We start from the raw sequence: 98,925 nt of genomic DNA, 5'->3' as shown, positions 1-98,925 counted from the left end.
GGTTACCGGGATAGCGAATTCTTTTTCATGAAGATCAAGAGCGTCTTTCCCGGCAATCCGTGAAGAACCTTTTTTTTCGCCCGGATATTGTTCAACAAAACTAAAAGTCCATAATGGACAAATTAGTTTAAATAACAGCCTCCGGAGTCCGACATGTCCAGTACGCCTTACGTGATCGACCAAACCCAGGCCCGCGAGTTGCTGGCCCGGATCGATGTGCCGCAGATCCTGCGCAAGCTGTTCCGCGATCTGGCGGCCGGGCATGCGGTGCAACCGGCACAGCAACTGGTGGAATTCCCCCAGGGTGCCGGGGACTTCATCAACTATCTGGGCGTGCTGGCGGAAGACGGTGTGTACGGGGTCAAGACCTCGCCTTACATCGTTCGCGAACAAGGCCCGCTGGTGACGGCGTGGACACTGCTGATGTCGATGCAGACCGGTCAACCGCTGTTGCTCTGCGATGCCGGTGAACTGACCACCGCCCGCACCGCTGCGACCACCGCCGTCGCGGTCGATGCCCTTGCCCCGTTGAAAGCCGCGCGTCTGGCAATCATCGGCAGTGGCAAGGTCGCCCAGGCGCATCTGCATTACGTCAAATCGTTGCGCGACTGGCAGAGCATCAGTGTGTACTCGCCTACCTTGAGCGAAGACCCGGCAACCGCCCGCCAACTGCAAACCCTCGATCCACGGGTGAGCATCGCCGACAGCCGCGAAACCGCCATCGCCGAGGCCGATGTGATCATGCTCTGCACCTCGTCCGCAGGACCTGTGATCGACCCGGCAACCTTGAGCAAACCGGCGCTGATCACCTCGATCAGCACCAACGCACCGCGCGCCCACGAAGTACCGCCGCAAAGCCTCAACGACATGCAGGTGTTCTGCGACTATCGTCTGACCACCCCGGGCTCGGCCGGCGAGATGCTGATCGCCAGCGAACAAAATGGCTGGGACAACAGCGCGATCATCGGCGACCTCGCGGATCTGCTCAGCGAAAAAGTGCAGCGCCCCGATTACAACCGTCACGTGTTTTTCCGCTCCATCGGTCTGGGCCTGGAAGACATCGCCCTGGCCAACGCCGTCTATCAATTGCAGCGCTGACACCGGAGATTTTCATGAGTCATGCAGATTTCATCATCATCGGCGGCGGGATTGCCGGCGCTTCCACCGGTTTCTGGCTGTCGCGGCACGGCAAGGTTGTGGTGCTGGAGCGCGAGTCGCACCCGGCCTATCACTCGACCGGGCGTTCGGCTGCGCTGTTCACCGCCGCATATGGCACTCCGCAGGTTCGGGCGCTGACCCAGGCCAGCCGCGAATTCTTCGACCATCCGCCCAGCGGTTTCTGCGAGCACCCGCTGCTGACCCCGCGCGGGGAAATGACCGTCGACTTCACTGGCGACGCCGCCGAGCTGAACAATCAATACCTCAGCGCCAAGGCCACGGTGCCGGAGATGCAGTTGCTCAGCGCGGATGAAGCCTGCGCGCGGCTGCCGATCCTGCGCCGGGAGAGAGTCCATGGCGCGATCTACGACCCGACCGCCAGCGACATCGACACCGACGCTCTGCATCAGGGTTACCTGCGCGGTATCCGTCGCAATAACGGCGTGGTGCAGACCGACTGTGAAGTGCTCGGACTGAGCCGCGACGCCGATGGAATCTGGCAAGTGCAGACCAACGGCCAGACCTTCAGCGCTCCCGTCGTGATCAACGCGGCAGGCGCCTGGGCCGACAAGATCGGTGCTTTGGCCGGCGCCAAGCCGCTGGGCCTGCAACCAAAACGCCGCGCGGCGTTCATCTTCGCCGGCCCCGAAGGCGTGGACATCCACCACTGGCCGATGCTGGTCAGCCTCGACGAATCGTTCTACATGAAGCCCGACGCCGGCATGTTCCTCGGCTCGCCAGCCAACGCCGACCCGGTGGAACCGCACGACGTGCAGCCGGAAGAACTGGACATCGCCATGGGCATTTACCAGATCGAGGAAGCGACGACCCTGACCATCCGCCGACCGACCCGCACCTGGGCCGGCCTGCGCAGTTTCGTCGCCGATGGCGATTTGCTGTCCGGGTTCGATCCGCAGGTACCGGGGCTGTTCTGGGTCGCGGCCCAGGGCGGCTACGGCATCCAGACTTCGCCGGCGATGGGCCAGGCCAGTGCCGCGCTGGTACGTGGCGAATCGTTGCCCGAACATCTCAAGCAATTCGGTCTGACCGCCGCCATGCTCGCCCCTGCCCGTCTGGCCTGACCGTCCGCCCGGATGACGCGCCCGACGGATTGCGGCACACTCGCAACGCCCCCGGATCACGGGGGGCGTTGACGTTGCCTGGAGCTCCACAGTTATGACCGCCCCCGAACACACGCCCGAGCTGCATGACGCCGCGCTGGACAACTACCACGCCATTGCCGACGCCATTGCCACGCTGTTCTTTCCCCACGCCGAAGTGGTGCTGCATGACCTGCGCACGCAGAAGGTCGACTACATCGCCAACAACCTGTCGAAACGGGTGATCGGCGATGAATCGTCGCTGGAAGACATGCTCAGTGACGACGTCAGCGAACGGAACATCGGCCCGTACGAAAAGCTCAATTGGGACGGCCAGAAGATTCGCAGCCTGAGCACCGTGCTGCGCGACAGCGAAGGGCATCCGCTGGCGGTGCTGTGCATCAACCTGAATATTTCGCTGTTCGAGAATGCCAAGGCTGCGCTGGACCTGTTCCTCTCGCCGAGCAAACTGATCCCGCAACCGGACTCGCTGTTTCGCGATGACTGGCAGGAGCGCATCAACACTTTCCTGCACGCCTGGCTACGGGAACGGCAACTGAGCCTGAACCTGCTGACCCGCGATCACAAACGCGAACTGGTGCTGGCGCTGCACGCCGAAGGGGCGTTCAAGGGCAAGAGCGCCTCGAACTACGTGGCCAATGTGCTGAACATGGGGCGGGCGACGGTGTACAAGCATTTGAAGGAATTGAAGGGCTGAAACCGTGCAGCCTGCGAAGGCTGCACGGTCTTCAGACTCAGTCGCCGTAGATGTCCGACTTGAAGTACTTCTCGGAAATCTTCTGGTATTCGCCATTGGCACGAATGCCGTCGATGGCAGTGTTCAACTGGCTGACCAGTTCGGCGTTGCCCTTGCGCACCGCAATCCCCGCGCCCTCGCCCACGTACTTCGGATCCTTCAGCTCTGGCCCGACGAAGGCGTAACCCTTGCCGCGCGGCATCGACAGGAAGTCAGTCAGCGGAATGGTGTCGGCGAAGATCGCGTCGAGGCGCCCGGCCGCCAGGTCCATGTAGATCTCTTCGTTGTTGCCGTAGCGCTTGACGTTGATGCCCTTGGGCTCGAACACCTCGGTGGCATAACGGTCGGTGGTGGTCGCACGCTGCACGCCGACGGTCTTGCCCTTGAGGCTGGCGTACTGGTCATCGACGGTCGCGCCTTCCTTCATCACCAGCCGCGACGAGGTGAAATAGTACTTGTGGGTGAAGTCCACCGACTTCTTGCGGTCTTCGTTGATGGTCATGGACGACAGCGCCATGTCGATTTTCTTCACTTTCAGGGAAGGAATCAGACCGTCGAACTCGCCCTCGACCCACACGCACTTGACCTGCATCTGCGCGCACAGGGCATTGCCGATGTCGTAGTCGAAACCGACGATTTCACCCTTGTCGGTCTTCGAGGCGAAGGGCGGATACGCCGCTTCGATACCGATGCGCAGGGTTTTCTCGGCGGCGAACGCACTGCTGCACGCCAACAGGCTCAGTGCCAGACCGGTGATGAGGGGGAATTTCTTCATGTTCGTTCTCTCGCGGGTTGTTGTTGGTTTGGCAAGACAGAAGAAAAAACTGAAACGGGGAAAGACCTTTTTTGTACTTGTAAATCCATACTGGACTTTTACGTACAAACCGTCAATTGGACAAACGCCATCGGCGTCAGCCGATGGTCGGGAGTCGAGGGGAGATTGATCGGGGAGAGGAATTACTGCTTCCAGCGATCCGCCGCCGCATGATCGCTGTCACGGCCTTCGACCCAGCGCGGGCCGTCGCTGGTGTTCTCTTTCTTCCAGAACGGTGCGCGGGTTTTCAGGTAATCCATGACGAAGGCGCAGGCGTCGAAGGCCGCCTGACGATGGGCACTGGCAGCGGCGACAAACACGATCGGCTCACCCGGCTCCAGCGCGCCGATGCGGTGCAACACTTCAAGTTTCAACAGCGGCCAGCGCTGCTCGGCCTCCACGGCAATCTTGCCGAGGGCCTTTTCGGTCATGCCCGGATAGTGTTCGAGGAACATCCCGGCGACATCGAGGCCGTCGTTGAAGTCGCGCACGTAGCCGACAAAACTCACCACCGCGCCGACGCCAACATTGGCCGCGTGCATCGCGTTGACTTCAGCGCCCGGATCGAACGGTTCGGACTGCACCCGAATGCCCATGGCTCAGCCTCCGGTCACGGTAGGGAAAAACGCCACTTCGTCGCCATCGACCACCGGCTCGTCGAGCTGGCAGAGGTCTTCGTTGCGCGCGCACATCAGGTTCTGTTCGCTCAGCACATCGGCGCCCTCACGTTGCGCCAGCAACGCACGAACGTCATCGACGGTGGCGAAATCACCTTCGACCTTCACCGAGTCCACGCCCAGCGCCTCGCGGTAACGGGCGAAAAACTTCACAGTCAGGTTCATGGCTGCTCCGCCTGGAAATGCCCGCTCTTGCCGCCGACCTTTTCCAGCAGACGCACGCTTTCGATGGTCATGCCACGGTCCACGGCCTTGCACATATCGTAGATGGTCAGGGCGGCGACGCTGGCGGCGGTCAGTGCTTCCATCTCGACGCCGGTCTGACCGGACAATTTGCAGCGAGCGACGATGCGCACCGCGTCATCGCCTTCGGCACTCAGTTCGACCTTGACGCCGGTCAGCATCAGCGGATGGCACAGGGGAATCAGGTCACTGGTTTTCTTCGCCGCCTGAATGCCGGCAATGCGCGCCACGGCGAACACATCGCCCTTGGGATGGCCGCCGCTGACAATCATCTGCAGAGTGTCGGGCAGCATGCGCACCAGCGCTTGGGCCGTCGCTTCACGGAACGTCACGGCTTTTTCGGTGACGTCGACCATGTTGGCGCGACCTTGGGAATCGAGATGAGTCAGCACGGGATTACTCCTGATCAGGAGCGCCGATTGTAAACCTGGGGGTCAGAATTGCGCACATAAAAAACCAGGCGACGTTGCAGTCGCCCGGTTCGATTTGACGGTTACAGATGCGATTCGGCGTATTCGGCCAGGATCGAGCGAGGCACCCCTTGCAGGGTGATGTGCACACCGTTGGGGAAATCCTTGAAGCGTTCGGTCAGATAAGTCAGCCCGGAGCTGGTCGCGGACAGGTAAGGGGTGTCGATCTGTGCCAGGTTGCCCAGGCACACCACTTTGGAACCGGCGCCGGCCCGGGTGATGATGGTTTTCATCTGGTGCGGCGTGAGGTTCTGGCATTCGTCGATCAGGATCAGGCTCTGCTGGAAGCTGCGACCGCGAATGTAGTTGAGCGATTTGAACTGCAACGGCACTTTGCTGAGGATGTAGTCGACGCTGCCATGGGTGTTTTCGTCATCCATGTGCAAGGCTTCGAGGTTGTCGGTGATGGCGCCCAGCCAAGGCTCCATTTTTTCCGCTTCGGTGCCGGGCAGGAAGCCGATTTCCTGGTCCAGGCCCTGCACGCTGCGGGTGGCGATGATGCGGCGATAGCGCTTGCTGACCATGGTCTGCTCGATCGCCGCGGCCAGCGCCAGAATGGTTTTACCCGAACCGGCGGCGCCGGACAGGTTGACCAGGTGAATGTCCGGATCCAGCAGCGCGTACAGCGCCAGGCTCTGATAGATGTCCCGTGGCTTGAGGCCCCAGGCTTCCTGGTGCAGCAGCGGTTCCTGGTGCAGATCGAGGATCAGCAGCTTGTCCTCTGCAATTTCCTTGATCCAGCCGACAAAGCCCTGCTCATCAATGATGAATTCGTTGATGTGCACGGCAGGCAGGTTGTCGATCAATTGCACCTGATGCCAGGTGCGGCCGTGGTCCTGACGGGTTTCGACCTTGCTCACGCGGTCCCAGAAGGAGCCGGTCATGTTGTGATAGCCGTTGGGCAGCAGGGACACGTCGTCGACCAACTGGTCGGTGCTGTAGTCCTCGGCGTCGATCCCGCAGGCACGCGCCTTGAGGCGCATGTTGATGTCTTTGGTGACCAGCACCACCGGTTTTTTCGGGTCGCGGGTGTGCAGGTCGATCAGCTGGTTGATGATTTTGTTGTCGTTCAGATGCTCGGGCAGAATCAGGTTCGATTCGGCCTGCTTGCTCATCAGAATCGACAGCAAGCCCTTCGGGCCGCCCTTGCCGCGCTGGATCGGCACGCCCTGTTCGACATCATCGGGTGAGGCATCGCCCAAGGTCTTGTCGATCAGCCGGATAGCCTGACGGCATTCGGCGGCCACGCTGTGATGCCCGCTCTTGAGCTTGTCCAGCTCTTCAAGCACGGTCATCGGGATCGCGACGTGGTGTTCTTCGAAATTCAGCAGGGCGTTTGGATCGTGAATCAGTACGTTGGTATCGAGTACATAAAGGATTGGCTGGTTGGAGGAAGGGCTACGTCCGTGATCATCCATACTCGGTCACCTTTGTGGGAGCCATTCGACGCAATACCTCGGCGGTGCTGCGCCTCGAAGTGACTGCCGAATCCACCTGCACAGCTTTTGTCGGGAGAGCAGGTGAACCGCACACAAAATGGGTCTTGGAAGACGCCACCTGTGTTGCAGGTTTCGGCGGTCTGACTTCGTAATACTCCAAAACCCGTGACAGAAAAAAGCACTTTGACGCTTTTTTGAAGTTTATTTTGCAAAGTGACGAAAAGCCCTTGGCGGACTGCCCTGCCCCCGTTAGAGTCGGAAGTCCGCCTGCATCGAATTCTGCAAAAAATTCACCCCAAGCCCAATGTTTCCGGGCTCTTGCCGTTTTTCAGCGAAACGCGTCCTGACAGTCTTCCCAGCCGATGCCGCTTTGCGCGGTTTGCGTGATCAGCCAAGGCAACGCCGTCTTCACTGCATCCTGCTTCATGTTGAAATTGATCACCCCGTGCCGCCACAGCAGCATCAGGGTCAGCACCCGCTGCGCGCTCGGATTGCCCTTGAGCTTGCCGGCGCCGTCCTGGGCATCGATGTCCCACAGCGCCACTTGCAGGCCCTGACTGTTGAAGAAGCTACGGGCATCGCTGCGACGTTGGCCTTCCGGAGGACGGAACAGCGGCACGTAGTTTTCCGGCAGCTTGTTGCGGACCAGATCGGCACTGCGCCGCACCGAATCCTGCCAGTCCTGCCAGTGGCTGTGGGAGCGGAACTCCCAACCCTGCACGCCGACGCACTGCTGCGAAAACGCCGCTTGCAGACTGCTGACGGAACGGTCGGCCAGCCGCGCCTGAACATCCTTGCCCAACATGAAGAAGGTGCCGCTCAGGTTCGACTTGCGCAGGTACTCGGTGAGCCAGTCGATGTTGTCCGGTTGCAGGTTGGCGGCACTGTCGAAACTCAGCAGAAACAGGCGATCGTGCATGTCGTCGCCGTTGCGCTCGTAGTCTCCGAAATGATCGAGTTCGCTGCTGGTCTGCGGCGAGAGCGCAGCCTTGCGCATCAGTTCATCGAGGTATTGCAGATGAAAGATCCGGCTCGGTTCGGCCCATTTGGTGTAATAGCTTTCGTCGCTGACCACGAATTTGGCGGCCTGCTCGCGCAGGGTCGGCAGGTCTTCGACGAGGAAGCAGAACGAGGCGTCCTGATCACAGCTTTGCTGGGCGAAGTTGTAATTGGCCAGCAGACGCTGCCACAGGCGCTCGCGCAAGCTGTTGATCGCATCCAGATTGACCGTGCGCAGCCCCAGACGCTGGGCCAGCGCCGCTTCGTCCAGCGCTTCGGTGCCGAGCAGGCCGCGGGCGAACATCAGGATTTCCGCCCGCGAGGCGACGTCGAACAGGGTCGGATTGTCGAGTTTTTCTGGCCAGGTGCTGCGATCCAGCGTCGCGATATCGCCCGGCGCCGCAACGGCACCGACGCTCAACAGCCACGCGGTGAAAAAAAGAACAATGCGCAAAGGGTGTCTCCATAACAAAACCCGCGCCGCACTATAGCCGATCCGGCTGGTAAACCGCCGATCACCTATGGACGCGATAGCTGGAGTCATCCGCCCCAACCCCCTAGAATCGCCCCCACGATTAAAGGAGACGACTTCATGCTGATGGTGATTTCCCCCGCCAAGACCCTCGATTACGAAACACCGCCGGCGACCCAGCGCTTCACCCAGCCGCAATACCTCGACCATTCCCAGGAACTGATCCAGCAACTGCGCGAGCTGAGCCCGGCGCAGATCAGCGAACTGATGCACGTGTCCGACAAGATCGGCGGCCTCAACGCCGCGCGTTTCGGCAGCTGGACACCGGCGTTCACCCCAGAAAACGCCAAACAGGCACTGCTGGCCTTCAAGGGCGACGTCTACACCGGACTCGACGCCCAGAGCTTCAGCGAAGCCGATTTCGATTACGCGCAACAGCACCTGCGCATGCTCTCCGGCCTTTACGGCCTGCTGCGCCCGCTCGACCTGATGCAACCGTATCGCCTGGAAATGGGCACCAAACTGGCCAACGCCCGAGGCAAAGACCTGTACGCCTTTTGGGGCACGCGCATCAGCGAATGGCTGAATGAAGCGCTGGCCGACCAGGGCGATGACGTGCTGCTTAACCTGGCGTCCAACGAATACTTCTCGGCGGTCAAACGCACGGCCCTGAACGCGCGGATCATCAACACCGAGTTCAAGGACCTGAAGAACGGCCAGTACAAGATCATCAGTTTCTACGCCAAGAAAGCCCGGGGCCTGATGAGCCGCTTCGTGATCCAGGAACGCATCAACGATCCGGCGGCCCTCAAGCAGTTCGACGTACAGGGTTATCGCTACAGCGCCGAGCAATCGAAACCGGACAATCTGGTGTTCCTGCGCGACCACGCACCGGAATAAAGCATGCACTTCTGCACGACTCTTTATAGAGAGAGTCGTGCAGCTCGCACGACGTCAAAAATCCCCCGCCCGTTTACGCCGATTTATTGGCGCCATAAAAACATCACCCTCTTTTCTATCTTTAGTTTCACTCGACAGTTGTCATTTTTTTCAGTAGTGGCACCTAAATTTTTTCTCGGTAGTGGCACAAAACCATCTAAGGCGATTATCTCCCTATTAATAAAGGGCGAAATCGAAAGTGCTATCAATATGAAAGCAGTGCCATCTTTCTCAATATTTCAAAAAATTTCAGATTTCGCGATGAGCGGACAGGAACTATGTCCAAATGCATAGCTCATACCACCGGTAACGATTCTCGCCGAGTTTGTACGAGATAACTTACGCAGAGAACAAACCCATGTAACCAAGTTGTCACAGCAACTTGCCCCAATGGATAACAACTCTGGACAACTAGCGAAAGACAGGAGATACGCACCATTAATATCCCCTACAAGGCCAAGGCCGCGCCCTTATAAACGTGCTCGCCAGAGCACCCAACCGCCCGATCTACAGGCCTCTCGCCTGACATCGAGCGCGCAATACGATTGCACAAGAGCCCTCTGACAAGAGGATCAGCTGCATAACAGGGCACGTCATAACAACAAGGCCTGGTTGCGCACATCTTGAGTGCACTTATTTAGACACTCGGAACTTAAGTATGCCTGCACACGGCATTGTGACGCCTGCAAGTCACACTTTCGAGTGCACTAAGACCGCTGAACACCATTAACTCCGGCCTTCTAATGGCCTGATATATACAGAGGTAATTGCGATGCGCATCAGCATATTTGGTTTGGGTTACGTCGGCGCTGTCTGTGCCGGTTGCCTGTCTGCACGGGGCCATGACGTGGTTGGCGTCGATGTTGCCAAAGACAAGATCGACATGATCAACGCTGGCAAATCTCCCATTGTCGAACCGGGCCTGGGCGAGTTGCTGGCACAAGGTATCCAGACCGGTCGTCTGCGCGGCACGACCAACTTCGCCGAAGCGATTCGCGACACCGACCTGTCGATGATCTGCGTCGGCACGCCGAGCAAGAAGAACGGCGACCTGGAACTGAACTACATCGAAGCGGTGTGCCGCGAGATCGGTTTTGTCCTGCGTGAAAAGACCACCCGCCACACCATCGTCGTGCGCAGCACCGTTCTGCCGGGCACCGTGGCAAACGTTGTCATCCCGATCCTCGAAGACTGCTCCGGCAAGAAAGCCGGCGTTGATTTCGGTGTCGCCGTGAACCCTGAGTTCCTGCGTGAATCCACCGCGATCGCCGACTACGACCTGCCACCGATGACCGTCATCGGCGAATTCGACAAGGCATCGGGCGACGTTCTGCAATCGCTGTACGAAGAACTCGACGCACCGATCATCCGCAAGGACATCGCCGTTGCCGAGATGATCAAGTACACCTGCAACGTCTGGCACGCGACCAAAGTGACCTTCGCCAACGAGATCGGCAACATCGCCAAAGCGGTCGGCGTCGATGGCCGCGAAGTGATGGACGTGGTCTGCCAGGACAAGACCCTCAACCTGTCCCAGTACTACATGCGCCCGGGCTTCGCCTTCGGCGGTTCGTGCCTGCCCAAAGACGTGCGCGCCCTGACCTACCGCGCCGGTTCCCTGGACGTCGAAGCGCCGCTGCTCAACTCGCTGATGCGCAGCAACGAATCGCAAGTGCAGAACGCCTTCGACATCGTTGAAAGCCACGACAAACGCAAAGTCGCCCTGCTCGGTCTGAGCTTCAAGGCCGGCACCGACGACCTGCGCGAAAGTCCGCTGGTGGAACTGGCCGAGATGCTGATCGGCAAGGGTTACGACCTGAGCATCTACGACAGCAACGTCCAGTACGCCCGTGTCCACGGCGCGAACAAGGACTACATCGAGTCGAAGATCCCGCACGTGTCGTCCCTGCTCAACGCGGACTTCGATTCGGTGATCGACAACTCCGACGTGATCATCCTCGGCAACCGCGACGAGAAGTTCCGTGCGCTGGCCCAACAGGCACCGCACGGCAAGCAGGTCATCGACCTGGTCGGCTTCATGGCCAAGGCCACCGATGCCGGCACCCGCACCGAAGGCATCTGCTGGTAACGCAGCAGCAAGCCCCGAGTTTCAAGCCGCACGCCGTGAATCGGCGGGCGGCTTGAAGCCCCCATCACCTTCGGATGACGGTCATGTCCAAGCTCAAACATTTTTTTCTGCAATCCGCCGGCTGGCTTTTGTTTCTGAGCCTGCTGATGGGCCTGGCCCTGATGCTGCCCACGTCCACGTTCGACTCCGAGTCGAAGGACTTCATTTTCCTGATTGGCGCCGTGGGTATCTGGCGCTACTCGATGGGTGCCACGCACTTTGTGCGCGGCATGATTTTTCTCTACATCGTCTACCCGCACCTGCGCCGCAAGGTTCGCAAGCTGGGTAAAGCGGCGGATCCGTCGCATGTGTTTCTGATGGTCACCAGTTTTCGCATCGACGCGTTGACCACCGCGCAGGTTTACAGCTCGGTGATCCGCGAAGCCATCGACTGCGAACTGCCGACCACCGTGGTCTGCTCCATCGTCGAAATGTCCGATGAGTTGCTGGTCAAGGCGCTGTGGGCGCGGATGAATCCGCCAGAACGCGTGAAGCTCGACTTCGTGCGCATCCCCGGCACCGGCAAGCGCGATGGCCTGGCGTTTGGTTTCCGCGCGATCTCCCGTCACCTGCCGGACGACCGCGCCGTGGTGGCCGTGATCGACGGCGACACCGTGCTCGGCGAAGGCACCGTGCGCAAGACCGTGCCGTGGTTCCAGCTGTTCGGCAACGTCGGCGGCCTGACCACCAACGAGTTCTGCGAAGTGCGCGGCGGATACATCATGAGCGAATGGCACAAGCTGCGTTTCGCCCAGCGCCACATCAACATGTGCTCGATGGCCCTGTCCAAGCGCGTGCTGACCATGACCGGCCGCATGTCGGTGTTCCGCGCCACCGTGGTGACCAACCCGGAATTCATCGCCGACGTCGAAAGCGACTCGCTGCAACACTGGCGTCTGGGCCGTTTCAAGTTTCTGACCGGCGACGACAAGTCGAGCTGGTTCAGCCTGATGCGCCTGGGCTACGACACCTTCTACGTGCCGGACGCAGCGATCAACACCGTTGAACACCCGCCGGAAAAGAGCTTCATCAAGGCCAGCCGCAAACTGATGTTCCGCTGGTACGGCAACAACCTGCGGCAGAACTCCCGGGCTCTGGGCCTGGGCGTGAAACGCCTCGGCGCCTTCACCTCGGTGGTGCTGTTCGACCAGCGCGTTTCGATGTGGACATCCTTGCTCGGCCTGACCGTGGCAATCATCGCCAGCTTCAAGTACGGCACCGCGTTCATCCTGGTTTACCTGCTGTGGATCGGCATCACCCGGCTGATTCTGACGCTGCTGCTGTCGTGCTCCGGCCACCGGATCGGACCGGCTTACCCGGCGATTCTCTATTACAACCAGATCGTCGGCGCGCTGGTGAAGATCTACGTGTTCTTCCGCCTCGACCAACAATCCTGGACCCGACAACCCACTTCCCTGACCCGTGATCTCGCCAGCTTTCAACGTTGGTTCAACACCTGGTCGTCTCGGACCATGACCTTCTCCGCCGGCAGCATTTTCGTCGCCGTGCTGCTGATGATGGTCTGACCCGCCCCCTCTTGAATTAACAAGGAAATCGCCCCTATGAATACCGCCGTCAACGTCAACGTAGTGCATGAATCCGAAGCCCAGCGCCAGCACGCCCGGGTCAAAATCCCGGCCAAGCTGCGGTTCTTCGGCCCTGACCGGACGCCAGTCGATGCGCGGGTCATCGACCTGTCAGCCGGTGGCCTGGCGTTCAATGCCGGTCAACTGCCGCTGACCGTCGGCGAGGTGTACAAGGCGCGTCTGCAATTCGTCATCGACAACCTCGGCCTGGCCATGGACGTGGAGCTGCAGGTGCGCTCCTTCGACCGCCAGACCGGTCGTGCCGGTTGCCAGTTCCAGAACCTCGAACCGCAGGACATTTCGACCCTGCGCCACCTGATCACTTCGCACCTGGCCGGCGACATCGTCAGCATCGGCGAAGTGCTGGCGACCCTGCAGCGCGACAACTTCACCAAAGCGCGCAAGGTCAAGGACGGCGGCCACGGCATGACCCCGTTCGGTCGCCTGAAAGCCGTGACCTTCAGCGCCGGTGTGTTCGCGGTCGGCCTGGTGGCGGCGGGGTTCATTTTCAAATCGGTGTACAGCATGTACTTCGTCAGCCATGCGCAGGCCGGTCTGGTCAGCGTGCCGGGCATGAACATCACCATGCCGCGCGACGGCACCGTGCAGAGCCTGGTGAAGTCCGATGGCGTTGCCGCCAAGGGTGCACCGCTGGCGACGTTCAGCACCAGCATGCTCGACGTACTCAAAGGCCATCTGGAAGAAGATCAACTGTCCCCGGCCAAGGTTGAAGAACTGTTCGGCAAGCAGATGACCGGTACCCTGACCTCGCCGTGCGATTGCACCGTGGCCCAGCAACTGGTGGCCGACGGTCAATACGCGAGCAAGGGCGACGTGATCTTCTCGCTGGTACCGCGCAACACCCAGGCCACCGTCGATGCGCGCTTCTCCTATCGCCAGTTCGGCGACGTGCGTCCGGGCACTCCGGTGAGCTTCCAGATCGCCGGCGAAGACAAGACCCGTACCGGCAAGATTGTCAGCAGCACCAGCCTGAAAAGCGCCGACCTGTCCTCCGACATCCGCGTACAGATCCAGCCTGACGAGCCGCTGGACAGCCGCTTCGCCGGCCGCCCGGTGGAGGTGAACAGCGACCGTGGTCCGAACCTGAACTGGCTGATCGACAAAGCCATGGCTGCCGGTCTTTAAGTCGAGGACATGCCCGTGACGAGCCCTATCAGAATCCTGCCGGTCCCGCTGACGCTGGCCATGGCAATCGCCCTGGCCGGTTGCGCCGGCCTGCCCGACCAGCGTCTGGCCAACGAAGCGCTCAAGCGCGGTGACACCGCGACCGCCGCGCAGAACTACCGTGCGCTGGCCGATCTGGGTTACAGCGAAGCCCAGGTCGGCCTCGCCGATATTCAGGTCGACAGCCGCGATCCGGAACAGATGAAACAGGCCGAAGCCACCTACCGCGCCGCCGCCAGTGTTTCGCCGCGTGCCCAGGCCCGACTCGGTCGCTTGCTGGTAGCCAAGCCCGGCTCCACCGAAGCCGAGCATCAGGAAGCCGAAAGCCTGCTGAAGAAAGCCGCCGCCAGTGGCGAAGGCAACACGCTGATCCCGCTCGCGATGCTGTACCTGCAATTCCCGCACAGCTTCCCGAACATCAACGCTCAACAGCAGATCGATCAGTGGCGCAAATCCGGTTACCCGGAAGCCGGTCTCGCCCAGGTGCTGCTGTATCGCACCCAGGGCACTTACGACCAGCATCTGGATGACGTGGAAAAGATCTGCAAGGCCGCGCTCAACACCACCGACATCTGCTACGTCGAGCTGGCCACGGTCTATCAGAAACGTGGCGCGCCGGAGCAACAGGCCGAGCTGATCAAGCAACTGCAGGCCGGTTACAGCCGCGGCACCGTCAGCGCTCAACGGGTGGATTCGGTGGCCCGTGTGCTCGCCGATTCGACCCTGGGCAAGACCGACGAAAAAACCGCGCAGTCACTGCTGGAGCCGATCGCTCCGGGCTACCCGGCGTCGTGGGTCACCCTCGCGCAACTGCTGTATGACTTCCCGGAACTGGGCGACACCGACCAGATGATGAAGTACCTGGACAACGGCCGCGCCGCCGACCAGCCGCGCGCCGAACTGTTGCTGGGCAAGCTCTACTACGAAGGCAAACTGGTCCCGGCCGACGCGAAAGTCGCCGAGGAACATTTCCAGAAAGCCGTCGGCCGCGAAGTCGCCGCCGATTACTACCTCGGCCAGATCTACCGCCGTGGCTACCTGGGCAAGGTCTATCCGCAGAAGGCCCTCGACCATCTGCTGACCGCTGCGCGCAACGGCCAGAACAGCGCCGACTTCGCCATCGCCCAGCTGTTTTCCCAAGGCAAGGGCACCAAGCCCGACCCGCTCAACGCGTACGTGTTCAGCCAGTTGGCAAAAGCCCAAAACACTCCGCAAGCCGATGAGCTGGCGACCACCCTCGCCGCGCAACTGCCGCCAGAGCGTCTGGCCGAAGCCCAGCGCCTGCTGCAACAGGAACAGGCAACCCGTGGCGCCCTGAGCCAGAACACGCTGCAACTGCACGCCCTGCAAGAAGAAGACGGCGAGGAAAAATTATGAAATTGAATCCCTTTGTGAAGGCCGGCATTGGCCTCACGTTCGCGCTGATCTGGTCTTGCCCGACCCTGGCCGCGATGACTGAATCGAAGAACTTCGGCCTCGAAGTGAAAATCACCGGCCAGTCCGAAGACGACCGCGACCTCGGCACCGCCAGCGGCGGCGACGTCAACGGCGTCGGCCTCGACCTGCGTCCGTGGGTCTACGGCGAAAGCGGCGCGTGGAGCGCCTACGCCATGGGCCAGGCCGTGACCTCGACCGACATCATCGAGACCGACACCCTGCAGCAGTCCGACAGCGACGGCACCCAGACCACCGACAACGGCGACCGCAAGACCAAGAAAAACTACCTGGCGATGCGCGAGTTCTGGGTCGGCTACAGCGGCCTGACGCCCTACCCCGGCGAGATCCTCAAGTTCGGTCGCCAGCGCCTGCGCAACGACGACGGCCAGTGGCGCGACACCAACATCGAAGCGCTGAACTGGACTTTCGACACCACCCTGCTGCGCGCCAACGCCGGTGTCGCCGAACGCTTCAGCGAATACCGCACCGACCTCAAGGAGCTGGCGCCGAAAGACAAGGATCGCCTGCACGCCTACGCCGATGCCGCTTACCAGTGGACACCGGGCAACTGGGTCGGGATTCGCGGTCACCACACCCATGACGACGGCAAGCTCGACTATCCGGAGCCGGGCGTGGCCGGCGATTCGCTGGACAAGAAAGAGAACGGCGACATCAGCTGGCTCGGCCTGACCGCCGACAGCGACGCCTACAACTGGCGCAACACCAACACCGTCAATTACTGGGGCAGCATCACCGGCATGAGCGGCGACCGCGACACGGTCAACGCCCTCAACGCCGACGGCACCCGCCCGGCCCAGGCCAAGCGCAGCGACAACGTCGACGGCTGGGCCACCGACATCGGTGTGCGTCTGCGCCTTGATCCGCAGTGGCAGGTCGGTGCGGCGTATGCCCGTGCCAGCGCCGATTACGAACAGAACGGCCTGGAAAGTAACCGCTCGAACTACACCGGTACTCGCTCCCGCGTGCACCGTTTCGGCGAGGCCTTCCGTGGCGAAATGAACAACATGCAGACCGCCACCCTGTTCGGTTCCTGGATGCTCAACGACCAGTACGACGCCAGCCTGATCTACCACAAGTTCTGGCGCGTGGACGGCAACAAGCCGGTGGGCAGCAACGGCATCAACGCCGTGGAAAACAACACCGACGACGTCACCGGCGCAATCCTCTCCAGCACCTCGCTGCCACTGCAGGACGGCAACAAGGATCTGGGCCAGGAAATGGATCTGGTGGTCACCAAGTACTTCAAGCAAGGCTTGCTGCCGGCGGCGCTGAGTCAGTCGATCGACGAGCCGTCGGCGCTGGTGCGATTCCGTGGCGGTGTGTTCAAGCCGGGTGATGCCTACGGCAGCCAGGTCGATTCGTACATGCACCGCGCGTTCATCGACGTGATCTGGCGCTTCTGATGCTGACCGCCAAGGGAGTGCCCGACATGAACAGTGCCCGCAAAGGCTCACTCAGCCTGCTGGCCGGCGCGATGCTGCTGGCCTCGGCTGGCGCCTTCGCCAACGTGGAACCAGCGAAGCCTGTGACCACCGCGAAGGAGCTGCAACAGGCCAAGACCTACACCGTCAGCAGCGCGCCGACCGAAGCGCTGGAACTGGCCAAGCCGAAATTGCCCGACCTCTCCGGCTACACCGCCGAAGCCGCCGCCGCGAAAATCGTGCGCAGCAAACCGGGCAAGATCAGCGTGCGCCGGATGATGCAGGAAGACGCCCTGAAAGACTTCATCGGCGGCGACAACAAGATGGCCGAATGGGTGGTGCGTCAGCACGGCATCCCGCAGGCGATCTTCGTCGACGACGGCTACATGAATCTGAAAGAACTGGCGCAGAAACTGCCCAAGCAGTACTTCAGCGAAACCTCACCGGGCGTGTATCTGGCCAAGCTGCCGATCGTGGTCGGCCGCAAAGGCATCCTCGAAATCGACGGCCAGACCCAGGAGTTGCGCCTGTCCCAGGAGGCCGGTTCGTTCCTGGTCAACGACGGCCAGCTGTTCGTGCGTGACACCAAGATCACGGGCTGGCGCGAGAAGGAAAACGGCCCGGCGACCTTCCGTTCGCCGAAGGAATTCCGTCCGTTCCTGCTGGCCTGGGGCGGTACCGAGACCTACATCGTCAACAGCAAGATGGCCAGCTTCGGCTACGCCAACAGTAAGTCCTACGGCGTGAGTATTTCCCAGTACACGCCGAACATGGCCAAGGTGCTCAAGCGTCCCGAGCCGACCGGCTGGATCGTCGGCTCCGAGTTCTCGGACATGTGGTACGGCTTCTACTGCTACGAGACCCGCGACTTCGTGGTCAAGGGCAACACCTACAAGGACAACATCGTCTACGGCATCGACCCGCACGACCGCTCCCACGGTCTGATCATTGCCGAGAACACGGTGTACGGCACGAAGAAAAAGCACGGGATCATCATTTCCCGTGAGGTGAACGACAGCTTCATCTTCAACAACAAAAGCTACGACAACCACCTCTCGGGCCTGGTGATCGACCGTAACAGCGTCAACAACATCATTGCCTACAACGAGATCTACAAGAACCACACCGACGGCATCACCCTCTACGAGTCCGCCGACAACCTGCTGTGGGGCAACAAGGTCATCAGCAACAAGCGCCACGGCATCCGCATTCGTAACAGCGTGAACATCCGCCTCTACGAAAACGTCGCCATGGCCAACGGCCTGACCGGCGTCTACGGGCACATCAAGGACCTGACCGACACCGACCGTGACATCAAGCTCGACCCGTTCGACGCCCAGGTTTCGCTGATCGTGGTCGGTGGTGAACTGGCGGCCAACGGCAGCGGCCCGCTGTCGATCGATTCGCCCCTGAGTGTCGAGCTGTATCGCGTGTCGATGCTGGCGCCGACCAAATCCAGCGGCATCAGCTTCAACGGCATCCTCGGCGAACGCCAGGATGAAATTCTCGACCTGCTGGTGCGCCAGCAGAAAGCCGTGCTGATCGACCCTGTCGAACGCCAGACCGAAATGCGGGACTGAGGACAATTTTATGCACCCACACCTGATCAAATTACTCAGCCTGTCGGCCCTGACCGTGGGCATTCTGGCGGCCAGCAACGGCGCCCGCGCAGATGAAGTCCAGCCGCCGAAATTCACGGCCGAGCCTTGCTGCAGCCTGTGCCCGGCCGCCCACGACGCGAAGAACTACACCACTCGCTACCAGCAGAACTTCACCACCCTGGTACAAGCGCAGGGCGACTGGTTGTTCCGGACTCAGGAAGACCTGCGCACCGAGTTCAACACCACCCCGGCCGGCTACAAACGCCTGCAACAGCTGCACGATGCGTTCAAGGCCAAAGGCGTCGAACTGGTGATCGTCTACCAGCCGACCCGTGGTCTGGTGAACCGCAACAAGCTCAACCCGGCAGAAAAAGCCGCGTTCGATTACGAGAAAGCGCTGGGCAACTACAAGACCATGCTCGGCCGTTTCGCGAAGATGGGTTACGTGGTGCCAGACCTGTCGCCGCTGACCAACGAATCGCTGCCGGACACCCTGCCCGCTCACGATTTCTACTTCCGCGGTGACCAGCACTGGACGCCATACGGTGCGCAGCGCACGGCGAAAATCGTCGCCGAGAAGGTCAAGCAGATCCCGGCCTTCGCCGACATTCCCAAGCGTGAGTTCGAAACAAAACGCTCCGGACGCATGGGCAAGACCGGCACCCTGCACAACATGGCCGGGCAACTGTGCGGCACCAGTTACGCAATCCAGTACATGGACCAGTTCACCACCGAGCCGAAAGGCGAAGCCGGTGACGGCGATCTGTTCGGTGATTCCGGCAATCCGCAGATCACCCTCGTGGGTACGTCGCACAGCGGCAAGAACTACAACTTCGCCGGGTTCCTTGAAGAAGCCATCGGCGCCGACATTCTCAACGTCGCCTTCCCCGGCGGCGGTCTGGAAGGTTCGATGTTGCAGTACCTGGGCAGCGACGAATTCCAGAAGACCCCGCCGAAAATCCTCATCTGGGAATTCTCGCCGCTGTACCGCCTCGACCAGGAAACCATCTATCGCCAGATGATGTCCCTGCTCGACAACGGCTGCGAAGGCAAAGACGCGCAGATGTCCGCGAGCACCACGCTCAAGCCGGGCAGCAAACAAGAACTGCTGGTCAACAGCAAGAACCTGAACCTGCAGAACAGCAGCCATCAGGTCGACATCCGCTTCGCCGATACGTCGGTGAAAACCCTGCAAGCCACCCTCTGGTACATGAACGGTCGCCACGAGGACATCAAGATCGAGAAACCGGAAACCTCCGACACCGACGGTCGTTTCGCCTTTGAGCTGCGCACGGACGAAGACTGGGCCTCGCAAAACCTGCTGGCAGTCGAAGTCCAGGGCCCGGAAGCGGGCACCGCGCCACAGAAAGTCGAAGCGAAAATCTGCAAACGCAACGTATTCCCGGGCGCTGGGCCACAAACCGCTCAGGTCGGGCAATGAGGTCTGCTATGCGAAATCCGAAACTGAAAACTCTCTTGGCGCCGACACTGCTCGGGCTGGCGATCTTCGCCGGCACCGCGCAGGCCGCCGCGCCGCTGCGTCCTCCTCAGGGCTACTTTGCGCCTGTGGATAAATTCAAGACCGGTGACAAGAGCGAAGGCTGCGACGCGATGCCGGCGCCCTACACCGGACCGCTGCAATTTCGCAGCAAATACGAAGGCTCGGACAAGGCCCGCGCGACGCTGAACGTGCAGTCGGAAAAAGCCTTTCGCGACACCACCAAAGACATCACCACCCTGGAACGCGGCACCGCCAAACGGGTGATGCAGTTCATGCGCGACGGTCGTCCGGAACAACTCGATTGCACGCTGAACTGGCTGGCTACTTGGGCTCGGGCGGACGCATTGATGTCGAAGGACTTCAACCACACCGGCAAGTCGATGCGCAAATGGGCGCTGGGCAGCATGGCCTCGTCGTACATTCGCCTGAAGTTCTCCGACTCTCATCCGCTGGCCCAGCATCAGCAGGAAGCGCAGTTGATCGAGGCCTGGTTCAGCAAGATGGCCGATCAGGTGGTCAGCGACTGGGACAACCTGCCGCTGGAAAAAACCAACAACCACTCGTACTGGGCCGCGTGGTCGGTAATGGCGACATCGGTCGCCACCAACCGCCGCGACCTGTTCGATTGGGCGGTCAAGGAATACAAGGTCGGCGTCAATCAGGTCGATGCCGACGGTTACCTGCCGAACGAACTCAAGCGCCAGCAACGCGCCCTCGCCTATCACAACTACGCCCTGCCGCCGCTGGCGATGATCGCCAGTTTCGCCCAGGTCAACGGCGTGGATCTGCGTCAGGAAAACAACGGCGCGCTGAAACGTCTGGGTGACCGGGTGCTGGCCGGGGTGAAAGATCCCGAGGACTTCGAGAAAAAGAACGGCAAAGAGCAGGACATGACCGATTTGAAAGAGGACATGAAATTCGCCTGGCTCGAACCGTTCTGCACCCTCTACACCTGTTCGCCGGATGTGATCGAGAAGAAGCATGGGATGCAGCCGTTCAAGACCTTCCGCCTCGGTGGCGACTTGACCAAGGTCTACGACCCGTCCCACGAAAAGGGCAACAAGGGCAGTTAGTCGCTGATCGGCTGATCGTTCCCACGTCGAGGCGTCGAACCGTCTGCGTGGGAACGAGCGCAGGACTGTTTCACCCCTCCAACACCACGGGGGGTTTGGGGGGGCTTTGGCCCTTGACTGTTGGTTCAAACATGGAGAGATCGGGATGGTATTTTCATCCAACGTGTTCCTGTTTCTGTTCTTGCCGATCTTTCTCGGCTTGTACTACCTGAGCGGGCAACGCTATCGCAACCTGCTGCTGCTGATCGCCAGCTACGTGTTCTACGCGTGGTGGCGGGTGGACTTCCTGGCGCTGTTCGCCGGCGTCACCCTGTGGAACTACTGGATCGGCCTCAAAGTCGGCGCCGCCGGCGTGCGCACCAAACCGGCCCAGCGCTGGCTGTTGCTCGGCGTGGCGGTGGACCTGTGCATCCTCGGCTACTTCAAGTACGCCAACTTCGGCGTCGACAGCATCAACGCGATGATGACGTCGGTCGGTCTCGAACCGTTCATCCTGACCCACGTGCTGCTGCCGATCGGTATCTCGTTCTACATCTTCGAGTCGATCAGCTACATCATCGACGTCTACCGTGGTGATACCCCGGCCACCCGCAACCTGATCGACTTCGCGGCGTTCGTGGCGATCTTCCCGCACCTGATCGCAGGTCCCGTGCTGCGTTTCCGTGACCTGGCCGACCAGTTCAACAACCGCACCCACACCCTCGACAAGTTCTCCGAGGGCTGCACGCGGTTCATGCAGGGTTTCATCAAGAAGGTCTTCATCGCCGACACCCTCGCCGTGGTGGCCGACCATTGCTTCGCCCTGCAAAACCCGACCACGGGCGATGCCTGGCTTGGCGCGCTGGCCTACACCGCGCAGCTGTATTTCGACTTCTCCGGTTACAGCGACATGGCCATCGGCCTGGGCCTGATGATGGGTTTCCGCTTCATGGAAAACTTCAAGCAGCCGTACATCAGCCAGTCGATCACCGAGTTCTGGCGCCGCTGGCACATCAGCCTGTCGACCTGGTTGCGTGACTATCTCTACATCACCCTCGGCGGTAACCGTAAAGGCACGCTGATGACCTATCGCAACCTGTTCCTGACCATGCTGCTCGGTGGTCTGTGGCACGGCGCGAACATCACCTACATCGTCTGGGGTGCATGGCACGGCATGTGGCTGGCGATTGAAAAAGCGCTGGGCCTGAATACCTCGCCGCGCAGCCTCAACCCGATCCGCTGGGCGCTGACCTTCCTGCTGGTGGTCATGGGCTGGGTGATCTTCCGCGCAGAAAACCTGCACGTCGCCGGCCGCATGTACGGCGCGATGTTCAGCTTCGGCGACTGGTCGCTGTCGGAACTCAATCAGGCCAGCCTCACCGGTCTGCAAGTCGCGACCCTCGTTGTGGCTTACGTGACCCTGGCGTTCTTCGGCCTGCGTGACCTGTACACCAACCAGCCTCCGGTGAAGACCAAACCTGCGGTCAACGTCGAGAGCGACGGCCCTGCCGGGGCGCAACCGGGCCTGATCAAGGCCGCGCCTGGCGAAAACCCGGCGAGCATCCACGAGCCTGGCTACACCGTCGGCGTCGACGCCCAGGTGCAACCGGCTTACTGGACGGCGGACTGGTCGCGCTACGCAATGCGCGCCGTGATCCTGCTGCTGTTCATCGCCTCGATTCTCAAACTCTCGGCGCAAAGCTTCTCGCCGTTCCTTTACTTCCAGTTCTGAGGGATCTGACATGACCCGCTCATTACGCATCTTCTACATCGCGCTGTTTCTGGTGACCCTGCTGGTGCTCGGTCTGTGGTCGGTGCGCAGCTTCTTCGGCTTCAGCACCAATGCCGATGCGACGGTGCTCAACGGCCGCTGGACCAAAGCCGTGGAAACCCACTACGACGATGAATTCCCGATCAAGCGCCTGGGCACCAATCTCTGGGCCGCGCTGGATTTCAAACTGTTCAACGAAGGTCGTCCGGGCGTGGTGCTCGGTCGCGATCAGTGGTTGTACAGCGATGAGGAATTCAACCCGATCGTCAACGAAGAGCTGAACCTGCAAGGCAACTACGCGCTGGTCGAAGGCGTGCGCCAGACCCTGAAAGAGAAAGGCGTGAAACTGGTGATGGCGATCGTGCCGGCCAAGGTTCGCCTGTACCCGGAACACCTGGGTGAAGTGAAACCGGCGAGCATTCACGCCAACCTTTATCAGGACTTCCACGCCCGTGTCGCGGCGGACAAGATCCTTGCCCCCGACCTGCTCGGCCCGCTGCAAGCCGCCAAGCAGAACGGTCAGCAAGTGTTCCTGCGCACCGACACCCACTGGACCCCGGAAGGCGCGGAAATCGCCGCCAACACCCTGGCGAAAACCATCGCTGACAAGTTCCCGCTCAGCGGCGAGCCGCAGCGCTTCGTCACCACGCCGGCGGAGAAGGTCACGCACAAGGGCGACCTGCGTCTGTTCCTGCCGCTGGATCCGCTGTTCGAAAACCTGATGCCGGCGCAAGAGCCGCTGCAAAAGCGCAACACCGTGGCCGCCGCCGAGCAGCCTGCCGGTGACGATGCGCTGTTCGCCAACAGCGAAGTGCCGGTCGCGCTGATCGGCACCAGCTACAGCGCCAACCCCAACTGGAACTTCGTCGGTGCGCTCAAGCAAGCGCTGCACAGCGACGTCGTCAACTACGCCGAAGACGGCCACGGCCCGATCCTGCCGATGCTCAGCTACCTGAAAAGCGATGACTTCAAGAACAGCCCGCCACAGGTGCTGATCTGGGAGTTTCCTGAACGATATCTGCCTGTGAACAACGAAATCGGCGACGCCGACCCGCAGTGGGTCGCAGAGCTTAAACAAGCCGGCGCGCGCCAACAAAACGTAGCAATCAACACTAAATCCGAGACGCCCGATCGGGCGCAAAACTGAAAGAGAGGTACACCATGACTTTCACTACTACTCCTCGTCGTCTCGCTAAACGCTTCGCTCTGGTTGCGGGTCTGAGCGTGCTGTCGGTCCAGGCCTTCGCCGGTGGCGACGCTGCGCTGTACGGCCCGACTGCACCGAAAGGCTCGACCTTCGTACGCGTCTACAACGCCAGCAACGCTGAAGTCAGCGCCACCGTTGGCAGCACCAATCTCGCCGACGTCGCGCCGCTGGCCAGCAGCGACTTCAGCTTCATGCCGGGCGGCGACTACAGCGCCAAGGTCGGCAGCCAGACCCTGCCGGTGAAACTCGCCGGTGACCATTACTACACCCTGGTCAACAACGCTTCCGGCGCGCCGCAACTGATTGAAGAACCGCCGTTCAAGAACAAGCAGAAATCCCTGGTGCGCGTGCAGAACCTCAGCGACAAGCCGCTGACTCTGAAGACCGCCGACGGCAAGACCGACGTGGTGCCGAACGTGGCCGCCAAGGGCCGTGGCGAGCGTGAAATCAACCCGGTGAAAGTCAGCCTCGCGCTGTACGAAGGCGACAAGAAAGTCGGCGACGTGAAACCGGTCGCCCTGGAGCGCGGTGAGGCAGCCGTGCTGTACGTCACCGGCAACGGCAGCAACCTGTCGCCAGTCTGGGTGAAACGCCCGGTGTCGACCCGCTAAGCACATGAAACCGGGCAGCCGTCGCTGCCCGGTACGGAATAACAACAAGAGTGAAACGACACAACGTTCGTGGCTCTGACCCAATCGATTTTATGGAGTAAACAATATGATTCCGGTGATCTTGTCAGGTGGTAGCGGCTCACGTCTTTGGCCGCTTTCGCGCAAGCAGTTTCCCAAGCAGTTCCTCGCCCTGACCGGCGAACACACGCTGTTCCAGCAAACCCTCGAGCGTCTGGTGTTCGAAGGCATGGACACCCCGATCGTGGTCTGCAACAAGGATCACCGCTTCATCGTCAACGAGCAGTTGGCCAACCGCAATCTGGAATGCCAGCGCATCCTGATGGAACCGTTCGGCCGCAACACCGCGCCGGCCGTGGCGCTGACCGCGATGATGCTGGTTAATGAAGGTCGCGACGAACTGATGCTGGTGCTGCCGGCCGACCACGTTCTCGAAGACCAGAAAGCCCTGCAACGTGCGCTGGCCCTGGCCACCGTCGCTGCCGAAAACGGCGAGATGGTGCTGTTCGGCGTACCGGCCACCAAACCGGAAACCGGTTACGGCTACATCAAGTCCACCGGCGATTCGCTGCTGCCGGAAGGCGTCAGCCGTGTCTCGCACTTCGTCGAAAAACCCGACGTCAAACGCGCCACCGAATACGTCGAATCCGGCGGTTACTACTGGAACAGCGGCATGTTCCTGTTCCGCGCCAGCCGCTTCCTCGAAGAGCTGAAAAAGCACGATCCGGACATCTATGACACCTGCCTGCTGACCCTCGAACGCAGCCAGCAAGACGCCGACACCATCACCTTCGACGAAGCCACCTTCGCCTGCTGCCCGGACAACTCCATCGACTACTCGGTGATGGAAAAAACCCAACGCGCCTGCGTGGTGCCGCTGACAGCAGGCTGGAGCGATGTCGGTTGCTGGTCGTCGCTGTGGGAAGTCAACGAGAAGGACGCCAACGGCAACGTCAGCAAGGGCGACGTGGTGATCCAGGACAGCAAGAACTGCATGATCCACGGCAACGGCAAACTGGTGTCGGTGATCGGCCTGGAAAACATCGTGGTGGTCGAAACCAAGGACGCCATGATGATCGCCCACAAGGACAAGGTCCAAGGCGTCAAGCAGATGGTCAACACCCTCAACGAGCAGGGCCGCAGCGAAACCCAGAACCACTGCGAGGTCTACCGTCCGTGGGGCTCCTACGACTCGGTGGACATGGGCGGGCGCTTCCAGGTCAAGCACATCTCGGTCAAACCGGGCGCGTGCCTGTCGCTGCAGATGCATCACCACCGCGCCGAACACTGGATCGTGGTCAGCGGCACCGCCGAAGTGACCTGCGACGAGAACGTGTTCCTGCTCTGCGAGAACCAGTCGACCTACATCCCGATCGCCTCGGTGCATCGCCTGCGCAACCCGGGCAAGATCCCGCTGGAAATCATCGAAGTGCAATCGGGTTCGTACCTGGGCGAAGACGATATCGAGCGTTTTGAAGATATCTACGGTCGCTCGACCCCGATCGAACGCGGCGTGTCGGTGAAAACCATCGCGCAGTGATCGCTCTGCAATAAAAAACCCTCGCCCGGCCCGCTGCGTCCCCTATCCGCAGCGGCTCGGGCTTTTTTTAACCGTGTGGCCGAGCGTGGACGGCCACTGCTTGCTTGCTCATCGTCCTTCTGACCTTGGGTTTCTCCATCACATTGGCAAAGGACTTCGATCCTCCGAACAGCTTCCGCTCGGTTGAATACACCCCGATCGTCGCCGCCCCCTGATTGCTCTGATAGTGGATATCCCAAGTCCTGGTCTTGCGCTCATACCTCATGAAAGCGAAACCGGTGAGTTCCGTTACGACCTTGCCGCCTTCGTCATCGAAGCCGTAATCCATGAATTCCATCGCGACACTCATGCCCATTCCATGCTCGGCTGAAGGCAACTGATTATATTGCTCGGTCTCTTTGTTACCCTCGACATGCCTTACCCTCAAGGTGTTGTCATTGAGCTGATCGACGGTCAGCGAGCAACCACTGAATCCGGGCGTAAAGACATATTCGGGCTCTGTTCCAGCAGGATGCATCGGTATGTCGAGATAACCACCCTGAGCCACCCAATAACCTGACACAGCGCTGGATTGCTCAGGTATTTCCCCGGCGGGAATATCGACAACCTTGATCGCATTGAACTCGCCCCGTACAGAGCCGCTGTAACTTATTCGCTGCATGGAAAATATGAAGCGGTCACCACCCTGCGTGTTCGCCAGCTGCGAGGCAATGGTCTTGGAATATCCAGTCTTTTGGGGCATGAACAAATCGGTATTGATCGTCAGTCGATTGAACTGGGGAATCGTCAACGCCTCGCGAATATTGGTCGCTTTCGCGGTGAACGGTACATTGTGGTGCATCTTCCCTGCATCAACACGAGCAGCCCCTGGAATTTTCCGGTTCTCGCCTACCGCGAGCACAGGCGCCCATAAACCGTTGGCCTGCTTTTTTCGAGTTTCGGCGCCGTCCGCATCCGTATAAGTCATGGGGTTGTTTAGAACCATTCTGTACAGATTGAGTCCGTCGATGTCCCCTGCAGGATCAGGATTCAACCAGTGCTGTAACCAAGGCATGTAATAGCGATAACCGTAGTAGTACAGCCCGGTGGCATCGCGCTCCTTGCCCGAGTAACGGACGAATTTGTAGCTGAATTCACCGTCCTGCCAGGCGCTGGTGCCGAAAGGGTGAAACGTTTCCCGGCTGATTACCGCGCCGTCATCGGCGGTTTCCTGACTGGCCGACCCCTTGTGATCCACATGTTGGTATCGATATTGAATGTTGGCGCCCCAGGGCGGCGGACTCTCCCAACGCAGTACCCGAGCGTTGTCGGCAATGATGACCTGCAAGCGTTTGCCGGTCCCGTTGTCGGTGCGCAACTCCAGTCCAGGCAAATAGCGCACCTCGGCAACCAGGGTTCGGGTATTGGTTAACAACGAGCGGATCTTGCGTACCCGCTGACTGCTGCCATCGTAGAGATAGACCTCTTGGTCGTTGAGCCCGGAAGCACGCTCCACCGGGCTGACCGATTGCAGTTGGTTGCGCAGGTTCCAGTTCAGCATCCGCCCCGGTTCAAGCTGCAGCAGGTTGCCTCTGCGGTCGTAGGCCGCTTCAATTTGCGGATCGCCGGGAATGACGTCCGTGTAGGGCAAAGAACGGTTGCTGTAACTCGCCGGTTGCAGTTTGCGCCCGTGACTTTGTGGGCCGACATGAATCAGGTTGCGCAGGTTGCCGCCGGGATCATATTCGTAAGTCTGCTGATAGTTGCTGACCGCCGCAGGGTCGATGCGCCCCATCGATTGCGGGCCCTGACTGACACTCCCGGCTTCCCAGCCGGACGCCTTGGTCAACTGGTAAAGACTGTCGTAGACAAAGCGGCTGACTGGCTCGATGCGCTTGTTGGCGAAGTAACGGATTGGCAGCGCCATGTCTTTGATACTCAGGACATTGCCCATCCTGTCGTATCCATAACTGAGGTGCTGCAGCAATCGAGCGTGGGCATCTTCGGTCCGGAGGACCAGCAGGCGACCGTCTTCGGGCCGGTATGCGCGGGTAGTCTGCACACCGTTGCCCGCGGTTTCCTGCTCGATACTGCCGTAAGCGTTGTAGTGAATGTCAGTGACCAGGATCTGCTCAGGCTCCCCCTTCAACCGCAAGCGGCGTTCGTGCAAGCGGCCATCGACGCTCAGCGCGAATGTATGTCGGTTGTCTCGGGCATCCATCTGCTCCAGTACATCGCCAAGCGCACCATGGCGCCACTGCGATGTCGCACCGACGCCAGGCTCCAACAGCTGCTGACGATCCACCTCCCGCTCCGGCCAGTGGGGTGTCAGCGGATCCCGCGTGAAATGGCGGGTGTCTTCGGTGCATGAGCCGATGATTGCAAACGCGTTGAGCAGCACGCTGCCCGCTGGATGGTCATGACGAATCAGTTGACCGTACTGGTTTCGTGACGGGTCTCCGCTGCCGGGATGACCGTAGGTCAGGCGCTCGACACAACGCCGAGGCTCCCCTGTTCCTTCTTCGAATATCGCGACGGGGCGCAGCAGATTGTCGTGCTCGATCTCGCGCCGCGTCTGACGGCTGTCCCAACTGAACATCGTTTGTACGGCGAGTCCCTTTAGTTCGATTAGCGTACCGGCATCGACGCTGTCCGAGCGAATCACCGTGGCGTCCAGAGCAAACACCTGCGTCAGATTGGCCGGCGTCAGCGGGTCGCCGGCTTGCGACAGCCAAAGCCGCGGATCCCACTGTTTCACCGCACGCCCCCCCGAATCGTGAAGCGTGCGGTTGATCCGGGACTCGACGGGGGTGCCCTCGACGGTTCGACAATAGTCAACCGTGCGGACCGACAAACCGCGCGGTTCGAACACAGACACCCTCGGCGTATTGATGTGCAAGCTCATGGAGCGCGCTCCCCGCGCGACCGGCATTTTCTCTGCCTCGGGCATCTGAGCAAGCACAGCGCTCGATTGGCTACTGTCAGAAATTACAGTTCCGACCAACGGCGTCGTCGATCAATCCGCGAATGTCCATTCCCGCGCCCCTTCGGTAGGATGGTCATCACGAGTTCAAGGAGCGTTCGAACATGTTCATCGGCGTCTTGCTGGTCATCACCTGGCTGATCCTGCTGTTGCGCTACCCGGCCAAGGCCTTGCCGGTGTCCATGGCCGCCGCCGTCGGCCTTGGGCTGGTGGCGATGTGGGTGGTGTGGCTGGACAACCGCGAGGTGAAACAACTGGCGCGCCTGGAACTGCGCATCGTCTATGCCCCCGAACACTGCCCCGCCGACCGCCCGCTGCTGCTCAAGATGAACAACGGCAACGACGTGCCGCTGACCGAACTGCGCTGGCGCATTGCGGCGTACGCGCCGGGCGATACCGTGAATCTGGCCGACAATCAATACGCCGCCCCACGCTATCGCGGCCCCGGTGAACTGCAGGCCGGCGGCAACTGGGAAGACTGCCTGCCGATGCCGCCGTTGCGTCCCGGCTATCGCCCGCAAACCCTGGAGTTTCGCGCCGAGCGATTGCAGGGTAGTTTCTCCGACTGATCACCTCTCTCACCCTTTTGCACAAGGAATGCGCCATGCCCGTTGCGTTGATTACCGGTTGTTCCAGCGGCATCGGCCGCGCCCTCGCCGATGCATTCAAAAGCGCCGGCTACGAGGTCTGGGCCAGTGCGCGCAAGGCTGAAGATGTCGCGGCACTCGCCGCTGCCGGATTCACGGCGGTGCAGCTCGACGTCAATGACAATGCAGCGCTGGAACAACTCGCCGAGCGGATCAACCAGCAACACGGCGGCCTCGACGTGCTGATCAACAACGCCGGTTACGGCGCCATGGGGCCGCTACTCGACGGCGGCGTTCCGGCCATGCAGCGCCAGTTCGAAACCAACGTGTTTTCGATTGTCGGCGTGACCCGTGCGCTGTTCCCGGTGCTGCGCCGGGCCAAGGGCCTGGTGGTGAATGTCGGCAGTGTTTCCGGGGTGCTGGTCACGCCATTTGCCGGCGCCTATTGCGCCTCGAAAGCGGCGGTGCACGCGTTGAGCGATGCGTTGCGCATGGAACTGGCGCCGTTCGGCATTCGCGTACTGGAAGTGCAGCCGGGGGCGATTCAATCGAGCTTCGCCAAGAATGCCGGGCATGAGGCCGAACAACTGATCAACGAACAATCGCCGTGGTTTCCCCTGCGCGAAGGCATTCGGGCGCGAGCCAAAGCCTCTCAGGAGCACCCGACCCCGGCTGCCGATTTCGCCGCAGTCGTCCTCCGGGCCGTGCAATCAAAAAACACGCCACGACTGTTGCGCGCCGGAAACGGAAGTTCAACCCTGCCATTACTCGCCGCCCTGATGCCCGCTGCCTTACTTCAATACATAATCTCCAGAAAGTTCGGACTCAACAAAAACCTTAACTAAACAACAACTAACACCAAGCAGGAAACATCATAAAACAAACCCCACAAACATAAAAATAGACAAGCCAACACCCTCACTATAAGTTCATCTACAGCGAGCGAAAATATCGCTCGCCCTTTTTAAAAAGTTGGCAACCCAACTTTAATAATGGACAAAAAGAGAGCTTATATGGAAATTTCAAGACTGCTTGACCGCACCTTTGCATTCAAGGGCGTTGCAACTTTAAAGGACCTCCCGAACACGGTTGACAGCGATCGCCAAATCAAGGACATCAAAGTAACTGCAGATGACAAGATCGTTGTCAGCGCCCAGCTGGCAATAGAGCTGATTGGCCTGCGGGGCCTCACTCGCCTGACCGCCGACGGCAAGATCGATCGCACTTTTGGAGTCGATGGCCTGACAGCCAACATCATCCCTTCGAGCCAGTTTGTTGCCGCAGGCAAAATCGCTCTGCAGCCAGATGGCAGTATCGTCATGCTGGTAGGCCTCTACCCACACGGAGCTTCGGGCCAGATCCTCGGAGTCGAGCGCTATGACAGTGAGGGTATTCTGGATCAGCAATTCGGTGACAACGGCCTCATTATTCTTGACGATTCTCCCGTTGGCGAACTAGAGATTGATCTGTGCCAGGTCAGCGTGCAAGCCGATGGCAAAATTCTGGTCTGCGCTAATTACCGGGAAAGTTTCGAAGTCTCGTCCTGCTACATCACACGCCTGACTTCTACCGGTCAACTGGACAAAACGTTCAATGGATCCGGCCTGGTTAAAGTAGAAAACCGCACCTATGTTTCGACACACATCCATACTCTGCAAAACGCTGGTGACAACTCTTGCCTGGTGGCCGGTGGTGCGCAGATGCTGGGTATCCAGTGCGGCTTCGTGGCCAAATATAACGACAAGGGTAAACTCGATTACAGTTTCGGCACCCCGGCAACTGCCGGTTTTACCGATATCACCATCCAGAATCATCAGGTTGTTATTCACGAAGTGTTGACCAAGTCCAATGGCAAGTTGGTAGCCGTTGGTATTGCGACTACGAATGACCTTGGAAAACGTTTTGGTTTACTGGTGGGCTTGAATGCCGATGGCACGACAGATCACGAATTCAACGGTGGCCTGCCACTGCTGACCAGCATTGACCAGACTCACGGCAACGAATGGGTTTGTGCGCACTTGCAAGACGATGGAAAGATCGTTGTCAGTGGCGGCTCCAAGCGTTTGTACATTGCCAGGTTCCATGAACAGGGTGTGCTGGACAAAACCTTCGGTTCGAAGGGTTTCATCGAACTCGACACCTATCTGGTCACCCGTCCGGCCAGCATGCAGGTTCAGAAAAAGGGACGCACGCTGATTTCGGGTAACGCCCTTGGTGTGGGTGTCGGCTACGGCCAGGTCTTCGCCTCTCGTTGAATGCACCGCACTTGAAGCGCTCCGTGCTTCAAGTGCCACCGCTGGTGCACGGAGTCTGTCGGTCAGCGATGTAGTCTGTCAGTTATCCACAGCGTCCTGCTTCACCACCACGGTGCAGGTGATCCCCGCCGCCAGCAGCACACCCTCTGGCACTTCATCGATGTGAATCCGCACCGGCACTCGCTGGGCCAGGCGCACCCAGTTGAAGGTCGGGTTAACATCGGCGATCAGCTCGCGGCTTTCCGGGTTGTCGCGGTCGTAGATACCGCGGGAAATGCTCTCCACGTGGCCCTTGAGGACTTCGCCACTCATCAGCTGCATGTCGGCTTTATCGCCGACGCGCACGTGAGGCAGTTTGGTTTCTTCGAAGAAGCCGTAGACCCAGAACGAGTTCATGTCGACCACAGCCATTTTCGCTTCGCCGATGCGCGCGTAGTCGCCGCGATGGACGTTGAGGTTGGTCACGTAGCCGTCCACCGCCGCCCGCACTTCGGTACGTTTGAGGTTGAGTTCGGCGGCTTCCAGTTGCGCCTGGGCCTGTTGGTAATCGGCCAGTGCGGAGTCGGCGATGTTGCTGGCGTCGTCGCGGTTTTCCTTGGAAATCACCAAGGCGTCCATGTCGGCGCGGCGGTGGGCGTTGACCCGGCGCATCTCCCACGTGGCCTTGCGTGAAGCGACCAGCGACTGCGCCTGTTTCACCGCGAGGCGATAGTGCTCGGGGTCGATCTGCATCAGCAGATCACCTTTCTTCACCAACTGGTTGTCGCGCACCGGCACGTCGACCACTTCACCGGTGACGTCGGCGGCGACGTTGATGATGTCGGCGCGCACCCGGCCGTCGCGGGTCCACGGGGTGTTCATGTAGTGCTCCCACAACGTGCGGCCGATCCACAACGCCAGGGCCAGCACCAGCAGGGTCGCGAGCAGGCTGAAAAACTTTTTCATCAGAACGTTCTCAACGGTAGACAGTCAGCGCCATCGCGCCGAACAGACAGGTAAACAGACTCAGGCGCAGCAGCGCCGGGTGCCAGAAAAAGCGATACAGATCGAACCCCGAGAGGAACCGGTCCAGCGCCCAGGCCAGTGCCGCAGCGACGAAAAACATCAGGGTCATGGTCGGCATGTACACGCCGTGGAAGGCGATTTCACGAGGCATGGGCAAGTCCTTCGGGCTTGGCGATGGCATAGGCGGCGAGTGGCGATTGCGGGTCAAGCAACGAGGTGCGGATGAAGTGCAGGTAGCTTTTAACCCGCCGCAGGGCCGAGGTATCGAAGTGCGGTGCAAACGGCTCATCGGTCGCGGCGACCCGGCTGATCGCGTGATCGACGGCGACCAGTGCGCGTTCCAGATTGCTCGAATTCGGTTGCAGGAACAGCCGCACCAGCGAGCGCCCCATGACCCGGATCGCCTGACGCCATGGCTGGGATTCGGCATACGCCGGGTGCACCGGCAGGATCGCCTGTTCCTTGCGCAACTCGATGATCGCGTGACCGACTTCCAGCACCACGAACATCCAGCGCAGCAGGTTTTTCTGCACCAGCGGCTGACCGGCCGCCAGGCCATAAGCCTGATGCATCAGGTCGCGGGTACGGCTTTCGAAACTCGATGCCAGGCCCTTGAGTTTGCCGCTGATCGCGTACACCACTTGCCCGCGCAGGTCCTGCTCGAGGCGCTGCCACAACCAGCGGCTGTTCGGCGGCAGAATGATCGCGCCCGCCGCCGCGCAAACCAGCATGCCCATGACCATGGCGATGTAGTCGTTGATGAAGGTGTAGGGGTTGTAGATCGTCAGGTTGTCCGGCACCGAACCGGTGCTGAAGAAGATCAGCAGACCGAGGCCGACACCGGCATATTGCGGCCGCGATGCGAGGAACGAGCCGAGCACGATCACCGGCGCGAGCATCACGCACAGCAGCGGAAAACCATCGATCCACGGGAAGATGAAAAACATCTCGACGAAGCCGATCAACGCCCCGAGGAACGTACCGCAGGCCATCTGGAACGCCATGCGTTTCGGGTTCGGTGTGGCGGCGGACAGGCCAACAGTGGCGGCGGCGATCAGGGTCATGGTCGCGCCGCTCGGCCACGCGGTGGCGACCCAGTAACTGCCGAGCACGACCAGAATGAATGCGGCACGAATCCCCGAAGCTGCCGCCGCCCACCAACTGGTTTGCGGGGTGAACGGTTCGTCCCAGCGCTCGCGTTCGTGGCTGTGATCGGCCAGCGAGGCGTGGGTCTGTGCATAACTGTGCAGGTCATCGACGAAGCGATAGAGCAACTCGTATGCGGTGTGGAAATCCAGTTGCTCGGCGTCGCTCGGCTCGCTCTCCTGGAAGATCGCCCGCAGGCTGCGTACCCGCGCCGGCAGGCCTTCCTTGTACGACGTGAGCGCCAGCACCAGACGCGCCGCATCCGGGCTGGTCAGGGCGCGGCCGCTGAAACCGTCGAGCACTTCGGCCAGGTCCTGCAGGCCCGGTTTGATCGCGGCTTCCACATGATCGGCGCCGTTTCGACGCAGGCGTTCAAGCAACTGGTGCAAGGCGTTGAACCGGGTGGTGATGCCCATGAACTCGCTGTTCAGGCGACTGAGCCGACCGTTGCGCCGACGCATGTGCGGGTCTTCGAACACGGTCACGCTGCGCAGCCCTTCCAGCCCCACCGCTTCGGCGATGAAGCGCACGTTGCTGGCCTCGAACGACTCCGGTTTGCTGCGCCCCCGCAGGCCATCGGTGACGAACAGGGCGAACACACCGAAGCGCTGATACAAGGCATTGCGCATCGCCGCGCTGGCGGTTTGCGGCAGGATCGCGGCACTGACCAGGGTCGAGCAAAGAATCCCCAGCGAGATCTCCAGCACCCGCCACACCGCCGCCATGAACGCGCCGTCGGGATGCGCCAGCGCCGGCAGGCCGACCATCGCCGCCGTGTACCCGGCCAGCACAAAACCGTACGCACGGAAGTTGCGGCAGCGGGCGGCACCGGCCGAGCAGATGCCGACCCAGATCGCCAGCGAACCGAGGAACAGTTCGGTGTTCTGGGCGAACAGCGAAATCAGCGTGACCATCATCGCCGACCCGGCCAGGGTGCCAAGGAAGCGATAGAAACTCTTGGCGAACACCTGGCCGCTCTGTGGCTGCATGACGATGAACACGGTGATCATCGCCGTGCGCGGTTGCGGCAGTTCCAGGCGCATCGCCAGCCACAGGGTCAGGAATGCGGCAATCAACACCTTGAAGATATAGACCCAGGTCACGCCGTCGCTGCGCGCCCAGTCGAAGAAACCCCGGCGCCATTCCAGGGAGTAGAGCCAGCGCAAAGGTGCGGGCAAGGGAGTCATTGAATCTTGCTCAGTGGTCGAGGGCTTGAAGAAGGGCCGGGGTTTTCGGTGCAGCGGTCTGTTCGGCAGTCGGCACGTCTTTACCCGCGCCAAGGCCACCGCCCAATGCCGTCACCAGTTCTGCATGAGCACTCAAGCGCGCGGCCTGCACCTGCTGCTGAACCTGTTGCTGTTTGAACAGCAGGGTCTGGGCATTGAGCACGTTGAGGTAATCGGTGAGGCCGCGCTGATAGGCGATCATCGCGATGTCGTAAGTCTTCTGCGCCGTGGCCACGGACTCGGCGGCGAACATCTGTTGCTTGTCCATCGACTCGCGGCGGATCAACTGGTCGGAGATGTTCTTCAGCGCATTGACCAGGGTCTGGTTGTAATGCGCGACGGCGATGTCGTAACCCGCCGAGGCTTCACCGAGTTCGGCACGCAGTCGCCCACCGTCGAAGATCGGCAGCGAGATCGCCGGCCCGACGTTGTAGTTGAGCTTCTTGCCGGTCAGAAACTCCAGCGCACCACCGCCGGTGGCCATGTAGCCGAGGCTGCCGACCAGATCGACGTTGGGGTAGAACCCGGCATGCGCGACCTCGATCCCGCGCGCCTGCGCCGCCACTTGCCAGCGACTGGCGACCACGTCCGGACGCTGGCCGAGCAGTTCGGCGGGCAATGCCGAAGGCAGCTTCAGTGCCGCGCCCAATGACAGGGTCGGACGCTGCAACTGCGCGCCAGCGCCCGGGCCTTTGCCGGCCAATGCCGCGATCTGGTTGCGGCTCAGGGCGATTTCTTCGTCCAGCGCATCCAGTTGCCGATGGGTTTCCGGCAGCGGGGTTTCGGCCTGGCTGACTTCAAAGTGCGTACCGATCCCGCCGTTCAGGCGTTTCTGCGCCAGCTCGAGAATCTGCTGTTGCTGTTTAAGCGTCGCCGCGACGATGTCGCGCTGGGCGTAATGCAGCGACAGCTCGATGTAGGCGCGCACGATGTTGTTCTGCAATTCGAGCTGTGCCTGACGTGCCTCGGCAGCGCTCATGTGCGCCAGATCGACGGCCCGCTCGGTGCTGTTGCTTTCACGACCCCAGAGGTCCAGCGCGTAACTGAAGCCCAGCGCGGCGTTGTTGTCCCAGGTGGTGCTGTTGGCCAGCTCACCGGGGCCGTAGAACTGGTCGGTCGGCCAGTTGTGACGCTTGAGGGTCGACTCGCCATGGATCTGCAACGACTCGGCCGCTTCGGCGACACCGGCCATGGACCGGGCCTGACGCACTCGCGCGGCGGCCATGGCAATGGTCGGGCTGCCTTGCACGGCAAGGTCGATCCAATGATTGAGTTGCGGGTCGCCATAGGCTTGCCACCATTGGGCGGTGGGCCAGTTTGCGTCACGGGCGGCGTGGGCGATGGCCTCGTCGGTGGCCAGTTCATTGGCCTCCAGAGCCTTGCCCTGCGGGGCAATCCCTCCGGTTCCGATGCAGCCGCCAAGACCTAACGAAAGAGCCAGAACACTGAGCGGCAAAAGCGCTCTGTTGATGCGACGCGGCACTGCTGCGAATTCCTGAGGTGGGAGATGTTTCGAGGTGGGCGCAATTCTAGGGGGGCGCCATGACGGCGATAAGCTGGGAATCCTGTGAATCTTTGTTACCGTTAACGAGATAATCCCTTGGTCGGGGGTCTCAGCCCCTGAAACTTCGTGTCACAATTTGCCATCTCCCTTGAGAGCACCCCATGGACACTTTGCAAAACATGCGCGCCTTCAGTTGTGTGGCCGAAGCCGGCAGCTTCACCGCCGCCGCCGTGCAACTCGACACCACCACCGCCAACGTCTCGCGCGCGGTCTCAAACCTTGAGGCCCACCTGCAAACCCGCCTGCTCAACCGCACGACCCGCCGCATCGCGCTCACCGAAGCCGGCAAGCGCTACCTGCTGCGCTGCGAGCAGATCCTCGCCTACGTCGAAGAGGCCGAAGCCGAAGCCAGCGAAGCCCACGCCCGCCCGGCCGGACAATTGAAAGTGCACACCATGACCGGCATCGGCCAGCACTTCGTGATCGACGCCATCGCCCGCTACCGCAAGACCCACCCTGACGTGACCTTCGACCTGACCATGGCCAACCGCGTGCCGGACCTGCTCGATGAAGGCTACGACGTGTCCATCGTCCTGGCCCGCGAACTGCCGGACTCGGGTTTCGTCTCGCAACGCCTGGGCATCACCTACAGCATCGTCTGCGCCTCGCCGGCCTACGTAAAAGCCAATGGCTGCGCACAAAAACCCAGCGACCTGCTGAACCACGCCTGCCTGCGTCTGGTGAGCCCGGTGATCCCCCTGGAAAAATGGGCCTTCGACGGCCCCGATGGCCAGGAAATGGTCACCATCAACAGCTCACCCTTCCTGGTGAACTCCGCCGACGCGATGAAAAGCGCGATAACCAGTGGGATGGGCGTCGGCGTGTTGCCGGTGTACGCCGCGATTGAAGGCTTGCGCAACGGCTCGCTGGTGCGGGTGATGCCGAACTACCGCTCGCAGGAACTGAACCTGTATGCGATTTACCCGTCGCGGCAGTATCTGGATGCGAAGATCAAGACTTGGGTCGAGTACCTGCGTGGATCGCTGCCGGAGATTCTGGCGGGGCATCAGGCGGAATTGGCGGCTTATGAGATGAGTGGGAGTCTGGCGGGGGCGCGGGTGGCGAATTGAGTTTGGCGTGAAGCGAGTGCTGGATTGCGTCGTAGTACAACGTCATCCAACACACAGCCAAGCCGCTCTGACTGAACGGACTTGCCAGCGAATGCCATCGTCACTGGCAGCTCGAATTGGGACGCAGAGCGTCCCGGGCTGCATTCCCACGCAGAGCGTGGGAACGATCAAAAGCAGTCTGTTTTTCGCTGTTCGCTGTTCGCTTCCCACCACTCAACACAATGAGCGTTAGCTCGAGTACCGCTCTTGACGTGCCGGCCCCATCGGAAGGCTGAGTGGAGGGATTTATCCGGGGGTGGGAGCGCAGCGACCGTTTGGCGAAGCCAAACACATCGAGAGGAGGTGCAGCGAAGCAAACCGTAGGCGATGCCCCCGGATGAATCCCGGAACGAAGGAACACCGAGCCACAGCGAGGTGCCGAACGCCGGGGCCAAGCCTTTTGCTTACTTTTTGGCGTTTGAAAAAGTGAGCCGCTGTAAGAGCGGAACCGCCAGCCGCAACACCCGAAGAAACGGATATTCACCCAAATCCCCAAGAACCTGGTCGGCCCAGAGGCCGCCAAGACAACCCCAAACAGAAAATGTTAGCTTGCTTGGCATCACACCAGCCGCCAAGCCCGAGCCCAATGCCAATGAAAAAAACAGTCCTGGCCTTCAGCCGCATCACCCCCCCCATGATCGAACGCCTGCAACAGGACTTCGACGTCATCGTCCCCAACCCGAAGAACGGCGACATCAACGCCCAGTTCAACGAAGCCCTGCCCCACGCCCACGGCCTGATCGGCGTCGGTCGCAAACTCGGCAAGGCCCAACTGGAAAACGCCGCAAAACTTGAAGTCATCTCCAGCGTCTCCGTCGGTTACGACAACTATGACCTCGCCTACTTCAATGAACGCGGGATCATGCTCACCAACACGCCGGACGTCCTCACCGAAAGCACCGCGGACCTGGCCTTCGCCCTGATCATGAGCAGCGCCCGCCGCGTCGCCGAACTGGACGCCTGGACCAAGGCTGGCCAATGGCAGGCAAGCGTCGGCGCACCGCTGTTCGGTTGCGACGTACACGGCAAAACCCTGGGCATCGTCGGCATGGGTAACATCGGCGCCGCTGTCGCCCGTCGCGGACGCTTCGGCTTCAACATGCCGATCCTCTACAGCGGCAATAGCCGCAAGACCGAACTGGAACAGGAACTCGGCGCACAGTTCCGCAGCCTTGACCAACTGCTGGCCGAAGCCGATTTCGTCTGCCTGGTGGTACCGCTCAGCGACAAGACCCGCCACCTGATCAGCCACCGCGAACTGGCACTGATGAAGCCCGACGCGATTCTGGTCAACATCTCCCGTGGCCCCGTGGTCGACGAGCCTGCACTGATCGAGGCGTTGCAGAACAATCGCATTCGCGGCGCCGGCCTCGACGTCTACGAGAAAGAACCGCTGAGCGAATCTCCGCTGTTCCAGTTGAAAAACGCTGTCACCCTGCCGCACATCGGCTCGGCCACCAATGAAACCCGTGAAGCCATGGCCAACCGCGCACTGGCCAATCTGCGCAGCGCCCTGCTCGGCGAGCGACCTCGGGATCTGGTGAATCCGCAAGTCTGGAAGAACTGATGACCCACGGGGCTGGGACGCAGTTTCCCGGCCCCGTCTGTTTTCAACCTGTTTTTCAAAGTGCCGGGAGTTGTTCACATCTCATTTAAACTACACAACTTGAAAACGACTCATCACCCGACCTCATTACTCTCTCTATAGAATCCCGTGAACCATCTGCCAGTGGGCAGACACCATTCATGGAGAGTCAACAAATGACAAGCCTTACAACTTCCCAACTTATCAGGAGAAGTAAAGTCGCAATCGTTTTCATGGTCGGCATACTGGGTGTTCTCATTGTTTTCAGCAATGCCACCGATTACAACTCGAACTACGTTTACCTTGGTCATATCTTGAGCATGGATACGACAAACAGCCATTTGAAGTATCGTTCGATCGACTCGGAAATGATGCATCACCGCATCTACTGGATGATCATGACACTGGAGACGATCTTCACCTCTTCCTGCCTCCTGGGCGGTTATCAACTTGCAAAAAACATCAACTCATCGGAAGAGCAATTTCACGAAGCGAAGAAATATGCCGTACTGGGTTTTCTCGTGGCGCTGTTTGTTTATTACTTCTGCCTGCAAGTCATTGGCAATGAATGGTTCGACATGGACCAGTCAAAAGACTGGAACGCCATGTCCTGGGCACAAAGCATTGTCGACTTCCTTCTCCCGGCACTTATATTCCTGGTCATGAAAATCGACAGTTGAGTGTTCAATGTGCAGGTTTAGCGATCATTTCAATAACGGTTTTAGGTTTACGAAATACCAACACATTGCCCAGCATCACCAGCACCAGTCCCGCCAACGCTGGCGCTGTCCATTGATAACCTTCGGCAAAGGCCGATACGTTCAGCGCCACCACCGGGAACAGCACCGTGCAATAAGCCGCGCGCTCCGGGCCCATGCGACCGACCAGCGTGAGGTACGCGGTGAAACCGATCACCGAACCGGGAATGACCAGGTACAGCAAGGCGCCTATGTAGCGCGACGTCCATTCCATCTCGAACGGTATGCCCTTGACCAGGCACCACACCGACAGCATCGCCGCGCCGTAGGCCATGCCCCAGGCATTGGTGGTTAAAGGTTTGAGACCCGCCTTCTGTTGCAGGCTCGACAACATGTTGCCCGCCGAGAAACACAAGGTGCCGCAGAGTGCCAGGCCAAGACCCAGCAAGGTTTGCGGACTGGCGTGATGCCCGGCCAGCTCCGGCCAGAACAACAGGCCCAGACCGCCCAGCCCCAGTGCCCCGCCCATCAGCACATTGCGCGCAATGCGCTGACCAAAGAACACACGCGCATTCAGCGCGTTCCACAAGGTTGCCGTGGAAAACACCACCGCCACCAGACCGCTGGGAATCCATTGGCTGGCAGTCAGGAAACACATGAAGTTGACGCAAAACAGGCACAAGCCCTGCGCGACACAGATCAGATGCCCGCGCCGGTTCATCGGTTGCAGGCGACGGCTGAGCAGCAACAGCGCAAACAACACCAGCGCAGCGAGGCCAAAGCGATAGACGATCGACACCGGAATCGCCACCACGCCCAACTGCCACTTCAGGGCAATCCAGGTGGTGCCCCAGATCAGCACGGTCAACAAATACAACGACAGGTTCATGGCAGACACTCCTCGATTGGTTTTCAGTGTCCGCCTGCGCCCTCGATCCTCGCTTGCATAAACTTGCGCTTTTGTCGGCGGGCAGGCTGGCAGCGCGAAATCTACGGAGTAGGATGCAAGGCGTTGAAGAGAACCGATCATGGCCGCCATCGATACCCTGCAAGTCTTTCAAGCCCTCAACAATTCGCCCAATGCACGCCTTGTGCACAGCGCCGAGTTGGGTGACGGCTTGTCTGCAGCTTTGTGGACCAATCATCACGACGCCCAGGAATACGAAGCGCCGAGCCATCACACCCTCTCCTGCTACATTGCCGGCGGCACCGGCACCTTCCGCCGTGGCGAGCCCGGCCACAAGGGCGGCCCGGACAAGCTGTGCATCCTGCCCGCCGATCACGAATCAGGTTGGGTCATCAACGGTGATATTCGTCTGGCTCACCTGTATTTCAGCGCCGAACAATTTGCCCTGGGGTGCGTGACGCTGCTGGATCGCGAGCCCCGGGAAATGCAGCTGCGCGAACAGACTTTTCTCGAAGACCCGCAACAGGCCCGCCGGTTTCGCCAGTTGCTGACACTGAACTGGGACGAACCCGGGGAGCGTTTGCTGACCAGCAGCCTGGCCCACGAACTGATCAGCCATACCTTGCTGAGTCAGGTCGGCGTACGTCAGGGCTTGCGCCTCAAGGGTGGACTGGCGCCGCATCAGCGTCGGCAACTGGTGGAATTCATCGACAGCCAACTGGCCGAGCCGATCAGCCTCGGTCAACTGGCGGGGTTGTGTGCGTTGTCGGAATACCACTTTGCGCGGATGTTCCGGGTGAGCTTCGGCCTGCCGCCGCATCAGTATGTGCTGGCGCGGCGCTTGAGCCGGGCGCGGGAGTTGTTGCGCGGGACGGCGTTGCCGTTGGGGGAGATTGCTTTGGCGTGTGGATTTGCCAGTGCCAGCCACTTCACCAACCGCTTTCGCCAGGTGCTGGGTGGAACGCCCGGCGAGTATCGCCAGGCGTTTTTGCGCTGATCAGAATTCCAGCGTGCTCGACAACGAAATCTGCCGCGAATCACCCATCGACACGAAGAACCGGCTCGCCGCCGAGGTGTAGTAAGTGCGATCGAACAGGTTCTTCACGTTGAGCTGAAACTTGACCTTCTGCCCCTCAACCCTGGTGTCGTAGGTGGCGAACGCATCGGCCACGGTGTAGCTCGGCAGATCGAAATCATTCACCGCGTTACCCGCTCGTTCACCGACATACCGCGCGCCGGCGCCGACCCGAAGTTGATCACCACCGATCACGCTACCGAAGTCGTAGACCGCCGACAACGAGCCGGTATTCTTCGCCACGTTTTGCAGCTTGTTGCCTTTGTAGTCCGGATCTTCCGTGACCTCGGCGTCGGTATAGGCGTAGCTGCCGATCATGCTCCAGCGGTCGCTGAGCTGGCCGGTCAGATCCACTTCCAGACCACGGGAACGCACTTCACCAGCAGCGCTGTAAATCGTGGTCGGGCCTTCGGCGTTGGCCACCAGCACGTTGCGTTTCTTGATGTCGAACAAGGCGATGTTGCCGGTGACGCGTCCCGGCATATCCAGGCGTGCGCCCAGCTCCCAGGACTTGGCTTCTTCCGGCGCAATGCTGCCGTCGAGCACGGTGCTGCTGCCGCTGAGCGGCGCGATGGTCGAGTTGGGTTTGAACGATTCGGTGTAGCTGCCGTAGAACGACAACGCGTCGGTGTAGCGATACACCAGACCTGCGCGCGGCACCCACTTCTGGCCGTTGCTGTCAGTGTTGGCCTTGAACGGCACGCCCTTGCCGGCGTACTGGTCGTACTCCTGGAAGCGCCCGCCGGCCACCAGAATCCACTGGTCATTGAGGTGGATCGAGTCCTGCAGGAACACCGAATCGCTGCGCAGTTCGTCGGTCTGCGCACTATCCGCCGGGCTGACGGTGGTGCCTTCGACTTCGCGGCCGTAGACCGGGTTGACGTAGCTGAAGGTGCTCAGGCTTTTCTGGCGGATCAGGTCGGCGCGGTAGATCTTGCGGTACTCGTCGTCGACGCCGAACACCAGGTCATGCTGCATGCCCAGCACGTTGACCTTGCCTTCGAGGCTGGCCGTAGTGAAACGGTCGGTGCTGATCGCGCCCTGGGTGCCGTCCATGCTGCGGGTCAGGGTGCCTTTCTTGGTGTCGATCGCGGTTACGCGGACCTGGCTGGCGTCGTAGGTTTCGCGGTTCCAGCTGTAGCCGAAATGGGCTTTCCAGTCGTCGTTGAGTTCGTGATCGGCCTCGAAGTGATAGAGATCCGAGCGCCCTTCCATGTCGTTGAATTTCTCGTCGAGACGCTCGTTGCGCGAGATATCCAGCGGGTGGTTGGTGCGAGGATCGATCAGGGTGCCGCGATCGAATGGGGTCAGGAATTCGCGGTGCTCATAAGCGAACAGCAACTTGGTGCGCTCGCCGTACCAGGCCAGCGACGGCGCGATCAGGGTTTCGCGATGCGTGCCGAAGTTGCGCCAGTAATCTTCGTCTTCGTGGTCCAGCACCATGCGATACGCGAGACCGGAATCCCCCAGCGCACCGGTGCTGTCGAACGTACCGCCGCTGCCATTCTTGCCGTCACCGTAGGTCGAGCCGCGCAGGGTCAGTGCGTTGTACTGAGTCAGTTCAGGCTTCTTGCTGACCATGTTGACTACGCCACCCGGGTCCTGAATCCCGTAGAGCAGCGAGGCCGGGCCCTTGAGCACTTCAACGCGATCCACGGTGGCGTTCATGCCACGGCCCTGTACCACCGGCATGCCGTCGCGCATGATCGAGCCGTTGCGGTTATCGCCGAAGCCACGGGTCATCACCGAATCCTGGGTGCTGCCCAAGGTGTTGCCCTGGGTGATGCCGCTGACGTTGGCCAGTGCGTCATCGAGATTGCGCGGTGCCTGATCGCGAATGACCTGGGCCGGAATCACGTTGACGGTCTGCGGGATTTCCTGAAGCAAAGCAGAGGAGCGCATCACCGAACTGGTTTCCGGTGGCTGGTAGCTCATCGGCTGGTTGACCACCGAAGTGATGGTGGTCGCGCCGAGGTTCAGAGCGCCTGCAGTCGGTTGCGGTTCTAGCGCCAGGGTGTGGCTGTCGGTGCGGCGGAAGGTCAGGCCCGAGCCGGTGAGCAAACGTTGCAGCGCCTGTTCGGCACTCATCTGGCCGTTGATCGCTGGAGCGGTCAGGCCGTAAGGCGCTTCATCGGTGTAGACCACGCTCTGCCCGGTGACACGGCTGAAATCGCTCAGGGCCTGAGGCAACGGCTTGGCGGCCAGGGAAAAAATGAACTGCTTTTGTGGCTGACTGCTGACGGATTCAGCGGCCAGCGCCACGCTCATCGGCAACAGGGCCAATGCCGAAAAACTCAAGGCCGAAACGCCTAACCACTGTTTGACCGAACCCGATTTTGCCCTGGACTTCATTGCTCATGACCTGTGTAGAACCGCAACGGATGCGAATGACTCGCAGTTTCAGTCACTACACGGATGGCGTCCGGGTTTACCTCAGCACAAAGTTGAAAATATTTTCAGCGCAGGATGATCAGCTTGCCCAACACCTGATGCTGCTCGAATCCCAACACCCCTTGCAGCGAATTCAAAACGGCTTGCGGATCCCTGCTCGGAAAGCTGCCACTGACCTTGCGCGCGCCCAGTTCGTCGTTGAGCAACACGATCCGTCCCGGGTAATAACGCCGCAGATCCTGCACCACATCGGCCAGTGTCGACTTGTAGTAAGTCAGCCAGCCCTGGCGCCACGCCAGTTGTGCTTCGCTGTCCACGGCATGCAGTTTTTCCGCAGTGCCTGCGCCGTACGCCACTTGCTGGCCGGCGGTGACAATCTGCTGCTCGGCATTACGCGCCGCTGTCACGCCGACGCGTCCGGACAACACCGTCACCTGCGCACCCTGCGGTTGCAGGCGCACTTCGAACTGCGTGCCGAGCACCCGCGCCTGGCCCTTCTCGGCCTCGACCACAAAAGGATCGCCTGTGTGAGTCACGCTGAAAAATCCTGCGCCCCGGCGCAATTGCACATGCCGCTCGCCGTGACTGAAATCCACGGCGATGGCGCTGTCGGCGTCCAGCGTCACCTGCGATTGATCGGCCAGCGTTACGGTGCGAATCTCGCCCGGTGCCGACACGTAATCGGCGCCTAGATCATCGATCCAGCGCTGCGGCTGCCAACCGCTGCCGAGGCTGATCATCATCAGCAGCAGACAGGCAGCCATCGCCAGCGCGCCGGCCCAACGCCGGACCTGCGGACGACGCGGCCGGTCCATCGCATTGAGCAATCCCTGCAACGCCAGCGCGTCTTCGTCGGCCAAGGTGCGCGCCGGCCCTTCGCTCAATTCCCATACCACTTGCGCCTGGGCGTAGGCCTCGGCGTGGGCCGGGTCAGCGTGCAGCCACTGGCTGAAGGTCAGTTGATCACCGGTGCTCGGGCGGTCGTGCAGCAGGCTCAGCCAGGCGAAAGCGGCCTGCTCCTGCGCGGGCGTCGGGATGACGCGGTCGGTGTTGTTCACGGTGCTTTCCCTGGCAGGCGCGGCGCGGGTTCGCGCAGGCTGGCCTTGCAGGCCTCGAGGGCGCGCATCATATGTTTTTCCACGGCGCTTTGGGACAGGCCCATGGCTTTGGCGATCTCGGCGTACTTGCGCCCGTGGATGCGATTGAGCAAAAAGATCTGCCGCGTGCGCTCGGGTAACGCGCGCAACGCCGCTTCGACGTGGCGCAAATCGTTGCCCGCTTCGAGCGCAGCTTGCGGTTCGCTGGCGCTGCTGTCCGGCTCGTCCGGTTGCCAGCCTTCGTTGACCCGCACCCGCGCGCCTTCGCTGCGCAAATGATCGATGGCGATGTTGCCGGCGCAGCGTAAAAGATAAGTGCTGAGTTCTTCGACCTGCACCAGCGGCCGACGCCAGAAACGCAGGAACAGATCCTGCACAAGATCCGCCGCCGTCGCGCTACAGCCGACGCGCCGATTCACCAGCGCTTCCATCTGCGAACGCTGGGACAGGAACACCTGAAGAAAATGCGCACGGGCGCCGTGGGGTTCGTCGTCCCGGTGTTCGGGAGGATGGCCGATGAGCATGTCACCACCACGCCCATGCGGCGACTGGCGCAGCCAACAGGCTCAACGCCGCCAGCGACAATGCCAGCTTCGGTCGGTACGGCATCAGCAGCACCAGCAACAAGGCGCTGAACATCAGCACGGCGAACCAGTCGACCAGACCAAAACCCCAGCCTTTGGCAGCCACGGCGACCCAGAGTGAAAGGCACAGCAGCGACCAACCGGCGAGCTTCAGATTTCTTGCGCGTCGGGATGAAGGCTTGCGACCCAGCAGCTCATCGTGATGCCGTGGCATCGACAGGCACAGCGCCGTGAATCCGACGTAACACAGCAACAGCGCCAGCAACATCAGCGCGTCCCCTGCTCAAGCGTGATCGGCCGGGTCGTTTCACGACGTGTTTTTTCCACTCGGACGCAGTGACCGGCACGCTGCATTTTCCAGGCAGCCCACGCCAGAAACAGACCGGCACCGAGACAGGTCAGGTCGAAACCGGCCAATGCCCAGTCCTTCTGCGCCAGCGTGACGCCGAGGTGATGCGCAGTGGTCAACGCGTTGAGCAACGGCACCGTGGTGAACAGCAGCGCTGCCAGCGTCAATTGTTCGACCCAGGCTTTGCGACCAGGCCGAAGCAACGCATGCACCCCGCTCAACCCCCATGCGATGAAGAACGCGTTCACTTCCCAATTGGCCCGGCCGTCGATACTCAGAGGCAACAGTCGGTTGGCCCAGAAAAACGCCGCCACCGCGCTGACGAGCCCGGCCATGCTGGCGATGTTCAGCACTTCCACCAGCCGCAACTCGTGCGGCATGACACCGGTTCTGGCGTGTTTGAGCTGACGCTTTCCGAGCCAGATCACCAGTCCGGTGCCGATCATTGCCGTGCCGGCCAGGCCGCAGATGAAATACAGCCAGCGCAGGACCGGGCCGGCGAAGTGTCCGATGTGCAGGCCATAAAAACTGCCGGCAATCATCATCGGCAGCGGCTTGGCCGGGGTCGCGCCGAGGATTTGCCCGGTCACTCCATTGAAGGCCACGTCGTTACCGTATTCGTAGGCGATCCTGTCGGAGCTGGCACGCGACACCTGCACGGAGGCATTGGCGTCGCCGGGGTTGATCACGGTCACCCGCGCGGCATTACCACCGCCCCATTGTTCGCTCGCACGCGCCAGCAGCGGCGCCATTGCAGATAACGTGGCGGGTATGCCTGCGCGTTCCGGGGTGGGCGCTTCGGGAAACACTTCTTCGTAAAACGCACTGCGATCGCTGCCATAGGACGCCAGGAGGCTCGCCGGCATAACCATCGCCATGAAGATCACCAGACTGCTGTAGGTGATCATCAGGTGAAAGGGCAGCACCAGCACGCCCACCGCGTTATGCCCATCGAGCCAGGAGCGCTGGCCTTTGCGCGGACGGAAGGTAAAGAAGTCCTTGAAGATTTTCTTGTGGGTAATGATGCCGGTGATCAGCGCGATGAACATCACCATCGCAGCGCTGGTCGCCAGCCAGCGACCCCACGGATAAGGCATTTGCAGCTGGAAGTGGAAGCGGTAGAAGAACTCGCCGCCAAAGCTTTTGCGCACGGGCACTTCGACACCGGTCTGAGCGTCGAGGATCTTTTCGGTGAATCTGCCGCGCTCGCCGGGTCTGGCCGGGGCTTGCTGCCAACTTACGGATATTCCGGGATCGCGCGCATCGGGAAGCGTGATCTGCCAGCTCGGCGCGTCGGGTGCACGCTGCTGCAGATAAGTTTGCGCCAGCGTCAGACTCGCGGCGGCATCAAGCGGGCGTGACGGGATTTCCGGCTGCATCCAGTGATTGGTCTCGTCCTTGAAATAGGCCAGCGTCCCGGTCAGGAAAATCGCGAACAACAGCCAGCCGAAGACCAGCCCGGTCCACGTATGCAGCCAGGCCATCGCCTGCCGAAAACCCTCCTTCATGCCAGACCCAGACCGCGTGCAGCCCCGGAAACGGTCGCCAGAATCACGCTCGGCACCAGCAGACCGACCCACGCCGACCACGCCGTGCGACAGGCGAAACACCAGAGCACCGCCACCAGATACACCAAAAACGAAACGGTCATGCCGGTCACCACCGCTTCGGCGCGGTTCAACGGCAGCCACATTGTCAGCGTGACACTGGCCAGCGCCGCAACCAGATAGCCACCGAACACCGCCGCGAGCACCCGCGAAGTGACGGCCAGACGATAGGACATGGGAAGTGTGGCGAGTTTGGCTTTCATGTTTCGACCCTGAAACGGTTAACGCCCGGCCAACACGCCGAACGACAGGCGAGCAATATTAATGATAAATATTCTCATACGCAAAAGAGTCTGATTGCCGGCGGGCATTCACGACCCTACAATGCGAACCATTCTTGTTCTCTAACGCATCCCGCATGCGCCCGGAGTGATGCCGTTGTCGTCCGCCCATCCTGTCGAATCGCTCTATCAGGCCCACCACAGCTGGCTCACCGGCTGGCTGCGGCGCAAACTCGGCTGCCCGGACAGCGCCGCCGATCTGGCTCAGGACACCTTCATCCGGGTGCTGACCGCCCGCGAACCGCCGGTGATCATCGAGCCGCGCGCATTCCTCACCACTCTGGCCAAGCGCGTGCTGTTCAATCATTACCGCCGTCAGGATCTGGAGCGCGCCTACCTCGACACCCTCGCGCAGATGCCGGAAATGGTCGCGCCTTCGGAAGAAGAGAAAGCCATCATCCTGCAAACCCTGATGGAGCTGGATCAGTTGCTCGACGGTCTGCCGCGCGCGGTCAAACGTGCATTTCTGCTGGCGCAGGTCGACGGCCTGACCTATCCGCAGATCGCCGCTGAACTGGGCATTTCCGTGGCGACGGTCAAACGCCATCTGAATAAAGCGGCGATGCGCTGCTACTTCGCCCTGTGAATCCGCCGATGGATTTTTCCGCGCAGGTTGCCGAACAGGCGGTGCACTGGTTGCTGGAAATGCAGCAAGGCCAACTGAGCCCGCGTCAGCAACAAGCCTGGCAACAATGGATCGATGCCCACAGCGAACACCGCCGTGCGTGGGAGCACATTCAGCGGATCAATTCGCGGTTGCGCGGGTTGTCGTCGCCACTGGCCCACGCCGCGTTGAATGCGCCGAAGTCCGGCAGCCGCCGTCAGGCGCTGAAGTTGCTGCTGATTCTCGGCGCCGGCTCGGCGGTCACCTGGGGGATGCGCGAGCACAATCCGTTGCCGTCGTTGCTGGCCGATTACCGCAGCCCGATTGGTCAACGCCGCAAGATCTCGCTCGGCGCTGGCGGCCAGTTGCAGCTCAACACCGCGAGCGCGGCAGATGTCCGGGGCAATGGCTTGATCCGTCTGCTCGAAGGCGAAATGTTGCTGACCGCCACTCAATCCTTCGAAGTACAAACCGCCCAAGGCCTGCTGAAAACCCAGGGCGCGCGAATAAACGTGCGGCAGTTTGCCGATCGTACGCAGATCGCACTGTTTGAAGGTCGGGTCGAATTGAACGCGCAAGGTCGCGCGCCGCTGCTGCTGCCGGCCGCCCGACAACTGAGTTTCAGCGCCACCTCCATCAGTGACGCCAAACCGCTGGACGCCAACAGCGGCGCCTGGGCCGACGGCATGCTGGTGGCCGCGCACATGCGCCTGGGCGACTTCCTCGACGAACTCGGCCGCTATCGTCGCGGGCAGCTCAATTGCGATGCGAAAGTAGCTGACCTGCTGATTTCCGGGACTTACCCGCTGGACGACAGCGAGCGGATTCTCGATCTGCTGGAAATCAGTCTGCCGGTGAAAGTGAAGCGTTTTACTCGTTACTGGGTGACGGTCGAAGCCAAGGTTTGATCAGCCGCAAAAATAAATGAGCCGTTTTTCAGATCTGGCGTGACAGAGAAGGAAAGCCCCCTTGATTCAACCTTCTCAGGACCGTCCTCCATGCACCCCACCCGCCTCACGCCGCTGGCCCGAACCCTGCGCAACCTCGTCCTCGGCGCCAGCCTGAGCTTCAGCGCCCTGCCCCTTGCGCAGGCTGCCGACACCAAGGCTTATCACATTGCCCCGTCGTCGCTGGAAAATGCCCTCAACCAGTTCGGCCGTGAAGCCGGTGTGCTGATTTCATTCGGCTCGCAGGTCACCAGCGGTGTGCAGAGCCGTGGCCTCGAAGGCAGCTACACAGCGGAACAAGGTTTGAATGCGCTGCTCGAAGGCACCGGCCTGCAAGCCCGCGCCGAGGGCGGCAACGCTTTCAGCCTGCAACCGTCGAACGACAGCGCACTGGAGCTGGACACCTCGAAAGTGGTCGGCGACTGGTTGGGTGAGGCTGCGCAGGTCAACGTCTTCGAACATCCCGGCGCCCGTGACGTGATCCGCCGCGAAGAATTCGAACGCCAGGGCGCGACCCAGGCTCGTGATGTGCTCAACCGCATTCCCGGCGTCAACGCTCCGGAAAACAACGGCACCGGCAGCCACGACATGGCGCTGAACTTCGGGATTCGTGGCCTCAACCCGCGTCTGGCCGCGCGTTCGACGGTATTGATGGACGGCATTCCGGTGCCGTTCGCGCCATACGGCCAGCCGCAGTTGTCGTTCGCGCCGATCAGCATGGGCAACATGGATGCCGTGGACGTGGTGCGCGGCGGCGGTGCCGTGCGTTACGGCCCGCAGAACGTCGGCGGCGTGGTCAACTTCGTGACCCGGGCGATTCCGGACGAGCCGACCGTCAAGGGCGGATTCCAGACCGAAACCAGTCCTTCTTCCAGCCATGACGGCTTCAAGACCAGCGCCAACCTGCTGGCTGGCGGCACCAATGCCAATGGTCTGGGCGGCGCGTTGCTGTACTCCGGCACTCGCGGTGGCGACTGGCGCGAACACAGCGACACGGAAATCGACGACCTGATCCTCAAGGGCAAATACCAGCTCGACGAGGCCAACAGCTTCAACGCCATGGCCCAGTATTACGAAGGCAAGGCCGACATGCCTGGCGGTCTGAATGTCGCCGACTACGATGCCGATCCGTATCAGTCGACCCGGCCGAAGGACCAGTTCTGGGGCCGTCGCACGATGTTCAATTTCGGCTATCGCTATCAGGAAGATCGCCGCGAGTTCACCGCCAACACCTTCTTCACCAAGACCCTGCGCAGCGGTTATCTGGATCAGGGCACCTTCCTGTCGCTGTCGCCGCGCGAATACTGGGTACGCGGTCTGGAAACCCGCTTCGCCCAAGGCTTCGACCTTGGCGCCACCAGCCATGAAGTCGGCGTCGGCTATCGCTACATCAACGAGGCCGGCCACGAACTGCGTTATCGCACGCCGATCGCCAGCAACGAGTACCCGACCACCAACAGCCGCAATGACCGCGACACTCGCGGCGGCACCGAGGCCAATGCGTTTTTCGTTGATGACCGGATCGACATCGGCAAGTGGACGATCACCCCGGGCGTGCGCTACGAGATGATCGAGTCGCAACAGACCAACAACCTGACCAACGTCAAATACAAGGGCGATTACAACACCGCGCTGCCGGCGCTGAACGTGCTGTACCACCTGACCGACAGCTGGAATCTGTACGCCAACACCGAAGGCTCCTTCGGCAGCGTGCAATACAGCCAGATGCCCAACCGAGTCAGCAGCGGCGAAGTGAAACCGGAGAAGGCCCGCACCTGGGAAGTCGGCACCCGCTACGACAACGGTGCGCTGCGAGCGGAGATCGGCGCGTTCCTGATCAACTTCGACAACCAGTACGAAAGCAACCAGACCAACGACTCGGTGATCGCCCGTGGCGAAACCCGCCATCAGGGCATCGAGACCAGCGTCAATTACGCGCTGGATGACTTGAGCCCGGCACTGGCTGGTTTCGACGTCTACGCCACTTACGCCTATGTCGACGCGACCATCCGCGAAGACGGTCCGAACAAGGGCAATCGTGTGCCGTTCTCGTCGAAACACAAAGGCACGATCGGCGTCGGTTACACCGAAGGGCCGTGGAAACTCAACCTGGACAGCAGCTTCCAGAGCGACCAGTTCGCCGACAACGCCAACACCTCGAAAGAAAGCGCCGACGGCAGCACCGGCAAGATCCCCGGCTACATGCTGTTCAGCAGCCGCGCCGGTTATGACTTCGGCCCGCAGCTGTCGGATCTGAATGTGGCAGTGGGCGTGAAAAACATCTTCAACACCCAGTACTTCACCCGTTCGTTCGATGACAACAACAAGGGCAAGTATGTCGGTGAGCCGCGCACGGTGTACGTGCAGACCTCCGTTGCTTTCTGATCCCTGCTGAAAACAGAAAGGGCCTGCAATTGCAGGCCCTTTCTCATTGGGTGGCTTGGAAAATCAGCGTATCAACTGTTGATCGCTGCCTGTTCGTTCTCGTCAAACTCTTCCGCCAATAGCTTGTCATTGGCTTTGCTTGTGAATGGCACCACAGCGGCTCGCGGTTTGCCGCGCAGTTTGCCAAACAGGTGCTCCAGCGCGTGCTCCAGTTTTTCGGCTGCACCATCGATCGCCTGTTCCAGCGAATCGGCTTTGTGGGTGACGGAAATCGGTTGATGGCCTTTCGGCCGCGCTTCCAGTTGGCAGCGCAAGTCATGGGGACCTGGTTTGTCACCGTTCTCGTCGCTCAGATGGACTTCGACACGGGTCAGGTCTTCCTCATAACGGTCGAGCGTGCTCTCAATTGTGGTGCGTACCCACTCCTCCAGTCGTTTGCTGCTTTGAATATGGTTGTCGCTGTTGACTTGGATTTGCATAGTTCATCCCTTATTTCAGCTAGCTCGCAAGAGGCCTGGAACAGGATTTCGTGACCTCTTGATTACAACAATCGGCCCGCCGGACGAACATTTCAACCCCTTAAAAAAGATAAATATTCATACGCAAAAAAAGCCGGACAACCGAGTAAAGCGCTGGTAAGGTCGGGAGTTGGGTCGCCACGCCGCCCCGAAAAATCTGCTCACAATTGGCCATCACCCAACGGGTGCAGGCTGCGGAAAATCCCCGCCTCTTCCACCAGCCAGTCGTGCACCGCCCGCACGCCCGGATGGCTCAACGCCCCCGGCGCGTAGAGCAAGACATAGCGCTTGTGATTGGGCACCGAAATCCCGAACGGCACGATCAACGTCCCCCGCTCCAGTTCGTCGTTGAGCAACGTGCGCCGGGCGATCGCCACGCCCATGCCGGCAATCGCCGCTTCGATGGTCAGGTGGTTGCGATTGAACGTGTGCCCACGCCGGACATCGGCGCCCTCGAAACCGATGGCATTCAGATAAAACTCCCACTCTGCATATTCATAACTGCCGCGCCAGGCGGTGATGTCGTGCAGCAGCGGGAAGTGCACCAGATCCGCCGGCCCGTGCAGCGGCGGGCGTCCGCGCAGCAGGCCCGGCGCGCACACCGGAAAAATCTGCTCGTCGAGCAAGGCTGTGGATAACAACCCCGGATAACTGCCGTCGTTCAGGTCGATGGCCAGGTCGAAATCCCCTTCATGCAACGGCACGCTGCTGTCCTCGGCCACCAGCCGCAACTGGATGTCCGGGTAACGCTGTTGCAGGCGCGGCAGGCGCGGCGTCAGCCACTTGCTGAGGAACGACGGAATCGAGCGCACCCGCAAAATCCCGCTGATCATCCCCGCATCCAGACGACGCAATTCCGCGTCGATGCTGCCGTAGGCCTCGTTGACCGTGATCGCCAGTCGCTGCCCTTCCGCGCTCAGCTCCACGCCCCGTGCGCGGCGGTGAAACAGGCGAAAGCCCAGACGGTCTTCCAGCTGTCGGATTTGCTGACTCACCGCCCCCGGCGTGATGTGCAGTTCCTCGGCACAGCGGGTGAATGACAGGTGCCGCGCGGCACAGGAAAACACCTGCAGCCAGACGTAAGTCTGGGCATGCAATTGACGACTCATTGTTTAGTCCTGCTAAAGGCTTACTTAGGAAGTTTCGTTAGTCACGTTGAAGCGAGGTAGGCAGTATCGCCGACATTGCGCTCGTCCTACAAAAAATGGCAGCGATTCCTACTCCATTGCTTGTAAGGGTTTAGCATGGCTATCAGTGTTTTCGATCTATTCAAAGTCGGCATCGGCCCGTCCAGTTCCCACACCGTCGGCCCGATGCGAGCTGCGGCGACCTTCGCCCAGGCCCTGATCGAGCAGCATTTGCTGAACGATGTGCAGCGGGTGGAAATCCGTTTGTACGGCTCGCTTTCGGCCACCGGCGTCGGCCATGCCACTGACCGCGCAACGGTCATGGGTCTGATGGGCGAATGGCCGGACAGCATCGATCCGTCGACCATCGAGCCACGCATCCAGCAACTGCGCGAGACCGGCCAACTGTCTCTGGCCGGTGAACGTTCGATTGCCTTCAACTGGCAGCACGATCTCCTGCTGCTGGACGAGAGCCTGCCCTACCACCCCAACGCCATGTCGCTGACAGCCTTTGGTGCATCCGGCCAACTGTTCGAGCAAACGTACTACTCGGTCGGCGGCGGTTTCATCATCGAAGCGGCCGAAGCCGAATCCGGTGTGGCACCGGCCGGCGACGTCGAGTTGCCTTACGAATTCTCCAGCGCCGTCGAACTGCTGGCGCTGTGCAAGCAGCACAACCTGCGGGTTTCCGAACTGATGATGGCCAACGAACGGGTCTGGCGCAGCGACGCCGAGATCCGCCAGGGCCTGCTGCACATCTGGTCGGTGATGCGCGAATGCGTCGAGCAAGGCCTGCGTCATGAAGGCATCCTGCCTGGCGGTCTGAATGTTCCCCGTCGTGCGGCGAAATTGCACCGCAGCCTGCTGGAAATCGGCAAACCGAACGTCATCAGTTCGACCCTGTCGGCGATGGAGTGGGTCAACCTGTTCGCCCTCGCCGTCAACGAAGAGAACGCCGCCGGCGGGCGCATGGTGACCGCGCCGACCAACGGTGCCGCCGGGATCATTCCGGCCGTTCTGCACTACTACATGAAATTCAATCCGGACGCGTCCGACGATGACGTGGTCGCGTTCTTTCTGGGCGCGGCTGCCGTCGGCATCCTGTGCAAGAAAAACGCTTCGATCTCCGGCGCCGAAGTCGGTTGCCAGGGTGAAGTGGGTTCGGCCTGCGCGATGGCTGCTGCGGGTCTGGCCGATGTGCTGGGTGCCACTCCGGAGCAACTGGAAAACGCCGCCGAAATCGGCCTGGAACACAACCTCGGCCTGACCTGCGACCCGGTCGGCGGGCTCGTGCAGGTGCCATGCATCGAGCGCAACGCCATCGCTGCAGTGAAGGCGATCAACGCCACGCAAATGGCCCTGCGCGGCGACGGCAAACACTTCATTTCCCTCGACCGGGTGATCCGCACCATGCGCGATACCGGCGCCGACATGCATGACAAATACAAAGAGACTTCACGGGGCGGCCTGGCCGTGAGCTGGGTGGAGTGCTGAGGAGCGCTCCCTGACCGCCCGTAACACGTGAGCCCGAGCAAGAATAATAACGAGGCAAAAACGATGACCGATGTACGCACACCTGCTGCCGAAAATCCCGCTGTAGACCGCACACGCAACAACGAAACCGCCCACAAGGGCTGGAGCAAATTCGACACCACCTGGATGCTCGGCCTATACGGCACGGCCATCGGTGCCGGCACCTTGTTCCTGCCGATCAACGCCGGTGTCGGCGGCTTCTGGCCGTTGCTGATCCTGGCGTTGCTGGCATTCCCGATGACCTTCTTCGCTCACCGTGGCCTGACCCGTTTCGTACTGTCGGGCCGTTCCGGTGACATCACCGAAGTGGTGGAAGAACACTTCGGCATTGGCGCCGGCAAACTGATCACGCTGCTGTATTTCTTCGCGATCTTCCCGATCCTGCTGGTGTACAGCGTGGCGCTGACCAACACCCTCAGCAGCTTCCTCGAACACCAGTTGCACATTGCCCCACCGCCGCGAGCGGTGCTGTCGCTGGCGCTGATCCTCGGTCTGATGGCCATCGTCCGCTGCGGTCAGAGCGTGATCGTCAAAGCCATGAGCGTGCTGGTGTATCCGTTCGTCGCCGCACTGCTGTTGCTCGGCATCAGCCTGATTCCGAACTGGAACGGCGCATTCTTCGCCAGTGCTCAAGAACCGATGGAAATGTCGGTGTTCCTCAAGACCCTATGGCTGGCGATCCCGGTGATGGTGTTCTCGTTCAACCATTCGCCGATCATTTCCGCCTTCGCCGTCGAGCAGAAACAACGCTACGGCGACCAGGCCGAACGCAAGAGCAGCGGCATCCTCGCCATGGCCCACGGCATGATGGTGGTGACGGTGATGTTCTTCTGCTTCAGCTGCGTGCTGGCGCTGTCGCCGGCGGATCTGGCAGCGGCCAAGGCGCAGAACATTTCAATCCTGTCGTACCTGGCCAACCATTTCCAGACCCCGGTCATCGCTTACGCCGCGCCGCTGATTGCGCTGGTGGCGATCACCAAATCCTTCCTCGGCCACTACATCGGCGCCAGCGAAGGCTTCCAGGGCATGATCGTCAAAAGCCTGCGCGGCCGTGGCCGGGTGATGTCGGCGAGCTGGCTGAACCGTGCTACCGCACTGTTCATGATCCTCAGCTGCTGGGCCGTGGCGACCTTCAACCCGAGCATCCTCGGCATGATCGAAACTCTTGGCGGGCCAGTGATTGCCTGCCTGCTGTTCCTGATGCCGATGTACGCGATCCGCCGCGTGCCGGCCTTGCGCCAGTATTCGGGTCAGGTGTCGAACGTGTTCGTGGTGCTGATCGGCCTGATTGCACTGTCAGCGATCATCTACTCGGTTCTGCCCTGAAACGGGCCGCAAACGAAGAAGGCGAGCCATGGGCTCGCCTTCTTTTTGGCCGGTTTCATTGTTCGACAATATTCCCGGCATGTCCCTTGCTACATCGCTGAAGGAGACAGGACCACGGAAGGGCCGATGGTCAGGTTTGGCGAACCAACCCGATCAAGGCCGGTCAACAACTGCACGTTCAATCAGGCGGTGACGCATCATGGACAATCCTTTTCAGATCATTACCGATGCCTTCGCGCCGGACTATCAGATCAACCTGAGCATTCAGGGGCTCGACGGCAGCATCATGCTGACCCTCTCCAACGGCGGCCGGATCGTCGCCAAACGGATGATCAGCACCGAACAGCGCAACGATCCCAAGCGCCTCAAACGGCTGGTGCAAAGCATTCAGTTCGGCATCGCCATCGAACAGGGCCACAGCGCCATGGCGATCCTCGACGCCATGACCCGCGGCGACGGAATCGCTCCGCCACCGCGTCAGGCCAAACATCAGCCCCGGCCAACTGCCGGCCTTTAAAGTTCGCCCTTCTCCACTTCCGGATGTTCACTGGAACCCGTCCCGATCTTGCGGTGCGGGTTCTCGATTTTCACCGAAGGGAATTGCGACGAGGCGTAACGCACCACCAGAATCGAGAACGCCAGCAGCAGAATCCCGCCGCACAGGTAGATGATGCCCATGTCCGGCGGATTGTGGTGCGAGACGTTGGAGATCAGCAGGCGCGTCAAAGCGGTGATCGCCACGTAGATCAGGAAGCGCACCGGCATGTGGTTGGTCTTGAAATAAATCCCGACCATCGCCCCCAGTTCCAGATAGATGAACAGCAACAGAATGTCATCGATCTTGATGTGCCCTTCCTCGAGCATCCCGAGAAACTCCATCACCGCCGCCCACGCGGTTACCGCACCAATGGCGAACAGCGCCAGGTAATGGAAAGTCTCGACGAACAGGTTGCCCAGGGACTCGGCCAGTTGATGCACGTTTTGCCGCAGTTTCTCGGCCCAGTTGATTTTCACGATGAAGGTTCCTTAGCCCGGTTCGAGCGGATGTTGCTTGCTGGACGTGACGGTTATTGCGCACGTACGCAGATGCATGCAGAAAAGAGGCCACGCCATCATGGCGAGCCGCCGCGAAACCCGCGCCGTGGCGTTTGGTCGCACCTGTGCGCAGGCGCCGGGCTGACAAAATCCGAATCCGGTCTACATTGAAAAGCCACTACCCAAAGCGCAGGGATTCGCTTATCCTTTTCGCTGTATATAGATACAGTAGTCGCAAAGACAACTTAATGTGAAGGCATGTGAGGTGGTGAATGGCCGTCGAAGTGGTATACCGCAGCAGCCGAGATCTGGAGCGCTTGTTCATGGATAAAGCCGAAGCTGACCGTCATGACAAAATGCTCGAACTGGCCGAACTGTTGGCCGAAGTGCTGGAAAAAGCCGTTCCTTCGTTGAGCGAGCAGCAAGTGGAAGAAGTCGGGATCTTCATGGCGAAGAACCGCGATGTGTTCGCCCGGGCGTTCAAGAGCCAGCCTGACGCATTGTCGGAGCTGATCAACGTACCAGCGGGACCGGTTGTGGCAACCGAGCAAGCAGACGTGGCTGAACCGGCAGAAGCGCCAGCCAAACCTGCCAAAGCGGCGAAGGCTGCAAAGTAAGCGACAACTGAATTGACGCCTCTGAATTGAATAGCCCCTGAGTTGAAAGACTCAGGGGCTTTTTCATGCCCGGACAAACCTCAGCGGTACAACACCTTTTCCGCCAGCTCGTCCGCCACCCGCGCGGGTGAACGTTTTTCCGCCTGGGCGTGGGCGAAGACTTCGGTCAGGCGCGAACTGATCTTCGACAGGTGCGCGGTAATGGTCGTCAGTTCTTCGCCGCGATGCTTGAGGGAAACGTAGATCAACCCGCCGGCATTGATCACGTAATCCGGCGCATACAGGATGCCGCGCCGTTCCAGTTGATCGGCGACGTCCAGGTGCGTTAGCTGATTGTTGGCCGAACCCGCCACCGCCGAGCAGCGCAACTGGGTGACCGAGTGACTGTTGAGCACCCCGCCAAGGCCGCACGGCGCGAGGATGTCGCACGGCGTGCTTAGCAATGCGTCGTTGGCGATCGGATGGGCGTTGAGCTGTTCCATCGCCAGTTGCACCTTGCCGTGGTCGATGTCGCTGACCAGCAGTTCGGCGCCAGCGGCGTGCAGTTGTTCGGCCAGGGCATAACCGACATTGCCCAGCCCCTGAATCGCCACGCGCAAGCCTTCGAGGTTGTCGCTGCCCAGCCGCGCCATGGCCGTGGCGCGTATTCCGGTGAACACGCCCATTGCCGCGTGTGGCGCCGGGTCGCCGGCCGAGGTGGTGCTGGTTACGTGCTGGGTCTGCTGGGCGATGCAATCCATGTCCGCCACCGAGGTGCCGCTGTCGATGGCAGTGATGTAGCGGCCGTCGAGCTGATTGATGCAACGGCCGAAGGCTTCGAACAAGGCGCCGCGGTTTTCCACATGGGCCGGCCGCACGATCACGGCGACACCGCCGCCCTGGGCGAGGCCAGCCAGCGCGGCCTTGTAGCTCATGCCCTGGGCCAGGCGTATGGCGTCCTCGACCGCGGATTCGTCGTTCGGGTAGGCAAGATAACGACACCCGCCCAGGGCTGGCCCGAGGCGACTGTTATGAATGGCAATGACCGCCTTCAATCCGGACACCGGATCAACGCTAAGGTGCAGCGATTCCAGGCGAGTGCTTTGCATGAGAGCGAACATCGGCAGGCTCCCGAATCACTTCTGGTAGACGCCAGTATAGGCTTGCGCCTGAAAATTGCTGAAGCGCGCCGGAATAAGCGCCGCCACCGATCGCAGGGTTGTGGCATAACCCGATGGCAGAGCGGCCCGGCACTGGACGAATGGCAAAGACGGGGCTAAAACGAGGCATGCCCCGGAGATTTAGATGAGTCCGCGCCAACGTTTCTTCGATTGTCTGCACCGTTCACCGCCCGCGCTGTTCGAAGCGGCGTTGTGGATGGCCGCCGAACACGACAAACAAGCCGATCCCGAAACGCTGTTGCAGGAATTCAAGGAACTGCAGCAGCGGGTCAGTTATGGCTTGCCGTTGCTGCCGGTCAGCGAGCTGGCGCAACCGCTGCTGCGACGCATGACCGATCTGGGGTTTGCCCAGGATGATTTCGTACCGTTGCGTCCGCAAGCCGCGATGGTGCACAAAGTCATGCAGACCAAACGCGGCCAGCCGCTGGCGCTGGCACTGATCGCCCTGGAACTGGCCCGAGGCCTGGAGATTCCGCTGGTGGGCGTGAACTTCCCCGGGCATTTCCTGCTTAAGGTTCCCGGGGCCGATCACCTGCTCGATCCGTGCGGCGGACGGCGCCTGTATCCGAACGACTGCCGCGAACTGCTGCACCGCCAGTACGGCCACCAGATGAAACTCAACGCCGACCACCTGCTGACTGCCGAGCCAGTGCAGATGCTTCAGCGTCTGTCACGCAACCTGCGCCAGCTGCACCTGACCCACGACGACTTCATCGCGGCGCTGATCGATGCCGAGCGCGTGCTCGAACTGGGCAACGCCAGCGCCGCCGACTATCTGGCCCGGGCCAGTCTGTACCAGCGCCTCGATTGCCCGAACGCCGAGCGTTTCGATCTGGAGCACGCGCTATTGCTCAGTGACGACCCGATTCAGCGACTTCGCCTGACGGAACGGCTGGGGCATCTGCCACCGAATGCGGTTGTCCACTGAACGGCGCAGTAACTGGCGAACGCACCTGAATAATCAGCAACGCCGCAATCACCGCCGGAATCGCGCAGAAGAAGAAAATCTGCTCCACCGGAATGTGCATCGCCAACAACAGGCTGCCGAACAGCGGCCCGAGAATCGAACCGAACCGCCCTACTCCCAATGCCCAGCCGGTGCCGGTGGCACGCACGTGTGCCGGATAGAAATTGCTGGCGAACGCGTTGAGCGTCAGTTGCCCGCCGATGATGCAGAACCCCGCCGCGAACACACAGGCCACCAGATAGCGCGGATTGTCATGATTCAGGCCCAGCAGGATCGTGCACACCGCCGCACCAGCCAGCACACCGGACAGCAGCCGCACCTTGCTTTTCAACCGGTCGGCGAACCACGCCATGCAGATTGCGCCGAGCGTGCCGGCGAACAGGAACATCGACGTCACCAGGTTCGCTTCGTTGAGTTTCAGGCCACTTTCCAGCAGCAGCGACGGCAGCCAGCTGATCATGAAATACAGCAGAATCAGGCTGACGAAAAACGTCGACCAGATCAGCAAGGTCGGGCGTGCGTAACCGTTGCGGAACAACTCCACCACGGTCAGTTTGCTGCCCTGCTCGCGTTCGTTCTGCTCGACCGATGCGGCGGGCGGTTGCCAATCCGGCAGCATCCGCGCGGTGACTTTGCGCAGGCGCGCATACGGCGGCGCATCACGCAGCAGACGTGGCAAGGATTCCGGCAGCATCCACCAGAGAAACGGGAACAACAGCAATGGCGTGACACCGCCGGCGAGGAACACGGCTTGCCAGCCGAAACGGTCGATGAAGCCGGCCGCGACAAAACCACCCGCCGCACCGCCGAATGAAAAGCCGCACGCCGCCAGCGTGACCATCAACGTGCGCAGGCGTGGCGGTGAATATTCCGACATCAGCGCCATGGCGCTGGGCATCGCACCGCCCATGCCGATGCCACAGATGAAGCGCGCGATCATCAGGGTATTCAGGGAATCGGCGAACACCATCAGCACGGTGAGGCTGGCGTAGATCAGCACGCAGGCGAGCAGAATCCGTCGAACGCCGAAGCGGTCGGCCAGTGGCGTCACAGCTAGAGAGCCGAGGGTCAGCCCCAGCAGGTTGGCGCTGAACACCGGGCCGAACGCGGATTTTTCCAGGCCCCAGTCCTGGGCCAGCGCCGGCACCACGTAACCGAGCACCTGGGCGTCATAGCCGTCGGTGACCAGCAGCAAGGCGAGAAGAATCAGGAGCAACCACTGAAAGCGGGACACAGGACGGGCGTCGAGTGCCGCCCGAAAGCTGGCAATCTGGTTATGCATCGCAAGGTACCTGTTTTGTTTTTATGATTTTTTGCGGGTAACCGGAATGGCTCCCGTGCGCTGCACGGGAGCCATCAAATGCTACTTCGGCGTGTCCGGTTGATTCGCCGGATGTGCCGCTATGAACGCCGGATGCTCAGCGGCCAACGCGGCCACCCGACGAATCCGTGGATACGCCTCCAGCGAAACGTCGAACCGCTCGGCCGCGTACAACTGCGGAATCAGGTACACGTCCGCCACGCACGGCCACTCGCCGAAACAGAAACCACTGTCGCCGATCAACTGCTCCACCGTCGCCAGCCCCTGACTGATCCAGTGGCCGATCCACTCGTTCACCTGCGATTCTTCATGCCCCAGACCGCGCAGGCGGTTGAGCACACTGACGTTGTGCAGCGGATGCACATCGCAGCCGATCACCGCCGCCACGCCGCGCACCTGGGCGCGGGCAACGAGGTCTTCGGGCAGCAGCGGCACCTGTGGATAACGTTCTTCCAGGTACTCGATGATCGCCGGCGACTGAATCAGCAACTTGCCTTCGTCAGTGCGCAGCGCCGGCACCCGGCCCTGTGGATTGATCGCCAGGTAAGCCGGTTGCCGATGCTCGCCACCGAGCGGTGCGATCAAATTGACCGGCAACGCCTGGTAGTCGAGGCCCTTGAGTGCCAGCGCGATCCGCACCCGGTACGACGAGGTGGAACGGTAATAGGTATAGAGATCCATGAGCCGCTCCTGTCAGCGCGCCGCCTGCACGGTGCCACGGCATTCACCGAAACCGATCGAGGCAAAACCTTCGCGGGCGCAGCGGGCGCGCAGGATGATTTCGTCACCGTCTTCAAGGAATTTGCGCACTTCGCCGGACGCCAGTTCGATCGGCTTTTTACCGCCCTCGGTGATTTCCAGCAGGCTGCCGAACTGGCCGTTTTCCGGACCGGACAAAGTGCCCGAACCGAACAGGTCACCGGCCTGCAACTGGCAACCGTTGACGCTGTGGTGCGCAACCATTTGCGCGACGGTCCAGTACATGTAGCGGGTGTTGCTCAGGGTCAGGCGATGGGCCGGCAGATTCTGCTCGCGCATCTTCTCGGTGAGCAGCAGCACTTCCAGCTCGATGTCGAAACCACCGCCATCCTGATCGCGCTTGTCGAGCAGGTACGGCAGCGGCTGCGGATCATCTTGCGGACGCGCCGGTTGCGCGGTGCGGAATGGCGCCAGTGCTTCGGCGGTTACCACCCATGGCGAAACACTGGTAATGAAGCTCTTGGACAGGAACGGGCCGAGCGGCTGGTATTCCCAGGCCTGGATGTCACGGGCCGACCAGTCGTTGAGCAGGCAGAAACCGGCGATGTGTTCAGCGGCGTCACCGATGGCGATCGGCTCGCCCATCTCGTTGCCCTGACCGATCCAGATCCCCAGTTCCAGCTCATAGTCCAGCCGTGCGCATGGGCCGAAGGTCGGCTCGGTCGCGCCGGCTGGCAGAGTCTGGCCTTTCGGGCGGCGCACGTCGGCACCGGAGGCGCGCACGGTGGAGGCACGACCGTGGTAGCCGATCGGCACGTGTTTGTAGTTCGGCAGCAGCGGGTTGTCCGGACGGAACAGTTTGCCGACGTTTTGTGCGTGCTCGATGCCGACGTAGAAGTCGGTGTAGTCACTGATGCGCGCCGGCAGGTGCAGCTGGCAATCGGCGGCCAGTGGCAGCAGTTTCGCGCCCTGGGCTTCAATGTTGCCGCGATGAGTGCTGCCTTCGCTGAACAGCTCCAGCAGACGTTCACGCAAGGCAACGCGGGCGTCGCGACCGAGTTCGAAGAACGCGTTCAACTGACCGCCGTGCATGGCTTCGACAGCACTGCGCGCGACGCCGTCGAACAGACCGGCCTCCAGCGCCACTTGCAGATCGAAGATGTGTTCGCCAATCGCCACGCCCGCGCGTGGTGCCGAGCCTTCGATGCTGAACACGCCCAGCGGCAGGTTCTGCAGCGGGAATTCGGTGTGGCCGTTGGCCGAAGCGACCCAACTGCGGGTGATGGAATTCTGAGTCATGGGTTATCTCCGGGTCGGGTCGAACGTGGCGGGCAGCGTGGCCCAGCAGGTGTCGTAAGTGGATTGCAGTTGCGGGCAGTCAAGGGCGAAGCGGCTTGGGCGCAGCACCTGGCTGGTCTCGAACATGAAGGCCATGGTGTTGTCGATCTTCGCCGGTTTGAGGTCCGCGTTGATGGCTTTGGTGCAGGTCTCGCCGTCCGGGCCGTGGGCGCTCATGCAGCTGTGCAGGGACGCACCGCCGGGCAGGAAGCCTTCGGCCTTGGCGTCGTACTCGCCCTGGATCAGACCCATAAATTCGTTCATCAGGTTGCGGTGGAACCACGGCGGACGGAAGGTGTTCTCGGCCACCATCCAGCGCGGCGGGAAGATCACGAAGTCGAGGTTGGCCAGACCGTGGACGCTGGTCGGCGAGGTCAGCACGGTGAAGATCGACGGATCCGGGTGATCGAAACTGACGGTGCCGATGGTGTTGAAACGGCGCAGGTCATATTTGTACGGCACGTTGTTGCCGTGCCAGGCGACCACGTTCAGCGGTGAGTGATTGAGTTCGGTGCCCCACAACTGGCCGAGGAATTTCTGCACCAGGGTGGTCGGTTGTTGCAGGTTTTCGTAGGCGGCGACCGGGGTCAGGAAGTCCCGCGGATTGGCCAGACCGTTGCTGCCGATCGGCCCGAGGTCCGGCAGGCGCAGTGGCGCGCCATGGTTTTCGGCGACGTAACCGCGTGCTTGCGAGTCGAGCAATTCGACGCGGAATTTCAGGCCCCGTGGCAACACGGCGATTTCCAGCGGCGCCACTTCCAGCACACCCAGTTCGGTGGCGATGCGCAGGCGCCCCAGTTGCGGCACCAGCAGCAGCTCGCCGTCGGCGTTGAAGAACACCCGTTCCATCGAACGGTTGGCGCAGTAGTGATAGATGCTGATGCCGGCCGGTTTCTCGGCAGCGGAATTGGCCGCCATGCTCACCAGACCGTCGATGAAATCGGTCGGTTCGGCCGGGATCTCCAGCGGGTTCCAGCGCAGGCGATTGGGGGTCACTTCACCCAACGGGCCGCCCGCCAGTTGCCGCTCCAGTTTGACGAATGCCGGGTGGTTGGCCGACGGCTGGATCCGGTACATCCAGGTACGCCGCGCTTCGCTGCGGGTCATGGTGAACGCGGTGCCGGAGAACAGTTCGGTGTAGAGACCGTAAGGGGCTTTCTGCGGGGAGTTCTGGCCGACGGGCAGTGCGCCGGGCAACGCTTCAGAGCTGAATTCGTTGCCGAAACCGGACTGGTAAGCCAGGGCTGAATCGAGGTTCATGGAGCCTCCTGAACAGGGAGTCGGCATGGCCGGACGCTCTGGATCAGAGGTCTTGGCACGCCGGGGTTATTTTTATCGTAATTCAATTACGCATAACGTAATTTGCTCGCTATCCAGCGTCAAGCTATAAAGACGCCCATTCGTTCCGGGACACGGCAGCACCATGGAAAAAACCAGCGACAGCAACGGCAAACAGAAAGTCCGCTCCGCCGAAGTCGGCACCGACATCCTCAAGGCCCTGGCCGAGTTGTCGCCGTCCACTTCGCTGTCGCGTCTGGCCGAACATGTGCAGATGCCGGCGAGCAAAGTGCATCGCTATCTCCAGGCCTTGATTGCCTCGGGCTTTGCCGAACAGAACACCGCCACCAACCACTACGGCCTCGGCCGTGAAGCGCTGCGCGTGGGCTTGGCCGCACTCAACAGTATGGACGTGCTGAAAGTCGCCGCCCTGCCGCTGGCCGAGTTGCGCGACGAACTCAACGAAACCTGTTTCCTCGCGGTGTGGGGTAATCAGGGCGCGACCGTGGTGCACATCGAACCCGCGGTGCGCGCGGTGACGGTAGTGACGCAACTGGGCTCGGTGTTGCCGCTGCTCAGTTCCTCCACCGGTCTGGTCTTCGGCGCGTACCTGCCGCATCGGGAAACCGACGAATTGCGCGAACAGGAAATCGCCGTCGGCGGCCATCCGCTGGCAGACGAAAAAGCCTATGCGGCGTTGTGCGAACAGATCCGCGATCGCGGTCTGCATCATGTCCACGGCTTGCTGATGCCCGGTGTCGATGCCCTGTCGGCACCGGTGTTCAACGCCCTCGGGCAGGTCGCTGCGGTGTTGACCATCGTCGGCCCGACCTCGCTGTTCCACGCCGACGAAAACGGCCCGGCGGCGCAGCGGTTGCTGGCGGCGACGCGGGCCGTGAGCTGGCGGATGGGTTATCAACCAGCGTGAATGTTCATCGGCATAAACCGAGCATTCTCGCCCGTGCCACGGCGTGAGTCCGGCGCTCGACACCCAGTTTCGCGTGAATTCGCCGGACATGGGTTTTGACCGTGTGCAACGAGATGAACAACGTGTCCGCAATTTGCTGATTGGAGCTTCCCGACGCGATCAGTCCAAGCACCTGCGACTCTCTCAGACTCAATGAGCCTTCGTTATCCCCTTCATCAAGAAGTGGAGCGGCCAGCGTTGAACCGGGCCAAAGGTTCAGCGCCTTGTCATCAAACTTCATCGACAAACGCTGCAAGTTGAAATGACTGGCCAACGTGCGCCCGTTGTCGAAGTACCCCCGGGCAGACTCCGGCTCATCGAGCTTCCAGGCCACCTCGCTCATGACCCACAGCAACTCGGCTTCCAGCGCGATCATCCGGCTGGCGTGGGCATACTCAAGCAAACTCTGCAGACGCGTCATCGGCTGTTGTGCCTGACCCAATCGGATCTCGGCCAGAATCAGCAAACACTCGATGCGCGGAATCAGTTCCAGCGTTGCCGGCGGCGCCTGCCGTGCGCGCGGGCCACGATAGTGCCTGAGCACACGACTCAATGCTTCGCGAGCCAGTTCGGGTCGCCCTTGTTGCAGCCAGAATTCACTACTGACCTGCAGCAGAACCCCGCGATAAACCGTGTCCGGGATCTGCCGCTGTTGCATCAACCGTTCGGCATCACGCAGACGCATGAACGCCTGTGGGTAATCACCTTGATCGGCAGCCAGTTGTGCCTGTCCCAGAAAGCCATAAAGCACTCGCTTGTCAAAGCTGCGCAGGCAGTCGTCGAGCCCTTGTTGAAAGAATTCGGCCGCCCGGCCTTGCTGCCCCATGTTCAACGCCAACCGCCCGCGACGCAGGGCAATACGGCCCAGCAGCGGCGTCGGTCGCTCGACGCACGCGCCGAGCATGGCGCAAAGATTGGCCAGCAATTCTTCGGCACGAGCCGACGCCCCTCGCTGCTCCAGCAGTTGGGCATGATCCAGTTCCAGCAACGCCTCGAACAGTAAAGAACCCTCTGCCCGAGCCAGGCACAGCGTTTCACGATTGATCGAATGAGCCAGCTCCAGCTCCCCGCACAGCAACGCCTGCTGAGTGCGGCCCGACAGGCACAGCAAACGCGCCGTCCAGGCCTGCGGCGACAGCTCGTTCAAGGCTTGCTCGAAATGCTCGCGCGCCTCGTCCATGTGCCCCTGCAAATGCAACAGCCAGCCTTGCTGAGCCTGCCAGCGGGCGATCAATTGCCGTTGCTGACCCGCCGACGGTGGCGGCAGAAAACGCGACAGTTGCCCGATGCAATCCGCCGCCTGGGCAAATCGTCCGGCAAACAACAGCGCTGCCGTGATCAGCCCGACCAGTTGCGCCGAACCCAGCAGCAGTTCCTCGCCTCGCTGCTCGTACAGACGCAGTAGCAGCACAACGGTCTGCTCCTCGAACAGGTGCTCGAAGCTGAAGTGCTGCAACAGGCTCACCGCGACCTCGTACTCTTCGGCCAGCAATGCCTGCTCGAAGGCACATTTCCAATGCTGTCCGGCGGTAAACCACTGACAGGCCCGGCGATGCCAGGAACGTCCGGCCGGCCAGGGTTCATCACGCATCAAACGCGACAGCGGAGCACACACCTGCAACCAGTCCGGCGACCCTTGCCAGGGTTCGATAAAACACCCGAGCGTTTGCAGCGTACGCATCCACTGCGCTCCTTCGCCGGCACCGAACAGGTGATCGCACAGGCTGGCGTTGAACCGCGGCAAATGCGCCAGCACCCGCCAGGCCTCGGCCAGCTCAGGGCTCAAACCACTGAACAGTTCGTGTTGCAGGTAGTCCAGCAGGGTGTCCATGCGTTGCTGCGGCAAGGTCTTTTGCGACCAGTCGCATTTTTGCATCAACAGAATCCGCACCCCGGCGCACCAGCCACCGCTGCGCTGGAGGATTCGCCCGGCCACGTCGTCGGCCTGAGCTGGCGGCAGGTGCCGCAACAGTTGTGCAATCTCGCCGCGACTCAACGCCAGCGCCGCGCGTTCGCACTCGTACAAGGCATCATCGAGCAACAGCCGCGGCCAGTTGCATTGCGGGCGTCGACGCGTGCCGATCCACCAGATGACGGCAGGACTGGCAAGCGCCAGCATCCGGTCGAGCAGCGCATCCAGCGCAGGCTCTTCAACACGGCAGTAATCGTCGAGAAACACCCAGACCGGCGAGGACCGGCGCGCCAGCTCATGCAGCAGCGACGACTCATCTGCCGCTGCCAGCCCCAATGCCTGCGCCAGTCGCTCGCAAAATGCCGCGACACTCATCGACATGCCCGCCAGCGGCAGCCAGCACACCGTACATTCGGCGGGCGCCTGCAGCAGGCATTCGGCGAACAGCGTGCTTTTGCCACTGCCGGCCGGTGCGCAAATCAACCGGACTCGTGCCGAAGACTCGAGCAGTGATGCAGTCAGACGTGGACGTGGAAGATGATGAGCTGAGAGTCTGGGCAGAAATCCCGGGCGATCCGGAGCGTGGGTCATGGCGGTCATCGGGTACGCCTTTTTATCGTTGTACGCTCACCCTAGCCCTCTCCCCGGCGCTTGTTGACGAGTATTCAGTACGCTGATTGGTGCCCATAAAAAAGGCGACCGTACGGTCGCCCTTTGCCTTGCCAATGTATCGAAATCCTTACCGTACGCCCTCGGCACGCAGGGCCGACGGGGTGTAGTCGGCGGCCTTGGCTTCGAAGCCGAATTCGAAGCTGTGCTTCTCTTCGTTTTTCATCCCCAAGGCAATGTACCGGCCGGCGATGATGTCGTAGAGCGCTTCGAGGGTGTAGGCCTGGGCCTGGTGATCGTAGTAGTACTGCGCGTGCCCCTCGGCCACTCGCCACAGTTGCCCGCGACCGTCGTAGTGATCGGCCAGCGCCACTTGCCAGCTGTCCTCGTCGATGTACATGTGGCGCTTGGCGTAGATGTGCCGCTCGTTCGGTTTCACCGTGCCGACCACTTCCCAGACCCGGTGCAGTTCATAGCGGGTCAGGTCCTGATTGATGTGCCCGGCCTTGACGATATCGTCGTACTTGAGGCTCGGCGAATCGAGCTTGTAGCTGTTGTACGGAATGTACATTTCCTTCTTGCCGATCAGTTTCCAGTCATAGCGATCCGGTGCGCCGGAGAACATGTCGAAGTTGTCCGAGGTGCGCAGGCCGTCGGCGGCGGTGCCCGGCCCGTCATAGGCGACCTGCGGCGCGCGACGCACCCGGCGCTGGCCGGCGTTGTAGATCCACGCCAGACGCGGCTCCTTCACCTGATCAAGGGTCTCGTGCACCAGCAGCACGTTACCGGCCAGTCGCGCCGGAGCGGTCACCGACTGTTTGAAGAAGGTCAGCACGTTGGCGGCTTTGTCCGCGTCCAGATCCTTCATCAGTTGCGGCACGGCGATCTCTTCTTCGAAGCGGATCGGCGTGTAGCTGCCGTTGGTCTGCGGGGTTACCTGAGTGATGATGCGTTTGACGTTGCCGCCGTGATAGCGGGTGATGTGGTTCCACAACACCTCGACCCCGTTCTTGGGAATCGGGAAGGCGTAGTAGCGATTGCCGGTGAAATTGGCCAGACCGTTACCGTCGTTGATCGTCGTGACATTGAGCGCACTGCGCTTGGCCGACTCGTAGATTTCCGGCGGCACGGCGACGGTGCGATGGGTCGGGTAGACCGGAATCTTGTAGGTCTCGGGGTAGCGCTTGAACATCGCCACCTGACCGTCGGACAGTTTGTCCTTGTACTTGTCGACGTTGGCGGCGGTGATGGTGAACAGCGGTTTTTCGCTGGCGAACGGGTCAGCCAGGAAGCCCTTGCTGTCGACCGCACCAGCGTTTTTCGGGATACCGCCGGTCCAGGCCGGAATCGACCCGTCGGCGTTACCGGCCTTCTCGGCCCCCAGCGGCGTCAGGCTGGTGCCGAGCTTGTTGGCTTCGTCCGGCGACACCGCCGCAATCACGTTGGCGGCCAGCAGGCTCAGGGCCAGGACACCGCATTGCAGAATCATCTTGCGCATTGCATTCATCCTTCTCGGGCAGATCAGAAGTTCACACCGAAGCTCAGGGCCACGAAGTCACGGTCTTCGAGGGTGTTGTAGTCACCGCCGAAAAAATCGGTGTAACTCAGGCTCGCGGTATAGGTGTTGCGGTAGTCGGCATCGACCCCGACGCTGACGGCTTTGGCACCCTCGTTGAACAGACCGTTGGGGCCATAACCGGCGACGTCGTGGGACCAGGACAGGTTGGGCTTGAGGTTGATCCCGCCGATCACGTTGGCGTAATCGAGGATCGCCCGGGCGCGGTAGCCCCAGGACGTGGAGGTGACGAAACCGTCGGTGTCGCCGCCGAAACCGTACTGGCCGTAGACCGAGTCACGGCCGTAACGCAGTTTGCTGCGTGACTCCAGTCCACCGACCCGAACCACCGCAGCTTCACCGACCAGAGTCAGACGCTGCGCGCCCCAGACCTGATCGAAAAAGTGCGTGAGGGTGCTCTGGATCTGCGTCACTTCCTTGCGCCGATAGCCCTTGTTGTCGGCGCCCGGCGAGGTAACCAGCGGCGACGCGGCACCGCCTGCAATCGGATTGAGCAGCGCCAGGGTCAGGTCGTTGGTGTTGACCTGCACCGGCGCGTTGGGCCGGTAGCTGATCTCGCCGGTCCAGGCGGTGCCGGTCGGCAGTGTGGTGGAGAAACTCGCACCATACAGGCGGATGTCTTCCGGGTATTCGAGGTAGTACTGACCACGCCCGAGCATCACGCTTTGCGCCAATCCCGATCCACTGCCGGGCGCCAGCCGGTTGGCAGTCGCGACCATGCCGGGCAACGCCGAGAGGGTCGACAAACCGGCGGTGCTTGTGCCGACGGTCGGCGTGCGACTGTGGTAGTTCATAAAGTAGAGGCCGTACTCGGTGTCATCGCCGAGCCAGCGCAACGCCGTGCCCCATTGCCCGGAATCCCGCGCATCGCGGTCGCCGCCACGGGGCACGATCACGCCTTCGCGGGTCACCTGGATCGGCTGGCCAAAGGCTGCCGCCAGCGGCGCCAACGGGGCGATCGCCGGGCTGCCGACGGTGTAGCCGTTGTTGCAACCGTCCGCCGCCACGTCGACCCCGAAGAAGGTGCCGCAGTTGTCGAGAACGGTCTGATCCCATTCCAGTTGATAGAAGCCTTCGACCGTCAGTTGATCGGTCAACCCCTGGGAGGCGAACAGCATGTTCACCGGAATCAGCCCTTCCTTGATCTCCGCACCTGGCCGGCGGAACGCCGAGACGTCGATCGGGTTGATGCTGTTGATCGAGTTGCCGATGAAGGTACTTTCGCCCCAGCTCACCACCTGTTTGCCGGCGCGCACCGTGCCCGGCAGGTCGGCGATGGAATAGTTGTGATAGACGAACGCATCGAGGATCTGCGCGCCGGAAGACTTCGCGCCCTCCTTGCGGCCCTTGTCACTGATCGGTTTGAACTCGCGGTCTTCGTCCTTGAGTTCGAAGTCGTACCAGTACTTGCCGCGCACGAACACACCGGTGTCGCCGTACTTCAGTTCGAGGTCGTGGATACCCTTGAAAATCTTGGAAAAGGTCTCGCCCTTCTTGAAGTTCAAACGCCCGTCATCACCGGTGGACGACTGGCCCGTCCCGCCGTTGACCGTACCCACCAGCGACTTGTCGGCATCACGCATGCCCCAGCTCGCACCGACCGACAGCGACGAATCGAACGTGCCTTCGATTTCCCCGATATTGAAAGCGACCGCGTGCGCCTGGGCACAGCAACCCAAGGCCACCGCAGCGGCGAGCGCGTGCGGCGTGAAGATGGCGCGCATTGTTGTTTTTGTCATGCGTCTTCCCCGGTGAGTGACAGAAGGCCCCACCCTACTGCCGCACCACAGCGAGGATAAGCGCACCAAGGAGGTATTCACGCTGTCGCTCGAAAGGATGAATCCCCGCCTGCGACAAGGCTTTGCGCCCGCCATGAACAGGCTGGATGCACCACTATCAACGCAACGGATGATGGCCATCAAATCGCCGCACTGTTACATGCCCCGTAACAGTGCATGTACGGTTTCGCTATTTTTACTTTGGTCTCGAGCGCTTATTCTGAGCGGGCTTTCACGGCGCACCGCCGCGAAGCACGAAGTCCGCGACCGAGTCGGCGGCAACCGATTTCTGATGGACCGAAGCGTTCTTCGATTCATCGCCCCGGTGTTCACTGACGTTGATTTGTAGCTCCTTGATCCAACGTCTTACCTTGGCCGCTGCGTTTGCAGCGGCCTTTTTTATGGGCGATGGTTTAGCGCGCCGAGTCAGTAAGCCCGGCAACCACGCTGGCAATCAGAACGTCGCTACGAACGGCGGTGTCCCTGGCGCTGTCGGCGATTTCTACAGTGGCTGCGCCGGTGATCGTCGGATTCGCCGCTTTGCTGGCCCCGTCGAAACTGGGCAACAGCGATCTGTATTCGGCCAGCGTTCCACTGTCAGACCTCGCACCCGACTTGAGCAGCGAGGAGCTTTATCAGTTGGGCACCATTGGAGGGGAAGTCGATCTGCCGGTCAGGCTGGGCTCGTCGACGATGGGCGACAAAATCGAGTTCGTCGTAGTCACCACGGATGGTCTGACGGTCCCAGCCAATGTGCCAGTTCGGGCGGCACGCTTTGACGCTCGCACCCACACTTACGTTTCCACCGCCAGCGACACCAACGGCCCCACGCTGACCTGGACGCCATTAGCAGATCCGCTGAATCCTTCTACGGATTTGCCGCAGGCGGATAAGGATCTGCCGATTTACGACGGTGCTGAAGTGGTTCCCGGAGAGGGGCGGATTGATCCATTTCCTGAACTGGATCGGTTTGAGTTTGGCGGGTTTATCACGGTTTTTCCGATTGAGTCCGGGATACCGCCGCTGTATGTGGTTTTCAGCAGTCCCTACGATGGGGCATTCGTCAGAGGGAAATTCAGTGGCCGCGTTTTCAATCCGAACCAGGCTGGGGGGCCAATACTTGATCTGGACTGGCGATCCTCGGTCATAAGTCGCGCCGGGATCGATGCGGTGAAGCTGCATATCGCACGCCTCGATCAATCGGATGCCAATGACGTGATGATCCAGCGATTAGAAGAAATTCTTAGCGGACGGCTGGCTTTCACGGATACGGATCTACGCTATTACACTCACGAAATCAGGGAGCTTGAACGGTTTCGAGCGCTGGGCTTGAGCGATGCCTTCCGACCCGACAGAGAATCTCCAATGTGGAACAACGCGCACACTGCGACATTGGAAGATTTCAAGCTGGAAGATAACGAGTCACTGCTCTATTCGAAAGACGCGATAGCGGCAGCGGACAAACAAGACGAATTGTTTTTTAGAAACTTGTTAAAAGGAGGCAAGCAGTGAGCATCGTCGAACAGATCATCAAAAATGAAACGGTAGAAGATGTCCTGACTGTCTTCGCACTCGGTTCCGCGATTCCGTCACTAGATCGAATGTTTGGACGGTACCGATACGAAGTCATCGAGAATGGTGAGTTACTGAAAACTTACGCCAGGCTTTTCGAGGAGGGTGTGCTCGCCAATGGTGACGGACCAATCGCTATCAAAGGCCCGAACTGGAAAGCTCCTGATTTCATGTCAAACAACAAATACGCTTAGCAGAGCGTCAGGCCACCAAGGATCAACTTGGTGGCCCTCTCCACCTACAACGAATACTTCTGCAAATTCCCCATCATTTCCTTCAGCGCTTCAATGTTGTCCTTCGGATGCGCCGCGCCTTCGAAATCACAGATCTGCTGCCAGTGCGCCGCGACGTCTTCCGGGGAAAACCCGACGCGAGGATCGAACCCGGCGCCCAGGCTGCGCTCCCAGCGCACCTTGCCCATCCAGCCGCCGCCGACTTCGAACAGGCCGGAGGTTTCCTGGCATTGTTCGCTGGCCAGGTACACCACGAGCGGGCTGACCAGTTCCGGTTTGAGTTGTTCGAACACTTGCGGCGGGATCAGGCCTTCGGTCATGCGGGTGCCGCCGGTGGGGGCGATGGCGTTGACCAGGATGTTGTTCTTGCGACCTTCGATGGCCAGAGTGCGGGTCAGGCCGTAGAGACCCAATTTGGCCATGCCGTAGTTGGACTGGCCGAAGTTGCCATAGATGCCCGAGGTCGACGCGGTGAAGATCACTCGGCCGTAATTTTGCTCGCGCAGGTGCGGCCATGCGGCGCGTGTCACTTTGTAGGCGCCTTCGACGTGGACGCGATAGACCAGATCCCAGTCGGCGTCTTCCATCTTGTGAAAGGTCTTGTCGCGCAGGATCCCGGCGTTGTTGACCACCACATCGACGCGGCCGAACACATCGAGCGCGTTCTGCACCAGTTTGTCGCCGTCGGTGACCGAATCATGGTTGGCTTCGGCGATGCCGCCGGCCTCACGGATTTCCGCTACCACGCGATCAGCGGCCGAAGCGTTGGCGCCCTCGCCCTGGGTCGATCCGCCGAGGTCGTTGACCAGCACTTTGGCGCCCTGTTTGGCGAACAGCAAAGCGTGAGCGCGTCCCAGGCCACCACCGGCTCCGGTGACGATCACGACTTTATCTTCGAAACGCACAGACTCATTCATCGGGGCAACTCCAGCAGGCCTGAGGGACAGTGTCCCGAGTGTCAGGCACGACGCGTTCGGTCACAACGAACACGGCTGGGGCTGAATGGTGCGCGATAAGGCTGGGGGATGATGAAAACGTGCCGAGGCGCCAGGCGCCTCCGGCAAGCGTTCAGGAACACGCCACCTTGCGCGGCGGCAACACGAAGTGATCGCGAAATTCGAGGTAATGCTTGAGCACCTGCACCGGCGCTTCGGTTTGCGGGTAGTGTCCGATGCCCGGCAACAGCACGGTGTCCGCGTCGGGAATCAACTCGCGATAACGCTCGACCATGTGCGCGCCCGAAATCGGATCGACTTCGCCGTCGATCACCCGCAGCGGCACCTCGCCGCGCTGCATCGCCGCGACCCAGCGATCACGCTGAACCCGACGTTCGGGAATGTAGTGAATCAGCTTGTGCATGACCCGCGGCCCGCGATTGCATTCGATCAGGCTCCAGAAATCATCCATCTCGCTTTCGCTGGGCCGGGTGTCCGGGCCGAAAATCTGATGAAAACTTTTCACCAGCGCATCACGGGTGAAGGCCCGGCCGATCATCCAGCCCAAGGGGCTGAGCAGCAGTTTTTGCGTCAGCAGCGGCCGATGGGTTTCCGGGAACAGACCACCGTTGAGGAACACGCAACTGGCGACCTCGATCAGATCGTCGTAATGCCGGGCCAGCAGTTCCTGGGCAACACTGTCGCCGTAGTCGTGGGCCAGAATGTGCACCGGTTGTTCGATCTGCAGATGCGCCAGCAAGGCCTGTTGCAGATCGGCCTGCTCCAGCAGGCTGTAGGTGTGATTGAGGGGTTTGGCCGAGTCGCCGAAGCCGAGCATGTCGCAGGCAATCACCCGGTAGCGCTGGGACAGCGGCTGCCACAGGTAATGCCAGTCCCAACTGGCCGTCGGGAAACCATGGATCAGCAGCAGCGGTTCGCCCTGCCCGGCCGTCCAGTAACGGATCGGCTGACCACGGAAGACAAACGTCTGGCTGCGCTTGCGCCAGGCACTCAGCGGAATCTCGGCGAGAGGCATTAGAGTTTATACCCCGGGTCTTGTTTATCGAGTTTGCGCAGCAGCGCCGGCCAGGCCAGCGCGCCACCCATGCCTTGAGCACTTTTGGTGACGCCGGCAATCATCGCCTTGGCGCCTGCCAGAATCTGCGGTTCGATGGCGATCAGTTCGGCACCGCCGGTCTGCGCCATGACCTGGATATCGCACGCACGCTGAAAGGTGAACATCATCAGGAACGTGTCGGCGATGGTGCCACCACAGGTCAGGAGACCGTGGTTGTGCAGCATCAGGAAATTGCTGTCACCGAGATCCGCCTGCAACCGCGCTTTCTCTTCATGATTGAGCGCCACACCCTCATAGGCATGAAAGGCCAGGCTCGACAGCACGAACAGCGATTGCTGACTGATCGGCAACACCCCCTGCTTCTGCGCCGACACTGCGACACCGGAGGCGGTGTGGGTGTGCAGCACGCAGGCCACGTCGTGCCGCACTTCGTGCACGGCGCTGTGGATGGTGTAGCCGGCAGGATTGATTTCGTAAGGGCTGTCCATGAGTTTGTTGCCGGCCTGGTCGACCTTCACCAGGCTCGAGGCGGTGATCTCATGGAACATCAGGCCAAACGGGTTGATCAGAAAATCTTCGGTGCCGGGCACCTTGGCGGAAATGTGGGTGAAAATCAGATCGTCCCAGCCATGCAGCGCGACCAGACGATAACAGGCGGCCAGATCGACCCGGGTCTGCCATTCCGCGGCACTGACCTGGTCTTTGACGTTCACGGACGAAGGGACGGGGGCTACGCTCACTGTATGCACCTCTGCGTTCTTATTGTTTTTGCGTGTGTCAGCAGTCTAGTCAGCCCCGGACGGTCGCGTAGTTGCATTGGCAGCCAGCTTGATGACTGAACGAGTCAGCTACGCAAACAGCTTGGATCCATGTCAAAGCAACGACGCCAACAAAGGTGCGGCGAACAGATTGAGCAGCCCGGTGAGCACCATTACCAGCCCCGCGACCGAGCCTTCTTCGCCGCCCACTTCATGAGCCCGACTGACTCCGGCACCGTGCGCACCGACGCCGAACAATGCACCGCGCGCCAGGGCGCTGCGCAACGGCAGCCACTTGAGCAGCACACCGCCGAGCATCGCGCCGAACACACCGGTGAACATCACGAACACCGCTGTCAGCTCCGGCACACCGCCCAGGTCTTGCGCCAGCGGCATGGCGAAGGGTGTGGTGATCGAGCGCGGCACCAGCGACAGCGTCACCGAACTGTCCAGCGCCAGCGCCTTCGCGAGGCCGAACGACGTGGCGATTGATGCGGCGCTGCCAGCCAGCATGCCCAGCAACAACGCCGACCAATGCCGCACCAGCAAGCGCCGCTGTTGCCAGATCGGCACTGCAAACGCCACGGTGACAGGCCCGAGCACCAGCATCAGCCAATGGGTGTTGCTGGAGTACTCGGCGTAAGCGGTGTGCAGCGGCACGGCAAGCGCCAGCAGCAACGCGGGGACCAGAATCAGTGGCGACAGCACGTAATGCCCGGTCCGGCGGTACAGCCAGCGACTGAACAGATAAGCCAGCAACGTAAACGCCAGCCAGAACATCGGCATCAGCTCAAGCTTCATGGGACCGCCTCAGGCGCACGGCCAGTTCCACAGTGAACGCGGTCACCAGCATCACCATCAGCGTACTGGCCGCGATCACCAACAAGATCCGCCAGCCGTCATCGCGCAGCAATGCGCCGTAATCCAGCAAACTCATCAGCGCCGGAATGAAGAACAGCAGCATCTCGGCCATCAACAATCCCGCGCCCATTTGCAGCGCCGCCGGTTTGACCCAGCCGAACGCGAAACCCAGCAGCAACAGCGCCATGCCTATCACGCCGCCGGGAACTGGCCAGGCCAGCCACGCTGCGATCTGGCAGCCGAGCAGGTAGAGAGCAAGCAGAACGGCCAGTTCGGCCAGCAGGCGGGAGAGGTATTTAACGGTCGAGGCTTTCATCGGTGGGCTCCTTTCAGGTGCCTATTTTACGAACCCGACTGCCATCTCCGAAGCGAATTGTTAGACTCAAAGCCATTCCAATCTGGAATCACGCCATGGAATTCAAACAGCTCAAAAGCTTCGTCGAAGTCCTGCATCAGGGCGGTTTCACCCAAGCCGCGAAGACCCTGCACATCAGTCAGTCCGCCGTGAGCAAGCAGATCGCCCAGCTCGAACAGAGTCTCGGCACCCCATTGCTCGAACGACTGGGCTCGCAGATACGCCTGACTGCCGCCGGCAGTGTGGTGCTGCAACGGGCCGAAGGCATGCTGCGGTTGCGCAATGAATTGCTCAGCGAACTGGATGACCTCAGCCAGCTGGCACGCGGCGAGTTACGTCTCGGACTGCCGTTGTTGGGCAGCGACGCGTTGTTTGCCGGGTTGTTCGCCGAATACCGACGGCGTTACCCGAACATCAGCGTGCAGTTGCTTGAAGGCGGCAGTCGCAATATCGAACAGGCGGTGCTCAGCGGGGAGCTGGAGTTGGGCGGCAGCCTGCTGCCGAAAGATCCGCAATTCGATTTTCAGCCGTTCTGCGATGAACCGCTGGATGCGCTGCTACCGGTGGATCATCCACTGGCGGCAAAATCTGAAATCGGTCTGGAAGAGTTGGCCGAGACGCCGTTTCTTTTGTATCAGCGCAGTTTCGTGCTCAATGATCGCCTGCTTCAGGCGTGCCAGCAGATGGGTTTCACCCCGAAGGAAGGCGGGCGCAGCGGGCAGGCGGATTTTCTCGCGGCGCTGGTCGCCGCCGGGCAAGGCGTGGTGTTGCTACCCAGCGTGGTGGCGCGTGGTCTGGTGCGGCCAGGCGTGGTGCGCCTGACCTTGAGTGCGCCGGACTATTTGCGCTGGGATATCGCTTTCATCTGGCGCCGGGGTGCCTATCTGTCGAAGGCTGCGCAGGCCTGGCTGGCGCTGTTGCGCGAGCGTGGAATCAGCCCTTGAGCGTGGCGATCAACTGTTCCAGCCAAGGCTCGGCGTCGGTTTCCGGGGTGACGCTTTCGCTGGCGTCGATACGCAGCATGTCCTGCACTTCATTCACGCCCAGTTCACCGAACAACTCCCGCAGTTGCTCGCCGCCGCCGCAGAAAGTGTCGCCGTAACTGGCGTCGCCCAAGGCGATCACCGCGCCGGGCAAACCACGCCAGGCCGCCGGCAATTGGTCGCGAATCGCCGAATACAACGGTTGCAGGTTGTCCGGCAGCTCGCCCATGCCGGTGGTCGAGGTCACACCGAGCAAGGCTTCAGGACCAAAGGCCTGGAGATCGGCAAGGCTGGCGCGGGAGTTGTAGAAGGTTTCAAAACCGGCGGCGTTCAACAGGCTCTGAGCGTGGCGAGCGACTTCTTCGGCCGTGCCGTACACCGAGCCGGAGAGGATGGCGACTTTCATCAATCTGATCCTGAAACTGAAAAAAGAGCGGCGATAGTAACAGCCAGCGACGCCCTGTTGCGATTGGCTCTCGATAAGTGCTGATGGCCAGTAGACAGCGCTGGGCGATCTTCTAGAATGCCTTCGGTCGATAACCTTGAAAGGAATTCAAAGATGATCAATGCCAGCCTGCTGCAAATGGTGATCAACGCGTCGAACGATGGAATCGTGGTGGCCGAACGGGAGGGTAAGGAAGACAACATCCTGATTTACGTGAACCCGGCTTTCGAACGCCTGACCGGCTACACCAGTGAAGAAATCCTGTATCAGGATTGCCGCTTTCTGCAGTCAGGCGATCGCGACCAGGAAAACCTGGTCTTGATTCGCGATGCTCTGCGCAACAACGGCTCATGCCGGGAAATCCTGCGCAACTATCGCAAGGATGGCACGCCGTTCTGGAATGAACTGTCCCTGTCGACGGTAAAAAATGCCGACGACGGGCAGACCTACTTCGTAGGCGTGCAAAAGGACGTCACCGTTCAGGTCAAGGCACAGCAGCGGGTTGTGCAGCTGGAAGCCCAGGTCGCGGCACTGGAAGCAGAAATTGCTGCCTTGAAAGCGACGAACGGCGCAAACAAAACAGCGAACTAATTGTCATTAACTACAATCACCAATGACTTTGTAATTATTCATTTCGAGCTAGCCATGCAGCGTGACGCCCTCCTGACCCAGGATGAGCTGGATTTCATCCAGACCATGCAACACAACCCGCAACTGAATGTGCGGGATGCGACGTCGAGCCTGCTGGTCAATGGTGGTTCGCAGATCCGTGATCTGCTCACGCGCCTGGCAGCCCATGAGCAAGTCACCATCCAGGCCAGCTTCGAAAATCAGCAGATGACTTTTCCGCTGCATCTGGTGGAAGACGAGTTCCACGCCCTGCACCTGCGCCTGGGTGTACCGAGCATCTATGAAGACGGGCCGATGGTGCGCCCATGGCGCCTGACCCTGGAAGAGCCGGTGGCACTGGAAAATGCCAAGGGCCAGCCGGGTACGTTGTGGGTTCACGAGGTTTCGCACAAAGGTGTGCTGCTGGAAGTGCGCAACAAGACCAAACCGCCGAAGCATTTTGCCCTGTGGTTCAGCCCGTCGGGCTACGAGCGGATTTCCCTGCGCGGGACGTTCGAGCGGGAAACCGAAAGCGGCTTTTATGCTTACGAGTTAAGCCAAAGCGATGCCGACGAAACCGAGCGTCTGCGCCAGTTCATCCTGCAACAGCATCGTCTGACCCACCCCGCCCTGCACACCTGAGTCTCAGGTATCCAGCGTCCCCGCCAGAAACTGATTCATGCGCTGGCGCATGGTCGACCCTTCATTACCCAGACAGCCAACCGATGATCCGGCCAGGCTGTCCTGCGCCAGATCGGCAGCATCGCCTGCCAGCAACAACTGACAATCAAGACTCAGGGCCAGACGATTCAAGCGTCGTGGCAGCTCTGCGGTCGGCGCGTGATTGGAGAACAGCACCAGCGCCTGGGGTCTGATCTTTTCGCACACCAGCGTCAGTTCATCGAACGGCTGACCGGTCGTGAGCACACGAACGCCCGCGTCATTGCCACTGAGGAACAGCGCCGCAACCAGCAATTCGAGTTCACGACACTGCCCCGCCAGCGCGCTGACAATCACCTTGCGCGGCTGTGAACCCCGCAGCACGACGATCCGCTGCAGAACCTTCGCTCTCAGAAAACCATCGAAGAACAACCATTCGCTGGTTTGCCCGAACGCATCCTGGCGCTGCAGCATTTGCAGCCACAGCGGCATCAGGATGTCCTGAAACACCACGGGCAAGGTATAGGAAGAGAAGATCTGACCGTAGACCCGATCAAGCAGTTGGTCATCGAATGAACTGACCGCCTGCTCAACCTGCTCTTGCCACTGGATATAGTCCGCCTGCACCAGATCATCGGGTATGAGGTGGGCCAGCACTTTCATCGGCTCGGTCTTGGCCAGGATCTTGCCGACCTTGCTCACGGCGACACCGCGATCGATCCAGTCGACGATGCTGCGAACACGCTCGATATCGGTCATCGAATACAAGCGATGCCCACTTTCGGTGCGTGTCGGCTGAATCAAACCATAGCGGCGCTCCCATGCTCGCAGCGTCACCGGGTTCACGCCGGTCAGACGCGCCACCTCACGTATCGGGAAAAGCTCTTCGCGCTCCAGCGCAACAGAGCCCTGCAAAGCAGGAAGAACGTCTGTGATCACAGGCATTGGTGCGGACACGTCCTTGTTGGCGTTGTTGGATCCATTCTACTCCCGAAGACCTACCGTCGTTCAAGCCGAGAATTGGGACGAAAGTCTCTGGTTTAATCATGAGAATGAGGAATAATCCTTGCTTGTCGAAAAGCGCAGCCCTCTACCCCGGCGCTGCGTCAGGCGAAACTCCTACCCGGAGCGACGCAAATGCAATACGGAGATACACAATGTCTACTTCCCCCGTCACGCTGATGGTCGCGCGTCGTGTCGCCAATGGTCGTTATCAGGATTTGATCGCCTGGTTGCGAGAAGGCGAACAACTGGCCACCGACTTCCCCGGTTATCTCGGCTCCGGCGTACTGGCCCCGCCTCCCGGCGACGATGAATTCCAGATCATTTTCCGCTTTGTCGACGAACAGACCCTGCACGCCTGGGAACATTCGGCATCGCGCACCGCATGGCTGGCCCGCGGCAGCGATCTGTTTGCCCACCCGACGGAACATCGGGTCAGCGGGATCGAAGGCTGGTTCGGTGCAGCCGGACATCGCCCACCGCGCTGGAAACAGGCCGTGGCGATCTGGCTGGCGTTCTTCCCGGTGTCGCTGCTGTTCAATTTCGTGCTGGGCCCGCTGCTCGCTGAAATGAGCCTGTTGCCGAAAGTCTTCATCAGCACGCTTTGCCTGACCCCGTTGATGGTCTACTTCTTCATTCCGCTGTCGACCCGCCTGCTGGCCGGTTGGCTCAACCCGACTCCAGCACGCCCGTTGCCTGCCGGCCCCTCCACGCAAAATCGCTGAAGCCGTCGCTCGCGTCGCTGTTATAGTTTTTGCTCTGACTTCGACGCGAGCCGTACATGACCTCTTCCACAGCTCCCATCCTCATCACCGGCGCCGGCCAGCGGGTCGGCCTGCATTGTGCGCAGCGCTTGCTGGAAGACGGTCATCAGGTGATCTTCACCTACCGCAGCGAACGACCGGGTGTGAAGACGTTGCGGGATCTGGGCGCCCTCGGGTTGCACGCGGACTTTTCCAGCGAAGCCTCGATCCTCGCGTTCATCACTGAACTCAAGACTCACACCGACAGCCTGCGCGCCATCGTGCACAACGCCTCGGAGTGGCTGGCGGAAACCGACGACGGCGAAGCCGAAGCCTTCAGCCGGATGTTCAACATCCACATGCTGGCGCCGTACCTGATCAACCTGCATTGCGCCGAATTACTGCAGCGTTCGAGTCCTGCCGACATCATCCACATCAGCGATGACGTCACCCGCAAGGGCAGCAGCAAACACATCGGCTATTGCGCCAGCAAGGCCGGGCTCGACAGTCTCACGCTGTCCTTCGCCGCGCGCTACGCGCCGTCAATCAAGGTCAACGGCATCGCGCCAGCCCTGCTATTGTTCAATCCCGACGACGACGCGGCGTACCGCGCCAAGGCTCTGGCCAAGTCCGCGCTGGGCATCGAACCCGGCAGCGAAGTGATTTATCAGAGCCTGCGTTATCTGCTCGACAACCCGTATGTCACCGGCACGACCCTGACCGTCAACGGCGGGCGGCACGTCAAGTAATACGCCCCCGCGAGGATGCTCCATGACCCGTTCCCTGCCCGAGAATTACCGCGAGATCCTGATCGGTCTCGGTGAAAACCCTGACCGCGAAGGACTGCTCGACACGCCTGTGCGGGCGGCGAAGGCCATGCAGTATCTGTGTCACGGCTACGAACAGAGCGTCGACGAGATCGTCAATGGCGCGCTGTTTGCCTCCGACACCGACGAGATGATCATCGTCGCCGACATCGAGCTGTACTCGTTGTGCGAACATCACCTGCTGCCCTTCATCGGCAAGGCCCATGTGGCTTATATTCCGACGGGCAAGGTGCTGGGGCTATCGAAGATCGCGCGACTGGTGGACATGTTCGCCCGCCGCCTGCAGATCCAGGAAAACCTCACGCGCCAGATCGCCGAGGCGGTCCAGCAAGTCACCGATGCCGCCGGTGTCGCGGTGGTCATCGAAGCCCGGCACATGTGCATGATGATGCGCGGTGTCGAGAAACAGAATTCGACCATGAACACCTCGGTCATGCTCGGCGCCTTCCGCGAGTCGAGCAACACCCGCCAGGAGTTCCTGCAATTGATTGGACGGAGCAAGTAAATGCCACAACTTCAACCGGGAATGGCGCGCATCCGGGTCAAGGATCTGCGCCTGCGCACCTTTATCGGGATCAACGAGGACGAAATCCTCAACAAGCAGGATGTGCTGATCAACCTGACCATCCTGTACGCCGCGCAGGAAGCGGTGCGTGACAATGACATCGACCACGCGCTGAACTACCGCACCATCACCAAGGCGATCATCGCCCATGTGGAAGGCAACCGTTTTGCGCTGCTCGAACGCCTGACCCAGGAGCTGCTGGATCTGGTGATGGCCAACGAATCGGTGCTGTACGCCGAAGTCGAAGTCGACAAGCCGCATGCGTTGCGTTTTGCCGAGTCGGTGTCGATCACCCTCGCCGCCAGCCGCTGAACGTGTCTGGCGCTCCGGGCGTCAGACTTTTATCATCCGCGCCACGATTTGACTGCACAGAGCCCATCATGACCGAGCAACAACGCCTCGAACTCGAAGCCGCCGCCTTCCGCCGGCTGGTCGCCCACCTGGACAGCCGCAAGGACGTGCAGAACATCGACCTGATGAACCTCGCCGGGTTCTGCCGCAACTGCCTGTCCAAGTGGTACAAGGCCGAGGCCGACGAACGCCAGATCGAGGTCAGCCTCGACGATGCCCGTGAAGTGGTTTACGGCATGCCGTACGCCGACTGGAAAGCCCAATATCAGCAAGAAGCCAGCGCCGAACAACAAGCGGCGTTCGCCAAAGGAAAACCCCATGAGTGATCTGAACACCCTGCGCGCCAGCCTCAAGAGCGGCGAACACGTTTTTGCCGACACCCTGTCCTTCATCGCCGCCGGTTACGACTACCAGCCTAAGGCGTTCAACAATGGCGGTGTGGAAAACGCGGCCGGGCAGAACGAAGGTTCGTGCAAGACTCTGGGTCTGGCGCTGCTGGAAGGCTTGAGCGATGAAGAAGCGCTGCTGGCGTTCGGCGAACACTACCGCTCGGTCGTGGCAACGCCTGAAGGCAGCGATCACGGCAATATCCGTGCGCTGATCCAGAATGGTCTGGCGGGCGTGAAGTTCGAAGCGCAGCCGCTGACCCGCCGCTGATTCCGAGCGAATCGCAGGCATGAAAAAACCGGCCAATTGGCCGGTTTTTTTGTGCCTGCGTTCTTAGAACGAAACGTTCTGCAGATCGTCCAGGTAGCGCTCGGTGTCCAGTGCCGCCATGCAGCCGGCGCCGGCCGAGGTGATGGCCTGACGGTAAACGTGGTCGGCCACGTCGCCGGCAGCGAAGATGCCTTCGACGCTGGTCGCGGTGGCGTTGCCTTCACGGCCGCCCTGAACCACGAGGTAGCCGTCCTTCAGCTCCAGCTGACCTTCGAACAGCGAGGTGTTCGGGGTGTGGCCGATCGCGATGAACACGCCGTCGACCTTGATTTCGTCGAAGCTGCCGTCGTTGTTCTTCAGGCGCGCACCGGTCACGCCCATGTTGTCGCCCAGCACTTCGTCCAGGGTCGCGTTCAGTTTCAGCTCGATCTTGCCTTCGGCCACGCGGGCGTTGAGCTTGTCGATCAGGATCTTCTCGGCGCGGAAGGTTTCGCGACGGTGGATCAGGGTGACCTTGCTGGCGATGTTGGCCAGGTACAGCGCTTCTTCGACAGCGGTGTTGCCGCCACCGACCACAGCCACCGGCTTGTTGCGATAGAAGAAACCGTCACAGGTCGCGCAGGCCGAAACGCCTTTGCCCATGAACGCTTCTTCCGACGGCAGGCCCAGGTAACGAGCGCTGGCGCCGGTAGCGATGATCAGCGCGTCGCAGGTGTAGGTGCCGCTGTCGCCGGTCAGGCTGTATGGCTTGGAAGCGAAGTCCACAGCGTTGATGTGATCGAAGACGATCTCGGTTTCAAAACGCTCGGCGTGTTCGCGCATGCGCTCCATCAGCACCGGACCGGTCAGACCGTGGACGTCGCCCGGCCAGTTGTCGACTTCGGTGGTGGTGGTCAGTTGACCGCCGGCCTGCATGCCGGTGATCAGCAGCGGCTTGAGGTTGGCACGGGCAGCGTAGACGGCAGCGCTGTAACCGGCAGGGCCGGAACCGAGGATGATCACTCGCGAATGACGGACTTCAGACATGAACCTGCTCCTGTTGACCGGCCAAGACACCTGGCCGGACGCCGGACTGCCGGCGGGAATAAAAAAGGACTGTGGATAACCTTGGGGAAGGCGTGAGCTCGACAGTCCTGTAAAAAGTTGGGTGCAGCGTATCGAGGGGGGCAAGATTAAGGAAATACGGTTTAACAATCCAGCTCATAGGTGGTCTCTATGCCGACACACTGACGAGATGGACGTCTTTGTTACAGTGAATGTCGATCCCGCCGCCGCGCTTTCACAGGTTCTGCAAAGTCGGTAAGGTCGGCGCGTTTTCCCTTGCTCGGAGCACCTTATGCCCGCCCCTGTTCTGTCCGGCCCGCAATACCTGCGCGAAGGCCTCAAATTGGTCCTCAGCCCGGGCCTGCGCCTGTTCGTGCTGCTGCCGCTGGCCATCAACCTGGTGCTGTTCGTCGGATTGATCTACCTGGCCGGCCACCAGTTCAGCCTGTGGGTCGACACGCTGATGCCGTCGCTGCCCGAATGGCTGAGTTTCCTCAGTTACATCCTGTGGCCGCTGTTCGTGGTGCTGGTGGCGTTGATGGTGTTCTTCACCTTTACCATGCTGGCCAACGTGATCGCCGCACCCTTCAACGGTTTCCTCGCGGAAAAGGTTGAAGTGGTGGTGCGCGGCACCGACGACTTCCCGGCCTTCAGTTGGGGCGAACTGATCGCCATGGTCCCGCGCACTTTCGCGCGGGAAATGCGCAAGCTCGGTTACTTCCTGCCCCGGGCGATCGGCCTGTTCATCCTTTCGTTCATCCCGGTGGTAAATATCGTCGCCGCGCCGCTGTGGTTGCTGTTCGGGGTGTGGATGATGGCGATCCAGTACATCGACTACCCGGCGGACAACCACAAGCTGGGCTGGAACGAGATGCTCGCCTGGCTGCGGCAGAAACGTTGGCAAAGCATGAGCTTTGGCGGGATCGTCTATCTGGTGTTGCTGATTCCGGTGGTCAACATCCTGATGATGCCGGCCGCCGTGGCTGGCGCTACGCTGTTCTGGGTGCGTGAGCGCGGGGCCGAGAACCTTGTGACACAACGCTGAGACCGCGTCACAAATCCATCATCCGAGCGTCACAACCACGACATGGCCTCAGCCGACACTGAGGCCATGACGACAGCTCTACATATCACCCTCATCAGCGAAACCTTCCCGCCGGAAATCAACGGCGTGGCCAATACCCTTGGCCGCTTGTGCGACGGCTTGCGCGCACGCGGGCATCGGGTGGAACTGGTGCGACCGCGTCAGGCTGACGATCCGCAGCGCAGTGAAGACGAGTCGCTGCTGTTGTGCCGGGGCTGGCCGTTGCCGGGCTACCCCGGTTTGCAATGGGGTCAGTCGTCGATGCACAAACTGCTGCGGCGCTGGACGCGCCAGCGCCCGGACGTGCTCTATATCGCCACCGAAGGTCCGCTCGGGCTGTCGGCATTGCGCGCAGCGCGCCGTCTGGGGATTGCCGTGGTCAGCGGTTTTCATACCAACTTTCAGCAATACACCCATCAGTACGGGCTGGGTTTGCTGACGCGTTTGCTCACCCACTATCTGCGCTGGTTTCACAATCGTTCTGCGGTGACGCTGGTGCCGAGCGTCAGCCAGCGCCTGGAGCTGGAGCGTCGGCACTTTGAACGCCTGGCGCTACTGTCTCGGGGTGTCGACAGTCAGTTGTTTCACCCGGCCAAACGCCTGAATGGCTTGCGTGAGCAATGGGGTCTTGGCGAGCGGGACATTGCTGTCATTCACGTAGGACGTCTGGCGCCGGAGAAAAACCTCGGCCTGCTCAAGCGCAGTTTCGAAAAGCTCGCCGGCACTTATCCACAACGCAACCTGAAGCTGATCGTGGTCGGCGACGGGCCGCAACGAATGGCACTGGAAAAGGAACTGCCCGAGGCGATTTTCTGCGGCTCGCAACGGGGCGAAGCACTGGCGGCGCACTATGCGTCGGGGGATGTTTTTCTGTTTCCGAGCCTGACCGAAACCTTTGGTAACGTCGTGCTCGAAGCGCTGGCCTCAGGCCTTGGGGTGGTGGCTTACGATCAGGCCGCGGCGGCCCAGCATATTCGCCATGGCTACAACGGCGTGCTGGCGATGCCCGGGGATGAAGAGGCGTTCTGCGAGGCAGCAGCGTGGCTGCTGGAAGAAGACGAAAGGTTGCGCTGCGTACGCCTGAACGCACGCCAACACGCCAGCCGCCAGGGTTGGGCGGCCATCGTCGAGCAGTTTGAAAACCATTTGCTGGGGGCTTGCCGCGACCTGCGCGACAAGCCTCCCACCGCGATCAAACCAGCGTCATCAACGCCTCACGGCTGAACGGCAGAATGTCCTGCTCGCGGCCTTCGCGCACTTTCTGCGCCCAGTCCGGATCGACCAGCAGCGCACGCCCCACTGCCACCAGATCGAACTCATCGTTGTTCAGACGCTCCAGCAGTTTTTCCAGACTGGCCGGTTGCGCGACCTTGTCGGTGTTGACCATGAACTGCAGGAACTCACCATCGAGGCCGACGCTGCCGACGGTGATGGTCGGTTTGCCCGTCAGTTTGCGTGTCCAGCCGGCCAGGTTCAGGTCGGAACCGTCGAATTCCGGCTCCCAGAAACGGCGCGTCGAGCAGTGGAAAATGTCCACGCCTGCGTCGGACAACGGCTTGAGGAATTCGCCCAGCGCTTCGGCGGTTTGCACCAGACGCGCGGTGTAGTCCTGCTGTTTCCACTGCGAGAAGCGGAAGATGATCGGGAAGCCTTCGCCCACCGCCGCACGCACAGCCTGAATCAGCTCGATGGCGAAACGCGAACGGTTGACCAGGCTGCCGCCGTATTCGTCGGTGCGCTGGTTACTGCCTTCCCAGAAGAACTGGTCGATCAGGTAACCGTGGGCGCCGTGGATTTCCACGCCATCCATGCCGATGCTCTGGGCATCTTTCGCCGCTTGGGCGAATGCCGCGATCACGTCCTGGATGTCCTGTTTGGTCATGCCGTGTACGACGACCTGACCGTCCTTGAGTTTTTCCGACGGGCCGTAACCCGGCACGCTCGCGTCCGGCTCGGTGCCGATGCGGCGCACATTGCCGACGTGCCACAGTTGCGGAACGATCTTGCCGCCTTCGGCGTGTACTGCGTCCACGACTTTCTTCCAGCCAGCCAGCGCGGCTTCACCGTAGAAGTGAGGCACGTTCGGGTAACCGTTGGAAGCCTGGTGGCCGACGGTGGTGCCTTCGGTGATGATCAGGCCGACGCCGGCCGCCGCACGGCGGCGGTAGTACTCGATCACTTTGGAATTGGGTACGCCGCCCGGGGAAAACGAACGGGTCATCGGCGCCATGACCACGCGGGTCGGCAGTTCGAGGGCACCGAGCTGGAACGGTTTGAACAGGGCTTGCACGGGCATGGGAGGCTCCACGAAAAGGTTATCGACGGGCATGTGATTCATATGACGGCGATAATATGTTTAGTTCCACCCAGCCGCCAGCACTATTGATCTGAATGATTAAGGGTCAAAAGGCAGGCGAAAAAAATCGCAGCTCGAGGGCTGCGATTTTTTTGTTTCAGCTCAGGGCTTTTTCAATCGCCGTAATCACCGAAGGATCATCCGGCGCCGTGCGCGGCGAGAAGCGGGCCAGTACCCGACCGTCCTTGCCGAGCAGGAATTTCTCGAAATTCCAGGTGATATCACCGGGAAACTCCGCACCCTCGCCCGCCAGCAGACGGTACAGCTGATGACGGTCGTGACCGTTGACTTCGAGCTTTTTCGACAACGGAAAACTCACGCCATAGTTGAGGCTGCAGAATTCCTGGATCTCCTGCTCACTGCCCGGTTCCTGACCGGCAAACTGGTTGCACGGCAGGCCCAGCACACTGAAGCCTTTGCCTTTGTATTGCTGATAAAGGTTTTCCAGCGCCGCGTACTGTGGGGTCAAGCCGCATTTGGAGGCGACGTTGACCACCAGCACGACTTGGCCCTTGAAGGGTGCCAGCGGTAGCTCCTGACCATCCAGGGCTGTCAACTTAAGGTCGTGAAAAGCACTCATGACGAACTCCAGATTCCCGTTTTCTACTCGAAACAGCCACTTGGCGAGGCCACCAAGGACAGCCGCGGACTAAAAAGGCGCCCTCGGGCGCCTCTCCAGTACTCGAAGCTTAGCGCAGAAAATCAGTGGTGATGGCCACCTTCGCCATGGACGTGACCATGAGCGATTTCTTCCTGGCTGGCGTCACGGATGGCAACGACCTTCACTTTGAAGTTCAGGCGCTGACCGGCCAGCGGGTGGTTGCCGTCGACAGTGACGTCGTCGCCGTCCAGGTCACGAATGGTGACGATCTGCATCTGGCCGTCCGGCGCCGAAGCGTGGAACTGCATGCCGACTTCCAGCTCATCAACGCCTTCGAACATGCTGCGGCTCAGGGTACTGACCAGTTCAGCGGCGTATTCGCCGTAGGCATCTTCCGGCTCGACGGACACTTCCAGCTCGTTGCCGACTTCTTTACCTTCCAGGGCTTTTTCCAGGCCCGGGATGATGTTGCCTGCGCCATGCAGGTAGACCAGCGGAGCGCCGCCGGCGGAGCTGTCGATGACCTCACCAGCGTCGTTGGTCAGGGTATAGTCGATGGAGACAGCCTTATTGGCGGCGATCAGCATGGGGCGAGACCTTTTGCATAAGAATGAAGAACGGACAAGTCTAAACAAGGATTTGCCCGAAAGCGAACAGAACCCGGACAGACGGGATCGATTGGCGCCCGTGACCGTCACCGGATTCCATCAGGACGAGGACGGCCACTGGGTCGCCGAGCTCTCCTGCGGCCACACCCAGCACCTGCGCCACCTCCCGCCCTGGCAGTCCCGGGCGTGGGTCCTGGACGCTGCGCAACGTATTGAAAAAATAGGCCAACCCTTTGCTTGCGGTTGGTGCGCACAAGGCTCGGTTAGCGATAACCTTGGCGACTGAATTTCGGCAGATCGGCACACAGAGACGATCGCCATTGCCATGCACCCTTAGAGAATCCGCATGCAAACTTTTTTTATCGCGCCCACCGACTTTGGGGTGGGTCTGACCTCCATCAGCCTCGGGCTGGTGCGTACGCTGGAGCGGGCCGGGCTGAAAGTCGGCTTCTTCAAACCGATCGCCCAGCCGCATCCGGGCGACACCGGCCCTGAGCGTTCCACCGAACTGGTGGCCCGCACCCACGGCCTGAAACCGCCGCAGCCACTGGGCCTGGCCCACGTCGAGCGGATGCTCGGCGACGGCCAGCTCGACGAGTTGCTCGAAGAAATCATCACCCTCTACCAGCAGGCCGCCATCGGCAAAGACGTGCTGGTCGTCGAAGGCATGGTGCCGACCCGCAGCGCCAGCTACGCCGCGCGGGTCAACCTGCACCTGGCCAAGAGCCTCGATGCCGAGGTGATTCTGGTCTCGGCCCCGGAAAACGAAGTGCTGACCGAACTGTCCGGCCGCGTCGAGTTGCAGGCGCAACTGTTCGGCGGGCCGAAAGACCCGAAAGTCCTCGGCGTGATCCTCAACAAGGTCAAGACTGACGAAAGCATGGATGCCTTCGCCGCGCGTCTGAAAGAGCACTCGCCCTTGCTGCGCACCGGTGATTTTCGTCTGCTCGGCTGCATTCCGTTCCAGCCCGAACTCAATGCCCCGCGCACCCGCGACGTCGCCGACCTGATGGGCGCCCAGGTGCTCAACGCCGGCGACTACGAAACCCGGCGCATGACCAAGACCATCATTTGCGCGCGCACCATGCGCAACACCGTGGATCTGCTCAAGCCCGGCGTGCTGGTGGTGACCCCCGGCGATCGCGACGACATCATCCTCGCCGTCAGCCTCGCCGCTATCAACGGCGTACCGCTGGCCGGCCTGCTGCTGACCAGCGACACCCTGCCCGATCCGCGCATCATGGACTTGTGCCGTGGTGCGTTGCAGGCCGGTTTGCCGGTGCTGTCGGTGAGCACCGGCTCCTACGACACCGCCAACCTGCTCAACGGTCTGAACAAGGAAATCCCCGTCGATGACCGCGAACGCGCGGAGATCATCACCGATTTCGTCGCCAGTCATCTGGATGCCAACTGGCTGCACCAGCGCTGCGGTACGCCACGGGAAATGCGCCTGTCGCCGGCGGTATTCCGTTATCAATTGATTCAACGCGCCCAGGCCGCCAACAAACGCATCGTCCTGCCCGAAGGCAGCGAGCCGTTCACCGTGCAAGCGGCGGCGATCTGTCAGGAGCGCGGGATCGCCCGTTGCGTGCTGCTGGCCAAACCGGCAGACGTCGAAGCCGTCGCCCGGGCCCAGGGCATCGTGCTGCCGCCGGGGCTGGAAATTCTCGATCCGGATCTGGTCCGCGAACGCTACGTCGAACCGATGGTCGCCCTGCGCAAGAGCAAAAGCCTCAACGCGCCGATGGCCGAGCAACAACTGGAAGACACCGTGGTGATCGGCACCATGATGCTCGCGCTGGATGAAGTCGACGGCCTGGTCTCCGGCATCATCAACACCACCGCCAACACCATCCGCCCTGCGCTTCAGCTGATCAAGACCGCGCCGGGGTGCACGCTGGTGTCGTCGGTGTTCTTCATGCTGTTTCCCGAGGAAGTGCTGGTCTACGGCGACTGCGTGATGAACCCGCACCCGAGCGCCAGTGAACTGGCGGAGATCGCCCTGCAAAGCGCCGACTCGGCCGCTGCCTTCGGCATCACCCCGCGCGTGGCGATGATCAGCTACTCCAGCGGCGAATCCGCCACCGGCGAGGAAGTCGAGAAGGTTCGCGAAGCTACCCTGCTCGCTCACGAACAACAGCACTCGCTGCTGATCGATGGGCCGCTGCAATACGACGCCGCCGCCAACGAAACCGTGGCCCGGCAGCTGGCGCCGAACAGCCAGGTGGCCGGTCGCGCCACGGTATTCGTGTTCCCCGACCTCAACACCGGTAACACCACCCACAAAGCCGTGCAGCGCAGCGCCGATTGCGTCAGCCTCGGCCCGATGCTGCAAGGCCTGCGCAAACCGGTGAACGATCTGCCGCGCGGCGCGCAGGTCGACGACATCGTCTACACCATCGCCCTGACCGCGATTCAGGCTGCCAACCGACCTCTGGATATCTGACCCGATGCTGGCTTTTCTCCCTGCCACCCTGCGCGGCGTGATCGCCGCGCTGCTGCTGGCGCTGAACACGATCCTGCTGTGCTCGTTCCTGTTTCTCGTGGCACTGATCAAAGTGCTGCCGTTCGACCTCGCACGCCGCGCCTCGCGCTGGCTGATGAGCCACACCCACGAAGCCTGGATCAGCAACAACAAAGGCTGGATGAACCTGGTCCGCCGCACCCGCTGGCACCTCAGCGGCCTGCAAGGCCTGGACTACCAGCACTCGTACCTGATCACCAGCAACCACCAGAGCTGGGTCGACATCCTGGTGCTGCAATACGTGCTCAACCGACGCATCCAGCCGCTGAAATTCTTCCTCAAACAGGAACTGATCTGGGTCCCGGTCATCGGTCTGGCATGGTGGACACTGGGCTTCCCGTTCATGAAACGCTATTCGAAAGCCTATCTGGAAAAACACCCGGAAAAGAAAGGCAAAGACCTGGAAACCACCCGCAAGACCTGCGCGAAATTCCGCGACAATCCGGTAGGCATCTTCAACTTCGTCGAAGGCACACGCTTCACCGAAGGCAAACACGCGCAACAGCAATCACCGTTCAAATACTTGCTCAAGCCCAAAGCCGGCGGCATCGCATTCGTACTGGATGCGATGGGCGAACAACTGGAATCGATCGTCAACGTCACCATCCACTACCCCGGCGGACGCCCTGGCTTCTGGGACCTGCTGTGCGGCAATGTACGAGACGTAGTAGTGCACTTCGAAGAACTGAAAATCCCACCCCAGTTCATCGGCAAGAACTACGACCAGGACGGCGAATACCGCCTGCAATTCCAGGGCTGGATCAACCAGCTGTGGCAAGACAAGGATGCATTGCTCGAGCAGATGCACCGCGAATACCCGAACCAACGCTGATCCCCCGAAGAAGCCCCCGCAACAAAACATGCCAGCCGTCAGGCTGGCTCACACAGGAAAGCAGTTCGCTTTTAGCTTTGGCTTTTCGCTTCCCACCACTCAACACAATGAGCGTTAGCTCGAGTACCGCTTTTGACGTGCCGGCCCCATCGGAAGGCTGAGTGGAGGGATTTATCCGGGGGTGGGAGCGCAGCGACCGTGCGGCGCAGCCGCATGCATCGAGAGGAGGTGCAGCGAAGCAAACCGTAGGCGATGCCCCCGGATGAATCCCGGAACGAAGGAACACCGAGCCAAAGCGAGGTGCCGAACGCCGGGGCCAAGCCTTTTGGTTACTTTTTGGCGTTTGAAAAAGTGACCCGCTGTAAGAGCGGAACCGCCAGCCGCAGCACCAGAAAAAACGGATATTCACACCAAACAACCAAAAAAAACCCGCCGATGATCACTCATCGGCGGGCTTTTCATTGGCAGCTAACGCTTAAATCGCGCCACGCTTACGCAACAGATCCAGCACTTGTTTGACGCTTTCTTCCAGCGACAACGACTGGGTATCAATCACCAGATCAGCATCCAGCGGCACGTCATACGGGAACGACTCACCCGGAATGTTATCGCCACCGGCAGCATACAAACCTTGCGGATCACGCTCGGCGCAAACAGTCGGCGAAGCCTGGACATAAACCGTCAGCAGACGCTCCTTGCCAATCAGATCCCTGGCCTGTTCACGACCCTCGGCACTCGGCGCCACGAACGCAGCAAGCGTCAGCAGACCCGCTTCGTTGAACTGACGCGCCACGTGTGCAGCACGACGCCAGTTCTCGGTGCGACCGGCGCGATCCTGCGGCAGACCTTTGTTGAGGTCGTGACGCAGGTTCTGGCCATCCAGCACAAACACCGCACGACCCAGATCGAACAGCTTGCGCTCGACCGCGTACGCCAACGTGCTCTTGCCCGCGCCCGACAGGCCGCTGAACAACACAGTGGCCGGTTGCTGACCGAAACGCTGAGCGCGCTCTTCGGTTGCTACATGGGCCAGTTTGCCGTGATGCGTAGCCGTGCCATGGGTCACCGGCTGAGCGACGATCATGCCGGCACCGACAGTGCCGTTGGTCAAACGGTCGATGACGATGAACGCGCCGGTGGTGCGGTTGCTGTCGTAACCGTCGAGGGCGATCGGCGCGTCGAGCGCGATCTTCACCTTGCCGATTTCGTTGAGCTGCAACGCGCTCGCCGGGCCTTCTTCGAGGGTGTTGACGTCGACCTTGTTGACGATGCTGGCGATGGAGCCCGGCACGTAACTGGTGGCGCGCTTGATGTCGTATTTCTTGCCCGGCAGCATCGGCTCTTCAGCCATCCACACCAGCATCGCTTCGAAGCTGTCGGTCACTGGTGGAACGTTGTCGGCGTGTACCAGCAGGTCGCCACGGGAGATGTCGATTTCGTCTTCCATGGTCAGCGTTACCGCCTGGCCAGGGCCGGCGTGTTCCAGTTCACCTTCGAAGGTGACGATGGATTTCACGCGGCTGCTCTTGCCCGAAGGCAGGACCACGACTTCGTCGCCCTTCTTGACGATGCCGCTGGCCAGGGTGCCGGCGAAACCGCGGAAGTTCAGGTTCGGACGGTTGACGTACTGCACCGGGAAACGCAGATCGGTGAAGTTGCGATCGCCCGCCACTTCCACGGTCTCGAGGATTTCCATCAGCGACTGGCCGGTGTACCACGGCGAGCGCTCGGACTTGTTAACGACGTTGTCGCCCTTCAGAGCGGACATCGGCACGAAGTGCATGCTCGTCGGCTTCATCTTCAAGCCTTCGGCGAACTTCAGGTAGTCGGCCTTGATCGACTCGAACACGCCCTGATCGAAGCCCTTGAGGTCCATCTTGTTGATGGCGACAACGATGTGTTTGATGCCCAGCAACGAGGCGATGAAGCTGTGGCGACGGGTCTGGGTCTGCACGCCGTAACGGGCGTCGACCAGGATGATCGCCAGGTCACAGGTGGACGCACCGGTGGCCATGTTGCGGGTGTACTGTTCATGGCCGGGGGTGTCGGCGATGATGAATTTGCGCTTGGCGGTGGAGAAATAGCGGTAGGCGACATCGATGGTGATGCCCTGCTCGCGCTCGGCCTGCAGGCCGTCGACCAGCAATGCCAGGTCGATGTCGTCACCGGTGGTGCCGACTTTCTTCGAATCGCGGGTAATGGCTTCGAGGTGATCTTCGTAGATCATCTTCGAGTCGTGCAGCAGGCGCCCGATCAGGGTGCTCTTGCCGTCATCGACGTTACCGCAGGTCAAAAAGCGCAGCAGCTCTTTACGTTCGTGCTGGCCCAGGTAGGCGAGGATGTCCTCGCTGATCAAATCAGATGCGTGCGACATGACAACCCCTTAGAAATAACCCTGACGTTTCTTGTCTTCCATCGAGCCTGCGCCATCGTGGTCGATGACCCGGCCCTGGCGCTCGGAAGTTCGCGTCAGGAGCATTTCCTGAATGATGTCCGTCAGGCTTTCGGCCTCGGACTCCACCGCGCCCGTCAACGGGTAGCAGCCAAGGGTACGGAAACGCACTTTCTTTTTGACGATGCGCGCTTTGTCTTCATCAGACAGGTGCTCGAGGATGCGCTCGTCGTCGATCATGATCAGCGTGCCGTTCTTCTCGATCACTTCGCGTTCGGCGGCGAAGTACAGCGGTACGATCGGGATGCCTTCGAGGTAGATGTACTGCCAGATGTCCAGTTCGGTCCAGTTCGACAACGGGAACACACGAATGGATTCGCCCTTGTTGACCTTGCCGTTGTAGACGTTCCACAGCTCGGGACGCTGGTTCTTCGGGTCCCAGCGGTGTTTGCTGTCGCGGAACGAGTAGACGCGCTCCTTGGCGCGGGACTTCTCCTCATCGCGACGGGCACCGCCGAAAGCGGCGTCGAAACCATGCTTGTCGAGTGCCTGCTTCAGGCCCTCGGTCTTCATGATGTCGGTGTGCTTGGCGCTGCCGTGGGTGAACGGGTTGATGCCCTGCGCAACGCCATCCGGGTTGACGTGGGTGATCAGGTCCAGGCCCAGTTCTTCGACCATCTTGTCGCGGAACTTGTACATCTCCTGGAATTTCCAGCGGGTGTCGACGTGCATCACCGGAAACGGCAGTTTGCCCGGGAAGAACGCCTTGCGTGCCAGATGCAGCATCACGGCGGAGTCTTTACCGATGGAGTACAGCATCACCGGGTTGTCGAACTCGGCGGCCACCTCGCGGATGATGTGGATGCTTTCCGCCTCCAGCTGTTTCAGATGCGTCAGTTTGTCGACCATGGCTACTCACGAAAGCTTTCTTATGAACGGCCAGCGGGCCGTGTTCGAGCGAGGAATCCTAGCACAGCGACCTCTTCTAATCAGGACGCCAACTAGATCGAAAGGGTATATGAATATGCCCGCCCGTTCGGGTGCTTTCAGGCAAAAGTCAGATCGGATTCGGGCAGTCGATGAAGATATGCTCGAGGGCAAAACGCTTCGCCAGATAGTCGCCCAGCGCCTGCACGCCATAGCGTTCGGTAGCGTGGTGGCCGGCGGCGATGAAGCTGATGTCGTTTTCCCGGGCGCTGTGGAATGTCTGCTCGGAGGCTTCACCGCTGAGGAACAGATCGACGCCGGCCGCGATGGCGTTGTCGATGTAGCCCTGCCCGCCGCCAGTGCACCAGCCGACCCGACGGATCATCGCGCTGCCTTCGACCAGCAGCGGCTCGCGGCCCATGACTTCCTGGACTTTGCGGGCGAAATCACGCGGGGTCATCGGCTCGCTCAGCGAACCGACCAGACCGACGATCTTCAGGTTGTCCGGGTCCAACGGTCCTTCGACGGTGATGTCCAGCTGACGGGCCAGTTGCACGTTGTTGCCGACGTCCGGGTGCAGATCCAGCGGCAGGTGATAACCGAGCAGACTGATGTCGTGCTTGAGCAGCGTCTTCAGACGGCGCTGCTTCATGCCGGTGATGCACGGGTTCTCGCCCTTCCAGAAGTAACCGTGATGCACCAGCACCAGATCGGCTTCGGCCTCGACGGCGGCATCGAGCAATGCCTGGCTGGCGGTGACGCCGCTGACGATGCGCATCACCTGCGGACGGCCCTCGACCTGCAGGCCGTTGGGGCAATAATCGGCAATTTTCGCACTGCCGAGGTAACGGTCGGCTTCTTCGACCAGGGTGCTCAGGGCGACGGCCATGAAAGACTCCTAAATATCCCGTTCAGAGGCACGCGCGGCCTCGTATAATGCGCGACATTATGGGCGGTCTGACCCCGCCTGCAACTTTTCCAGGACGTGCTTAATGCTCAAGGCGCTGCGTTTTTTCGGCTGGCCGCTGTTGGCCGGCGTGCTTATCGCTCTGTTGATTATTCAGCGTTACCCGCAGTGGGTCGGGCTTCCGAGCCTCGACGTCAACCTGCAACAGGCCCCGCAGACCACCAGCGTGCAGCAGGGGCCGGTGTCCTATGCCGACGCGGTGACCATCGCCGCGCCGTCGGTGGTGAACCTCTACACCACCAAAGTCATCAACAAGCCAAGCCATCCGCTGTTCGAAGACCCGCAGTTTCGCCGCTTCTTCGGTGACAACTCGCCGAAGCAGAAGCGCATGGAATCGAGCCTTGGCTCCGGCGTGATCATGAGCCCGGAAGGCTACATCCTGACCAACAACCACGTCACCAGCGGCGCCGACCAGATCGTCGTGGCGCTCAAGGATGGTCGCGAAACCCTGGCCCGAGTGATCGGCAGTGACCCGGAAACCGACCTCGCGGTCCTGAAGATCGACCTCAAGACCTTGCCGGCGATTACCGTCGGCCGTTCCGACAACATCCGCATCGGCGACGTCGCACTGGCCATCGGCAACCCGTTCGGTGTCGGCCAGACCGTGACCATGGGCATCATCAGCGCCACCGGCCGCAACCAGCTGGGCCTGAACAACTACGAAGACTTCATCCAGACCGACGC

The 98,925-nt window shown here is 60.9% G+C and carries 91 protein-coding genes and 1 pseudogene (1 of these 92 cut by a window edge); 49 read left to right on the top strand and 43 right to left on the bottom strand.

Annotated features, from left to right (window positions below; genetic code table 11):
• Window positions 1–153: 153 nt before the first annotated feature.
• The 3 genes from AC1RT4_RS21695 to AC1RT4_RS21685 all read left to right on the top strand — a co-directional run bounded on the left by AC1RT4_RS21695 (window position 154) and on the right by AC1RT4_RS21685 (window position 2,976).
• Window positions 154–1,098, top strand: coding sequence for an ornithine cyclodeaminase family protein (locus AC1RT4_RS21695; RefSeq protein ID WP_493087752.1), 945 nt, complete (start codon window positions 154–156; stop codon window positions 1,096–1,098).
• 14 nt (window positions 1,099–1,112) lie between these two features.
• Window positions 1,113–2,240: an NAD(P)/FAD-dependent oxidoreductase gene (locus AC1RT4_RS21690; protein ID WP_493087748.1), complete on the top strand. Its 1,128-nt coding sequence runs from the start codon at window positions 1,113–1,115 to the stop codon at window positions 2,238–2,240.
• Between the two features lie 94 nt (window positions 2,241–2,334).
• The gene (locus AC1RT4_RS21685) at window positions 2,335–2,976 is read left to right on the top strand and encodes a helix-turn-helix transcriptional regulator (protein ID WP_007957327.1); all 642 of its coding nucleotides are present in this window, start codon (window positions 2,335–2,337) and stop codon (window positions 2,974–2,976) included.
• Window positions 2,977–3,013: 37 nt separating this feature from the next.
• Here the strand turns inward: AC1RT4_RS21685 and AC1RT4_RS21680 are convergent, their stop codons facing one another.
• From AC1RT4_RS21680 to AC1RT4_RS21655, 6 genes are all read right to left on the bottom strand, one after another.
• Window positions 3,014–3,790 (bottom strand): ABC transporter substrate-binding protein, encoded by a 777-nt coding sequence (locus AC1RT4_RS21680; protein ID WP_493087741.1) that lies wholly within the window; start codon window positions 3,788–3,790, stop codon window positions 3,014–3,016.
• A gap of 182 nt (window positions 3,791–3,972) precedes the next feature.
• Window positions 3,973–4,425 carry a molybdopterin synthase catalytic subunit MoaE gene (moaE, locus tag AC1RT4_RS21675; RefSeq protein ID WP_102717122.1) on the bottom strand — a complete coding sequence of 151 codons (453 nt, stop codon included), beginning with the start codon at window positions 4,423–4,425 and terminating at the stop codon, window positions 3,973–3,975.
• A gap of 3 nt (window positions 4,426–4,428) precedes the next feature.
• The gene (locus AC1RT4_RS21670) at window positions 4,429–4,671 is read right to left on the bottom strand and encodes a MoaD/ThiS family protein (protein ID WP_064382453.1); all 243 of its coding nucleotides are present in this window, start codon (window positions 4,669–4,671) and stop codon (window positions 4,429–4,431) included.
• On the bottom strand, window positions 4,668–5,141 hold the full coding sequence (gene moaC, locus AC1RT4_RS21665) for a cyclic pyranopterin monophosphate synthase MoaC (RefSeq protein ID WP_007957321.1): 474 nt from the start codon (window positions 5,139–5,141) through the stop codon (window positions 4,668–4,670). The genes AC1RT4_RS21670 and moaC overlap by 4 nt, the downstream gene beginning before the upstream one ends.
• Before the next feature lie 101 nt (window positions 5,142–5,242).
• Window positions 5,243–6,637 carry a PhoH family protein gene (locus tag AC1RT4_RS21660; protein ID WP_273902539.1) on the bottom strand — a complete coding sequence of 465 codons (1,395 nt, stop codon included), beginning with the start codon at window positions 6,635–6,637 and terminating at the stop codon, window positions 5,243–5,245.
• Window positions 6,638–6,986: 349 nt separating this feature from the next.
• The gene (locus tag AC1RT4_RS21655) at window positions 6,987–8,111 is read right to left on the bottom strand and encodes a polysaccharide deacetylase family protein (protein ID WP_493087738.1); all 1,125 of its coding nucleotides are present in this window, start codon (window positions 8,109–8,111) and stop codon (window positions 6,987–6,989) included.
• A gap of 138 nt (window positions 8,112–8,249) precedes the next feature.
• On the opposite strand from AC1RT4_RS21655, the gene yaaA reads away from it, so the two are divergent.
• From yaaA to AC1RT4_RS21590, 13 genes are all read left to right on the top strand, one after another.
• Entirely contained in the window at window positions 8,250–9,029 is a 780-nt protein-coding gene (yaaA, locus tag AC1RT4_RS21650; RefSeq protein WP_007957314.1) for a peroxide stress protein YaaA, read from the top strand.
• A gap of 811 nt (window positions 9,030–9,840) precedes the next feature.
• Complete coding sequence (locus AC1RT4_RS21645) at window positions 9,841–11,157, top strand: nucleotide sugar dehydrogenase (protein WP_007957313.1); 1,317 nt, start codon at window positions 9,841–9,843, stop codon at window positions 11,155–11,157.
• Window positions 11,158–11,240: 83 nt separating this feature from the next.
• A complete protein-coding gene (gene alg8 / locus AC1RT4_RS21640) occupies window positions 11,241–12,722 on the top strand; it encodes a mannuronan synthase (RefSeq protein WP_007957312.1) in 1,482 nt (493 codons plus the stop codon).
• A gap of 36 nt (window positions 12,723–12,758) precedes the next feature.
• The gene (locus AC1RT4_RS21635) at window positions 12,759–13,928 is read left to right on the top strand and encodes an alginate biosynthesis protein Alg44 (protein ID WP_127796984.1); all 1,170 of its coding nucleotides are present in this window, start codon (window positions 12,759–12,761) and stop codon (window positions 13,926–13,928) included.
• 9 nt (window positions 13,929–13,937) lie between these two features.
• Window positions 13,938–15,344 carry an alginate biosynthesis TPR repeat lipoprotein AlgK gene (gene algK / locus AC1RT4_RS21630; RefSeq protein ID WP_262158448.1) on the top strand — a complete coding sequence of 469 codons (1,407 nt, stop codon included), beginning with the start codon at window positions 13,938–13,940 and terminating at the stop codon, window positions 15,342–15,344.
• The gene (locus tag AC1RT4_RS21625; protein WP_007957309.1) at window positions 15,341–16,828 is read left to right on the top strand and encodes an alginate export family protein; all 1,488 of its coding nucleotides are present in this window, start codon (window positions 15,341–15,343) and stop codon (window positions 16,826–16,828) included. The genes algK and AC1RT4_RS21625 overlap by 4 nt, the downstream gene beginning before the upstream one ends.
• A gap of 26 nt (window positions 16,829–16,854) precedes the next feature.
• Window positions 16,855–18,426, top strand: coding sequence for a mannuronan 5-epimerase AlgG (gene algG / locus AC1RT4_RS21620; protein ID WP_179692572.1), 1,572 nt, complete (start codon window positions 16,855–16,857; stop codon window positions 18,424–18,426).
• A 10-nt stretch (window positions 18,427–18,436) separates the two neighbouring features.
• Window positions 18,437–19,888, top strand: a complete 1,452-nt coding sequence (locus AC1RT4_RS21615) for an alginate O-acetyltransferase (RefSeq protein WP_127796980.1) — start codon at window positions 18,437–18,439, stop codon at window positions 19,886–19,888.
• A gap of 8 nt (window positions 19,889–19,896) precedes the next feature.
• Window positions 19,897–21,021, top strand: coding sequence for a mannuronate-specific alginate lyase (locus AC1RT4_RS21610; protein WP_007957306.1), 1,125 nt, complete (start codon window positions 19,897–19,899; stop codon window positions 21,019–21,021).
• A gap of 145 nt (window positions 21,022–21,166) precedes the next feature.
• Window positions 21,167–22,732 carry an MBOAT family O-acyltransferase gene (locus AC1RT4_RS21605; protein ID WP_493087733.1) on the top strand — a complete coding sequence of 522 codons (1,566 nt, stop codon included), beginning with the start codon at window positions 21,167–21,169 and terminating at the stop codon, window positions 22,730–22,732.
• A gap of 10 nt (window positions 22,733–22,742) precedes the next feature.
• Window positions 22,743–23,918, top strand: coding sequence for an alginate O-acetyltransferase (locus tag AC1RT4_RS21600; RefSeq protein WP_007957303.1), 1,176 nt, complete (start codon window positions 22,743–22,745; stop codon window positions 23,916–23,918).
• A 14-nt stretch (window positions 23,919–23,932) separates the two neighbouring features.
• The gene (locus tag AC1RT4_RS21595; RefSeq protein WP_493087730.1) at window positions 23,933–24,589 is read left to right on the top strand and encodes an alginate O-acetyltransferase AlgF; all 657 of its coding nucleotides are present in this window, start codon (window positions 23,933–23,935) and stop codon (window positions 24,587–24,589) included.
• Between the two features lie 106 nt (window positions 24,590–24,695).
• Window positions 24,696–26,147, top strand: a complete 1,452-nt coding sequence (locus AC1RT4_RS21590; protein WP_007969551.1) for a mannose-1-phosphate guanylyltransferase/mannose-6-phosphate isomerase — start codon at window positions 24,696–24,698, stop codon at window positions 26,145–26,147.
• 67 nt (window positions 26,148–26,214) lie between these two features.
• Here AC1RT4_RS21590 and AC1RT4_RS21585 read toward each other — a convergent pair whose 3' ends face one another.
• Window positions 26,215–29,031, bottom strand: coding sequence for an RHS repeat domain-containing protein (locus AC1RT4_RS21585; RefSeq protein WP_493087728.1), 2,817 nt, complete (start codon window positions 29,029–29,031; stop codon window positions 26,215–26,217).
• Window positions 29,032–29,213: 182 nt separating this feature from the next.
• Between AC1RT4_RS21585 and AC1RT4_RS21580 the strand changes: the two genes are divergently transcribed.
• The 3 genes from AC1RT4_RS21580 to AC1RT4_RS21570 all read left to right on the top strand — a co-directional run bounded on the left by AC1RT4_RS21580 (window position 29,214) and on the right by AC1RT4_RS21570 (window position 31,951).
• Window positions 29,214–29,678, top strand: coding sequence for a multidrug transporter (locus AC1RT4_RS21580; RefSeq protein WP_085690590.1), 465 nt, complete (start codon window positions 29,214–29,216; stop codon window positions 29,676–29,678).
• A gap of 35 nt (window positions 29,679–29,713) precedes the next feature.
• Window positions 29,714–30,541: an SDR family oxidoreductase gene (locus AC1RT4_RS21575; protein ID WP_493087726.1), complete on the top strand. Its 828-nt coding sequence runs from the start codon at window positions 29,714–29,716 to the stop codon at window positions 30,539–30,541.
• 168 nt (window positions 30,542–30,709) lie between these two features.
• Window positions 30,710–31,951 (top strand): hypothetical protein, encoded by a 1,242-nt coding sequence (locus tag AC1RT4_RS21570; protein WP_493087724.1) that lies wholly within the window; start codon window positions 30,710–30,712, stop codon window positions 31,949–31,951.
• A 78-nt stretch (window positions 31,952–32,029) separates the two neighbouring features.
• On the opposite strand, the gene AC1RT4_RS21565 is transcribed toward AC1RT4_RS21570, so the two are convergent.
• The 4 genes from AC1RT4_RS21565 to AC1RT4_RS21550 are packed head-to-tail and all read right to left on the bottom strand — an operon-like array spanning window position 32,030 to window position 36,811.
• Window positions 32,030–32,896: an efflux RND transporter periplasmic adaptor subunit gene (locus AC1RT4_RS21565; RefSeq protein WP_085608130.1), complete on the bottom strand. Its 867-nt coding sequence runs from the start codon at window positions 32,894–32,896 to the stop codon at window positions 32,030–32,032.
• Window positions 32,897–32,906: 10 nt separating this feature from the next.
• Complete coding sequence (locus tag AC1RT4_RS21560) at window positions 32,907–33,107, bottom strand: DUF1656 domain-containing protein (protein WP_003221811.1); 201 nt, start codon at window positions 33,105–33,107, stop codon at window positions 32,907–32,909.
• Window positions 33,097–35,289: an FUSC family protein gene (locus AC1RT4_RS21555; protein ID WP_493087722.1), complete on the bottom strand. Its 2,193-nt coding sequence runs from the start codon at window positions 35,287–35,289 to the stop codon at window positions 33,097–33,099. The genes AC1RT4_RS21560 and AC1RT4_RS21555 overlap by 11 nt, the downstream gene beginning before the upstream one ends.
• A gap of 10 nt (window positions 35,290–35,299) precedes the next feature.
• Entirely contained in the window at window positions 35,300–36,811 is a 1,512-nt protein-coding gene (locus tag AC1RT4_RS21550) for an efflux transporter outer membrane subunit (RefSeq protein ID WP_493087720.1), read from the bottom strand.
• Window positions 36,812–36,993: 182 nt separating this feature from the next.
• On the opposite strand from AC1RT4_RS21550, the gene AC1RT4_RS21545 reads away from it, so the two are divergent.
• From AC1RT4_RS21545 to AC1RT4_RS21535, 3 genes are all read left to right on the top strand, one after another.
• Window positions 36,994–37,962 (top strand): LysR family transcriptional regulator, encoded by a 969-nt coding sequence (locus AC1RT4_RS21545; RefSeq protein WP_493087718.1) that lies wholly within the window; start codon window positions 36,994–36,996, stop codon window positions 37,960–37,962.
• 631 nt (window positions 37,963–38,593) lie between these two features.
• Window positions 38,594–39,568 (top strand): 2-hydroxyacid dehydrogenase, encoded by a 975-nt coding sequence (locus AC1RT4_RS21540; protein WP_493087716.1) that lies wholly within the window; start codon window positions 38,594–38,596, stop codon window positions 39,566–39,568.
• Window positions 39,569–39,762: 194 nt separating this feature from the next.
• Entirely contained in the window at window positions 39,763–40,266 is a 504-nt protein-coding gene (locus AC1RT4_RS21535) for a DUF2165 family protein (RefSeq protein WP_493087714.1), read from the top strand.
• A 4-nt stretch (window positions 40,267–40,270) separates the two neighbouring features.
• Here AC1RT4_RS21535 and AC1RT4_RS21530 read toward each other — a convergent pair whose 3' ends face one another.
• Window positions 40,271–41,173, bottom strand: a complete 903-nt coding sequence (locus tag AC1RT4_RS21530; RefSeq protein ID WP_493087712.1) for a DMT family transporter — start codon at window positions 41,171–41,173, stop codon at window positions 40,271–40,273.
• Window positions 41,174–41,312: 139 nt separating this feature from the next.
• On the opposite strand from AC1RT4_RS21530, the gene AC1RT4_RS21525 reads away from it, so the two are divergent.
• Window positions 41,313–42,188: an AraC family transcriptional regulator gene (locus AC1RT4_RS21525; RefSeq protein WP_127796967.1), complete on the top strand. Its 876-nt coding sequence runs from the start codon at window positions 41,313–41,315 to the stop codon at window positions 42,186–42,188.
• Here AC1RT4_RS21525 and AC1RT4_RS21520 read toward each other — a convergent pair whose 3' ends face one another.
• The 6 genes from AC1RT4_RS21520 to AC1RT4_RS21495 all read right to left on the bottom strand — a co-directional run bounded on the left by AC1RT4_RS21520 (window position 42,189) and on the right by AC1RT4_RS21495 (window position 48,497).
• Window positions 42,189–44,618, bottom strand: a complete 2,430-nt coding sequence (locus AC1RT4_RS21520) for a TonB-dependent siderophore receptor (RefSeq protein WP_493087710.1) — start codon at window positions 44,616–44,618, stop codon at window positions 42,189–42,191.
• Window positions 44,619–44,722: 104 nt separating this feature from the next.
• Entirely contained in the window at window positions 44,723–45,715 is a 993-nt protein-coding gene (locus AC1RT4_RS21515; RefSeq protein ID WP_493087708.1) for a FecR family protein, read from the bottom strand.
• A complete protein-coding gene (locus AC1RT4_RS21510; protein ID WP_493087706.1) occupies window positions 45,712–46,278 on the bottom strand; it encodes an RNA polymerase sigma factor in 567 nt (188 codons plus the stop codon). Before AC1RT4_RS21510 ends, AC1RT4_RS21515 begins: the two co-directional genes overlap by 4 nt.
• Window position 46,279: 1 nt before the next feature.
• On the bottom strand, window positions 46,280–46,606 hold the full coding sequence (locus AC1RT4_RS21505) for a DUF3325 domain-containing protein (protein ID WP_493087704.1): 327 nt from the start codon (window positions 46,604–46,606) through the stop codon (window positions 46,280–46,282).
• Window positions 46,606–48,195, bottom strand: coding sequence for a PepSY-associated TM helix domain-containing protein (locus tag AC1RT4_RS21500; protein ID WP_493087702.1), 1,590 nt, complete (start codon window positions 48,193–48,195; stop codon window positions 46,606–46,608). The genes AC1RT4_RS21505 and AC1RT4_RS21500 overlap by 1 nt, the downstream gene beginning before the upstream one ends.
• On the bottom strand, window positions 48,192–48,497 hold the full coding sequence (locus AC1RT4_RS21495; RefSeq protein WP_493087700.1) for a DUF3649 domain-containing protein: 306 nt from the start codon (window positions 48,495–48,497) through the stop codon (window positions 48,192–48,194). Before AC1RT4_RS21495 ends, AC1RT4_RS21500 begins: the two co-directional genes overlap by 4 nt.
• 175 nt (window positions 48,498–48,672) lie before the next feature.
• On the opposite strand from AC1RT4_RS21495, the gene AC1RT4_RS21490 reads away from it, so the two are divergent.
• The 3 genes from AC1RT4_RS21490 (at window position 48,673) to fecA (ending at window position 52,511) form a co-directional block, all read left to right on the top strand.
• The gene (locus tag AC1RT4_RS21490) at window positions 48,673–49,161 is read left to right on the top strand and encodes a sigma-70 family RNA polymerase sigma factor (protein WP_007957265.1); all 489 of its coding nucleotides are present in this window, start codon (window positions 48,673–48,675) and stop codon (window positions 49,159–49,161) included.
• Window positions 49,158–50,087: a DUF4880 domain-containing protein gene (locus AC1RT4_RS21485; RefSeq protein WP_493087698.1), complete on the top strand. Its 930-nt coding sequence runs from the start codon at window positions 49,158–49,160 to the stop codon at window positions 50,085–50,087. Before AC1RT4_RS21490 ends, AC1RT4_RS21485 begins: the two co-directional genes overlap by 4 nt.
• Window positions 50,088–50,177: 90 nt before the next feature.
• Window positions 50,178–52,511 carry a TonB-dependent Fe(3+) dicitrate receptor FecA gene (fecA, locus tag AC1RT4_RS21480; RefSeq protein WP_493087696.1) on the top strand — a complete coding sequence of 778 codons (2,334 nt, stop codon included), beginning with the start codon at window positions 50,178–50,180 and terminating at the stop codon, window positions 52,509–52,511.
• A 71-nt stretch (window positions 52,512–52,582) separates the two neighbouring features.
• Here fecA and AC1RT4_RS21475 read toward each other — a convergent pair whose 3' ends face one another.
• Together AC1RT4_RS21475 and AC1RT4_RS21470 are read right to left on the bottom strand one after the other, a co-directional pair.
• The gene (locus tag AC1RT4_RS21475; protein ID WP_011332524.1) at window positions 52,583–52,990 is read right to left on the bottom strand and encodes an HPF/RaiA family ribosome-associated protein; all 408 of its coding nucleotides are present in this window, start codon (window positions 52,988–52,990) and stop codon (window positions 52,583–52,585) included.
• Window positions 52,991–53,190: 200 nt separating this feature from the next.
• Window positions 53,191–54,138, bottom strand: coding sequence for a LysR substrate-binding domain-containing protein (locus AC1RT4_RS21470; RefSeq protein ID WP_493087694.1), 948 nt, complete (start codon window positions 54,136–54,138; stop codon window positions 53,191–53,193).
• A 135-nt stretch (window positions 54,139–54,273) separates the two neighbouring features.
• Between AC1RT4_RS21470 and AC1RT4_RS21465 the strand changes: the two genes are divergently transcribed.
• From AC1RT4_RS21465 to AC1RT4_RS21455, 3 genes are all read left to right on the top strand, one after another.
• Window positions 54,274–55,650, top strand: coding sequence for an L-serine ammonia-lyase (locus tag AC1RT4_RS21465; protein WP_493087692.1), 1,377 nt, complete (start codon window positions 54,274–54,276; stop codon window positions 55,648–55,650).
• A gap of 63 nt (window positions 55,651–55,713) precedes the next feature.
• On the top strand, window positions 55,714–57,015 hold the full coding sequence (locus tag AC1RT4_RS21460) for an HAAAP family serine/threonine permease (RefSeq protein ID WP_119426743.1): 1,302 nt from the start codon (window positions 55,714–55,716) through the stop codon (window positions 57,013–57,015).
• A gap of 199 nt (window positions 57,016–57,214) precedes the next feature.
• A complete protein-coding gene (locus AC1RT4_RS21455; protein ID WP_493087690.1) occupies window positions 57,215–57,532 on the top strand; it encodes a DUF3509 domain-containing protein in 318 nt (105 codons plus the stop codon).
• Here AC1RT4_RS21455 and AC1RT4_RS21450 read toward each other — a convergent pair.
• Entirely contained in the window at window positions 57,529–58,029 is a 501-nt protein-coding gene (locus AC1RT4_RS21450; protein ID WP_007957255.1) for a phosphate-starvation-inducible protein PsiE, read from the bottom strand. The two genes, AC1RT4_RS21455 and AC1RT4_RS21450, sit on opposite strands and share 4 nt — an antisense overlap.
• A 293-nt stretch (window positions 58,030–58,322) precedes the next feature.
• On the opposite strand from AC1RT4_RS21450, the pseudogene AC1RT4_RS21445 reads away from it, so the two are divergent.
• A pseudogene (locus AC1RT4_RS21445) lies at window positions 58,323–58,562 on the top strand (YebG family protein); the annotation flags it as partial.
• 185 nt (window positions 58,563–58,747) lie between these two features.
• Here AC1RT4_RS21445 and AC1RT4_RS21440 read toward each other — a convergent pair.
• The gene (locus AC1RT4_RS21440; protein ID WP_493087688.1) at window positions 58,748–59,767 is read right to left on the bottom strand and encodes a Glu/Leu/Phe/Val dehydrogenase family protein; all 1,020 of its coding nucleotides are present in this window, start codon (window positions 59,765–59,767) and stop codon (window positions 58,748–58,750) included.
• A 184-nt stretch (window positions 59,768–59,951) separates the two neighbouring features.
• Here AC1RT4_RS21440 and AC1RT4_RS21435 point away from each other — a divergent pair, with 184 nt between their 5' ends.
• Entirely contained in the window at window positions 59,952–60,755 is an 804-nt protein-coding gene (locus tag AC1RT4_RS21435) for a SirB1 family protein (RefSeq protein ID WP_493087686.1), read from the top strand.
• Here the strand turns inward: AC1RT4_RS21435 and AC1RT4_RS21430 are convergent.
• From AC1RT4_RS21430 to hmgA, 4 genes are all read right to left on the bottom strand, one after another.
• Window positions 60,679–62,076: an MFS transporter gene (locus tag AC1RT4_RS21430; protein ID WP_493087684.1), complete on the bottom strand. Its 1,398-nt coding sequence runs from the start codon at window positions 62,074–62,076 to the stop codon at window positions 60,679–60,681. The genes AC1RT4_RS21435 and AC1RT4_RS21430 overlap by 77 nt on opposite strands.
• Before the next feature lie 81 nt (window positions 62,077–62,157).
• Window positions 62,158–62,796, bottom strand: a complete 639-nt coding sequence (maiA, locus tag AC1RT4_RS21425) for a maleylacetoacetate isomerase (protein ID WP_493087682.1) — start codon at window positions 62,794–62,796, stop codon at window positions 62,158–62,160.
• A 12-nt stretch (window positions 62,797–62,808) separates the two neighbouring features.
• Window positions 62,809–64,113, bottom strand: a complete 1,305-nt coding sequence (gene fahA, locus AC1RT4_RS21420) for a fumarylacetoacetase (protein WP_493087680.1) — start codon at window positions 64,111–64,113, stop codon at window positions 62,809–62,811.
• Between the two features lie 3 nt (window positions 64,114–64,116).
• Window positions 64,117–65,412, bottom strand: a complete 1,296-nt coding sequence (hmgA, locus tag AC1RT4_RS21415; protein WP_493087677.1) for a homogentisate 1,2-dioxygenase — start codon at window positions 65,410–65,412, stop codon at window positions 64,117–64,119.
• 163 nt (window positions 65,413–65,575) lie between these two features.
• On the opposite strand from hmgA, the gene AC1RT4_RS21410 reads away from it, so the two are divergent.
• Window positions 65,576–66,358, top strand: a complete 783-nt coding sequence (locus AC1RT4_RS21410; RefSeq protein ID WP_493087675.1) for an IclR family transcriptional regulator — start codon at window positions 65,576–65,578, stop codon at window positions 66,356–66,358.
• Between the two features lie 4 nt (window positions 66,359–66,362).
• On the opposite strand, the gene AC1RT4_RS21405 is transcribed toward AC1RT4_RS21410, so the two are convergent.
• From AC1RT4_RS21405 to AC1RT4_RS21395, 3 genes are all read right to left on the bottom strand, one after another.
• Window positions 66,363–68,909: a helix-turn-helix transcriptional regulator gene (locus AC1RT4_RS21405; RefSeq protein ID WP_493087673.1), complete on the bottom strand. Its 2,547-nt coding sequence runs from the start codon at window positions 68,907–68,909 to the stop codon at window positions 66,363–66,365.
• 139 nt (window positions 68,910–69,048) lie between these two features.
• Window positions 69,049–70,416: a DUF1329 domain-containing protein gene (locus tag AC1RT4_RS21400; protein ID WP_007957243.1), complete on the bottom strand. Its 1,368-nt coding sequence runs from the start codon at window positions 70,414–70,416 to the stop codon at window positions 69,049–69,051.
• Window positions 70,417–70,439: 23 nt separating this feature from the next.
• The gene (locus AC1RT4_RS21395; RefSeq protein WP_493087671.1) at window positions 70,440–72,233 is read right to left on the bottom strand and encodes a DUF1302 domain-containing protein; all 1,794 of its coding nucleotides are present in this window, start codon (window positions 72,231–72,233) and stop codon (window positions 70,440–70,442) included.
• A 516-nt stretch (window positions 72,234–72,749) separates the two neighbouring features.
• Between AC1RT4_RS21395 and AC1RT4_RS21390 the strand changes: the two genes are divergently transcribed.
• The gene (locus AC1RT4_RS21390) at window positions 72,750–73,784 is read left to right on the top strand and encodes an S-type pyocin domain-containing protein (RefSeq protein ID WP_493087669.1); all 1,035 of its coding nucleotides are present in this window, start codon (window positions 72,750–72,752) and stop codon (window positions 73,782–73,784) included.
• Window positions 73,781–74,038, top strand: a complete 258-nt coding sequence (locus tag AC1RT4_RS21385) for an immunity protein (protein ID WP_493087667.1) — start codon at window positions 73,781–73,783, stop codon at window positions 74,036–74,038. Before AC1RT4_RS21390 ends, AC1RT4_RS21385 begins: the two co-directional genes overlap by 4 nt.
• A gap of 44 nt (window positions 74,039–74,082) precedes the next feature.
• Here the strand turns inward: AC1RT4_RS21385 and AC1RT4_RS21380 are convergent, their stop codons facing one another.
• From AC1RT4_RS21380 to AC1RT4_RS21360, 5 genes are all read right to left on the bottom strand, one after another.
• Window positions 74,083–74,994, bottom strand: a complete 912-nt coding sequence (locus AC1RT4_RS21380; protein ID WP_011332507.1) for an SDR family oxidoreductase — start codon at window positions 74,992–74,994, stop codon at window positions 74,083–74,085.
• A gap of 151 nt (window positions 74,995–75,145) precedes the next feature.
• Entirely contained in the window at window positions 75,146–76,048 is a 903-nt protein-coding gene (locus AC1RT4_RS21375; protein ID WP_493087664.1) for an alpha/beta fold hydrolase, read from the bottom strand.
• The gene (locus AC1RT4_RS21370; RefSeq protein WP_007957227.1) at window positions 76,048–76,830 is read right to left on the bottom strand and encodes a class II aldolase/adducin family protein; all 783 of its coding nucleotides are present in this window, start codon (window positions 76,828–76,830) and stop codon (window positions 76,048–76,050) included. Before AC1RT4_RS21370 ends, AC1RT4_RS21375 begins: the two co-directional genes overlap by 1 nt.
• Before the next feature lie 132 nt (window positions 76,831–76,962).
• A complete protein-coding gene (locus AC1RT4_RS21365) occupies window positions 76,963–77,649 on the bottom strand; it encodes an LrgB family protein (RefSeq protein ID WP_493087662.1) in 687 nt (228 codons plus the stop codon).
• Window positions 77,639–78,025 (bottom strand): CidA/LrgA family protein, encoded by a 387-nt coding sequence (locus tag AC1RT4_RS21360; protein WP_493087660.1) that lies wholly within the window; start codon window positions 78,023–78,025, stop codon window positions 77,639–77,641. Before AC1RT4_RS21360 ends, AC1RT4_RS21365 begins: the two co-directional genes overlap by 11 nt.
• 95 nt (window positions 78,026–78,120) lie before the next feature.
• Here AC1RT4_RS21360 and AC1RT4_RS21355 point away from each other — a divergent pair, with 95 nt between their 5' ends.
• Window positions 78,121–79,008: a LysR family transcriptional regulator gene (locus AC1RT4_RS21355; RefSeq protein ID WP_493087658.1), complete on the top strand. Its 888-nt coding sequence runs from the start codon at window positions 78,121–78,123 to the stop codon at window positions 79,006–79,008.
• Here AC1RT4_RS21355 and AC1RT4_RS21350 read toward each other — a convergent pair.
• Window positions 78,998–79,453 (bottom strand): flavodoxin, encoded by a 456-nt coding sequence (locus AC1RT4_RS21350; RefSeq protein WP_493087656.1) that lies wholly within the window; start codon window positions 79,451–79,453, stop codon window positions 78,998–79,000. The two genes, AC1RT4_RS21355 and AC1RT4_RS21350, sit on opposite strands and share 11 nt — an antisense overlap.
• Window positions 79,454–79,606: 153 nt before the next feature.
• Here AC1RT4_RS21350 and AC1RT4_RS21345 point away from each other — a divergent pair, with 153 nt between their 5' ends.
• Together AC1RT4_RS21345 and AC1RT4_RS21340 are read left to right on the top strand one after the other, a co-directional pair.
• Window positions 79,607–80,083 carry a PAS domain-containing protein gene (locus tag AC1RT4_RS21345; RefSeq protein ID WP_493087654.1) on the top strand — a complete coding sequence of 159 codons (477 nt, stop codon included), beginning with the start codon at window positions 79,607–79,609 and terminating at the stop codon, window positions 80,081–80,083.
• A 54-nt stretch (window positions 80,084–80,137) separates the two neighbouring features.
• Complete coding sequence (locus AC1RT4_RS21340; protein WP_221533406.1) at window positions 80,138–80,743, top strand: hypothetical protein; 606 nt, start codon at window positions 80,138–80,140, stop codon at window positions 80,741–80,743.
• A gap of 3 nt (window positions 80,744–80,746) precedes the next feature.
• Here the strand turns inward: AC1RT4_RS21340 and AC1RT4_RS21335 are convergent, their stop codons facing one another.
• Entirely contained in the window at window positions 80,747–81,706 is a 960-nt protein-coding gene (locus AC1RT4_RS21335; RefSeq protein WP_493087652.1) for a MerR family transcriptional regulator, read from the bottom strand.
• A 212-nt stretch (window positions 81,707–81,918) separates the two neighbouring features.
• Here AC1RT4_RS21335 and AC1RT4_RS21330 point away from each other — a divergent pair, with 212 nt between their 5' ends.
• The 6 genes from AC1RT4_RS21330 (at window position 81,919) to AC1RT4_RS21305 (ending at window position 84,906) form a co-directional block, all read left to right on the top strand.
• Window positions 81,919–82,488 carry an antibiotic biosynthesis monooxygenase gene (locus tag AC1RT4_RS21330; RefSeq protein ID WP_493087650.1) on the top strand — a complete coding sequence of 190 codons (570 nt, stop codon included), beginning with the start codon at window positions 81,919–81,921 and terminating at the stop codon, window positions 82,486–82,488.
• Between the two features lie 56 nt (window positions 82,489–82,544).
• A complete protein-coding gene (gene folM / locus AC1RT4_RS21325; protein ID WP_493087647.1) occupies window positions 82,545–83,255 on the top strand; it encodes a dihydromonapterin reductase in 711 nt (236 codons plus the stop codon).
• Window positions 83,256–83,277: 22 nt separating this feature from the next.
• Complete coding sequence (gene folE / locus AC1RT4_RS21320) at window positions 83,278–83,838, top strand: GTP cyclohydrolase I FolE (RefSeq protein ID WP_007957209.1); 561 nt, start codon at window positions 83,278–83,280, stop codon at window positions 83,836–83,838.
• A complete protein-coding gene (gene folX / locus AC1RT4_RS21315; RefSeq protein ID WP_007957207.1) occupies window positions 83,839–84,210 on the top strand; it encodes a dihydroneopterin triphosphate 2'-epimerase in 372 nt (123 codons plus the stop codon). It begins immediately after the preceding gene.
• A 68-nt stretch (window positions 84,211–84,278) separates the two neighbouring features.
• Window positions 84,279–84,575, top strand: coding sequence for a DUF1244 domain-containing protein (locus tag AC1RT4_RS21310; RefSeq protein WP_493087644.1), 297 nt, complete (start codon window positions 84,279–84,281; stop codon window positions 84,573–84,575).
• A complete protein-coding gene (locus AC1RT4_RS21305) occupies window positions 84,568–84,906 on the top strand; it encodes a HopJ type III effector protein (RefSeq protein ID WP_493087640.1) in 339 nt (112 codons plus the stop codon). The genes AC1RT4_RS21310 and AC1RT4_RS21305 overlap by 8 nt, the downstream gene beginning before the upstream one ends.
• A 63-nt stretch (window positions 84,907–84,969) precedes the next feature.
• Here the strand turns inward: AC1RT4_RS21305 and trxB are convergent, their stop codons facing one another.
• The gene (trxB, locus tag AC1RT4_RS21300; RefSeq protein WP_007957204.1) at window positions 84,970–85,932 is read right to left on the bottom strand and encodes a thioredoxin-disulfide reductase; all 963 of its coding nucleotides are present in this window, start codon (window positions 85,930–85,932) and stop codon (window positions 84,970–84,972) included.
• A 310-nt stretch (window positions 85,933–86,242) separates the two neighbouring features.
• On the opposite strand from trxB, the gene cysZ reads away from it, so the two are divergent.
• The gene (cysZ, locus tag AC1RT4_RS21295) at window positions 86,243–86,995 is read left to right on the top strand and encodes a sulfate transporter CysZ (RefSeq protein WP_493087633.1); all 753 of its coding nucleotides are present in this window, start codon (window positions 86,243–86,245) and stop codon (window positions 86,993–86,995) included.
• 42 nt (window positions 86,996–87,037) lie between these two features.
• A complete protein-coding gene (locus tag AC1RT4_RS21290; protein ID WP_493087631.1) occupies window positions 87,038–88,258 on the top strand; it encodes a glycosyltransferase family 4 protein in 1,221 nt (406 codons plus the stop codon).
• On the opposite strand, the gene AC1RT4_RS21285 is transcribed toward AC1RT4_RS21290, so the two are convergent.
• From AC1RT4_RS21285 to AC1RT4_RS21275, 3 genes are all read right to left on the bottom strand, one after another.
• Window positions 88,227–89,330: an NADH:flavin oxidoreductase gene (locus AC1RT4_RS21285; protein WP_493087628.1), complete on the bottom strand. Its 1,104-nt coding sequence runs from the start codon at window positions 89,328–89,330 to the stop codon at window positions 88,227–88,229. The two genes, AC1RT4_RS21290 and AC1RT4_RS21285, sit on opposite strands and share 32 nt — an antisense overlap.
• 157 nt (window positions 89,331–89,487) lie before the next feature.
• Complete coding sequence (locus AC1RT4_RS21280) at window positions 89,488–89,970, bottom strand: glutathione peroxidase (RefSeq protein WP_007959082.1); 483 nt, start codon at window positions 89,968–89,970, stop codon at window positions 89,488–89,490.
• Between the two features lie 122 nt (window positions 89,971–90,092).
• Window positions 90,093–90,578, bottom strand: a complete 486-nt coding sequence (locus AC1RT4_RS21275; protein WP_085698479.1) for an FKBP-type peptidyl-prolyl cis-trans isomerase — start codon at window positions 90,576–90,578, stop codon at window positions 90,093–90,095.
• Here AC1RT4_RS21275 and AC1RT4_RS21270 point away from each other — a divergent pair.
• The 3 genes from AC1RT4_RS21270 to yihG are packed head-to-tail and all read left to right on the top strand — an operon-like array spanning window position 90,547 to window position 93,955.
• The gene (locus tag AC1RT4_RS21270; protein WP_170928952.1) at window positions 90,547–90,885 is read left to right on the top strand and encodes a DUF3565 domain-containing protein; all 339 of its coding nucleotides are present in this window, start codon (window positions 90,547–90,549) and stop codon (window positions 90,883–90,885) included. The genes AC1RT4_RS21275 and AC1RT4_RS21270 overlap by 32 nt on opposite strands.
• Window positions 90,886–90,945: 60 nt before the next feature.
• Window positions 90,946–93,045, top strand: coding sequence for a phosphate acetyltransferase (gene pta, locus AC1RT4_RS21265; RefSeq protein WP_493087622.1), 2,100 nt, complete (start codon window positions 90,946–90,948; stop codon window positions 93,043–93,045).
• 4 nt (window positions 93,046–93,049) lie between these two features.
• Complete coding sequence (yihG, locus tag AC1RT4_RS21260) at window positions 93,050–93,955, top strand: 1-acylglycerol-3-phosphate O-acyltransferase, YihG family (RefSeq protein WP_007959087.1); 906 nt, start codon at window positions 93,050–93,052, stop codon at window positions 93,953–93,955.
• A 475-nt stretch (window positions 93,956–94,430) separates the two neighbouring features.
• Here the strand turns inward: yihG and cysN are convergent, their stop codons facing one another.
• The 3 genes from cysN to AC1RT4_RS21245 all read right to left on the bottom strand — a co-directional run bounded on the left by cysN (window position 94,431) and on the right by AC1RT4_RS21245 (window position 98,163).
• Window positions 94,431–96,329, bottom strand: coding sequence for a sulfate adenylyltransferase subunit CysN (cysN, locus tag AC1RT4_RS21255; RefSeq protein WP_493087620.1), 1,899 nt, complete (start codon window positions 96,327–96,329; stop codon window positions 94,431–94,433).
• A gap of 9 nt (window positions 96,330–96,338) precedes the next feature.
• Entirely contained in the window at window positions 96,339–97,256 is a 918-nt protein-coding gene (gene cysD, locus AC1RT4_RS21250; RefSeq protein ID WP_007953546.1) for a sulfate adenylyltransferase subunit CysD, read from the bottom strand.
• A gap of 148 nt (window positions 97,257–97,404) precedes the next feature.
• Window positions 97,405–98,163 (bottom strand): Nif3-like dinuclear metal center hexameric protein, encoded by a 759-nt coding sequence (locus AC1RT4_RS21245; protein WP_011332485.1) that lies wholly within the window; start codon window positions 98,161–98,163, stop codon window positions 97,405–97,407.
• A gap of 103 nt (window positions 98,164–98,266) precedes the next feature.
• Between AC1RT4_RS21245 and algW the strand changes: the two genes are divergently transcribed.
• A protein-coding gene (gene algW / locus AC1RT4_RS21240) for a Do family serine endopeptidase AlgW (protein ID WP_273902588.1) crosses the window boundary here: on the top strand, window positions 98,267–98,925 show its 5' portion. Its footprint extends 499 nt past the window's final position; only the first 659 of its 1,158 coding nucleotides appear in the window; its start codon is at window positions 98,267–98,269; its stop codon lies beyond the right edge, outside the window.

This window comes from Pseudomonas sp. GW821-FHT11D10 (genome assembly GCF_058808435.1).
Note: the sequence above shows the minus strand (reverse complement) of the source record. Positions and strands in the feature narration are given on the sequence as shown.

Excerpts from the sequence above, each read along its gene's own strand:
- AC1RT4_RS21695 (WP_493087752.1), top strand. The coding sequence starts at position 154 with ATGTCCAGTACGCCTTACGTGATCGACCAAACCCAGGCCCGCGAGTTG.
- AC1RT4_RS21690 (WP_493087748.1), top strand. The coding sequence starts at position 1,113 with ATGAGTCATGCAGATTTCATCATCATCGGCGGCGGGATTGCCGGCGCT.
- AC1RT4_RS21685 (WP_007957327.1), top strand. The coding sequence starts at position 2,335 with ATGACCGCCCCCGAACACACGCCCGAGCTGCATGACGCCGCGCTGGAC.
- AC1RT4_RS21680 (WP_493087741.1), bottom strand. The coding sequence starts at position 3,790 with ATGAAGAAATTCCCCCTCATCACCGGTCTGGCACTGAGCCTGTTGGCG.
- moaE (WP_102717122.1), bottom strand. The coding sequence starts at position 4,425 with ATGGGCATTCGGGTGCAGTCCGAACCGTTCGATCCGGGCGCTGAAGTC.
- AC1RT4_RS21670 (WP_064382453.1), bottom strand. The coding sequence starts at position 4,671 with ATGAACCTGACTGTGAAGTTTTTCGCCCGTTACCGCGAGGCGCTGGGC.
- AC1RT4_RS21660 (WP_273902539.1), bottom strand. The coding sequence starts at position 6,637 with ATGGATGATCACGGACGTAGCCCTTCCTCCAACCAGCCAATCCTTTAT.
- yaaA (WP_007957314.1), top strand. The coding sequence starts at position 8,250 with ATGCTGATGGTGATTTCCCCCGCCAAGACCCTCGATTACGAAACACCG.
- AC1RT4_RS21645 (WP_007957313.1), top strand. The coding sequence starts at position 9,841 with ATGCGCATCAGCATATTTGGTTTGGGTTACGTCGGCGCTGTCTGTGCC.
- alg8 (WP_007957312.1), top strand. The coding sequence starts at position 11,241 with ATGTCCAAGCTCAAACATTTTTTTCTGCAATCCGCCGGCTGGCTTTTG.
- AC1RT4_RS21635 (WP_127796984.1), top strand. The coding sequence starts at position 12,759 with ATGAATACCGCCGTCAACGTCAACGTAGTGCATGAATCCGAAGCCCAG.
- algK (WP_262158448.1), top strand. The coding sequence starts at position 13,938 with ATGCCCGTGACGAGCCCTATCAGAATCCTGCCGGTCCCGCTGACGCTG.
- AC1RT4_RS21625 (WP_007957309.1), top strand. The coding sequence starts at position 15,341 with ATGAAATTGAATCCCTTTGTGAAGGCCGGCATTGGCCTCACGTTCGCG.
- algG (WP_179692572.1), top strand. The coding sequence starts at position 16,855 with ATGAACAGTGCCCGCAAAGGCTCACTCAGCCTGCTGGCCGGCGCGATG.
- AC1RT4_RS21615 (WP_127796980.1), top strand. The coding sequence starts at position 18,437 with ATGCACCCACACCTGATCAAATTACTCAGCCTGTCGGCCCTGACCGTG.
- AC1RT4_RS21610 (WP_007957306.1), top strand. The coding sequence starts at position 19,897 with ATGCGAAATCCGAAACTGAAAACTCTCTTGGCGCCGACACTGCTCGGG.
- AC1RT4_RS21605 (WP_493087733.1), top strand. The coding sequence starts at position 21,167 with ATGGTATTTTCATCCAACGTGTTCCTGTTTCTGTTCTTGCCGATCTTT.
- AC1RT4_RS21600 (WP_007957303.1), top strand. The coding sequence starts at position 22,743 with ATGACCCGCTCATTACGCATCTTCTACATCGCGCTGTTTCTGGTGACC.
- AC1RT4_RS21595 (WP_493087730.1), top strand. The coding sequence starts at position 23,933 with ATGACTTTCACTACTACTCCTCGTCGTCTCGCTAAACGCTTCGCTCTG.
- AC1RT4_RS21590 (WP_007969551.1), top strand. The coding sequence starts at position 24,696 with ATGATTCCGGTGATCTTGTCAGGTGGTAGCGGCTCACGTCTTTGGCCG.
- AC1RT4_RS21585 (WP_493087728.1), bottom strand. The coding sequence starts at position 29,031 with ATGAGCTTGCACATCAATACGCCGAGGGTGTCTGTGTTCGAACCGCGC.
- AC1RT4_RS21580 (WP_085690590.1), top strand. The coding sequence starts at position 29,214 with ATGTTCATCGGCGTCTTGCTGGTCATCACCTGGCTGATCCTGCTGTTG.
- AC1RT4_RS21575 (WP_493087726.1), top strand. The coding sequence starts at position 29,714 with ATGCCCGTTGCGTTGATTACCGGTTGTTCCAGCGGCATCGGCCGCGCC.
- AC1RT4_RS21570 (WP_493087724.1), top strand. The coding sequence starts at position 30,710 with ATGGAAATTTCAAGACTGCTTGACCGCACCTTTGCATTCAAGGGCGTT.
- AC1RT4_RS21565 (WP_085608130.1), bottom strand. The coding sequence starts at position 32,896 with ATGAAAAAGTTTTTCAGCCTGCTCGCGACCCTGCTGGTGCTGGCCCTG.
- AC1RT4_RS21560 (WP_003221811.1), bottom strand. The coding sequence starts at position 33,107 with ATGCCTCGTGAAATCGCCTTCCACGGCGTGTACATGCCGACCATGACC.
- AC1RT4_RS21555 (WP_493087722.1), bottom strand. The coding sequence starts at position 35,289 with ATGACTCCCTTGCCCGCACCTTTGCGCTGGCTCTACTCCCTGGAATGG.
- AC1RT4_RS21545 (WP_493087718.1), top strand. The coding sequence starts at position 36,994 with ATGGACACTTTGCAAAACATGCGCGCCTTCAGTTGTGTGGCCGAAGCC.
- AC1RT4_RS21540 (WP_493087716.1), top strand. The coding sequence starts at position 38,594 with ATGAAAAAAACAGTCCTGGCCTTCAGCCGCATCACCCCCCCCATGATC.
- AC1RT4_RS21535 (WP_493087714.1), top strand. The coding sequence starts at position 39,763 with ATGACAAGCCTTACAACTTCCCAACTTATCAGGAGAAGTAAAGTCGCA.
- AC1RT4_RS21530 (WP_493087712.1), bottom strand. The coding sequence starts at position 41,173 with ATGAACCTGTCGTTGTATTTGTTGACCGTGCTGATCTGGGGCACCACC.
- AC1RT4_RS21525 (WP_127796967.1), top strand. The coding sequence starts at position 41,313 with ATGGCCGCCATCGATACCCTGCAAGTCTTTCAAGCCCTCAACAATTCG.
- AC1RT4_RS21520 (WP_493087710.1), bottom strand. The coding sequence starts at position 44,618 with ATGAAGTCCAGGGCAAAATCGGGTTCGGTCAAACAGTGGTTAGGCGTT.
- AC1RT4_RS21510 (WP_493087706.1), bottom strand. The coding sequence starts at position 46,278 with ATGCTCATCGGCCATCCTCCCGAACACCGGGACGACGAACCCCACGGC.
- AC1RT4_RS21505 (WP_493087704.1), bottom strand. The coding sequence starts at position 46,606 with ATGTTGCTGGCGCTGTTGCTGTGTTACGTCGGATTCACGGCGCTGTGC.
- AC1RT4_RS21500 (WP_493087702.1), bottom strand. The coding sequence starts at position 48,195 with ATGAAGGAGGGTTTTCGGCAGGCGATGGCCTGGCTGCATACGTGGACC.
- AC1RT4_RS21495 (WP_493087700.1), bottom strand. The coding sequence starts at position 48,497 with ATGAAAGCCAAACTCGCCACACTTCCCATGTCCTATCGTCTGGCCGTC.
- fecA (WP_493087696.1), top strand. The coding sequence starts at position 50,178 with ATGCACCCCACCCGCCTCACGCCGCTGGCCCGAACCCTGCGCAACCTC.
- AC1RT4_RS21475 (WP_011332524.1), bottom strand. The coding sequence starts at position 52,990 with ATGCAAATCCAAGTCAACAGCGACAACCATATTCAAAGCAGCAAACGA.
- AC1RT4_RS21470 (WP_493087694.1), bottom strand. The coding sequence starts at position 54,138 with ATGAGTCGTCAATTGCATGCCCAGACTTACGTCTGGCTGCAGGTGTTT.
- AC1RT4_RS21465 (WP_493087692.1), top strand. The coding sequence starts at position 54,274 with ATGGCTATCAGTGTTTTCGATCTATTCAAAGTCGGCATCGGCCCGTCC.
- AC1RT4_RS21460 (WP_119426743.1), top strand. The coding sequence starts at position 55,714 with ATGACCGATGTACGCACACCTGCTGCCGAAAATCCCGCTGTAGACCGC.
- AC1RT4_RS21455 (WP_493087690.1), top strand. The coding sequence starts at position 57,215 with ATGGACAATCCTTTTCAGATCATTACCGATGCCTTCGCGCCGGACTAT.
- AC1RT4_RS21440 (WP_493087688.1), bottom strand. The coding sequence starts at position 59,767 with ATGTTCGCTCTCATGCAAAGCACTCGCCTGGAATCGCTGCACCTTAGC.
- AC1RT4_RS21435 (WP_493087686.1), top strand. The coding sequence starts at position 59,952 with ATGAGTCCGCGCCAACGTTTCTTCGATTGTCTGCACCGTTCACCGCCC.
- AC1RT4_RS21430 (WP_493087684.1), bottom strand. The coding sequence starts at position 62,076 with ATGCATAACCAGATTGCCAGCTTTCGGGCGGCACTCGACGCCCGTCCT.
- maiA (WP_493087682.1), bottom strand. The coding sequence starts at position 62,796 with ATGGATCTCTATACCTATTACCGTTCCACCTCGTCGTACCGGGTGCGG.
- fahA (WP_493087680.1), bottom strand. The coding sequence starts at position 64,113 with ATGACTCAGAATTCCATCACCCGCAGTTGGGTCGCTTCGGCCAACGGC.
- hmgA (WP_493087677.1), bottom strand. The coding sequence starts at position 65,412 with ATGAACCTCGATTCAGCCCTGGCTTACCAGTCCGGTTTCGGCAACGAA.
- AC1RT4_RS21410 (WP_493087675.1), top strand. The coding sequence starts at position 65,576 with ATGGAAAAAACCAGCGACAGCAACGGCAAACAGAAAGTCCGCTCCGCC.
- AC1RT4_RS21405 (WP_493087673.1), bottom strand. The coding sequence starts at position 68,909 with ATGACCGCCATGACCCACGCTCCGGATCGCCCGGGATTTCTGCCCAGA.
- AC1RT4_RS21400 (WP_007957243.1), bottom strand. The coding sequence starts at position 70,416 with ATGCGCAAGATGATTCTGCAATGCGGTGTCCTGGCCCTGAGCCTGCTG.
- AC1RT4_RS21395 (WP_493087671.1), bottom strand. The coding sequence starts at position 72,233 with ATGACAAAAACAACAATGCGCGCCATCTTCACGCCGCACGCGCTCGCC.
- AC1RT4_RS21380 (WP_011332507.1), bottom strand. The coding sequence starts at position 74,994 with ATGAATGAGTCTGTGCGTTTCGAAGATAAAGTCGTGATCGTCACCGGA.
- AC1RT4_RS21375 (WP_493087664.1), bottom strand. The coding sequence starts at position 76,048 with ATGCCTCTCGCCGAGATTCCGCTGAGTGCCTGGCGCAAGCGCAGCCAG.
- AC1RT4_RS21365 (WP_493087662.1), bottom strand. The coding sequence starts at position 77,649 with ATGAAGCTTGAGCTGATGCCGATGTTCTGGCTGGCGTTTACGTTGCTG.
- AC1RT4_RS21360 (WP_493087660.1), bottom strand. The coding sequence starts at position 78,025 with ATGAAAGCCTCGACCGTTAAATACCTCTCCCGCCTGCTGGCCGAACTG.
- AC1RT4_RS21355 (WP_493087658.1), top strand. The coding sequence starts at position 78,121 with ATGGAATTCAAACAGCTCAAAAGCTTCGTCGAAGTCCTGCATCAGGGC.
- AC1RT4_RS21350 (WP_493087656.1), bottom strand. The coding sequence starts at position 79,453 with ATGAAAGTCGCCATCCTCTCCGGCTCGGTGTACGGCACGGCCGAAGAA.
- AC1RT4_RS21345 (WP_493087654.1), top strand. The coding sequence starts at position 79,607 with ATGATCAATGCCAGCCTGCTGCAAATGGTGATCAACGCGTCGAACGAT.
- AC1RT4_RS21340 (WP_221533406.1), top strand. The coding sequence starts at position 80,138 with ATGCAGCGTGACGCCCTCCTGACCCAGGATGAGCTGGATTTCATCCAG.
- AC1RT4_RS21335 (WP_493087652.1), bottom strand. The coding sequence starts at position 81,706 with ATGCCTGTGATCACAGACGTTCTTCCTGCTTTGCAGGGCTCTGTTGCG.
- AC1RT4_RS21330 (WP_493087650.1), top strand. The coding sequence starts at position 81,919 with ATGTCTACTTCCCCCGTCACGCTGATGGTCGCGCGTCGTGTCGCCAAT.
- folM (WP_493087647.1), top strand. The coding sequence starts at position 82,545 with ATGACCTCTTCCACAGCTCCCATCCTCATCACCGGCGCCGGCCAGCGG.
- folE (WP_007957209.1), top strand. The coding sequence starts at position 83,278 with ATGACCCGTTCCCTGCCCGAGAATTACCGCGAGATCCTGATCGGTCTC.
- folX (WP_007957207.1), top strand. The coding sequence starts at position 83,839 with ATGCCACAACTTCAACCGGGAATGGCGCGCATCCGGGTCAAGGATCTG.
- AC1RT4_RS21310 (WP_493087644.1), top strand. The coding sequence starts at position 84,279 with ATGACCGAGCAACAACGCCTCGAACTCGAAGCCGCCGCCTTCCGCCGG.
- AC1RT4_RS21305 (WP_493087640.1), top strand. The coding sequence starts at position 84,568 with ATGAGTGATCTGAACACCCTGCGCGCCAGCCTCAAGAGCGGCGAACAC.
- trxB (WP_007957204.1), bottom strand. The coding sequence starts at position 85,932 with ATGTCTGAAGTCCGTCATTCGCGAGTGATCATCCTCGGTTCCGGCCCT.
- cysZ (WP_493087633.1), top strand. The coding sequence starts at position 86,243 with ATGCCCGCCCCTGTTCTGTCCGGCCCGCAATACCTGCGCGAAGGCCTC.
- AC1RT4_RS21290 (WP_493087631.1), top strand. The coding sequence starts at position 87,038 with ATGGCCTCAGCCGACACTGAGGCCATGACGACAGCTCTACATATCACC.
- AC1RT4_RS21285 (WP_493087628.1), bottom strand. The coding sequence starts at position 89,330 with ATGCCCGTGCAAGCCCTGTTCAAACCGTTCCAGCTCGGTGCCCTCGAA.
- AC1RT4_RS21280 (WP_007959082.1), bottom strand. The coding sequence starts at position 89,970 with ATGAGTGCTTTTCACGACCTTAAGTTGACAGCCCTGGATGGTCAGGAG.
- AC1RT4_RS21270 (WP_170928952.1), top strand. The coding sequence starts at position 90,547 with ATGGAGACAGCCTTATTGGCGGCGATCAGCATGGGGCGAGACCTTTTG.
- AC1RT4_RS21275 (WP_085698479.1), bottom strand. The coding sequence starts at position 90,578 with ATGCTGATCGCCGCCAATAAGGCTGTCTCCATCGACTATACCCTGACC.
- pta (WP_493087622.1), top strand. The coding sequence starts at position 90,946 with ATGCAAACTTTTTTTATCGCGCCCACCGACTTTGGGGTGGGTCTGACC.
- yihG (WP_007959087.1), top strand. The coding sequence starts at position 93,050 with ATGCTGGCTTTTCTCCCTGCCACCCTGCGCGGCGTGATCGCCGCGCTG.
- cysN (WP_493087620.1), bottom strand. The coding sequence starts at position 96,329 with ATGTCGCACGCATCTGATTTGATCAGCGAGGACATCCTCGCCTACCTG.
- cysD (WP_007953546.1), bottom strand. The coding sequence starts at position 97,256 with ATGGTCGACAAACTGACGCATCTGAAACAGCTGGAGGCGGAAAGCATC.
- AC1RT4_RS21245 (WP_011332485.1), bottom strand. The coding sequence starts at position 98,163 with ATGGCCGTCGCCCTGAGCACCCTGGTCGAAGAAGCCGACCGTTACCTC.